Source organism: Mycobacterium bulgaricum (assembly GCF_041287165.2).
Lineage (GTDB): Bacteria > Actinomycetota > Actinomycetes > Mycobacteriales > Mycobacteriaceae > Mycobacterium > Mycobacterium bulgaricum.
This window is the reverse complement of the sequence record NZ_JBGGKV020000004.1, coordinates 1-115,343: the sequence shown is the minus strand read 5'-3', so window position 1 is coordinate 115,343 and position 115,343 is coordinate 1. Positions and strand designations below refer to the sequence as shown.

The 115,343-nt window shown below is 66.2% G+C and carries 103 protein-coding genes, 1 other RNA gene and 2 pseudogenes (1 of these 106 running past the window's edge); 56 read left to right on the top strand and 50 right to left on the bottom strand.

From position 1 onward, the window contains the following. Window positions 1–1,455, top strand: partial view of a DUF1214 domain-containing protein gene (locus ACAG24_RS13695; RefSeq protein ID WP_370473068.1) — the 3' portion only. It extends 402 nt beyond the left edge of the window; only the last 1,455 of its 1,857 coding nucleotides appear in the window; its start codon lies beyond the left edge, outside the window; it ends in the stop codon at window positions 1,453–1,455. Window positions 1,456–1,461: 6 nt separating this feature from the next. On the opposite strand, the gene ACAG24_RS13690 is transcribed toward ACAG24_RS13695, so the two are convergent. Then, window positions 1,462–2,397, bottom strand: a complete 936-nt coding sequence (locus ACAG24_RS13690; RefSeq protein ID WP_370472776.1) for a DUF808 domain-containing protein — start codon at window positions 2,395–2,397, stop codon at window positions 1,462–1,464. A 290-nt stretch (window positions 2,398–2,687) separates the two neighbouring features. Here ACAG24_RS13690 and ACAG24_RS13685 point away from each other — a divergent pair, with 290 nt between their 5' ends. The 3 genes from ACAG24_RS13685 to ACAG24_RS13675 all read left to right on the top strand — a co-directional run bounded on the left by ACAG24_RS13685 (window position 2,688) and on the right by ACAG24_RS13675 (window position 4,906). Continuing rightward, window positions 2,688–3,683 carry a hypothetical protein gene (locus tag ACAG24_RS13685; RefSeq protein WP_374150777.1) on the top strand — a complete coding sequence of 332 codons (996 nt, stop codon included), beginning with the start codon at window positions 2,688–2,690 and terminating at the stop codon, window positions 3,681–3,683. 71 nt (window positions 3,684–3,754) lie between these two features. Then, on the top strand, window positions 3,755–4,189 hold the full coding sequence (locus ACAG24_RS13680) for a hypothetical protein (protein ID WP_370472774.1): 435 nt from the start codon (window positions 3,755–3,757) through the stop codon (window positions 4,187–4,189). A 6-nt stretch (window positions 4,190–4,195) separates the two neighbouring features. Next, window positions 4,196–4,906 carry an HAD family hydrolase gene (locus tag ACAG24_RS13675; RefSeq protein WP_370472773.1) on the top strand — a complete coding sequence of 237 codons (711 nt, stop codon included), beginning with the start codon at window positions 4,196–4,198 and terminating at the stop codon, window positions 4,904–4,906. Here ACAG24_RS13675 and ACAG24_RS13670 read toward each other — a convergent pair. The 4 genes from ACAG24_RS13670 to ACAG24_RS13655 form a co-directional block, all read right to left on the bottom strand. After that, entirely contained in the window at window positions 4,878–7,721 is a 2,844-nt protein-coding gene (locus ACAG24_RS13670; protein WP_370472772.1) for an MMPL/RND family transporter, read from the bottom strand. The two genes, ACAG24_RS13675 and ACAG24_RS13670, sit on opposite strands and share 29 nt — an antisense overlap. Before the next feature lie 186 nt (window positions 7,722–7,907). Continuing rightward, the gene (locus ACAG24_RS13665) at window positions 7,908–8,261 is read right to left on the bottom strand and encodes a hypothetical protein (RefSeq protein WP_370472771.1); all 354 of its coding nucleotides are present in this window, start codon (window positions 8,259–8,261) and stop codon (window positions 7,908–7,910) included. Between the two features lie 178 nt (window positions 8,262–8,439). Next, entirely contained in the window at window positions 8,440–9,450 is a 1,011-nt protein-coding gene (locus tag ACAG24_RS13660) for a TAXI family TRAP transporter solute-binding subunit (protein ID WP_370473067.1), read from the bottom strand. Between the two features lie 56 nt (window positions 9,451–9,506). Continuing rightward, window positions 9,507–11,558: a TRAP transporter permease gene (locus tag ACAG24_RS13655; RefSeq protein WP_370472770.1), complete on the bottom strand. Its 2,052-nt coding sequence runs from the start codon at window positions 11,556–11,558 to the stop codon at window positions 9,507–9,509. 103 nt (window positions 11,559–11,661) lie between these two features. On the opposite strand from ACAG24_RS13655, the gene ACAG24_RS13650 reads away from it, so the two are divergent. Then, window positions 11,662–12,621 (top strand): DNA polymerase domain-containing protein, encoded by a 960-nt coding sequence (locus ACAG24_RS13650; protein ID WP_370472769.1) that lies wholly within the window; start codon window positions 11,662–11,664, stop codon window positions 12,619–12,621. 21 nt (window positions 12,622–12,642) lie between these two features. On the opposite strand, the gene ACAG24_RS13645 is transcribed toward ACAG24_RS13650, so the two are convergent. The 6 genes and pseudogenes from ACAG24_RS13645 to ACAG24_RS13620 all read right to left on the bottom strand — a co-directional run bounded on the left by ACAG24_RS13645 (window position 12,643) and on the right by ACAG24_RS13620 (window position 21,112). Beyond that, window positions 12,643–12,954 (bottom strand): STAS domain-containing protein, encoded by a 312-nt coding sequence (locus ACAG24_RS13645; RefSeq protein ID WP_370472768.1) that lies wholly within the window; start codon window positions 12,952–12,954, stop codon window positions 12,643–12,645. Beyond that, a pseudogene (locus ACAG24_RS13640) lies at window positions 12,954–17,122 on the bottom strand (SpoIIE family protein phosphatase). The gene ACAG24_RS13645 and the pseudogene ACAG24_RS13640 overlap by 1 nt, the downstream one beginning before the upstream one ends. Then, entirely contained in the window at window positions 17,119–17,484 is a 366-nt protein-coding gene (locus ACAG24_RS13635; protein WP_370472767.1) for an STAS domain-containing protein, read from the bottom strand. Before ACAG24_RS13635 ends, ACAG24_RS13640 begins: the two are co-directional and overlap by 4 nt. A 14-nt stretch (window positions 17,485–17,498) precedes the next feature. Beyond that, window positions 17,499–18,167 (bottom strand): PAS and ANTAR domain-containing protein, encoded by a 669-nt coding sequence (locus tag ACAG24_RS13630; RefSeq protein ID WP_370472766.1) that lies wholly within the window; start codon window positions 18,165–18,167, stop codon window positions 17,499–17,501. 570 nt (window positions 18,168–18,737) lie between these two features. Beyond that, window positions 18,738–20,078 (bottom strand): APC family permease, encoded by a 1,341-nt coding sequence (locus ACAG24_RS13625; RefSeq protein WP_370472765.1) that lies wholly within the window; start codon window positions 20,076–20,078, stop codon window positions 18,738–18,740. Window positions 20,079–20,122: 44 nt separating this feature from the next. Beyond that, window positions 20,123–21,112 (bottom strand): tocopherol cyclase family protein, encoded by a 990-nt coding sequence (locus ACAG24_RS13620; protein ID WP_370472764.1) that lies wholly within the window; start codon window positions 21,110–21,112, stop codon window positions 20,123–20,125. A gap of 88 nt (window positions 21,113–21,200) precedes the next feature. Here ACAG24_RS13620 and ACAG24_RS13615 point away from each other — a divergent pair, with 88 nt between their 5' ends. The 4 genes from ACAG24_RS13615 to ACAG24_RS13600 all read left to right on the top strand — a co-directional run bounded on the left by ACAG24_RS13615 (window position 21,201) and on the right by ACAG24_RS13600 (window position 24,629). Further along, the gene (locus tag ACAG24_RS13615) at window positions 21,201–22,373 is read left to right on the top strand and encodes an LLM class flavin-dependent oxidoreductase (protein ID WP_370472763.1); all 1,173 of its coding nucleotides are present in this window, start codon (window positions 21,201–21,203) and stop codon (window positions 22,371–22,373) included. An 8-nt stretch (window positions 22,374–22,381) separates the two neighbouring features. Then, window positions 22,382–23,218 carry an aminoglycoside phosphotransferase family protein gene (locus ACAG24_RS13610; RefSeq protein ID WP_370472762.1) on the top strand — a complete coding sequence of 279 codons (837 nt, stop codon included), beginning with the start codon at window positions 22,382–22,384 and terminating at the stop codon, window positions 23,216–23,218. Window positions 23,219–23,232: 14 nt separating this feature from the next. Further along, entirely contained in the window at window positions 23,233–23,775 is a 543-nt protein-coding gene (locus tag ACAG24_RS13605) for a nuclear transport factor 2 family protein (RefSeq protein ID WP_370472761.1), read from the top strand. A gap of 209 nt (window positions 23,776–23,984) precedes the next feature. Beyond that, the gene (locus tag ACAG24_RS13600) at window positions 23,985–24,629 is read left to right on the top strand and encodes a cutinase family protein (RefSeq protein WP_370473066.1); all 645 of its coding nucleotides are present in this window, start codon (window positions 23,985–23,987) and stop codon (window positions 24,627–24,629) included. Here the strand turns inward: ACAG24_RS13600 and ACAG24_RS13595 are convergent. Next, window positions 24,596–28,036: an indolepyruvate ferredoxin oxidoreductase family protein gene (locus ACAG24_RS13595; RefSeq protein ID WP_370472760.1), complete on the bottom strand. Its 3,441-nt coding sequence runs from the start codon at window positions 28,034–28,036 to the stop codon at window positions 24,596–24,598. The two genes, ACAG24_RS13600 and ACAG24_RS13595, sit on opposite strands and share 34 nt — an antisense overlap. Before the next feature lie 140 nt (window positions 28,037–28,176). Here ACAG24_RS13595 and ACAG24_RS13590 point away from each other — a divergent pair, with 140 nt between their 5' ends. Continuing rightward, complete coding sequence (locus ACAG24_RS13590) at window positions 28,177–28,662, top strand: Lrp/AsnC family transcriptional regulator (RefSeq protein ID WP_370472759.1); 486 nt, start codon at window positions 28,177–28,179, stop codon at window positions 28,660–28,662. Window positions 28,663–28,667: 5 nt separating this feature from the next. On the opposite strand, the gene ACAG24_RS13585 is transcribed toward ACAG24_RS13590, so the two are convergent. Continuing rightward, entirely contained in the window at window positions 28,668–29,645 is a 978-nt protein-coding gene (locus ACAG24_RS13585; RefSeq protein ID WP_370472758.1) for an LmeA family phospholipid-binding protein, read from the bottom strand. Between the two features lie 156 nt (window positions 29,646–29,801). On the opposite strand from ACAG24_RS13585, the gene ACAG24_RS13580 reads away from it, so the two are divergent. The 3 genes from ACAG24_RS13580 to ACAG24_RS13570 all read left to right on the top strand — a co-directional run bounded on the left by ACAG24_RS13580 (window position 29,802) and on the right by ACAG24_RS13570 (window position 32,962). Then, the gene (locus tag ACAG24_RS13580; protein WP_370472757.1) at window positions 29,802–30,845 is read left to right on the top strand and encodes a cupin domain-containing protein; all 1,044 of its coding nucleotides are present in this window, start codon (window positions 29,802–29,804) and stop codon (window positions 30,843–30,845) included. 323 nt (window positions 30,846–31,168) lie between these two features. Beyond that, on the top strand, window positions 31,169–31,780 hold the full coding sequence (locus ACAG24_RS13575) for a cutinase family protein (RefSeq protein ID WP_370473065.1): 612 nt from the start codon (window positions 31,169–31,171) through the stop codon (window positions 31,778–31,780). A gap of 54 nt (window positions 31,781–31,834) precedes the next feature. After that, complete coding sequence (locus ACAG24_RS13570) at window positions 31,835–32,962, top strand: ABC transporter substrate-binding protein (protein ID WP_370472756.1); 1,128 nt, start codon at window positions 31,835–31,837, stop codon at window positions 32,960–32,962. Here the strand turns inward: ACAG24_RS13570 and ACAG24_RS13565 are convergent. From ACAG24_RS13565 to ACAG24_RS13550, 4 genes are all read right to left on the bottom strand, one after another. After that, window positions 32,955–34,322, bottom strand: a complete 1,368-nt coding sequence (locus ACAG24_RS13565) for an FAD-dependent oxidoreductase (RefSeq protein ID WP_370472755.1) — start codon at window positions 34,320–34,322, stop codon at window positions 32,955–32,957. The genes ACAG24_RS13570 and ACAG24_RS13565 overlap by 8 nt on opposite strands. 11 nt (window positions 34,323–34,333) lie before the next feature. Beyond that, entirely contained in the window at window positions 34,334–34,933 is a 600-nt protein-coding gene (locus ACAG24_RS13560; RefSeq protein ID WP_370472754.1) for a DUF998 domain-containing protein, read from the bottom strand. A gap of 47 nt (window positions 34,934–34,980) precedes the next feature. Beyond that, window positions 34,981–35,268 (bottom strand): GlsB/YeaQ/YmgE family stress response membrane protein, encoded by a 288-nt coding sequence (locus ACAG24_RS13555; protein WP_370472753.1) that lies wholly within the window; start codon window positions 35,266–35,268, stop codon window positions 34,981–34,983. 122 nt (window positions 35,269–35,390) lie between these two features. Beyond that, window positions 35,391–36,818, bottom strand: a complete 1,428-nt coding sequence (locus ACAG24_RS13550) for a DUF2252 domain-containing protein (RefSeq protein ID WP_370472752.1) — start codon at window positions 36,816–36,818, stop codon at window positions 35,391–35,393. 126 nt (window positions 36,819–36,944) lie between these two features. Here ACAG24_RS13550 and ACAG24_RS13545 point away from each other — a divergent pair, with 126 nt between their 5' ends. Continuing rightward, a complete protein-coding gene (locus tag ACAG24_RS13545) occupies window positions 36,945–37,607 on the top strand; it encodes a dihydrofolate reductase family protein (RefSeq protein WP_370472751.1) in 663 nt (220 codons plus the stop codon). Here ACAG24_RS13545 and ACAG24_RS13540 read toward each other — a convergent pair. The 12 genes from ACAG24_RS13540 to prfB form a co-directional block, all read right to left on the bottom strand. Continuing rightward, window positions 37,570–38,304 carry a hypothetical protein gene (locus ACAG24_RS13540; protein ID WP_370472750.1) on the bottom strand — a complete coding sequence of 245 codons (735 nt, stop codon included), beginning with the start codon at window positions 38,302–38,304 and terminating at the stop codon, window positions 37,570–37,572. The genes ACAG24_RS13545 and ACAG24_RS13540 overlap by 38 nt on opposite strands. 142 nt (window positions 38,305–38,446) lie before the next feature. Continuing rightward, entirely contained in the window at window positions 38,447–38,737 is a 291-nt protein-coding gene (locus ACAG24_RS13535; RefSeq protein WP_370472749.1) for a hypothetical protein, read from the bottom strand. Window positions 38,738–38,776: 39 nt separating this feature from the next. After that, on the bottom strand, window positions 38,777–39,004 hold the full coding sequence (locus ACAG24_RS13530) for a hypothetical protein (RefSeq protein ID WP_370472748.1): 228 nt from the start codon (window positions 39,002–39,004) through the stop codon (window positions 38,777–38,779). Window positions 39,005–39,207: 203 nt separating this feature from the next. Beyond that, window positions 39,208–39,576: a transfer-messenger RNA gene (ssrA, locus tag ACAG24_RS13525) on the bottom strand. An 83-nt stretch (window positions 39,577–39,659) separates the two neighbouring features. Continuing rightward, the gene (locus ACAG24_RS13520) at window positions 39,660–41,912 is read right to left on the bottom strand and encodes a putative bifunctional diguanylate cyclase/phosphodiesterase (RefSeq protein WP_370473064.1); all 2,253 of its coding nucleotides are present in this window, start codon (window positions 41,910–41,912) and stop codon (window positions 39,660–39,662) included. A gap of 116 nt (window positions 41,913–42,028) precedes the next feature. Then, window positions 42,029–42,940 carry an EamA family transporter gene (locus tag ACAG24_RS13515; RefSeq protein WP_508506429.1) on the bottom strand — a complete coding sequence of 304 codons (912 nt, stop codon included), beginning with the start codon at window positions 42,938–42,940 and terminating at the stop codon, window positions 42,029–42,031. Further along, window positions 42,937–43,434: an SsrA-binding protein SmpB gene (gene smpB / locus ACAG24_RS13510; RefSeq protein ID WP_370472746.1), complete on the bottom strand. Its 498-nt coding sequence runs from the start codon at window positions 43,432–43,434 to the stop codon at window positions 42,937–42,939. Before smpB ends, ACAG24_RS13515 begins: the two co-directional genes overlap by 4 nt. A 2-nt stretch (window positions 43,435–43,436) precedes the next feature. Further along, window positions 43,437–44,333, bottom strand: a complete 897-nt coding sequence (gene ftsX, locus ACAG24_RS13505; RefSeq protein WP_370472745.1) for a permease-like cell division protein FtsX — start codon at window positions 44,331–44,333, stop codon at window positions 43,437–43,439. Further along, entirely contained in the window at window positions 44,334–45,023 is a 690-nt protein-coding gene (ftsE, locus tag ACAG24_RS13500) for a cell division ATP-binding protein FtsE (RefSeq protein WP_370473063.1), read from the bottom strand. It abuts the gene before it with no gap. Between the two features lie 44 nt (window positions 45,024–45,067). Then, window positions 45,068–45,565 carry an Rv3103c family proline-rich protein gene (locus tag ACAG24_RS13495; RefSeq protein ID WP_508506428.1) on the bottom strand — a complete coding sequence of 166 codons (498 nt, stop codon included), beginning with the start codon at window positions 45,563–45,565 and terminating at the stop codon, window positions 45,068–45,070. Window positions 45,566–45,570: 5 nt separating this feature from the next. Further along, window positions 45,571–46,542 carry a mechanosensitive ion channel family protein gene (locus ACAG24_RS13490; protein WP_370472744.1) on the bottom strand — a complete coding sequence of 324 codons (972 nt, stop codon included), beginning with the start codon at window positions 46,540–46,542 and terminating at the stop codon, window positions 45,571–45,573. A gap of 3 nt (window positions 46,543–46,545) precedes the next feature. Further along, complete coding sequence (gene prfB, locus ACAG24_RS13485; protein ID WP_370472743.1) at window positions 46,546–47,655, bottom strand: peptide chain release factor 2; 1,110 nt, start codon at window positions 47,653–47,655, stop codon at window positions 46,546–46,548. 198 nt (window positions 47,656–47,853) lie between these two features. On the opposite strand from prfB, the gene ACAG24_RS13480 reads away from it, so the two are divergent. Beyond that, window positions 47,854–49,230 (top strand): FAD-dependent oxidoreductase, encoded by a 1,377-nt coding sequence (locus ACAG24_RS13480; protein WP_445206189.1) that lies wholly within the window; start codon window positions 47,854–47,856, stop codon window positions 49,228–49,230. A gap of 21 nt (window positions 49,231–49,251) precedes the next feature. Here ACAG24_RS13480 and ACAG24_RS13475 read toward each other — a convergent pair whose 3' ends face one another. Further along, entirely contained in the window at window positions 49,252–49,611 is a 360-nt protein-coding gene (locus ACAG24_RS13475; RefSeq protein WP_370472742.1) for a hypothetical protein, read from the bottom strand. A 23-nt stretch (window positions 49,612–49,634) separates the two neighbouring features. Here ACAG24_RS13475 and hisN point away from each other — a divergent pair, with 23 nt between their 5' ends. Continuing rightward, window positions 49,635–50,411, top strand: a complete 777-nt coding sequence (gene hisN / locus ACAG24_RS13470; RefSeq protein ID WP_370472741.1) for a histidinol-phosphatase — start codon at window positions 49,635–49,637, stop codon at window positions 50,409–50,411. 18 nt (window positions 50,412–50,429) lie between these two features. Here hisN and ACAG24_RS13465 read toward each other — a convergent pair. Beyond that, a pseudogene (locus tag ACAG24_RS13465) lies at window positions 50,430–50,660 on the bottom strand (alpha/beta hydrolase); the annotation flags it as partial. Between the two features lie 240 nt (window positions 50,661–50,900). Here ACAG24_RS13465 and ACAG24_RS13460 point away from each other — a divergent pair. After that, window positions 50,901–52,286 (top strand): acyl-CoA dehydrogenase family protein, encoded by a 1,386-nt coding sequence (locus ACAG24_RS13460; protein WP_370472740.1) that lies wholly within the window; start codon window positions 50,901–50,903, stop codon window positions 52,284–52,286. A 15-nt stretch (window positions 52,287–52,301) separates the two neighbouring features. Beyond that, the gene (locus ACAG24_RS13455; protein ID WP_370472739.1) at window positions 52,302–53,510 is read left to right on the top strand and encodes an acyl-CoA dehydrogenase family protein; all 1,209 of its coding nucleotides are present in this window, start codon (window positions 52,302–52,304) and stop codon (window positions 53,508–53,510) included. A gap of 7 nt (window positions 53,511–53,517) precedes the next feature. On the opposite strand, the gene ACAG24_RS13450 is transcribed toward ACAG24_RS13455, so the two are convergent. Both ACAG24_RS13450 and ACAG24_RS13445 read right to left on the bottom strand, forming a co-directional pair. Then, complete coding sequence (locus tag ACAG24_RS13450) at window positions 53,518–54,516, bottom strand: MDR family oxidoreductase (RefSeq protein WP_370472738.1); 999 nt, start codon at window positions 54,514–54,516, stop codon at window positions 53,518–53,520. A 79-nt stretch (window positions 54,517–54,595) separates the two neighbouring features. Beyond that, on the bottom strand, window positions 54,596–55,573 hold the full coding sequence (locus ACAG24_RS13445) for an esterase family protein (RefSeq protein ID WP_370472737.1): 978 nt from the start codon (window positions 55,571–55,573) through the stop codon (window positions 54,596–54,598). Between the two features lie 392 nt (window positions 55,574–55,965). On the opposite strand from ACAG24_RS13445, the gene ACAG24_RS13440 reads away from it, so the two are divergent. Genes ACAG24_RS13440 through ACAG24_RS13430 form a run of 3 tightly spaced genes read left to right on the top strand, consistent with a single transcriptional unit; the run spans window position 55,966 to window position 58,161 of the window. Next, complete coding sequence (locus tag ACAG24_RS13440) at window positions 55,966–56,526, top strand: TetR/AcrR family transcriptional regulator (RefSeq protein ID WP_370472736.1); 561 nt, start codon at window positions 55,966–55,968, stop codon at window positions 56,524–56,526. Between the two features lie 40 nt (window positions 56,527–56,566). After that, window positions 56,567–57,745: an acyl-CoA dehydrogenase family protein gene (locus tag ACAG24_RS13435; RefSeq protein ID WP_370472735.1), complete on the top strand. Its 1,179-nt coding sequence runs from the start codon at window positions 56,567–56,569 to the stop codon at window positions 57,743–57,745. 26 nt (window positions 57,746–57,771) lie between these two features. Further along, window positions 57,772–58,161 carry a nitroreductase/quinone reductase family protein gene (locus ACAG24_RS13430; RefSeq protein ID WP_370472734.1) on the top strand — a complete coding sequence of 130 codons (390 nt, stop codon included), beginning with the start codon at window positions 57,772–57,774 and terminating at the stop codon, window positions 58,159–58,161. Between the two features lie 13 nt (window positions 58,162–58,174). On the opposite strand, the gene ACAG24_RS13425 is transcribed toward ACAG24_RS13430, so the two are convergent. Then, window positions 58,175–59,593 (bottom strand): HNH endonuclease signature motif containing protein, encoded by a 1,419-nt coding sequence (locus ACAG24_RS13425; protein ID WP_370472733.1) that lies wholly within the window; start codon window positions 59,591–59,593, stop codon window positions 58,175–58,177. Window positions 59,594–59,706: 113 nt separating this feature from the next. Between ACAG24_RS13425 and ACAG24_RS13420 the strand changes: the two genes are divergently transcribed. Genes ACAG24_RS13420 through ACAG24_RS13385 form a run of 8 tightly spaced genes read left to right on the top strand, consistent with a single transcriptional unit; the run spans window position 59,707 to window position 67,291 of the window. After that, on the top strand, window positions 59,707–60,798 hold the full coding sequence (locus tag ACAG24_RS13420) for a homogentisate 1,2-dioxygenase (protein WP_370472732.1): 1,092 nt from the start codon (window positions 59,707–59,709) through the stop codon (window positions 60,796–60,798). A gap of 2 nt (window positions 60,799–60,800) precedes the next feature. Beyond that, window positions 60,801–61,997 (top strand): alpha/beta hydrolase family protein, encoded by a 1,197-nt coding sequence (locus ACAG24_RS13415; protein WP_370472731.1) that lies wholly within the window; start codon window positions 60,801–60,803, stop codon window positions 61,995–61,997. After that, window positions 61,994–63,196: a CaiB/BaiF CoA transferase family protein gene (locus ACAG24_RS13410; RefSeq protein ID WP_370472730.1), complete on the top strand. Its 1,203-nt coding sequence runs from the start codon at window positions 61,994–61,996 to the stop codon at window positions 63,194–63,196. The genes ACAG24_RS13415 and ACAG24_RS13410 overlap by 4 nt, the downstream gene beginning before the upstream one ends. Next, window positions 63,193–64,098, top strand: a complete 906-nt coding sequence (locus tag ACAG24_RS13405; protein ID WP_370472729.1) for a hydroxymethylglutaryl-CoA lyase — start codon at window positions 63,193–63,195, stop codon at window positions 64,096–64,098. The genes ACAG24_RS13410 and ACAG24_RS13405 overlap by 4 nt, the downstream gene beginning before the upstream one ends. Before the next feature lie 6 nt (window positions 64,099–64,104). Then, on the top strand, window positions 64,105–64,725 hold the full coding sequence (locus ACAG24_RS13400) for a TetR/AcrR family transcriptional regulator (protein WP_370472728.1): 621 nt from the start codon (window positions 64,105–64,107) through the stop codon (window positions 64,723–64,725). A 24-nt stretch (window positions 64,726–64,749) separates the two neighbouring features. Beyond that, window positions 64,750–65,991, top strand: a complete 1,242-nt coding sequence (locus tag ACAG24_RS13395; RefSeq protein WP_370472727.1) for an acyl-CoA dehydrogenase family protein — start codon at window positions 64,750–64,752, stop codon at window positions 65,989–65,991. Then, a complete protein-coding gene (locus ACAG24_RS13390) occupies window positions 65,988–66,959 on the top strand; it encodes a phosphotransferase family protein (protein WP_370472726.1) in 972 nt (323 codons plus the stop codon). The genes ACAG24_RS13395 and ACAG24_RS13390 overlap by 4 nt, the downstream gene beginning before the upstream one ends. Beyond that, window positions 66,959–67,291: a DUF6285 domain-containing protein gene (locus tag ACAG24_RS13385; RefSeq protein ID WP_370472725.1), complete on the top strand. Its 333-nt coding sequence runs from the start codon at window positions 66,959–66,961 to the stop codon at window positions 67,289–67,291. The genes ACAG24_RS13390 and ACAG24_RS13385 overlap by 1 nt, the downstream gene beginning before the upstream one ends. Here ACAG24_RS13385 and ACAG24_RS13380 read toward each other — a convergent pair. After that, entirely contained in the window at window positions 67,263–67,949 is a 687-nt protein-coding gene (locus tag ACAG24_RS13380) for a class I SAM-dependent methyltransferase (protein WP_370472724.1), read from the bottom strand. The two genes, ACAG24_RS13385 and ACAG24_RS13380, sit on opposite strands and share 29 nt — an antisense overlap. 42 nt (window positions 67,950–67,991) lie before the next feature. Here ACAG24_RS13380 and ACAG24_RS13375 point away from each other — a divergent pair, with 42 nt between their 5' ends. From ACAG24_RS13375 to ACAG24_RS13295, 17 genes are all read left to right on the top strand, one after another. After that, a complete protein-coding gene (locus ACAG24_RS13375; RefSeq protein WP_370472723.1) occupies window positions 67,992–68,378 on the top strand; it encodes a nuclear transport factor 2 family protein in 387 nt (128 codons plus the stop codon). A gap of 89 nt (window positions 68,379–68,467) precedes the next feature. Beyond that, a complete protein-coding gene (locus ACAG24_RS13370; protein ID WP_370472722.1) occupies window positions 68,468–68,887 on the top strand; it encodes an Rv3143 family two-component system response regulator in 420 nt (139 codons plus the stop codon). A gap of 166 nt (window positions 68,888–69,053) precedes the next feature. Continuing rightward, a complete protein-coding gene (locus tag ACAG24_RS13365) occupies window positions 69,054–69,428 on the top strand; it encodes an NADH-quinone oxidoreductase subunit A (RefSeq protein WP_370472721.1) in 375 nt (124 codons plus the stop codon). After that, complete coding sequence (locus ACAG24_RS13360) at window positions 69,419–69,973, top strand: NuoB/complex I 20 kDa subunit family protein (protein WP_370472720.1); 555 nt, start codon at window positions 69,419–69,421, stop codon at window positions 69,971–69,973. The genes ACAG24_RS13365 and ACAG24_RS13360 overlap by 10 nt, the downstream gene beginning before the upstream one ends. Further along, the gene (locus tag ACAG24_RS13355) at window positions 69,970–70,662 is read left to right on the top strand and encodes an NADH-quinone oxidoreductase subunit C (RefSeq protein ID WP_370472719.1); all 693 of its coding nucleotides are present in this window, start codon (window positions 69,970–69,972) and stop codon (window positions 70,660–70,662) included. The genes ACAG24_RS13360 and ACAG24_RS13355 overlap by 4 nt, the downstream gene beginning before the upstream one ends. Further along, on the top strand, window positions 70,662–71,987 hold the full coding sequence (gene nuoD / locus ACAG24_RS13350; protein ID WP_370472718.1) for an NADH dehydrogenase (quinone) subunit D: 1,326 nt from the start codon (window positions 70,662–70,664) through the stop codon (window positions 71,985–71,987). The genes ACAG24_RS13355 and nuoD overlap by 1 nt, the downstream gene beginning before the upstream one ends. Before the next feature lie 31 nt (window positions 71,988–72,018). Next, window positions 72,019–72,879: an NADH-quinone oxidoreductase subunit NuoE gene (gene nuoE, locus ACAG24_RS13345; protein ID WP_370472717.1), complete on the top strand. Its 861-nt coding sequence runs from the start codon at window positions 72,019–72,021 to the stop codon at window positions 72,877–72,879. Further along, complete coding sequence (gene nuoF, locus ACAG24_RS13340; RefSeq protein ID WP_370472716.1) at window positions 72,876–74,192, top strand: NADH-quinone oxidoreductase subunit NuoF; 1,317 nt, start codon at window positions 72,876–72,878, stop codon at window positions 74,190–74,192. The genes nuoE and nuoF overlap by 4 nt, the downstream gene beginning before the upstream one ends. Continuing rightward, window positions 74,189–76,573 carry an NADH-quinone oxidoreductase subunit G gene (locus tag ACAG24_RS13335; RefSeq protein WP_370472715.1) on the top strand — a complete coding sequence of 795 codons (2,385 nt, stop codon included), beginning with the start codon at window positions 74,189–74,191 and terminating at the stop codon, window positions 76,571–76,573. Before nuoF ends, ACAG24_RS13335 begins: the two co-directional genes overlap by 4 nt. Beyond that, window positions 76,570–77,802: an NADH-quinone oxidoreductase subunit NuoH gene (nuoH, locus tag ACAG24_RS13330; RefSeq protein ID WP_370472714.1), complete on the top strand. Its 1,233-nt coding sequence runs from the start codon at window positions 76,570–76,572 to the stop codon at window positions 77,800–77,802. Before ACAG24_RS13335 ends, nuoH begins: the two co-directional genes overlap by 4 nt. Then, on the top strand, window positions 77,795–78,349 hold the full coding sequence (gene nuoI / locus ACAG24_RS13325; protein WP_370472713.1) for an NADH-quinone oxidoreductase subunit NuoI: 555 nt from the start codon (window positions 77,795–77,797) through the stop codon (window positions 78,347–78,349). The genes nuoH and nuoI overlap by 8 nt, the downstream gene beginning before the upstream one ends. Then, entirely contained in the window at window positions 78,346–79,065 is a 720-nt protein-coding gene (locus tag ACAG24_RS13320) for an NADH-quinone oxidoreductase subunit J (protein WP_445206188.1), read from the top strand. The genes nuoI and ACAG24_RS13320 overlap by 4 nt, the downstream gene beginning before the upstream one ends. Beyond that, window positions 79,062–79,361, top strand: a complete 300-nt coding sequence (gene nuoK / locus ACAG24_RS13315) for an NADH-quinone oxidoreductase subunit NuoK (protein WP_024444731.1) — start codon at window positions 79,062–79,064, stop codon at window positions 79,359–79,361. Before ACAG24_RS13320 ends, nuoK begins: the two co-directional genes overlap by 4 nt. Window positions 79,362–79,371: 10 nt before the next feature. Beyond that, window positions 79,372–81,252 carry an NADH-quinone oxidoreductase subunit L gene (nuoL, locus tag ACAG24_RS13310; RefSeq protein WP_370472712.1) on the top strand — a complete coding sequence of 627 codons (1,881 nt, stop codon included), beginning with the start codon at window positions 79,372–79,374 and terminating at the stop codon, window positions 81,250–81,252. After that, on the top strand, window positions 81,246–82,826 hold the full coding sequence (locus tag ACAG24_RS13305) for an NADH-quinone oxidoreductase subunit M (RefSeq protein WP_370472711.1): 1,581 nt from the start codon (window positions 81,246–81,248) through the stop codon (window positions 82,824–82,826). The genes nuoL and ACAG24_RS13305 overlap by 7 nt, the downstream gene beginning before the upstream one ends. Further along, window positions 82,823–84,394: an NADH-quinone oxidoreductase subunit NuoN gene (nuoN, locus tag ACAG24_RS13300; protein ID WP_370472710.1), complete on the top strand. Its 1,572-nt coding sequence runs from the start codon at window positions 82,823–82,825 to the stop codon at window positions 84,392–84,394. The genes ACAG24_RS13305 and nuoN overlap by 4 nt, the downstream gene beginning before the upstream one ends. Window positions 84,395–84,407: 13 nt before the next feature. Beyond that, window positions 84,408–85,193 (top strand): enoyl-CoA hydratase, encoded by a 786-nt coding sequence (locus ACAG24_RS13295; RefSeq protein WP_370472709.1) that lies wholly within the window; start codon window positions 84,408–84,410, stop codon window positions 85,191–85,193. Between the two features lie 177 nt (window positions 85,194–85,370). Here the strand turns inward: ACAG24_RS13295 and ACAG24_RS13290 are convergent, their stop codons facing one another. Next, entirely contained in the window at window positions 85,371–85,973 is a 603-nt protein-coding gene (locus tag ACAG24_RS13290; protein ID WP_370472708.1) for a TetR/AcrR family transcriptional regulator C-terminal ligand-binding domain-containing protein, read from the bottom strand. A 66-nt stretch (window positions 85,974–86,039) separates the two neighbouring features. Here ACAG24_RS13290 and ACAG24_RS13285 point away from each other — a divergent pair, with 66 nt between their 5' ends. Both ACAG24_RS13285 and ACAG24_RS13280 read left to right on the top strand, forming a co-directional pair. Next, window positions 86,040–87,176, top strand: coding sequence for a phosphotransferase family protein (locus tag ACAG24_RS13285; protein WP_370472707.1), 1,137 nt, complete (start codon window positions 86,040–86,042; stop codon window positions 87,174–87,176). Further along, a complete protein-coding gene (locus ACAG24_RS13280) occupies window positions 87,176–88,291 on the top strand; it encodes an Rv3169 family protein (protein WP_370472706.1) in 1,116 nt (371 codons plus the stop codon). Before ACAG24_RS13285 ends, ACAG24_RS13280 begins: the two co-directional genes overlap by 1 nt. Window positions 88,292–88,295: 4 nt before the next feature. On the opposite strand, the gene ACAG24_RS13275 is transcribed toward ACAG24_RS13280, so the two are convergent. Both ACAG24_RS13275 and ACAG24_RS13270 read right to left on the bottom strand, forming a co-directional pair. Continuing rightward, the gene (locus ACAG24_RS13275; RefSeq protein WP_370472705.1) at window positions 88,296–89,822 is read right to left on the bottom strand and encodes a flavin-containing monooxygenase; all 1,527 of its coding nucleotides are present in this window, start codon (window positions 89,820–89,822) and stop codon (window positions 88,296–88,298) included. A 40-nt stretch (window positions 89,823–89,862) separates the two neighbouring features. After that, window positions 89,863–90,840, bottom strand: a complete 978-nt coding sequence (locus ACAG24_RS13270) for a TIGR03617 family F420-dependent LLM class oxidoreductase (protein WP_370473059.1) — start codon at window positions 90,838–90,840, stop codon at window positions 89,863–89,865. A gap of 151 nt (window positions 90,841–90,991) precedes the next feature. On the opposite strand from ACAG24_RS13270, the gene ACAG24_RS13265 reads away from it, so the two are divergent. Further along, window positions 90,992–92,335, top strand: coding sequence for a flavin monoamine oxidase family protein (locus tag ACAG24_RS13265; protein WP_370472704.1), 1,344 nt, complete (start codon window positions 90,992–90,994; stop codon window positions 92,333–92,335). Here ACAG24_RS13265 and ACAG24_RS13260 read toward each other — a convergent pair. Beyond that, window positions 92,311–93,345, bottom strand: a complete 1,035-nt coding sequence (locus ACAG24_RS13260) for an alpha/beta fold hydrolase (RefSeq protein ID WP_370472703.1) — start codon at window positions 93,343–93,345, stop codon at window positions 92,311–92,313. The genes ACAG24_RS13265 and ACAG24_RS13260 overlap by 25 nt on opposite strands. A 120-nt stretch (window positions 93,346–93,465) precedes the next feature. On the opposite strand from ACAG24_RS13260, the gene ACAG24_RS13255 reads away from it, so the two are divergent. Next, a complete protein-coding gene (locus ACAG24_RS13255; RefSeq protein ID WP_370472702.1) occupies window positions 93,466–94,440 on the top strand; it encodes an NADPH:quinone oxidoreductase family protein in 975 nt (324 codons plus the stop codon). Window positions 94,441–94,481: 41 nt separating this feature from the next. Next, complete coding sequence (locus ACAG24_RS13250) at window positions 94,482–97,283, top strand: helix-turn-helix transcriptional regulator (protein WP_370472701.1); 2,802 nt, start codon at window positions 94,482–94,484, stop codon at window positions 97,281–97,283. On the opposite strand, the gene ACAG24_RS13245 is transcribed toward ACAG24_RS13250, so the two are convergent. The 3 genes from ACAG24_RS13245 to ACAG24_RS13235 are packed head-to-tail and all read right to left on the bottom strand — an operon-like array spanning window position 97,280 to window position 100,975. Then, window positions 97,280–98,062 (bottom strand): glucose 1-dehydrogenase, encoded by a 783-nt coding sequence (locus ACAG24_RS13245; RefSeq protein ID WP_370472700.1) that lies wholly within the window; start codon window positions 98,060–98,062, stop codon window positions 97,280–97,282. The genes ACAG24_RS13250 and ACAG24_RS13245 overlap by 4 nt on opposite strands. Continuing rightward, window positions 98,059–100,068 (bottom strand): flavin-containing monooxygenase, encoded by a 2,010-nt coding sequence (locus ACAG24_RS13240; protein WP_370472699.1) that lies wholly within the window; start codon window positions 100,066–100,068, stop codon window positions 98,059–98,061. The genes ACAG24_RS13245 and ACAG24_RS13240 overlap by 4 nt, the downstream gene beginning before the upstream one ends. 37 nt (window positions 100,069–100,105) lie before the next feature. Then, a complete protein-coding gene (locus ACAG24_RS13235; RefSeq protein WP_370472698.1) occupies window positions 100,106–100,975 on the bottom strand; it encodes an alpha/beta fold hydrolase in 870 nt (289 codons plus the stop codon). Window positions 100,976–101,028: 53 nt separating this feature from the next. Here ACAG24_RS13235 and ACAG24_RS13230 point away from each other — a divergent pair, with 53 nt between their 5' ends. Next, entirely contained in the window at window positions 101,029–101,829 is an 801-nt protein-coding gene (locus ACAG24_RS13230) for an SDR family NAD(P)-dependent oxidoreductase (RefSeq protein ID WP_370472697.1), read from the top strand. Here ACAG24_RS13230 and ACAG24_RS13225 read toward each other — a convergent pair whose 3' ends face one another. The 3 genes from ACAG24_RS13225 to ACAG24_RS13215 form a co-directional block, all read right to left on the bottom strand. Beyond that, complete coding sequence (locus ACAG24_RS13225; RefSeq protein WP_370472696.1) at window positions 101,830–102,183, bottom strand: Fe-S protein; 354 nt, start codon at window positions 102,181–102,183, stop codon at window positions 101,830–101,832. 73 nt (window positions 102,184–102,256) lie between these two features. Continuing rightward, a complete protein-coding gene (locus ACAG24_RS13220) occupies window positions 102,257–102,796 on the bottom strand; it encodes a cysteine hydrolase family protein (RefSeq protein WP_370472695.1) in 540 nt (179 codons plus the stop codon). Window positions 102,797–102,829: 33 nt separating this feature from the next. Next, window positions 102,830–103,450: a TetR/AcrR family transcriptional regulator gene (locus ACAG24_RS13215; protein ID WP_370472694.1), complete on the bottom strand. Its 621-nt coding sequence runs from the start codon at window positions 103,448–103,450 to the stop codon at window positions 102,830–102,832. Window positions 103,451–103,510: 60 nt separating this feature from the next. Between ACAG24_RS13215 and ACAG24_RS13210 the strand changes: the two genes are divergently transcribed. Next, a complete protein-coding gene (locus ACAG24_RS13210; protein ID WP_370472693.1) occupies window positions 103,511–104,710 on the top strand; it encodes an oxygenase MpaB family protein in 1,200 nt (399 codons plus the stop codon). A 107-nt stretch (window positions 104,711–104,817) separates the two neighbouring features. Here ACAG24_RS13210 and hpnE read toward each other — a convergent pair whose 3' ends face one another. Next, the gene (hpnE, locus tag ACAG24_RS13205; protein WP_370472692.1) at window positions 104,818–106,179 is read right to left on the bottom strand and encodes a hydroxysqualene dehydroxylase HpnE; all 1,362 of its coding nucleotides are present in this window, start codon (window positions 106,177–106,179) and stop codon (window positions 104,818–104,820) included. 82 nt (window positions 106,180–106,261) lie between these two features. Between hpnE and ACAG24_RS13200 the strand changes: the two genes are divergently transcribed. Both ACAG24_RS13200 and ACAG24_RS13195 read left to right on the top strand, forming a co-directional pair. Next, window positions 106,262–108,205 carry a flavin-containing monooxygenase gene (locus ACAG24_RS13200; protein WP_370472691.1) on the top strand — a complete coding sequence of 648 codons (1,944 nt, stop codon included), beginning with the start codon at window positions 106,262–106,264 and terminating at the stop codon, window positions 108,203–108,205. 1 nt (window position 108,206) lies between these two features. Next, window positions 108,207–109,232, top strand: a complete 1,026-nt coding sequence (locus ACAG24_RS13195; RefSeq protein ID WP_370472690.1) for an alcohol dehydrogenase catalytic domain-containing protein — start codon at window positions 108,207–108,209, stop codon at window positions 109,230–109,232. Between the two features lie 99 nt (window positions 109,233–109,331). Here ACAG24_RS13195 and ACAG24_RS13190 read toward each other — a convergent pair whose 3' ends face one another. Further along, entirely contained in the window at window positions 109,332–109,691 is a 360-nt protein-coding gene (locus ACAG24_RS13190) for a DUF4345 domain-containing protein (RefSeq protein WP_370472689.1), read from the bottom strand. Between the two features lie 43 nt (window positions 109,692–109,734). Between ACAG24_RS13190 and ACAG24_RS13185 the strand changes: the two genes are divergently transcribed. Further along, complete coding sequence (locus tag ACAG24_RS13185) at window positions 109,735–110,496, top strand: helix-turn-helix transcriptional regulator (RefSeq protein WP_370472688.1); 762 nt, start codon at window positions 109,735–109,737, stop codon at window positions 110,494–110,496. Window positions 110,497–110,567: 71 nt separating this feature from the next. Here ACAG24_RS13185 and ACAG24_RS13180 read toward each other — a convergent pair whose 3' ends face one another. From ACAG24_RS13180 to ACAG24_RS13170, 3 genes are all read right to left on the bottom strand, one after another. Next, window positions 110,568–111,908, bottom strand: a complete 1,341-nt coding sequence (locus ACAG24_RS13180) for a PE-PPE domain-containing protein (RefSeq protein ID WP_370472687.1) — start codon at window positions 111,906–111,908, stop codon at window positions 110,568–110,570. A 617-nt stretch (window positions 111,909–112,525) separates the two neighbouring features. Continuing rightward, the gene (locus ACAG24_RS13175) at window positions 112,526–114,790 is read right to left on the bottom strand and encodes a SpoIIE family protein phosphatase (protein ID WP_370473058.1); all 2,265 of its coding nucleotides are present in this window, start codon (window positions 114,788–114,790) and stop codon (window positions 112,526–112,528) included. A 182-nt stretch (window positions 114,791–114,972) separates the two neighbouring features. Next, the coding region (locus ACAG24_RS13170; RefSeq protein ID WP_374150775.1) for an MspA family porin at window positions 114,973–115,343 on the bottom strand (371 nt) is incomplete at its 5' end.

Genomic DNA, 115,343 nt, shown 5'->3' with positions numbered 1-115,343 from the left:
CCGGCGCCGACGGCCGGGTCGGCGCGGCGCGATACCTCCATCGAAACGGCATCCACCGAGACCGTCCCCGTCACCGCGGCGTCCGGCCCGCTCGGCACCGAGCAGCAGCTCGACGCGGAAAAGATCGCGGCCCGCACCGTCAAGACGTTGCCCGTGCAGCTGATGAAGCTCGTGCTGGCAGCCGGCTGGCTGACCACCGCACAACGCGAGTACAGCGAGATGGGCGGTATCGATGCGAAGAACTTCTGGCACCTCGGGCGGTCCATCGATGAGTACGCGCTGGGCGCTGCGTTCCAGCAACAGCTGCTCAACCCGATGCGGCCGACCGTGGTCACGCAGGTCGCTCCCCCACACGCCTGGTACGGCCGGTATGTGAAGGGCTCACGCATCCTCTACGACAACCCCGACACCATCTACCGCTTCATGGGCGTGAACATGACGTCGACCTACGTGATCAAGGGACAGTTCACCGGCGAGCTGCCCGCCGACACGAACTTCAGTGTGCTGACCGGACTTTCGGGTATCACCGCGGGCAACCTCAGCGGACGCGAACTCCTCGTCGACTCCGACGGCTCGTTCACGATCACTGTCAGCGGCGATGCTGCCGACCCAAGGCAACGCAACCACCTGCAGCTGACACCCGACACGACGTTGATCGCGGTCCGAAACACCCTGTCGGACTGGTCCACCCAGCCCCCCATGACCCTGTCGATCGAGAGGCTGTCGGGCCCTCGGGACAGTCTGTTCAGCCAGCTCGGCGGGTTCGCGATTCCCGCCCTGGGTCCGATGGTCACCAAGAGCCCGCTGCTGACGGCCCTGGTGTCGTTGATCCCGCCGATGAAGGAACCCCCACCGATCCTGCGGGGGACCTTCGCCGCTGTGGTGATGGCGTTGGGCCTCGGGATGGAGTCGAAGTACATCAAGGTCGCCACCACGGACCCCGAGACGGGCGAGCGCGTCCAGCCCAACCATCTACCGAATCCGACGCGCAACGCCGAGTTCCTCGCGACACAACTGCAGAGCGCGGGCTACTTCGAGCTCGCTGACGACGAGGCTCTTGTCGTCACGATCGCACCCGGCAACGCCCGCTATTTCACCGTGCCAGTCACCAATCTGTGGACGATCACCGACAACTACTGGGACGAGCAGACGAGTCTGAACAACGCTCAGTCGGTTGCCAATCCGGACGGCACCTTCACCTTCGTGATCTCACCCACCGACCCCGGTGTCTACAACTGGGTGTCGACAGGTGGGTTCAACAAGGGCACGGTATCGATCCGGTTCCAGGACTTGGACCTGACATCGCCGACGACCCCTACAGTGTCCGCGCAGCGGGTGTCACTGGCGGACCTGAACGCCGGACTTCTTCCGACGACCCGGTATGTCACCGTCGCCGAACGCGCCGAGCAACTCGCCCACCGAAAGGCAGGGTTCGACAAGCGATTCGCGGAGTGAGCGAAGTCAGTGCGCGGCCTTCTTGCCGAAGGGCAGCACGTGCACGACGGCGACCACCACGGCGCCGACGACAAGTCCGATGACCGCGGATGCGGCGGTGTTGATCAACCAGGCCAGCGCCCCGCCGACGCCTGCGAGATGGTGGACGGCTTCCTCGGCATGGTGGACGAGGGCGTACGGCGCGTGCCAACCGAGTTCGTCGACACCGATGAGCAGGATGTGACCGCCGACCCACAGCATAGCCACGGTTCCGATGACCGACAGCGAGGACAGCAGTTTGGGCATCCCGGCCACGAGGCCGCGACCGACCTTCTGCGCGAACGCCGACGACCGCTGGGTGAGCTTTAGCCCGATGTCGTCCATCTTTACGATGCCGGCCACGACGCCGTAGACCACCGCGGTGATCACCACCGCCACGACGAGCAGGATGATCAGCCGAGGCAGGAACGATTGGTCGGCGACCTCGTTGAGCGCGATCACCATGATCTCGGCCGACAGGATGAAGTCGGTGCGGATCGCCCCGGTCACCATGTACTTCTCGGCGTCCGGACCACTGACGGCGGCGGGTGTGCCGTGGGAATCATGGCCCCGAATCATGCCCCAAACCTTCTCTGCGCCTTCAAAACACAGATAGGTCGCGCCGAGCATCAGGATCGGGGTCAGCAACCACGGGACGAATTGACTGAGGAGCAGCGCCGCCGGCAGGATGAAGACCACTTTGTTGCGCAGCGATCCCAGCGCGATCCGCTTGATGATCGGCAGCTCACGCTCGGCGGCGATGCCGTGGACGTACTGCGGCGTGACGGCGGTGTCGTCGATGACGACACCCGCGGCCTTCGCCGTCGCTCGCCCGGCTGCCGCACCGATGTCGTCTACGGACGCAGCAGCCAGGCGCGCCAGCGCCGCGACGTCGTCGAGCAGCGCGAACAATCCCGCGCTCACCGGGAGATCCTGATCGCAACGGCGGCCATGTCACCGAACGTTACTAAACAGCTCGACACATGGCGACGCTGTGAATGCGAGGACCCGGACACCGAAGTCGGAACGATTCGGCGACACGTGGGCTCCCCTGACCGCGACACGCGAAAAGCTATCCCGCTTTGACCTGCGCATGAGTTAGTTTAAGGGACTGATCGCCGCGGGCTGCTGCGCGGCAGCGCCCAGGCGGTCGACTGTGGGGGTGCGTGATGCCGAAATCAATACGTCCTTGGGTCACGGCGGGAATCGCTGTCGTGGGCGCGGGCGTCATCGTCGTGGCCCCGTTCGAACCGCTACCGCCCGGTGACACCATCCGGATCACCAATTCCGCGGTCGAAGTCGACTCGACACCAAGCCCGGTGGACTACTACCCCCAGGTGGTGATGCGGTCGTTGGAGAATGCCGGCGATCGACTCCGTGAATATCTCGCCGAGCCGTTACCGGTCGTCACCGCGCTGGCCGAGAGCCAGTACACCTCACTTACCGACATCGTCGACGCGGTCGACGACGGTGAGGTGGTGGAGATGGTCGATGCCGTTATCCGCGCGATCGCGCTGCCTGTCACGAACATGGTCAAGGTGGTCGGCAGCGGCGAGCCGTTCGAGATGGCCGCGAGTCTGCTCGTCCGGCTTGCTCTGCCGGTCGTCAGCGGTGTGATGGCGGCCGGCTCGACCGTCGGCGACGTTGTCGAATCCTTTCTCGATCTGGACGTGGTCGGCGCGGTCGGTGCGGCCACCAATCTTCCGGCACGGATCCTCGACGGGTTCCTCAACGGCCGCGTCGACGCCTTGGGCGACGAGTATTTCGGTTTCCTCGCTCCGGTGGCCGAAGAGCCTGTCCGCGATCAGCTGACCGGGCCGGTGTCGTTTCTGATCGAATCGCTGCAGGACATCGGGGACACGATCGCCGCACCTGCTTCCGTCGGCGACGATCTCGACGTGCCGGACCTCGGTGCCGCCGCGGCGCCCCACCCGGTCGCAAAGGAAGCGGACTCGCCCCCTCCGTCCGCTGCCGCGGCCGAACCCGACGACCGCCCGGATGAACCGAAGCCGGCCGACCCGGAGGGCGAGACCCCGCCGATCGGCGACGATCCACCGGAGGAGCAGGCGACCGACCGACGCGCAAAGGAGTCGGATCCCGCGGCGCCTGCGAGCGCCGAAGCGCCGTCCGCGGCGAGTGAGAACGCCGGTCCCTCAGCTGATGTGGGACAGCATTCGTCGACCGCCGACGGCGCCACCGCTGACGAGTAGGGCCGTTCGCCAAGTTTGAGCCACCGGCACCGGGGTACCTCCGTTCAGATCCTCGACAGTCAGGTGAATTGATGAATTCTCAGGTGAGAAGGACATTGCTCTCTTCGGGCGCGGCTGCGCTGATGGTCTTCGCCGTCGGGTGCGGAGGCGGCGACGAGGGTGGCGAGTCCTCCGAGACGACGACGACGACCACGTCGGAATCGAGCACCACCACGACGACCACTCCGACGGCACCTGTGACCACGACTGAGTCGGCACCCGCGCCGGCCACCGAGCCCGGTGGTGGCGGCGGACCCGAGGGCGGCGGCGGATCGATCCCCGGCGGCCCCACGGGCGGCGGCGGCCCCGAGGGCGGCGGCGGATCGATCCCCGGCGGCCCCACGGGCGGCGGCGGCCCCGGCGGAGGCGGCGGATCGATCCCCGGCGGCCCGACCGGCAGCGGCGGACCCGGCGGAGGCAACATCTCCATTCCCGGCGGGCCGACCGTCAACATCCCGGTTCCGTGACCTGGCGTGAGTCCTGAAAAGCCGAACCCCGCAGTCCTTTTCGACATCGACGGCACCCTCGTCGATTCGAACTACCTGCACGTCCACGCCTGGCTGCGCGCCTTCGACGAGGAAGGCCTGCCCGTAGACGGCTGGCGCATACACCGCGGCATCGGTATGGACGGCACCAGTTTGGTGCGGACGCTGGCCGAGGACGCCGGACAGGACGTCCTTGATCGGCTCAAAGACGGGCACAGCAGGTTCTACAAGGAGAGTTCGTCACTCCTGACACTGCTTCCCGGGGCGCGCGACCTGCTGCGCTGGGTCGCCCTCCAGGGCCTGCAGGTGGTGTTGGCGACATCGGCTCCCGAGGACGAACTGGCCACGCTGCGTGAGGTTCTCGACTGCGAGGACATCATCTCGGCGGTGACGTCGTCCGAGGACGTCGACACCGCCAAACCCAAGCCCGACATCGTCCAGGTAGCGCTCGACCGGGCCGGAGTGTCCGCGCAGGAGGCGGTGTTCGTCGGCGACGCGGTCTGGGACTGCGAGGCGGCCCGGCGCGCAGGGGTCCCGTCGATTGCTGTGCTCAGCGGTGGGGTTTCGCGCGCGGAGCTGCTTGACGCAGGCGCTTCGGCCGTTTTCGGGGACGCGGGTGACCTTCTCGCGAACATGGGCGCAACCCGGATAGACGAGCTGGCTTCGCGGCTCAGCCCGATGCGGCAGATACAGTCCTGATTTTGGCGAGTCTCCGTACCGAGGCCTGACTCCGTATCTTCTGCGGCCACCAGAACCACCGGCCGAGGAGAGCGGCGACGGCAGGCGTCATGAACGAGCGCACGATCAACGTGTCGAACAGCAGGCCCAGCGCGATGGTGGAACCCACCTGGGCCATCACCTTCAGGTCGCTGAACGCGAAGGTGGCCATGGTGAAAGCGAAGACCAAACCTGCGGACGTCACCACCGATCCGGTACCTGCCATCGCGCGGATGATGCCCGTTTTCAGCCCGCCGGACAGCTCTTCCTTGAAGCGCGACACCAGCAACAGGTTGTAGTCGGAACCCACCGCGAGCAACAGGATGACCGACATCGGCAACACCATCCAGTGCAGTTCCAGGCCGATGATGTGCTGCCAGAGCAGAACCGACAGACCGAACGATGCTCCCAGGGACAGCAGAACGGTGCCGACGATCACCGCCGCTGCGACCACGCTGCGCGTAATGATCAGCATGATCACGAAAATGAGTGTGACGGCGGCTATCCCGGCGATCAGCAGGTCATAGAATGCGCCGTCCCGCATGTCTTTGTAGGTGGCGGCGGTGCCTGCGAGGTAGACCGTGGAGCCTTCCAGCGGCGTGCCCTTGATCGCTTCCTTGGCAGCAGTCTTGATGGGTATGACGTGCGAGATACCCTCCACCGTCGCGGGATCGCCCTCGTGACTGATGATGAAGCGCACCGCTTTGCCGTCCGGCGAGATGAAATTCTCCATGCCGCGCTTGAAGTCAGCGTTGTCGAACGCTTCCGGAGGAAGATAGAACGAGTCGTCGTTCATGGAGTCGTCGAACGCCTCGCCCATGGCGTCCGAGTCCTCTGACATCGCGGCGTTCTGGTCCAACTGCCCCTTCTGGGTCTGGTACTGCCGCAGCATCATGCCCTGCATCGATCGCATGGTGTCGATCTGGCTGGGCAGAAGCTCGATCAACTGCGGCATCAGCGCATCGAGGCGCTCCAGTTCGGGAACCAGTTCCATGATGTCGTCGGTCAGCGGATTGATGCCGTCCAGGGTGTCGAACACGGAGCGCATCGTCCAGCAGACCGGGATGTTGTAGCAGTGCGGTTCCCAGTAGAAATAGTTGCGCACCGGCCGGATGAAGTCGTCGAGATCGGCGATGTGGTCCCGCAATTCGACGATGTCGACGGTCATGGCTTTCGTCTTGAGCACCATGTCGTGGGTGACGGCCGACATCTGCGTCATCAGGCCCGACATCCTCGTCATCACGTCGATGTTCGTCTGCATCGTGTCGGCCTGAACCAGCATGTCGGCCATCCGGTCCTGCATGTACTTCTCGTTGAGCTGACTCGTGGTGCTCCGCATGCTCATCTGGAACGGGATGCTGGTGTGTTTGATCGGCTTTCCGTCGGGCCGGGTGATCGTCTGCACCCGAGCCACGCCGGGGACGTGGAAGATGGATTTCGCGATCTTGTCGATGACGAGGAAGTCCGCCGGGTTGCGCAGGTCGTGATCGCTTTCGACCATCAGCAGTTCGGGATTCATCCGTGCGGTCCCGAAATGCCGGTCGGCGACCGCGTATCCGACACTGGCGGGCACGTCCGCCGGAAGGTAGTCGCGCGCGTCGTAATTCGTCTTGTATCCCGGCAACGTCACCAGGCCCACCAGCGCCAGCGCGATGGTTGCGGCCAGGACCGGACCCGGCCAGCGCACCACGGATACGCCGATGCGCCGCCAGCCGCGGGAGCTGATCGCGCGTTTGGGTTCGAACAAACCGAAGCGGCTGCCGATCACGATGACCGCGGGGCCCAGCGTCAGCGCGGCAAGAACGGCGACGAGGGTGCCGACAGCGCATGGCACGCCCATCGTCTGGAAGTAGGGCAGCCGGGTGAAGCTCAGACACAGCATCGCTCCGGCGATCGTGAGGCCCGATCCGAGGACGACGTGCGCGGTGCCGCGGAACATCGTGTAGTACGCGGTTTCCCGATCTTCGCCCGCTCCCCTGGCTTCCTGGTAGCGGCCGATGGCGAAGATGGCGTAGTCCGTTCCCGCGGCGATGACCATCAACGTCAGCAGGTTCACCGCGAACGTCGACAGACCGATGAACTCGTAGTCGGCAAGGAACGCGACCATGCCGCGGGCCGCCCCGAGTTCCACGAACACCATGAGCAACGTCAGGATCATGGTCGCTATTGACCGGTAGACCAGCAGCAACATCACGATGATGACGCCGAAGGTGATCATGGTGACGCGGAAGACGCTCTTGTCGCCCGCGCTGTGCTGGTCGGCGACCAGAGGTGCGCCGCCGGTCACATACGCCTTCACACCAGTTGGTGCGGGCACTTCGGCAACGATCTCGCGGACCGCGCCGACGGCTTCGTTCGCCCGGGCCTCACCTTGATTGCCGTGCAGGTAGACCTGCACATATGCCGCGAGGCCGTCGGTGCTCTGCGCACCAGAGGCGGTCAGCGGGTCGCCCCAGAAGTCCGCCACGTGCTGCACGTTCTCGGTGTCGGCTTCGAGCTTGTCGATGAGCTCGTCGTAGTAGCGGTGCGCTGCATCCCCGAGCGGCTGTTCACCTTCGAGGACGATCATCGCGCTGCTGTCGGAATCGAACTCCTGGAAGTCGGAGCCGATGCGCTTCATCGACACCATGGACGGCGCGTCCTGAGCGCTCAGCCCGACGGTGTGTTCTTCACCAACCTTTTCCAACGACGGAACGGCGACGTTGGTGACGACGGTGAGGGCGATCCAGCCCACAATGATGGGCAGCGCCAGCATGCGGATGACCCTGCCGATCGCGGACCGCCCGGCGTCTGCCACTTCTACCGCCCCCGATCAGGCCTGCCATCGGCCTTACAGCAGCCGCCCGCGTGACACATGGTGTGTCGCGTGTCATACATCTAGCCCGTCAAAGCATTCGCTGTCAATCGAGGGTTGACAGCGAATTCACAGCTTGAGCTGCAGCTTCGGGCAGAGGGCTGCGCCAACCGCGATGCGGCGGTCAGATCACCAGTCGCCGATGGCGGGGCCCGGTGCGTAGCCGCCGCGGAACGGCCGGGACCTGGTCCCGTTGACCGCCTTCGTGCTGTCGCGGACCTCACCCTGCGCGTTGACGACTCCTGCGTCGCCGAGGCGGGCCTCTGAGATCCCGCGGGCGACGCCAGGATCGTTGATACGGATCACCGAGTTCTCGGACGCCTGACGGCTGGTGACGATGGGACCGGGTGCGACTTCTTCGATGTCGGCGCCGGCCACGCCCGAGCCCAGGCCGATGAACGCCATGGCGCCGAATGCGCCGAGCCCCACCACCCCAAGCGCTTTCGCACTGCGAGCGAGGACGGCGGAACGGACGCGGGTCATTCGGACACTCCTTGGGGGTCGGGTACACGGTCGCCTGGTTGGGAGTGTCCACCGTCTCACACTTGGGGTGAAATTACACAGCTAACTCGCAACATTCCCACAGCAGTAAGCACAGCAAACGAATTGGGGCGCGGTGGCGGCCCTCACCAGGCATAGGGCGGTGCACTCGCCTCGTGAGCTATTTCGGTGCGTTCAGCTCGTCGAGCGCGAGTTCGGCGCCGCGGTTCAGCGGAACGGGATCGGTATTGCGGGCGTTTTCCAACGTGATTCCTTTGGCGGCTCCGACGACTTCGGCCAGCTCGGGCTGTTTCTCGAACAGCGCCTTCGTCAGCACGCACGCGAGATTGGCGTCGAGATCGTCCCGCACCAGGAGCATGTTGGGCACCACGATGGTCGGCACGTCGGAGGGCTGCCTGTAGGTGGCCGCCGGGATGAGACCCTCCTCGTAGGCGGGGCTGATCTCGGCCATCGGGCCCAGCTGCGAGGTGATGTCGATGAAGCCGACGTCGTTGCCGATCGAGGTGAACAGGTCTGTGATGCCCGGTGTCGGCAGACCGCCGGACCAGAAGAGCGCGTCGATCGACCCGTCCTTCATTCCGTCGACGGTCTTGGTCAGATCGAGTCGCTGGGCGGCGACGTCGGACTGGGGGTTCAGACCGGCCGTCTCCAGCAGCCGGTTCGCGATCACCTCGGTACCCGAGCCCGGCGACCCCGTCGACACCCGCTTGCCCCGCATGTCGGCGATCGACGTGATGCCGCTGTCCTTGCGGGCGACGACCTGTGTGTAGTTGGGATAGATACGCGAGATGGCCTGGATCGGCTGCTCCTCACCGTCGAAGCTGCCTGTCCCTTCGACCGCGTCGGACGCGGTGTCGGCGAGTGAGAACGCGACCTGGTAGCTGCCCGCGACCAGCTGTTCGATGTTCTGCACCGACGCGCCCGTCTCCGCGGCGGTGGCTTTGACAGTGCCGTTGGTGGCGGCCGAGATCTGTTCGGCGTAGGCGTTGCCGAGCGAGAAGTACACGCCGGTCGAGTTTCCGGTGGCGATGCTGACCCGCGTGTCCGAGCCCACCTCGCAGGTGATCTCGCCACCGGAGTCGGCAGCCGGGGCGTCCTGCCTTCCCCCGCAGGCCGTAGCCGCGGCCGCGGCGAGCAGTACTGCAGCGAACACCGTCACGGGGCGTCTCATGTTCGTCATCCCGATGTTGGTCATCCTCATGTCGGTCATCCTCATGTCGGTCATCCTCATGTCGGTCTCCTCTTGTTGACGATGAAGGTGAGCGCCAACGCACCCAGCAGACACACAGATCCCGCCGCGATCGTGACGGGACTCAGGAAGAGCAACAGCAATGCCGCAATCGCGGTGAGAAGCCGCGAGATTCGGCCCATCGCGCCGGCGCCGAGCGCCCAGCCGCCCGCGGCGAACGACAAGGCGACGATCCCGACGCAGGCGACCACCGACGCCCAGACGACTCCGAGCCACGGCCCGCGGCCCAGGAGATACTCACCCGGGTCGGTCAGCACGAACGCAATCGGCACCAGGAATGCAGGTGCCGCGTAGCGCAGCGCCTGCCACATCGTCGGGATCGCCCGCCCGCCGGTGACCGCGGAGGCGCCGACGGCCGCAAGCGCGGTGGGCGGCGTGACCTCCGACAGCACCGAGTAGTAGAAGACGAACATCGCGGCTGCGGGAGCCGGCACGTCGAGGGCCAGCAGAGCGGGCCCGATGATCACCCAGCCGATGACGAACGAGGCGGTCACCGGAATGGCAAGGCCGAGAAGGGCAAGTGCGACGGCGGCGAAGACCGCCGTCAGGGCGAGCATCAGCGTGCGGTTGTCGGTCAATGCGTCGACGCCGCCGACGAGGACCGACGAGAACTGCGCGCCCAGACCGGTTTTGGTCGTCATCGCGGTGATCACACCGGCCGCCGCGCACACCGCGACGACGGGCAGTACGCCGCGCACTCCTGCGCTGAGGGCGTCGAACAGCCGTCGCGGGGTCAGCCGGTAGCGACGATCCAGGAAGGACAGGACGAAGGCGAGCGCCGTCGCGTACACCACTGCCCTGGTCGCGGACATCCCGATTGCCAGCAGCACCACGATCGCAATCAGGGATGAGAAGTGATAACCGAAGCGGCGCAACAGCTTCCACGCTGACTGCGTTTCCATATGCGCGGCCCTCATCCCGAACCGTCTGGCGTCGATCTCCACCGCGAGCAGAATGCCGAGGTAGTAGAGGACCGTCGGGATCATGGCCCAGCCCAGCACCGTCAGGTACGAGACCTCGAGGTACTCGGCGACGATGAACGCCGCCGCGCCGAGGGTCGGCGGAGACAGCAACGCCCCGACCCCGGCCGCGGCGAGCACTCCACCGGCACGTTCGGGCGTGTAACCGGCACGCCGCATGATCGGCCAGGTCACCGCACCGACGCTGACCGCGGTCGCCGTTCCCGAGCCGGACACCGTGCCGAGCAGGAACCCCGAAGCGACCGCGGTCCGGCCGGCGGCGCTGCGCGACCGGCGGAACGCGGCCACCGAGAGATCTACGAAGAACCGCGCGCCCCCGGACAATTCGAGAACGGCGCCGTAGATGGTGAACAGCACGATGTAGGTCGCCGCGACATCCAGCGGAGTACCGAAGAACCCGCTGCCCGAGTTGTACAGCGCGTCGATGATCTGGTCGAAATCAAGGCCTGCGTGGGCGATCGCCCACCCCTGGGGCAACAGTCCCCCGTAGTAGCCGTATGCCAGAAACACCGCGCACACGATGGGCAGCGCCCACCCAGTGGTCCGTCGGCAGGCTTCGAGGATGAGCACGAGCAGCAGCGCGCCCATGACGACGTCGGCCGGTTCGAGCGTGCCCTGGCGGTCGAGGAATTCGTTGTAGCCGCCGCCGGCGGATCCGATACGCAGAGGCAGCACCGGATAGAGGCACACCGCGAGGGTCAGCGTCGCAAGTACCCAGTCGAGCGCGCCGGGCCGATCCTGCGGGTCGAGCCTTCCCCACCCTGATCGGTAGACGAGATACACCAGTGGTAGGGATCCGGACAGGAAGACGATGAGGTAGAACTGGCTGCCCTGCGACAGCGGACGGAACACCTGCCAGATGGTCAGGATCGCGACGGCGAACGCGACACCGGCGACGAAATGGTGGATCCATCCGCGCAGTTCGCGGCCGGGCTTCTCCTGATCGTCCACCTGCGGTAGCGCAGGGGTGTCCGCCGTCGCGGCAGCAGGTGTCGCCGTGGCGACCGCGGTGGGCGGATCGTCGGGCTCCCTCGATGGGCTCCGGTCCATATGAACCCAAACGTTAAGCCGTCGATCGCGGATGTCGCGGCGGAATCCCGACTTATGTTGGCAGAGCCCCGTTTCGCGAACCTCCGGCCCATAGGCTGGGTCGATGACCACCGACGAGCAGCGGGCCGGGGTGGACCTGACCAACCTGGATCAAGAACTCGCCGAAGATTCGGGTGCCACGAAACGCGACCTCGTCGACTACCTGGACGCCGTCGCCGACCGGATCCTGCCCGTGCTGGCGGGCCGGCCGCTGACGGTGCTGCGCGCGTTACGCGGACGCGCGCCGTTCATGCAGAAGAACGTCCCCAAGTACACGCCCGAATGGGTCCGCACCGTCGGTATCTGGGCAGAAGCGTCGAGGCGTGAGATCCACTATGCGCTGTGTGACGACAGGCGCACTCTGCTGTGGCTGGCCAACCAGCGCGCGATCGAATACCACCCGGCTCTCGGCCTCGCCGACGACATCTACCGCCCGACGCATCTGATCCTGGACCTCGACCCGCCCACTGCGGCCGATTTCTCCGCGGTGGTGGCCGTGGCGCACCTGGTACGTCAGGCGCTCGCCGACAGTGGCCTGTCCGGGGCCGTGAAAACCAGCGGGTCACGCGGCGTGCACATCTTCGTGCCGATCGACGACAGCGCGCCCGTGGACGACGTGGCCGCCGCCACCCGCGCGTTGGCCGCCCGGGCCGAAGCTCACGACCCGTCGATCGCCACGACGGCCTTCATCGTCGAGGACCGCGCGGGCAAGGTGTTCGTGGATGCCACCCGCGCGGGTGGCGCGACGGTCGCCGCCGCCTACAGCCCTCGACTTCGCGCAGGGACCCCGGTGTCGTTCCCGATCGCGTGGTCAGACCTCGACCGCGTGCAACCTGCCGATTTCACCGTGCACACCGCCCTCGACGCCCTCGCCGGACGGGACCCGTGGGTCGACGAGATGCCCCCTCCCCAGCGGCTGCCGGACGACCTGATCGAACACGGTCGCACCATCCCTGTTGCGAGGGTGGCCGCGATGCATGAGGGGAAACGCCGCGCGCGGGCCCGCAAGCAGAGCGAGCATTGAAGCAGGTGCGGGGCGAGCAGGTCAGCTCCCTGGCGCAGGCTTGACGGTGACGACGTCGGTCAGTCCGCTGACCGTCAGCACCCGCAGCAGCATCGGGTTCACGACGAGGTCGATCGCATCCGCGTGATCGAAGAGCACGTTGATGGCCCCGCTGTCGAGGTACTCGACCGCACTCAGGTCGATGTGCAGCGGGGAGCCGTCGGTGCCGGCCGCAGCCTGCCGGAGCGCGCTGGTGAACACGCCCACATTGCTGAGGTCGAGTTCGCCCACAGCGGTCAGCACGATGCGACCGTCGTCGCGACGGTCGGTGCTCAGCTGCAGCGGGGTGGCCATCAAGCGATCCTCGTGTTCATGTGCACGGTGGTGCCGGTGGTCTCGGACTCGATGGTGACATCGTGCATCAGTGCCCGCATCAGTGCGATGCCCCGCCCCCTGTGCAGGGATGGGATCGCCGCGGGGGTCTTCCAACTTCCGGTGTCGGTGACCGTCAGCTGCAGACGGTCGGGTAGAGCGATCGCGTACAGCCGGACCCTCCCGTCGGGGCTGTCGCGGTGACCGTGCTCGATCGCGTTGGCGAGCGCCTCACCAGCAGCGATGAGCACGTCCAGCGCTTGGTCGGCCGGCACGCCCGCACTTTCCAGCCAACCGCGCAGGGCGTTGCGGCTGGCCGCCAACTCTTCGACATTCGCGGCCATGTCGAGGTCGAGCGGTGCGGGTTGCCGGTACAGAAGGAGCGCCACATCGTCGTGATACCCATCCGCGGGCGCAAGCCTCGCCATGATGACGGTCGCGAGATCGTCCAGTGCGGTGGCCCGGTTGTCCTGGACGACGTCGGTGGCGCGCGCGATGCCGTCGTCGATGGACTCGCGGCGGCGTTCCACCAAGCCATCGGTGTAGAGAAGCAAGGTGGCCCGCGCGGGCATCGTCTCGGTGGCCTCCATGCGGTGCGGGGGGTCCTTGAGCCCGAGGGGCGTGGCCCGCGCATCTTCGAGCAGATGCGTCGACCGGTCGGCAAGAACCAGAATCGGCGGCGGATGACCTGCGCACGAGTACGTGACTTCGCCGCTCATGGGGTCCAGTACTGCGCAAAAGGCCGTGGTGCAGCGCGCGCCGGGCAGTCGGGCTGCGAACCTGTCGAGTGCCGACAGGGCTGCCGCCGGGCTCGGATGCTCCAGCAGCAGAGCTCGGCAGGCGCTGCGCAACTGCCCCATGACCGTGGCGGCGGCCAGACCATGCCCGACGCAATCCCCCACGATGAGGCCGATCCGGCCGTCGTCGAGGTCGACGACGTCATACCAGTCACCCCCGACCTGGAGCGGGCTGGTGGCAGGCTGGTAGCGAACGGCGAAACCGCTCGACACTGACGGACCCAGGATGGCGTGCTGCAGGGCAAGTGCCGTTTCGCGCTGCTGGTCGATCTGATGGACGCGCTGTAACCCTTGCCCGAGACGGCCTGCGAGCACAGTCAGCAGCGTGCGGTCCTCGGAGGTGAAAAGCCGCTGCTCGAAAAGTTCGATGTAGATCACCAGCACCCCGCGCGGATGCCGCAGCGCGATCCCCGCACCGCCCGGCGTCGACGTGTCGGGATCGAGCAGGTCGTCGTCGCGCAAGGCGATGATCGCGTCGCGCACTTCGGCGGTCAGGCCCTCCCACAGGGTCGGCTCGCCGACGCTGACCAGGACGGGTCCGGCCGCGCCTGCATCAGCTTGGTCACCGGTGGCCCACGTGGCGGCGACGACGCGACGCGCATGCCAGATGGTGGAGAACTCGTCCGCGGCGGCCAGCACGGCATCGTCGAGGGTGTCCGCCTGGGCCAGCTTCTCGTTGAGCGAGGCCAATGCGGTCTCACGCTGAACGAGGTGGCGCTCGGCGGTGACATCGCGCATCTGCCGACGATGATGTCGCGACCCGTCTCGGGGTCCTCGGCGCGGGTGAATGTCGCGGTGACCCAGAGCCGGTGGCCGTCCCGATGGGTGACGGGCACCGTGGTGATGGTTCCGTGCGACTCGTCCATCAGGTTGGCGAACGCTTCCCCCACCTGCCTGTACGCTTCGGGGTCGATGTCCTCGGACGGCCACCACGCGTGGGGCGCCGAGTAGGGCAGGCCCGCTCCGTCGTAGCCGAGTATCTCGGTGAACGCCGGGTTGAGCTCGATGACGGCGCCGTCTTCGTCACAGACGAAGAACGCCTCCTGCAGCGAGTCGACAAGCGCTGCGCGCCAACGGGCATGGTCATCGCGCAGCCGGGCGAGTTCGACGTTGGCGCGGACCCTGGCGAGAAGCTCGGCGGCGGCGAAGGGCTTCACGAGGTAGTCGTCGGCGCCCGCGCGCAGCCCGCTGATGGACGCTTCCTGCCCGGCGCGTGCCGACAACAGCAGCACCGGCACTGCGGACGTGCGGCGGTCGGCGCGCAGTTCGGCCACCAGCCCCAATCCGTCGAGCCGCGGCATCATGACGTCGCTGATGACGATGTCCGGCGGGTTGGCCCGCACGGCTTCCAGCGCTTCCCTACCGTCGACCACGGCGTCCACCCGATAACCGTCGGCGCGAAGCAGACGGGTCAGGTATTCGCGCATGTCTGCGTTGTCATCGGCGATCAATACCCGCGCCGATGTCGAGGCCGTCACCACATCGACATCGGATCGCGTTGCCGCATAATAGCTTTGGTCGACGTCCTCGGTCACGTCTCCGGGGACCCATCGCAGGGCTTCCTCCACGTAGGCGTCCGCCCCGCTGACGGCCGCGCGGTTTGCACCGTCTGAGGCGATCGCGTCGGCGGGAAGATGCGCCGAACCGAACGGGAGGCGGATCGTGAACGTGGTACCACGGCCCTCGGCACTGTCGGCCTCGATCGTGCCGCCGTGCAACCCGATCAACTCCTTGACCAGAGCCAGACCGATGCCGCTGCCCTCGTTGGACCTCGCCTTGGCGTTCTCGATCCGGTGGAACCGTTCGAACAGGCGCGGCATCTCGTTGGCGGGTACCCCGGTTCCGGTGTCGGCCACCTCGATCACTGCTTCGTCGCGGTCGCGGCGAGCCGTGACCGATATCCGGCCCTCGAAGGTGAACTTCAGCGCGTTCGACAGCAGGTTGAAGATGACCTTCTCCCACATGTCGCGGTCGACAAACACCGGGTCACCCGTGGACGGACAGTCCACGTCGAAGGTCAGCCCGGCACGTTCGATGGCCGAGCGGAAGACGCTGGCCAGTTCGGCGGTCAGTGCGCCGAGGTCGACCGGCTGATACAGGGCCTGTGTACGTCCGGCCTCGATCCTGGAGAAATCCAGCAGCGTGTTCACCAGCTTGGTGAGCCGTAAGCCGTTGCGCCACACCACGTCGAGCTCTTCACGGGTGTTCTCGTCGATGTTGTCGGCACGGCGAAGTTCGGCCACCGGATCGAGAATCAAGGTGAGCGGGGTCCGGAACTCGTGGCTGATGTTGGAGAAGAAGGTGGTTTTCGCGCGGTCGAGTTCGGCGAGCTCCTCGGCCCGCCGCTCCTGGGAGCGGTAGCTGCGCGACAGCCCGATGCCTGCGGCGATATGCCCGGCGACGAGCGTGACGAAGCCCCGGTACGCCTCGTCGAGCAATAGGTATCGGTTCAGGCCCGCCACGAGGAAACCGCTGGGCGAGCCGCCTTGTTGCAGCAGCGGAACGATCAACGCCTGTGTCGGAGCATCGCGCCAATCTCCGCTGGGCAGAGGCGGATACGCCTCACCACTGATGTCGATGAGGACAGGTTCACCCTGCGCCGGTTCAGCCAGTGGCCAGAGCTCACCGGGTTCACCGTGAAGCAGTGCGGGTGCGGCGGGATGGTCCGATGGAATACCGCTCGTGCCTGCCAGATGCGCCGAGCCGTGCTCGTCGAACAGGTAGGTGAGCGTGAACGGGAGGTCGCGCAGATTCTGGGACAGTTGCTCGTCGGCGAAGCGCAGGATCTCTTCCTCCGTGCGCACCAGGCTGGGGTCCGAACCGAGATCGCGCAACGTCGTCATCCGACGCTCGGCGATCACCCGCAGCGTGTCTTCGCTGACGACGCACAGCAAGCCGACGACTCGTCCGTCGTCGTCGCGCAGTGGGCTGTAGGAGAACGTGTGATAGGACTCTTCGAGGTAGCCGGCGCGCTCGATGAACAGCAGGAGCGCGGCGTCCCAGGTCGCCTCACCCGTGGACAGGACATGGTCGATCCGAGGGCTGATGTCGTCCCAGATCTCGGCCCATACCTCCGACGCCGGTCGGCCGAGCGCCCACGGGTACTTGCGGCCCAGGGTGTCGCGCCGGTACGCGTCGTTGCAGAAGAACGTGAGCTCCGGGCCCCACGCCATCCACATCGAGAATTTCGACGTCAGCAGAATGCCCACGGCTGTCGACAGGCTCTGCGGCCACGTTTCAGGTGGACCGAGCGGGGTTGCCGCCCAGTCCACCTGCGCATGGTGTCGACCGACCTCACCGCCACCGGCGAAGACGTCAGCGGGCGCGGAACCGCCGGGCGCGGTGCCGCTCACTGCGCTTCGTCCGCTGCCGCGAGGGCTTCGCCGAGTGTCCGGTAGGGCGGCAGCACGGCGTCAATCCTCGTCACCTCGATGGGCCGCAGGACTTCGACGCTCGTCGCCACCACGCGCACCGCGACAGCCTCCGCGCGGGCCTTCTCGGAGCAGTTGAGTAGGACATTGAGCCCTGCGCTTCCGAAATAGGTGACACCGTCCAAATCGATGATCATCAGCCGGGTCGGATGTGTGCCGGCCTCGGCGACGGCGGACGCGAGGGCCTCGGACAGCGAATCGGCTGTGCTCGAATCGACTTCGCCGCTGGCGTGGACCACGACGGCGCCGTCGCGAACGTCCTGCACGATTTCCAAGAGTTCCACGCGTTCTCGCACCGTCACCCGACGCGCTGATGAACGGTCAGCAGGAGATGATCGAATTCCCGCCTCAGGTCGTCACGTTCGGCACGCACGGTGTGGAACTCCTCCACGATCCGGGCGGCCAGCGACCGCAGCTTGACGTTGGTCTGCTGCGAGCGCCACTGCAGCAGCTCGAACGCCTGATCGGCGCCGACCCCGTAGACCAGCATCAACGCACCCTTGGCCTGCTCGATCTCGGCGCGCGCGGCGAACAGGTCCGGCAGCGAGTTGTTGAGTGCGTCGCGGCGCGCTTCGTGCAACGTGGCGGTCAGGTCGACGTAGTAGCCCTCGGTACCCACGACGGCGCCGCTGTCGTCGAGCATCCGGTCGGCCAGGACCAGCACGGTGTGTTCACGCTCGTTCGTGTCGATGAAACGGTGCCTGCTGGAAAACGCGCCGCCCGAGTGCAGGGCCTGGTCGAGCAACTCCTGCACGTGCCTGCGATCGTCCGGGTGTTTGTGTGCCAGAAGAAGCTCGGTGGTCGGGGTGACCGTGCCCGGCTCGTAACCGTGCATGCGCGCGACTTCGTCGGACCATTCCCACCGCTGTCCGACGAACCAGAACCGGAAGCTGCCGACACGCAGATCGCCACCGGACCGGAGGATGTCGTCCAACACGGGTTCGGGCACCCGGTCAGTGTGCGGCATTGCCGCATTATTCCACCTGACCGGGCGTCACAAACCAATTCAGGCTCTGAAGCGCGGTGTGCGCCCGAACCATCGGCCATCGGGGACACGGTCGTCGGACGCACTGCGGGTGCACGAACGAATGGAGACGAGGCAGGGCATCGCCCGGCAAGTAGCCGACCGGCTATCGTCATTCCCGGCTGGGTCGACGACCTCGGGGGGGAGGCCACGGATGGCGTGATCGAGTGCGCAGGCGAGCCGGGTTCGCCACCGCCGCCGGAGTGGGCGCGGCGATAGCCTGCGGCACGGCCGGCCCGGCGTGGGCCTCCGAGGACGGGCAGTCCGCCGCGGGCGACCAGTCAGCGTCCGCGTCGTCCGAGGCAACCGACGTCTCGACGAATCCCCTGCTTTGCAGGGGCTGCCGCCGACCTATGTGTACAGCTCGTCGCGGGACCTCCTCACCGTGGACACGCTGCGATTGCGGGACCGCGTTCTCGCAGAGGGCATTCCCGAGGTCACATTCCGTCGCGGGCCGGCCTGATCCACGACTGGTTCATCTTCCCGTTCCTGCCCGACGCACGCGCCGAGCGTCTACGCGGACCTGCTGGGCTCCCCCGTCGCGGCCCCCGCCTTCCTGGCGACGAAGTAGAGCACGACGCCGACGGCCAGCAGCGCGGCGGCCAGGAGCCACACCTTGGCGCTCTGCTGCGTGAGAAGCAGTACGCAGGAGCCGATCCCGAGAATCGGAACGAACGTCCAGACTCGAAAATGGTCGTGGTCGACGTGGTCGCGGCGCAGCACGAGCACCGACACGTTCGCGGACAAGAACACGAACAGCAGCAGTAGCACCACCGTCTCGGCGAGTGTCGAAAGGTCTCCGGTCAGCGTGAGCAGCATCGCGACCACAGTCGTGGCGATGATCGCGACCCACGGCGTGCGGCGGTTGGGCAGCACCCGCGCGAAAATGCTTGGCAGGAGGCCTTGTTCGGACATACCGAACGTCAGCCGGCTCGACATGATCATCGTCAGCAGCGCGCCGTTGGCGACCGCGATCAGGGCGATGAGGCTGAACAACCAGTCTGGTACCGCCGCCCCGGACGCTGCCACGACGTCGAGCAGCGGGCCCGACGACTGCGAGAGTTCCTCCGACGGTAGCGCGATCGCGCTCGCGAGCCCGACCAGCACATAGACCGCGCCGGCGGTGAGCAGCGCTCCGAACAACGCGCGCGGGTACACCCGACTGGGATCTCTGATCTCCTCGACGACGTTGGCGGAGGTCTCGAAGCCGACGAAGGAGTAGTACGCGAGGATGGCGCCGCCGAGAATGGCCAGCGCCGGTGTGGTGCCGTCGGGGAACTCACCGACCCGTGCGAGGTCGCCGTCGCCCCGACCCACCATCAGGGCGACAACCCCGATGACCAGCACGAGGCCCGAAAGCTCGATGACCGTCATGACGACGTTCGACTTGAGCGATTCGCTGATGCCCCGCGCGTTCAGACATGCCACCAGAGCGAGGAACACCACGGCGGCCAGCGAGACAGGGACGTCGACGAACGTCGCGAGGTAGTCGCCGGAGAACGCCAGAGCCAGGCCCGCAGCGCTGGTCACACCCGCGGCAAGCATGCTGAATCCCACCAGGAACGACAGCAGCGGCTTGCCGAAGGCGCGCTCGGCGAACACCGACGCTCCCCCTGCCCGCGGATACTTCGTCACCAGCTCGGCATATGACCCGGCGGTGAGCAATGCCAGCACCAGAGCCACCGCCAGCGGCGCCCACAACACGCCGCCGACCTCGGCCGACAGCTCACCCATGAGCGCGTAGACGCCCGCACCCAGGACGTCACCGAGGATGAAAAGGAACAGCAGCGGACCTGTGATCTTGCGCGCGAGTTTCGTCGGTTCGGTCGACGGCGCAGCTGTCTCTGACGTCACGCCTGTGCAGGTACCCCGCCGGCGACGTTCAATGCCTCCGGTGATCAAGAAGGCCGGTCGCCGACCTCCAGGCCGGCCAGGTCGGACGTGCCGTCGAAGATCATCCTGCCCCATTCGCGGACGGTGACGTGCAGCCGGCCCGCAAGGTACTCGTAATCGGTGTCGATGTTGCGTCGCTCCCCCGGCAGCGGCACAGGAAGCACGTGCGGGCGCTCGGCGGTTCCGTGTCCGTCAAGGCGCACCTGGTAGCGCGGTGTCCATGCCTTGATCCGCCAGTGTTCGACATCGCAGTCACCGGACACCAGTGCCGGGGGCGTCAGCCTGATGACCTTGTCACCGAGGCGGACGACGACGCCGGTGACCTCACGACGCAGCGGGCCCATTTCCAGCAACCCGCCCGAGAACGCCACGGACACGTCGGCGCCGCCGAAATCGTGCGCCTGCCCCCACCACCATCGGCGCGGAAAGCCCGCGCCCCAGTTGCGTTCGCAGTAGAGCGTCGCGTCGGTGAACGTCCAGCATTCGTCGCCGGAGCGGACGGTGCCGATCGCCTTCCCACCGAGCCGATAGGGATGCCAGTACTGGTTGAGGAAAGGCACTGATGAGAACACCCCGCCGCCCGCGAATGCCTTCGGCCACGAGAAGGAGTCGCGAAATGTCATGTCGGCCTCGGTGTCGCCGATCGCAAGGCGAAGCCTGTCGTTGTCGGCGTGGAGCAGATTTCCATCGGATTCGGCCTCCACCAGAAACCGATCCCGCGCGGCCGTGACGCCGTCGATCGCTGCTGAGCGCACGGCGCCGCCGGGATGCAACGCGATGGCCGCGGTCGACCAGTCACCGTCGGGATGCCGGTTCGCACTGCACAGCGCCACCACCACCCGTCCGCTGCGTGCATCCGAGAACCGCCAGAACCAGCCCTCCATCTCGGTGCCGTGGGTGGGCAGCGGGTCTCCGAACGGCAGGTCGGCGCCGCTGCGGCGATAGATAGAAGAAAGCTGCTGCCCGGCGCGGGCGGTGAGGGTCGAGAGGTTCACGTCAACTCTGGTACCCGGTGAGCGCCGTCAGCCTCGGTCGGCCGCCGAAAGCCGCCTGCGGGACCGGGGCGACGGTCAGAATGGCTAGATGCGCTTCGGAAATTTCATGGCCCCCTTCCATCCCGTCGGACAGAACCCCACTCTCGCGCTCGAACGGGACCTCGATCTGATCGTGGCGATGGATCGTCTGGGCTTCCACGAGGCATGGGTGGGCGAACATCATTCCGCGGGCTTCGAGATCATCGCGTCGCCGGAGGTTTTCCTCGGCGTCGCCGCCGAACGCACCAAACACATCAAGCTCGGGACGGGGGTCAGCTCGCTGCCGTACCACAACCCGCTGATGCTCGCGGACCGCATGGTGCTGCTCGACCACCTCACCCGCGGGCGCGTGATGCTGGGATGCGGGCCGGGACAGCTGACGTCGGATGCGCACATGCTGGGAATCCCGGCCGACGAGCAACGACCCCGGATGGAACAGTGCCTGGATGCGATCGTGCGCTTGCTGCGCGGTGAGACGGTCACCATGCACACGGACGGATTCACGTTGCAGGACGCGCGGCTGCAGCTGAAGCCGTATAGCGAAACGTGTTTCGACATCGCCGTTGCGGCGTCGTTCTCCCCCACGGGTCCGCGCGGTGCGGGCAGGCACGGAATCGGGATGCTGTCGATCGCGGCGACCGCGAAGCAGGGCATGGATTTGCTTGCCCAACACTGGACTACGTGGGAGGAGGTGGCGGCGGAGCACGGTCACGTCGCGGACCGGTCCAAGTGGCGTCTGGTGGGACCGATGCATCTCGCGGAGACACGCGAGCAGGCCGAGCGCGACATCGAGTACGGAATCGCCGAGTTCTCCGACTATTTCACCCACATCCTGCCCGCAGGTCCCGTTCAGGGCGAGACGCCGGCCGAGATCATCGCGAACAACCGGGATTCCGGCTTCGCGGTGATCGGCACTCCCGACGATGCCGTTGCCAAGATCGAGGAACTCGTCGAAGCGAGCAACGGCGGCTTCGGTGCCTTCCTCCTTTTCGATCACGACTGGGCCTCGCCCGCCGCGAAGCTGCGCAGCTACGAACTCTTCGCGCAGTACGTCATTCCCCACTTCACGGGGCAACTCGCGGGTCCGATCGCATCCCGCGACTGGGTGACCGCAAGCGGCAGTAGCTTCGTCGACCAGGCGGCACACGCCATCGGCAAGGCGATCGAAACCCATGCCGCAGAACAGCAGGCCAAGCAGTCGGCCGGTCAGCCTCAGCCGTAACGCCGTTGATGATCTCGAAAGACGTCGCGAGCGCCGCCGAGCGACTGCTGGACTCGTGGCGGCTGCGCGCCGACGGAGCCGCCCACGACGGTTCCGACGCGTACGTCGTGCCCGTACGCACCGACGACGATGTCGCCGCCGTCCTGCGGGTCAGCAGGCACGACCACGCATCCGAGCACGACCATCTGGTGCTGCGGCGCTGGGGAGGCCGTGGCGCCGTTCGACTCCTTCGCGCAGATCCTCACCAGCGGGCGGTTCTTGTGGAACGTCTCAACCCGCGGAGCCTGGAGGACCTGCCCGAGGACGAGGCGTGCGACATCGTTGCCGGCCTGTACCGCCAATTGCACGTGCCGGCGATGCCGCAGTTGACATCGCTCAATGCGGTTGTACGACAGCGGATATCTGCGCTCGAACAATTGCCGCGTGGTGCACCCATTCCACACCGGCTGGTGGAGCAGGCAACGGCGCTGAGTCGGCAGCTCACCTCGGAGACGATCTCCTCAGGGGTCGTCCTGCACGGGGACCTGCACTACCGACACGTGCTCAGCGCCGACCGCGAACCGTGGCTGGCCATCTCGCCCAAATCCCTCAACGGAGACGCGCACTACGAGCTCGCCCCGATGCTGTGGCACCGCTGGGACGTTCTGGCCGGCAACGTCCGCGACGGTATCCGGCACCGCTTCTACCGACTCCTCGACGCAGCCGCACTCGACGAAGACCGCGCCCGAGCGTGGACGCTCATCCGCGTCATCCACGCAGCAGTGGCCGAACTGCAGGGCCCACATGGTGGCGCCTCCACGGCGTTGACCCGTTATGTGGCCATCGCCAAAGCTGTACAGGACTGAAAGGTGAGCGCCCTATGACGGCCGACGACGCACTGCAGGAGATGCTCGACGAGCACCAGCTCCGCAAGCTCGTGCACCGCTACTGTCGGGCCGTCGACCGCGGCGACGTCGACGAGCTGCGGAGCCTCTATCACCATGACGCCTCCGACTCCCACGGAAGCTTCTCCTCCGGGTCGGCAACCGACTTCATCGATCAGATCGCCGCGGCACGTCCCTACCTGCGGTCCATGCAGCACCACGTCACGACGGCGGACTTCGCGATCGACGGGGACGCCGCCGAGGGTGAGATCTACACCATCGCCACCCACACGTTCGTCGCCGACGGCCGAGACGTCGACGTCATCGTCGGGGGGCGGTACCTCGACCGCTACGCGAAGCGGGACGGGACGTGGAGGATCGTCGAACGCGCCATCGTCACCGACACCGCCCACGTCAACGACCCGTCGACGCGCGACCTCACCCATCCCATCACCCGGAACACACCCATCGGTTCGCCGGGCGACGACGACCCGTCGCACGGCTTCTTCACCCTCCTGCGTTCCGCGCCTCCGCGCTGATCTCTGCGACAGACGTCGCCGGCAGCGCCGGCGGATCGCATGATGAATCGCCGCTGCCCGGGTGTGGCAGGAGTGAATAATGTGACCAATGGGTACGTGATCCCGGTCAGCACCAGTAACCGCGCCAGGTCGAGGAGAGGCCCGTGGCTGTCTGCACCACCACCGCGCGAGCGCGCCGACAGTTGCTCGCCGCGGCATCGGCGCTCACCATGCTCGCCACCACCGCAACGTTGACCGCCCCGCAATCGGTGGCGGCGCCGCGCTGCAACGACATCGAGATCGTCTTCGCCCGCGGCACCGACGAGCCACCCGGCCTCGGTGTCGTCGGCAGGTCACTTGTCGAGACGTTGCGACCCATGGTGAAAGGGCAGTCGATCGGCACCTACGCGGTGAAGTACCCGGCATCGTGGGATTTCGCCCAGGTGGCCGCGGGCGCCAACGACGCCAGCACACGTGTACAGACCATCGCCAAGTACTGCCCCGACAGCAAGATCGTGATGGGCGGTTACTCGCAGGGCGCGGCGGTCATCGACGTCGTCGCGACCGCACCCGTCGCGGGCCTCGGCTATACCGCACCGCTGCCGCTGGCGGTGGTGCCCCACGTCGCCGCGATCGCCGTCTTCGGGAACCCATCGGCGCGCTTCGGCAGACCGCTGACCGTCCTGAGCCCGGATTTCGGCGCCAGGACCGCAGACCTGTGCAACACGGGCGACCCGATCTGTTCGCGCGGCGACGATTTCGACGCACACGTGCGCTACCCGCAGTCCGGCCTGGTGAAGCTGGCCGCCCAGTGGATCACCAAACATGTGCAGCAGCGGGTTCAGAGCCCCAATTCACACAATCGGGTGCGATAGGCATCGACGCTGGCGAGCTTGATGTCTTCGTAGCCGCGCACCATGTCGGTCAGGCCGGCCACCTCGACGGCGCGATCGTAGTTGCTGTCGTCGAGTTCGCCGGCGAGCCGTGTCACGATGCCGACGTATTCGGCGAGCAGTTCCCGTTCGACCCTGCGGACATGTGCGTAGCCGAATGGATCGAACGCGGTTCCGCGCAGTCGCTTGCCCTTCGCCAGAACACGCAGCGCGACGTGGCTTCTCGGTCCCAGCCCGATCTTCGACGTGCGGCCCAGCGCCCGCAACGTCGGCGGGTGCAGCTTGTAGGTGAGCTTCTCGCCTCCCGGCACTTCCGACCTCACCTGGTCGAGGAACTGCGGATCGGTGAGCAGCCGGGCCACCTCGTACTCGTCCTTGTATGCGGTGAACTTGTACAACCCTCTCGCCACCGCCTCGCTGAACTCGGTGCGAGCGCCGACGGCCCGCTCCGCGGTCCAGATCTGTTCCATCACCGCCACATATCGCCGTGCGACCTTGTCGTTGCCGTACGCGACGAGGTCGGCCGCGCGTCGCGCGACGAGATCGCCGACGTGACCAGTGAAAGAGGTGCCCGCCAGCACGTGCGCCGGCGCGGAGACGACGCGTCGCTCGGGCACGGGCGAGACCACGTCGTGGAAGTGCGCCGGGTCGGCGATCGCGATACGACCCCAGCGGAATGCGGCGATGTTCGCGGCGACGGCGACACCGTTGATCTCGATGGCCTCCTCGACCGCCATTGCCGGAATACGCAGCGCCCCGCTCTGATACGCGGCGCCGATCAGCAGGAAGTTCGCTGCCGCGGTGTCGCCGAACAGGGCCTGCGCGGCTGCCAGGGCGTCGAAAGATTGCACGCCGTGCGACACCCGGCCCAGCCGGTCGAGCAGATATGCCGTGTCGGGGTACGCAATCGTCTTGTCGTACACCATGTCTCCGGTGGGGGTCTTACTCGTCGACGCCACCGACACCGTCTTCGCCGGATCTCCGTACCCGAGGTTCTTCGGGTCGGTAGCGACCAGCAGGTCGAACGCCACGATGCAATCCGCGCTGCCGGGAGTGATCCGATTGGCGGGATCGAGTTTGTGCGCGGCGAAACGCAGGTGTGAGACCACCGGCCCCGCTTTCTGACTCAAGCCGATCTGGTCGAGGCTCTCCACGTCGTAACCGGCGCGCAGCGCCGCGGTGGCGAGCACCTGATTCACCGTCACGATGCCGGTGCCACCGATCCCGGCGAAGAACACATTGTGCGTGGACGTGATCGGCTCCACCTCCAGTTCGGGCAGCGCCGGCGGCGGCACCTGTTTCGGTGCCGGCTTCTTCCCGGTCACCTCGACAGTGACGAAGGACGGGCAGTCACCGTCGAGGCAGCTGTAGTCCGTGTTGCAGGACGTCTGATCGATGCGGGTTTTGCGGCCGAACTCGGTGTCGACAGGTTGCACGGAAAGACAATTCGACTTCACGCCGCAGTCGCCGCACCCTTCACAGACCGCCTCGTTGATGAGCACCCGGGTGGTACGCGGTGGCAGACTGCCACGTTTGCGCTGTCTGCGCGCGTCGGCGGCACAGTGCTGGTCGTAGATCAGGACCGTCACCCCCTTCACCTCCCGCAGCGCCTTCTGGGCCTCGTCGAGGCGATCCCGGTGCCACACCAGCGTGCCCTTGGCCAGCGTCCGCTTTCGGTGTCGCCGCGGTTCCTCGGCGCAGATGATGATCTGTTGCACGCCCTCGTATTTCAGTTTGTGCGTCAGGGTCGCGACCGCCAGCGCCCCTTCGGCGTGCTGGGCGCCCGTCATCGCGACGACGTCGTTGTAGAGCAGCTTGTAGGTGATGTTCACGCCCGCGGCGACGCAGGCCTGAACCGCCAACTGGCCGGAGTGGAAGAACGTGCCGTCGCCGATGTTCTGGAACAAGTGCGGGATGTCGGTGAACGGTGCCTGACCGATCCACTGGCTGCCTTCGCCGCCCATCTGGGTGAGCCCGGTGACGGCGCTGTCCTTGCGTCCGGACATCGTCACCATGGTGTGACAGCCGATGCCGCCGCCGGCCAGCGATCCGTTGGGGACAGCGGTCGACCGGTTGTGAGGACATCCGCTGCAGAAGTGCGCCGTGCGTTGCGCGGGAAGGACTTCGAGGGTCAACGGCGGCGGTGGCGGCTTCTTGAGGTCGAGGCGCGTGCCGAGGACGCTTCGCAGCGGCGCGAGCAGACGGCCGGCGGTCAGCTCGCCGCCCGCGGGGATCAGCAGACGTCCCTGCGCGTCCTTCTTGCCGACGATGGCCGGCGCCCCGGGCCGGCCGTACAGGATCTCCCGCATCTGCGTCTCGACGAACGCGGTCTTGTCCTCGACGACGAGGATTTCGTCGAGCCCTGCGGCGAACGCGGTGACCGTGTCGGGACCCAGCGGGGTGGGCATGCCGATCCGCAGCAACCGCACGCCGGCGTGGCGCAGTGCGAAGTCGTCGGCGCCGAGATCGGACAGTGCCTGCCGCACCGAGTCGAAAGCGGTTCCAGTGGCCGCGATTCCGATGCGTGCGTCCGGAGGGTCGAGCTCGATGGTGTCGAGGCGGTTGGCAGCGCCGTAGGCCCGGACGACTTCCGCGCGGGGGCCGTACAGGTCGGCCTCGGCCAGCAGGCTGTCGGCGGGGGCCGCCATCGGGCGCTGTCGGTACACGAACGGCTCTCCGTCCCAAATGATTTCGGGGACGACGATGTCGACGTCGAGGTCGTGCGCGTCCACCGACCACGCACCGTCGGCGACGTCGGCAACGATTTTGAGTGCCACCACGCAGCCCGACGCCCTCGACAACGCGATCCCGTGCATCGCCATCGTGACGATTTCGCGAGCGTTGCGCGGGAACAGCACCGGGATGCCGAGTGCGGCCAGGGACCGCTCGCTCACGGCGGGCACCGTGGACGACTTCGACGCCGGGTCGTCGCCGACGAGCAGCAGCATGCCGCCGCGGGGGTTGGCGCCGTACATGTTCGCGTGCCGGAGCGCGTCGGTCGCGCGGTCGAGCCCGGGGCCCTTGCCGTACCAGACCCCGACCACACCGTCGTGCGTCGGCGTGCCCGCTCCGAGCTCTGTCTGGCTCCCCCACACTGACGTCGCGGCGAGTTCTTCGTTGAGGCCGGGCACAAAGGTGATGTCGTGTGCGCTCAGCACGTCGGGCATCCCGGCCAGCATGCGGTCGACCCCGCCGAGCGGACTGCCCTGATAACCCGAGACGAACGTCGCCGTCCGCTGTCCGGCCCGGGCGTCACGCACGTGCTGTTCGACGAGCGCGCGGGCGATCGCCTGAACGCCCGTCAGCAGCACCGCTCCTGATCCGGCGCGATAGCGGTCGCCGAGTTCGTAGGCACTTCGGTCCGGTCGGCGGATGTCCAAATCCGTCATCAGGGGTTCACCACCTCGGCTATCGCTGGGCGTAATGCTGCTTCAAGCGTGGCATTGCTTTACAAACTGAGCAAGCATTGCGATTCGTATTGAGCATGTTGCCCAGAACTAAGCAAGTGTGACGTGCGATACTGTGCGACATGGCGAAGTTGGACCGCACCGATGCCCGACTGCTGCTCGCGCTGTGCGACGCGCCGAGGGCTACGGGCGTGCAACTGGCGGCAAAACTCAATCTGGCACGCAACACCGTGCAGGCCCGGCTGGCGCGCTGGGATCAGGAGAAGGTTCTCGCCCCCATCGACCGGTGCGTTTCACCGCGTGATCTGGGCTATCCGTTGAAGGCGTTCATCACCGTCGTGGTCGATCAGCACAAACTCGAGGACGTCATCGCCGAACTGGAGACTGTCACCCAGATCACGCAGGTGACCGGACTTTCAGGCGCGGCCGATCTGCTGGTCGGTGTCGTCGCGACCGACGCCGACGACCTGTATCGCGTCGCGGGCCTGGTTCTCGCAGTCCCCGGCGTCGAACGCACGACGATGTCGGTCGCGATGCACGAGGTCGTCGCCTACCGCACCCGACCCCTCCTCGAGGAGCTGGCGCGGGGACGCGGAAACGGTGGCTGATACGCCTAGAGGCGCGCGAAACAGGCGTTGGTCTCTTCGTTCGGGATCGACGCGTTCTGGCTGGAAAACGTTCCGACGACTCCGGTTTCGGTGACCTCGACACTGTCTGCCTCGATTCCGAGCGGATAGTTGTCGTTGAGCTTCCTGGTCAGGTCGTCAAGCGCCGATTGCACCGTGTCCTTCGGGAACGGCCCCGCAACCTCGAGCACTTCGAGATTCAGATCGCCCTGTGCGACAACGGGTTTGGCTGTGACGCTGGAGTCGCCCGCGTCCATCACGATCGTGCCGGCCGCCGGGTCGGTCCTGACACCGGTGACCAAGGCGCCGACGACGGGCAGGTTCTCGGCGACGGTGTCCTTGATGCCCGCCGATGTCCACGTCAGCGTCGCGTCCAACGATCCGATGACGCCTTGGGAGTTGCCGGAATCTTGAAGGCGGACGTCGCGGAGCGTGACGTCCGCCGTCATCCCTTGCGCCGATTGAACGCGGTCACCTGCCGTCTCGACCGAGATGTTCGTATAGTGGCCGGTGATGTGCTGCCACAGGAACGGCGGATTCACGCCGTAGGAGATCGTCGCACCGTCCTCCACAACGCATTCGGCCACGGCGACGAGGATGTCGTCGGCGCGATGGCGGGCGTAGAGCTCGGCGCCCGCGAGCCCGCCGGCCAACACCGCGACCACGATGACCGCAAGCAGGATCGTCGTCTGCCGATTGAAAAACGTTGCGCGGCTCGATTTTTGCGCACTGGGGGCCGGTGCAGGCTGTCGCGGCCGGGCAGCCGGTGGTGGCGGTGGTGGTGGTAACCGTCGGATCTTCTCGGTGGGGACCGCGTCCACGGGCCGGGCCGGCCGGGCGCGAAACTGTTCGGTTGGGGAATCGGGTCCGCCGGGACGCGGAAGCCGACGCGTCGCCGGGTCGGGTGGCGGCGCCCCGCGGCCACGCCAGCCAGGATCTCCTGGGCGTCGCGGGGGGTTCGTCACCTGCGCGATTCTGCCTCATCGGCCAGTGCCGGCGGGAAAGGTTCTGCGATGAATTACCGCCAGCAGGTAGGGCGAAGGTCGGCCAGCGTCCATGACAGCGCACGTTGAACGGAGCAGAGTTGTCAGCACCAGTGAGCATTCGGTCAGGAGGACACCATGACAACGTCCATCACGCGCAGCAGCCATACCGCGTCCTTGCATGACGGCGAGATCGTCGAGGAGTCCGACCTCGGTTCGATGCGGCGCGTCACCGCCGACAACCTCCCGATTCTACAGGGATTGTCGATCAAGCGGGTCCTGCTCAACCCGGGTGCGATGCGCACCCCGCACTGGCATGCCAACGCCAACGAACTCACCTACTGCGTCCGAGGAACCGCCCTGGTGTCGATCCTCGACGACCACAGCAGCTTCTCGACTTTCATCGTGACCGCAGGCCAGATGTTCCACGCCGCCTCCGGCTCGCTGCACCACATCGAGAACATCGGCGAGGACGTCGCGGAGTTCATCATCGCGTTCCGCAACGAGCGACCCGAGGACTTCGGCTTGGGCGCCACGCTCGGCGCGTTCTCCGATGCGGTGCTCGGCAACACCTACGATCTACCCGCTGCCGACATGGCCAGGATTCGCCGCGATACGCGCGACCACAAACTCGCGGCCCGCGTCGGTGCGCCTGACATTCCCGCGAAGGCGTACTTCAATGACCCGCACAAATTTGACATCGAAGCGCAGGCACCGGGATTGAACTACGTCAGCGGCAATGCCCGTTTCGCGCGCAACCAGTTCTGGCCTGTCTTGAAGGACATGTCGATGTACTCGCTGCGTGTCGCCGAAGACGGCATGCGCGAACCGCACTGGCATCCCGTCACCGCCGAGATGGGGTACGTGCAGCATGGCGACGCCCGAATGACGATCATGAATCCCGACGGCACGCTGGACACCTGGACGATGACCACCGGGGATATGTATTTCATCCCCCGCGCCTACCCTCACCACATCGAGAACATCGGCACCGACGAGTGGCACTTCCTGATCTTCTTCGACCAGCCGTTTCCCGCCGACATCGGATACCGCGCGTCGGCGAGCGCCTACTCACGGGAGGTGCTCGCCGCTGCCTTCGACGCCCACATCGACGATCTGCCCGAATTTCCTTTCACCCCATCCGATCCACTGATCGTGCCGCGCATCAACCCGCTGGACTGAACCACCCCGTGTCAGCGAACTGAGATTCCCGGTCGTGCATCGCGCAGAAATCACGACCATGGATCTGGGTTCGCGTCGCAGCACGTTTTGAGCGTGCCCCCGCCAGACATCTGTGCCACCATCGAAGCGTGGGATTGTCAGACTGTCTAACTGGTGTCGCACGCCCCGCGATGGCCGTCGCCGCCAGCCTCGTGATCATGCCGTTCCTCCCGCCGCAGGCCTCGGCGCAGCCGTTACCGGCTCCCCCGCCCCCGCCGCCCCCGGCGCCTGCCGGCCTCGGCCCCGCGCCCGGTCCGGCCCCGCCGCCTGCAGCACCGTTGCCGATGGGCACCCCCGGCTGCCCGGATGTCGAGGTCGTCTTCGCGCGCGGAACGACTGAAGCGCCCGGCCTCGGGGCGATGGGCCAGGCGTTCGTCGACGATCTTCAGACCAAACTCGGCGGCAAGGCCGTGCGCGTGTACGCGGTCGACTACCCGGCCAGTCCCGACTTCCCGACCGCCGTTCAGGGCATCACCGACGCGAGCACACACGTGCAGGAGATCGCGATGAACTGCCCCGAGACCAAGCTGGTGCTCGGCGGCTACTCCCAGGGGGCGGCCGTCATGGGTTTCGTGACAACCGAATTGATCCCTGACGGGGTGTCCGCGTCCGAAGTTCCCCAACCGATGCCCGCCGACATCGCCGACCATGTGGCGGCGGTGACGCTGCTCGGCACGCCGTCGGCGCGGTTCATGGACGTGATCAAGCAGCCGCCGGTGACGATCGGCACGCTCTACCAGCCGAAGACCATCGAGCTGTGCGTTCCCAATGATTTCGTCTGCTCGGCAGGCAACGACCTTGGCGCGCATGCCAGGTACATCTCCGACGGCCTGGTGACACAGGCCGCCGACTTCGCCGTCAGCAAATTGGCGGAGAGTCCTGCCACAGGCGGATAGTCGCGATAGGGTTCCCTCGCTGAGTTGGGTCCAGCTCTTTCGAAAGGGTCGGCAATGGCCAGATCACGGTTCTTCGCGCTCACCGCCACCGCGCTCGTGGCCTTCGGGCTTGCGGCATGCGCTCCGCCGGAGAGAGAGGAAAGCGGCAGCCAGACCGAGTCCGGCGTGAACGCCAGAGAAGCCACCTCAGCTGAGGACTTCGGCGGCATGGAAGGCCTCGTCGAAGCCGCCAAAGTCGAAGGCGAACTGAATGTCATTGCGCTGCCGCCAGATTGGGCGAATTACGCGGAGATCATCAGCACGTTCTCCGAGAAGTACGGCATCAAGGTGAACTCCGCACAGCCCGACGCGAACAGCCAGGACGAGATCAACGCCGCCAATCAGCAGAAGGGGCGCAGCACCGCGCCCGACGTCTTCGATCTGGGCCAGGCGATCGCGCTGGCGAACACGTCGATGTTCGCGCCGTACAAGGTCGCGACATTCGACGACATCCCCGACGAATTCAAGGATCCCGACGGCATCTGGGTCAACGACTACGGCGGCTATATGTCGATCGGTTACGACTCTTCGAAGGTCCCGGAGATCACCGGTGTCAACGATCTTCTGAAGCCTGAGTTCCAGGGCAAGGTCGCGTTGAACGGAGATCCCACCACCGCGAGCGCCGCCGCCAACGGCGTGCTGATGGCGTCGATCGCCAACGGGGGTTCCGCCGATGACATCGCACCCGGTGTCGACTTCTTCAGGCGGTTGAACGACGCCGGCAACTTCCTGCCCGTCGATCCGACACCCGCGACCATCGAAGCCGGCCAGACGCCCGTCGTCATCGACTGGGACTACCTGAATTCGGCTGAGACGAAGAAGATCCCGACGTGGAAGGTGTTCGTTCCCAACGATGCCCTGGTCGGCGGTTACTACTTCCAGGCCATCAACAAGGACGGTCCGCACCCGGCGGCTGCGCGCCTGTGGCAGGAGTTCCTCTACAGCGACGAGGGCCAGAATCTGTACCTGAAGGGATTGGCCAGACCTGTTCGGGCCGAGCAGATGGCCGAGGCGGGCACCGTCGACAAGGCGTCGTTCGACGCACTGCCCGCCGTCGACGGGACCCCGGTGCTGCCGACCAACGAGCAGAGCACCAAGAACGCCGAATTCCTCGGCGCCAACTGGGCTGCAGCAGTCAGCTGATCCTGACGTCCTGACGGATCAGTTCCTTCTGGACGGCGGCGATGTCGACCTCGGCCAGATCCCGATCTGAGCGCAAAGACATCGCGGCCGCCACACCGGCGCCCTGTCCGGTGACCGCGCAGCACGACATGTTGCGGGTCGCGGCGTGGGCGATGCGGTCGCCACCGGTGGCCCGCCCGGCAACGATCAAGTGCCGCACCGACTTCGGCAGCAGCGACCGATACGGAATCTGCAGATAGCGCCCCGTCGTCGGCAACACCAGCACGCCGTAGCCGTCGATGAATTCGGGGTAGATGCCGATGGTGTCGTCGAACCGGCCCTGCTCGCGCACGTCGACTTCGGTCAGGTTGTAGACGGCGTCGATCTTGCGGGTGTCGCGCACCCCGATCGTCATCCCGAAGTTTCGCAGCCTGGCTGCCTCGCAACCCGGTGTGTAGCGGCGCAGGGCCTCGATCGCCAGCATCGCCTGCCGGCGGCCCTCGATCTCGAAGCGGGTGAGGCTGTCGGGATCGGTGCCGTCGCAGCCCGACAGGTGAACGAGGTTCATGTAGGTGAGCTCGCCGGTGTCGTGCATGGCCCCCCATGTCCCCCCGATGGTGTTGAGATCCGCGGGAAGCACGCCGTCCCTGATGGCCTTCGCAAATGGCTTCTCCAGATAGGGCGAATACCGGTCGGCGTCCTTGGGGTCGATGTCGTCGGCGGCGAATTCCCCTGCCGCCCAGTCGCGATACGTCTGCGGATCATCGGCCACCCCTCGGAGGAATGCCGCCTTGTCGACGCCCGCCAGGTGGAACATCACTGAGGCGGCCATCATCTGCTCGACGGGCGTCTTACGCACAGGAGCGCCTGCGCGGGTCGCCACATCGGCATCCCCCGTGGCATCGATGACCCGGCGCGCCAAAATCGCCTCCCGGCCTGCTTTGGATTCGGTGATGATGCCGATGATGGTGTCGCCCTCCATCAGCGGTGCCACGAATTGGCGGTGCAGCATCGCATGGATGCCGGCTTCCTCGACCAGCCGGTCGGCGACGAGCTTGAAGCCTTCGGAATCGAGTTCGTAAGACAGGGACTGACTTTCGGGCACGGCTGCCCCCATGTCTCTGGCCCGCCGCTCGAACTCCCACCCGAGGCCGCCGGCCTCCACCGTCTGCTCGTGCCGGTACCAGGCGAAGCCCTCGACGCCGACGGCGGTGATGTTGCCGCCGAAGCAGCCGAACCGTTCGACCAGAGCCACGTCGACGCCGGCGCGCGCCGCCGCCAGCGCTGCGGCAAGACCGCCGGGGCCCGAACCGACGACCACGACGTCGGCCTCGTGGATGACGTCGATCTCGCGACTCGGCTCGGTGATGGTGCGGGTCATGACGCGGGATACTAGCCCCGTCGGGTGTCTGCTCTGCGAATGAAAAGTACAAACCCGGCGAGCAGTTCCCAGGCGATGATCGGATAGACGGACGCCCGCTCGACGAGTCCGGGCGGCAGGACCCGTGACCCGCCGGCAATCAGCGCCAGCAGGCTCGCGATGCCGAAGCCGCCAAGGGCCATGCTCGCCCAGCTGACCCCTCGGTGTGTCCCGAAGGCGCGGCTGCCGACGCCACCCGCGATCACCGCGACGTTGCCGCCCACGATCGCGAGCCCTGCGCCCACGACATGCCAGTGTGCCTGCGCGGTCCCGCTGTGGAACGTGCCCACGAGAACGTTGCCGACGGCATTCGCGATCGCGGCGGCGACGAAGATCTGGGCAGTTCGGCTCCCCTGCGTCCGCCCTTTGGCGATCACGAGGGCGCCCGCCGCGAACAGCGACCCGTGGGCGATGAAAGCGCCGATGTTCATCAGGGGGACCACGCCGAGATCACTGATGAAGTTGCGGGCGTAGCTGTATCCGTCGACGCTCGCCGCCGCGATCGCCTCACATAGGAGGTAGACAGACGCACCGATGAGCCAGATGACGGCCGCCAGGCGCGCGTGGTTCACTACGGCGTTTTCGCCCGTCCGCCGGGGTCGCGATTACCGCGCGGCTGTCACCGGACCGGCCGCGTCGCGGAGTTGCGTCGTCCTGTGATCCCGACGTACACGGCGATGAGGACCGTGGCGATGATGATGCCGACGAGGAACGGGATGATCTTGAACCCGCCGTTCTGGTTGGAATAGCCCAGCTTGTACGAGACCCATGTTCCGAGGAACGAGCCGAGCGCGCCCAACAGCACCGTCATGATGACGCCGATGTTCTGCATACCCGGCATGATCAGGCGCGCGAGGGCACCGACGATGAGTCCGACGACAACCGCGCCGATGATGGTTCCGATCATGTGTTCCAACCCCTCTGTAATCCCCCGTCGGGCCATCAGAGCCCTCTGAATCCGACCCGTCGCGAATACCCGGGATCACAATCCATAACCACGTGGCGTGCCGTCAGCGCAGACAGTCGTGCCTAGACGCCGCGTTCCACCGGCAGTCGTCCACTGTCGACCGCCGCCACCATCGCTGCGTGGTCGGCCTCGGTCTGATCGGCATAGCGCCGCGCGAATTCGCAGAGGGCATCGTCGACGCGTTCCGATCGGCCCATGTACCCCGCGATCATCGACGCGCCGCTCGTCCTGGCATGCCCCTTGGCCAGTAGTTGGCCGACAACACTCGTGTAGTCGATCAACGCCGCGGCGCTCATCGCGTCCAGCGGGATGGTGCCCTTCATGTTCCGGAATTGCCGGACGTAGAACTGCAGCCCGTTGACGGTGGTCCACCCCAGCAGCGGGTCGCTGACCGTCTGCAGCGCCTGCTGATACTCGACCACCCGCTGGCCCTGATGAGCGTGCCATGCGGACTCGCCGTGAACGTGGCGCGCCAGCACCGAGCGGCGGGCCTGTTTGAGCTGCAGGAACACGACGTCTTCAGGCGAAGACCCTTCCAGCAGAGCGACATAGGCGCGCAAGCCGACGCTGCCGACCCCGACCACCTTGTGCGCGACGTCGAGCAACGTGTATCCGCCCAGGACGCGACGCCAGTGCGTCGAGAGCGTCGGCAGATAGTCGTCGAGGGCACCCGCGAGCGCCTCTGCCTCCTGTTCCGGCAGCCTGGTGATCAGCGGAGGCTCCTCCACGATCCGGCGGACCCCGTCCACCTCTTCGGTGAAGCGCGGTAGCGCGCGGTCGCTCGTGCGGTGCCGGGCCCGCGCCGCCGACCGTCGCACCTCATCGGCCAGCGCGCCTGCCGTCTCACCGGCGAGCCGGTCGACGTCCAGCCGCGTGAAGGAACGGGAGAACAGCGGCTCGTCGGCGAGCCTGCGCACCTCGATGCGGTAGGACGACACGCACGACCGCACCGCGGCAGCGCAGTCGTCCTCGGAGGCGCCGTTGTGCCGGCCCGCGACCCAGATGCTGGCCACCAACCGGCGCAGGTCCCATTCCCAACCGCCGGGGTGGGCTTCGTCGAAATCGTTGAGGTCGATGACGAGATCGCGCTCGGGGGACGCGTAGAAGCCGAAATTGCCCAGGTGCGAATCGCCGCACACCACCGGCATGATGCCCGTCGCCGGCAGCCGTGCCACATCGTCGGCCATCACGACGGCGGTGCCGCGCAGAAAGCCGTACGGCGAGGCGATCATTCGACCGACGCGCACGGGGATCAGCCGTTCCAGCCTGCCCCGGTGGTTGGCCTCGACGAGGCGGATCGGGTCCGGCCGATCCGGCGGCGGGGTCCACTCGGCCAGCGACTTACGCGGCACTCGTTTGCGCAGGCTCTTGCCGAGGGCATACCGCTCCGCGCGGGTCACCGGCCGCTGCCGCAGCGAGTGATAGGCCGCGGTGTCCGTCTCGGCGAGCACGGTGTGCCTGGTCGGTTCGGGACCCGTCGCGGCGTTCATCGGGTCTATGTTGCGCCGGTCAGCGAAAAGGCGCGACAGCTTGAGGTAACGAGTTCGCCGCGATTGAGGCGCGCATGATGAGTTTCCCCGTGCGCCGGAGTCAAGAAGGTGACGAATGGAGGTGGTATGAGCAGAACCAATCTGTCGATGTCGATTTCCGCGGACGGATACGTGGCTGGACCTCACCAAAGCCGGGAGCAGCCGCTCGGAATCGGCGGCCAGGCGTTGCACCGCTGGCACATCGGACCTGATGCGGACCACCCCGTGAACCGGCAGATCGTGTCCGAGATGTTGGACGGGATGAAAGCAACGATCATGGGCCGCAACATGTTCGGGCCGATTCGCGGCGCGTGGGATTCGGACTGGCAGGGCTGGTGGGGCGACGAGCCGCCGTACCACTGCCCGGTCTTCGTGCTCACCCACCACGAGCGCGCGCCGATCGAATTGAAGGGTGGGACCACGTTTTTCTTCGTCACCGACGGCATCGAGTCGGCGTACGAACAGGCGACCGCGGTTGCCGAAGGAGGGCCGATCTCGATCGCGGGTGGGGCATCCTGCGCCCGCCAGGCCATCGCGGCGGGCATCGTCGACGAAATCGATCTTCAGCTGAGCGCGCAGATCCTGGGCTCCGGCGAGCGGCTGTTCGACGGATTCGAACCGGGCAGCCCTGACCTCGAACTCGTGCGAGTCCTCCACGCGCCCGGCGTCGCGCACCTGCGATACCGCGTCAACCGCCGGCAGAGCCGTACAGCTACTCCGGCGGCGGACACTCGATCAGCGGGCTCTTGATCTCTGCGTCGACAGGAGAGACGAGAACCGTCAAGTGTGGTTCGGCTTCGGTTTTCAGCCATGGCAGCAGGTTTGACAGAACGCCTTCGTCGATGGTGATGCAGCCCCATGTCCTGGACTGGTCGTCGCAGTGGAGGAAGATGGCGCAGCCCCAGCCTGGCCGCTTTGTGGGGTTGTGATCGACGAAGACGGCAAGGTTGTAGGCGTCCTGGTCCAGGGATTCTGTTTCCAGATCGTCGTTGTCGTCGTGCGGATCTTTGACCGCCCTGAAGTGTTCGTTGTAACGCGACGGCGGAAGGAGGGGTTCGCACCCCGCGATCTCCCGCTGGCGCCATTTCCAGCCGGTGTCCCAGTAGTCCTGTTCGCCGGCGGTGAAGTAGTTACCGAAGGAGATGTCGGGACGGTCCTTGCGGCCGAAGGTCTGGCCCAGCGCATACGAACCGAGCGGTGTCTTTCCGGTGTCGTCGTTGCCGGGGCCGACACCGTTCCAGCCCACCACAGCGTCGACCGTCTCCCCGTATTGCTGCCATTGGCGATTGTTGTTGGCGCTGTCGCTGTCGCGATACCAGGCTGACAGCTTCGCCGGTGGCCGCTTGTCATCGTCTTTCGTGCCGTCGGGCCACTCGGGATCGTAGGCCTCTGCCGTGACGACGATGACCTGCCAGCATTTTTCCGGCACCGAACCCACGAGTGGCATAGGCGCGAAGTGTACGGATCTCCGCCGAGGTCCGATGGCAACGAACACCGTTCGGCGCGTCGAAACCCATTGCGGGATTTGGTAAGCGGGGCGTCTGTAGTTGGCGGGATTCCCGACATGTCACGGCAATGACATCACTACGTCAGGCGCGTCCCCAGGCGAGATCACACATGCGTACGGCACTGGCTTCGAGATTGTTCGGGTCGTAGATCGGGTCATCCATGTTGACGGTGATGCTGCGGTCACCGCACGTTGTCGAGATCTCATTCGACCGATCCGACTCCCAGATCAGTGGGACTATCACCGACACGATGAGTCCCGCTGGCACGATCGTGCTCAGAGCCAGGCCAAGCGCGACGATGAACTTGATACCAACCGGCAGCGAAGTAAGCCAGGCCGCGAAGCCGTCCCCCCACTTTTTGTTTACCCCCATGAGCTCAGGCTAGGTCGTCGGAAGCTTTCCAGGGTCCGGTCAACGAACAAGCCACTGCTCTCCCTCGCACCGTTGGATGCTGCCGTCGACCACCTGAGCCAGTGGCAGCTTGCCGTTGTCGTGAGACTCAGCACGTATGCACTCGATAAGTTGGCGTTTCTCGTCAGCGTGCTGGACCTCTAGGTAAGCCCAGGTCAGCAAAACTCCTCCGGCAACGACGATGAACATCGTGGTGGCGTACAGCGTGATCTTGAGCTGATAGGACATCCGCCCTCCCTCCGGGCATGACGGTAACTCCGGCGGGGATGTGGATGCTGAGATCAATCTGTGGGTCTCCGAGCCTCACCTCGTTCTCTCAGCGGGGCCACGCATCTGCGACAGCCGGGCTGGCGGGGAGGACCGTAAACGGTGTTCAGCACTGCTCGGAAATGAAAGCAGGTCAGGGATTGAATCCCTGACCTGCTTCTATCCGGTGGAGCTGCCGGGAATTGAACCCGGGTCCTACGGCATTCCCTCGAGGCTTCTCCGTGCGCAGTTCGCTATGTCTCTACTCGGATCTCCTGATCACGCGAACAAGTCAGGATGACGATCCCAGTCGCTGTTTGGTGTCCCGAGAAGTTCCGCGACCGAACTTCCCGGTTGATCCCTCTAGATGACGCCAGGATCCGGGTCGAGGGCTCTCCCGGTCTGACGGACTAGCTATCGCTTAGGCAGCGAGGGCGTAGTCGCGCTGATTGGAATCGGCGCTTAATTGGTTACAACGACGCTTACGGTGGTCGGTTGTCTGCACCGGCACGCTTCCCTTGATTCGATGCGCGAAGTCGAAACCGTTCAGCCCCTTGTCTGTAAAACTTCGGCACACCCGCCGACCCTCGGCGGACACTCCATACTACCGGCCACATCAACACGGGTCGGCGAATATTTAGTCCCGATTGCACCGTCCGGTCGCGACCTGCGGCGCGTGCTCATGGATCCGGTCCTTCCATTCCTCGCTGAGCACGCTCATCGGCACCGGCTTGCCGAACAGGTGGCCTTGGGCATACTGGCATCCCGCGGTGTGCACGGTGTCGGCCTGCAGCCGTGTCTCGATGCCTTCGGCCACGACGTCCAGACCGAGATCGCTACAGAGCCCGATCACGGATCGATACAACGCGAGGTCCCGGTCGGGATCGGAACCGACGGCCAGGCTCCGGTCGAGTTTTACGATCTGCACCGGCAGCGCGTGCAGATAGGTCAGCGAGTTGTAGCCGGCCCCGAAGTCGTCCAGCGCCATCCGGACACCGATCTCGTTGAATCGCCGGATCTGCGCGGCCGCGTCGTCGAGGTCGACGATGGGCAGCGTCTCGGTGATCTCGAGCACGAGGCGATGCGGATCCATCGCGCAGTGGCTGAGGGTGTTTCGCACCTGCTCTTCGAAGCCCAGATTGCCCAGTCGCGCGGCGCCGACGTTGACGTGGATGTTCATCTCACCGAGTCCGGCCTCTTCCACTTCACGGCACGCCAGATCCAGCACCAGCGCGTCGAGCGTCGCGCCGAGTCCCGCCGATTCGGCGACCGCGACGAAAGTCTCGGGCGGGATGACGATCCCGTTCGGTGCCGTCCACCGGGCCAGCGCCTCGACGGCGACCAGCGACTCGTCGTCCAGCCGCACGACCGGCTGGTAGGCAAGGCTGAACCCCGCGGGCACCCCACCCAGGGCCTCGCGCAATGCGGCGGGAAACTCGGCACGCACACCTGCGGTCGGCTGATACACCACGGCGGTGTTCTTGCCGAGCCGTTTGCCCGCATACATCGAGATGTCGGCCTGGCGCAGCAGGTCGTCCGATGTCTGCGCGTTCCCCTGGTCGCCGGACCGAACCAGCCCCATGCTGGCGCGAACCCGCACCGACGACCCGTGGACAGGGAATGGCTCACGCAGCGCCACCCGCAGCCGGTCCGCTACGACCTCGGGCATCTCGTGGTCGCCCGCGATCAGAATGGCGAACTCATCCCCACCGATGCGGGCCAGAGTGTCCCGTGTCGTGATGCTGCGCTTGAGCCTCTCCCCGACCGCGCAGAGCAACTCGTCGCCCGCTGCGTGGCCGAACCGGTCGTTGACCTCCTTGAAGTCATCGAGGTCGACGAAGATGAGCACAAAGCCGCCATCTCTCATCGCCTGGTCGAGGCGCTGCGCGAACAGCAGGCGGTTCGGTAGTCCCGTCAACGCATCGTGTAGTACCTGGTGCGCGAGTCCGCGTTGGGCCTCGTAGAGGCGACGGGTCAACAGACGCTGCGCGCCCATCGCCGCGATCTGCCTGGCCGCGACGAGGATGACCATCACGAGGGTGGTCGATACCACCACGGCGTCGAGAATGTGCCCCGTCAAGACGTGGTAAGACAGCAGGATCGTGATCCCGAGGAACCCCGTGTAGGGCAGGATCAGCTGTGCCCAGTCCATCGGCCGGAAGCGCTTTGTGGTAACCGACCGCTCCCTCCTCTCGCGCATCGACAGCGCGATGAACAGGGGCCCGAGTACGACGCCGATGCCGCCCCAGCTCTGGGCGTAGGGTGCGCCGACGGAGTCGAAATACGCGACAACCCGATCGGACGCCACGATCACGACGAAACCGCAGGCCAATTGCAGGTAGTTCGACCTGTACGGGCGATCGGCCGAATACATCATGCCGACCACCGCGGCGAAGACGACCAGGACGAGCTGCCCCACCGCGTATGCGATCTCCACCGCCGGGTGGCCGGACTGGGGCCACGAAAAAGTCGAGAATGCACCGAACCGGCCGACGATCACCAGCAGCGCGAAGGACGCCGCGGCGACGCCGCCGTCGAGCACCGTGATGAGCGCCAGATGACGCAGGGAGCTGTCCGCGGGCACCTCGACGCCGCGAGCGGCGACGGCGAGAACCACCACCGAAGCGGTGGCCAGAAACAGAAACAGCCAGTAGGAGGTCACCCACGTCGACGCGGGCAAGCCGCCGGCGCGGTTCCACCACGCGATCTCGCCGACCGTCAGACAGATGACCGCGCCAACCGCCAACAACCGCCAGGTTCGCGCACTTCCGTTGACCCGGCGCGCCACGATCAGCCCGTAGACCACCGCCACCGCAGCCGTGCAGACCTGTAGGACGCTGTCGATTTTGAACGCCGTCTCGTCCCCCCAGAACGCGAACGCGTTCATCATCACCAGCGCGGTGGCGGTGACGAGGAGAACGATGCGAATGCGGTAACCGCTGACGGCGCGACCCCCTATCCCCCCGCGAGGCACAACTTCTTCTGGTTGCCCTCAAACCGTGGCGCCTAACCGGCCGCGATCATGACAACCGCAGCAAGCGCCAACGCCATGCCGACCGACTGCATGCGGGTCACTCGCTCGCGCAGCACCGCAATCGCCAAGATCACCGTCGCCGCAGGATAGAGCGCCACAAGTACACCGGCTAGCGACAATAATGACGACTGCAGGGCCAGTAGCGTGGCGATATTGGCAACCGAGTCGAGCACGCCGGCGAACAACGCCAGCCGCAGTGGCACGCCCCGCTCGAATACCAGGTTCGCTGTCGCAAGTGCGGCAATAAAAACAATCGCAGTGGCTGCCATCCGGCCGAAGACCAGGGGCCACAGGTTCGCCTCGGGCGGGACCTGGTCGAGGACAACGAAATTCATCCCGAAGGCGACTCCGGAACCGACGGTCAGCAGCGCCACCTTGGGCGTGAAGCGGTGCGGCCTGACGACCCCATCGGTGTTTTCTGCTCTTCGCGCAAGCGGCTCATCGGTGTTTTCTGCTCTTCGCGCCAGCGGCTCATCGCCACTGTCCCGGCTGACCAACACCACCGCCACCAGCGCCAGCAGGACGCCGGCTGCGGCCCACACACCCGGGCGCTCCCCCAGCGCGAGACCGGCTGCCACCGGTATGCCCGCCACCAACACCGCCGTCAGCGGGGACACCACCGAGATCGGCCCCGCGCCCAGTGCCGCGTAGAACCACCACACGCCGAACGCCTGGGCCACCCCGGCAAGCAGCCCCCATGCCACCGCCTGCGTACTGAGCTGGCCCCCTGCCATGAAGGCGACGGCCGTCAGCAGTATCAGCGCCAGCGGATAGGAGACGACCACCACCCGCAGGGCGGCGACCCGGCGCGAGGCGATACCCCCGACGAAGTCGCTGACGCCGTAGCCCAACGCCGCGACGAGCGCGCTGAGGATGCCCGTCAGGACGTCATGCCCTTGACCCGGCGACCGAGCTCGCGGGTGACCTCGCGTTCCGCGTCGCGGCGGGCCATGTCCTGGCGCTTGTCGTGGGCCTGCTTACCGCGTGCCAGTGCCAATTCGACCTTCACCTTGCCGCCGGTGAAATACAGCGACAGTGGAACCAGGGTGAGATTGCCGTCGCGGATCTTGCCCACCAGATTGTCGATCTCCCGGCGATGCAGCAGCAGCTTGCGGTTGCGTCTCGGCGCGTGATTCGTCCACGTGCCGTGGTGATATTCGGGGATGTGCAGGTTGCGAAGCCAGATCTCCCCGTCGTCGACGGTGGCGAACGCATCGGCCAGCGACGCCGTCCCGTCCCGCAGGCTCTTCACCTCGGTGCCCACCAGCGCGACGCCGGCCTCGTAGGTCTCCAAGATCGAATAGTTGTGCCGAGCCTTGCGATTGGACGCCACAACCTGGTTGTTGCTGTCCTTGCTGGACTTGGCTTTCTTGGACACCGCTACCTTCGTACGTAGAGCCGCAGCGTGACGTAGGCCGTGACACCGGACATCGCCAGGCCGAGGAACAACATCCACGGCGCGCTGTAATAGAGAACGTCAGCGTAGTCGACCTTGGCAATCAAATTCGCCTGATAAAACTGGTCGAGCGCGTTCTCAAGGAACAACGCACGCACCAGAATCAATCCCCCGATGGCGATCAGCACGCCGATCAGCGCGGCGAGCATCGCCTCCAGAAGGAACGGCAGCTGCGTGTACCAGCGCGTGGCGCCGACCAAGCGCATGATGCCTATCTCCGTGCGCCGCGTGTACGCGGCGACTTGAACCATGTTGGCGATCAACAGAACTGCGCCTATCGCCTGCACCAGCGCCACTGCGAATGCCGCATTGCTGATGCCGTCGAGGACCGCGAAAAGCCGGTCTATCAAGTCTTTCTGGTTCAGCACGCTCTGCACGCCGGGCTGGCCCACCATTGCCTCGTCGAAATTCTGGTGTTGTTCGGGGTCGTCGAGCTTGACCACGAACGATGCGGGGAAGGCGTCGCGACCGGCCACATCTTTGTATTGCGGGAACTTCCGGATCGCGTCCTCGTAGGCGTCGTCGCGGTTGAGGAACCGCACAGAACGCACGTCGTCGCGATCCTCGATCGTCTGACGCAACGCCTTGCACGGGTCGTTGTCACACGTCGGGTCGTTGTCGGTTACGTCCCCGGTGAGGAACACCTGGCTTTCCACCCGGTCCAGGTAGATGGCGCGGGACTGATCAGCCAGTCGCACCACGAGCAGACCGCCACCGAACAGACCGATCGAGATCGCGGTGGTGAGAATCATCGCGACCGTCATGGTCACGTTGCGGCGAAGCCCTGTGAGGACCTCGTTGACGAGAAAGCCGAAGCGCACTTAGCGATCCATTCCGTAGACGCCGCGCTGTTCGTCGCGAATCAGCCGGCCGAGTTCGAGTTCGACGACGCGCTGGCGCATCGAATCGACGATGTGATGGTCGTGGGTGGCCATCACCACCGTCGTGCCCGTGCGGTTGATGCGCTCGAGCAGGTCCATGATGTCCTTGCTGGTGTCGGGGTCCAAGTTGCCGGTGGGCTCGTCGGCGAGCAGGACCAGCGGCCGGTTCACGAACGCACGGGCGATCGCGACGCGCTGCTGCTCACCGCCGGACAACTCGGCGGGCAACCGGTTCGCCTTGCCCGACAGACCGACCATTTCGAGCACGTCGGGCACGACACGGTTGATGGTGTCGCCACGCTTGCCGATCACCTCCAGCGCGAACGCGACGTTCTCGAACACCGTCTTCTGCTGGAGCAGACGGAAGTCCTGGAACACACAGCCGATGACCTGACGCAGACCGGGGATGTGGCGGCCGGAGAGCTTGTTGACGTGGAACTTGGAGACCCGGATGTCACCCGATGACGGGTTCTCCTCGGCCAGCAGCAGACGCATGAACGTCGACTTGCCCGAACCCGACGGCCCGATGAGGAAGACGAACTCACCCTTGTCGATCTTGACCGAGACGTTGTCGAGCGCCGGACGGGCGGACGACTTGTACTGCTTGGACACGCGGTCGAGGGTGATCATCACGGCACGCCAGTGTAGCGGGGCGGGTTGTCATCACCTCGGCACTAGGGCCGCGGCGGCGCCGTCGTCGGCGTCGCTCCCGGCGGCACGACGGTGGTCGGCGGGAATGTCGGCGGCGCCTGCGTGAACGTCTCGGGGCTCTGCGGCCCCGGCCCGTCGGGGTCGATGACCGTTGTCGTCGGACCGAAGGGGATCTCCGGGCCCAACGGGGTGGTCGTCGTCTCCGGGGACGTCGGCGTGGTGGTCTCTCGCGGCGTCGTGGTCGTCGTGGTGGTGCGCGGCGTCGTCGTCGTGTACTCCGGCTCGCGAGTCTGGACGTTGGTGCGCGGCACCCAGGTGTAGTTGGGGTCGGGTACGAAGCCCGGTGGCACGACCTGCTGGGCGGGATCGATCGCGGGGGCTGGCGGCTCGGGTTCGTAACTCTGGTTCACCCAGTACAAGGCGACGAAGGCGACGATCAGAAGCACAGTCGACAGGCGCATGCGCCCGCCGAACAGATATGCCCGCGAATGGCGGTCGTTTCGGCGCAACTTCGATAGCAACGGCTTCACGGTTTCTGCCCCGCCCGGTCGAGCGCCTCGGCCTCGCTGGCCGCCGCGTCGCCGCTGGCGCTGAGATTGCTCACCGTCGGAGTGTGGTCCTGGGTCGCGATTCCCGCCCCCGCCAACGCGGCGATGATCAGAATCCGCAGTCTGCGACCGACCTCGAACTGCTTACCGGGCAGTGTGCGGGCAACCATACGCAGATTGACGGTGTCCACCTCGATGCTTTCGACGCCCATCAACTGTGGCGTGTCGAGGAGCAGGGCACGCAGTTCCTCGTCTTTCATGGCCGTCTCGCCCACGCCGTGCAGGACCTCGTTGACGCTGTTCAGGTCCACCGTGGTCGGCACAGGAATGTCGACCACGGCACGCGCCCAATCCTTCGACATGTTCAGCGATTGGACGATGTTGCCGTTGGGGACGGTGAACACTTCCCCCTCGCTCGTCCGCAGCTTCGTGACCCGCAGGGTGACTTCTTCAACCGTGCCCTGAGCCGCGTCGGGCGCGCCGACCATGTTCAGCTGCACCAGATCACCGAAACCGTATTGGCGTTCGGTGATGATGAAGAAGCCGGCCAACAGGTCCTGCACCAATTTCTGGGCCCCGAAACCAAGTGCGGCACCGATGACGGCAGCTGGGGCGACGAGCGATCCGATGGGAATCGCCAAGATGTCGGTGATCTGGACCGACACCATGACGAAAAGCAGCGCGACCGACACCCAGGAGATCACCGACGCCACTGCCTGCCGATGCTTGGCGCTCTCCGTGCGGACGAGTTGGTCGCTCTCCAGGTATTGAGCGTCGATGCGGCGAGTTATTCGCCGCGCTGCCCAGTTGATGAATCGCGCGGCCAGCAGACCGCCGATCAACAGCAGTGCGATCGGCACGCCTCGACCGAGAATCCAGACACCGGTGTCGCTCTGCCAGAACCCGTGCCAGGTGCCGGAGAGGTTCAACGCGAATGACGTGCTGTTCAACGTCTACTCGTCTTCGTCTTTTTGATTGCGCCAGCGGATGCCGGCCTCCAGAAAGCCGTCGATGTCGCCGTCGAGTACCGCGGCGGGGTTGCCGACCTCGTACTCGGTGCGCAGGTCCTTCACCATCTGATACGGGTGCAGGACATAGGAGCGCATCTGGTTGCCCCAGGAGCTTCCGCCGTCACCCTTGAGGGCATCCATCTCGGCGCGCTCTTCCAAACGCTTGCGTTCCAGCAGCTTCGCCTGCAGGACTCGCATCGCCGACACCTTGTTCTGCAGCTGCGACTTCTCGTTCTGGCAGGTGACGACGATCCCGGTGGGGATATGGGTGAGCCGCACGGCCGAGTCGGTCGTGTTCACCGACTGCCCGCCCGGACCGCTGGACCGGTAGACGTCGACTCGGACGTCGCCCTCGGGAATCTCGATGTGATCGGTGGTTTCCACCACAGGCAGCACCTCGACATCGGCGAACGACGTCTGACGGCGGCTCTGGTTGTCGAACGGGCTGATGCGCACCAGCCGGTGGGTGCCCTGCTCGACGGACAGGTTGCCGTACGCGTAAGGCGCGTGGACGGCGAAGGTCGCGCTCTTGATGCCGGCCTCTTCGGCGTAGGACGTGTCGAAGACCTCGACGGGGTAGTCGTGCTGCTCGGCCCAGCGGATGTACATCCGCATCAGCATCTCGGCCCAGTCCGCGGCGTCGACGCCGCCCGCGCCGGAACGGATGTTGACGAGCGCCTCTCGCTCGTCGTACTCCCCCGACAGGAGCGTCCGGACCTCCATGGCCTCGATGTCCTCGCGCAGCTTCGCGAGCTCGGCGTCGGCTTCGGCGAGTTCGTCCTCGCCACCCTCTTCGGCGGCCAGTTCGTACAGCACCGGCAGGTCGTCGACGCGGCCGCGCAACTCTTCGACGCGCCGCAACTCGTTCTGGGCGTGCGACAGGTCGCTGGTGACCTTCTGGGCGTGCGCCTGGTCGTCCCACAGTTTCGGGTCGGACGCCTGCTGCTCGAGCTGGGTGATCTTCTCCCGGAGCCCGTCGATGTCGACGACACGCTCCACTGTGGTCAGTGTGGCGTCGAGAGCGGCGATATCGGCTTGGCGGTCGGGATCCACGGGGATTCAGGGTACCCACTCCGCCGACGACGCTGGTGGCTGCTGGGTTCCGGGCGGCTTCGCGCAACTTTTCGCGTCGACCTCTCCGAATGCCGTCGATGACGTTCGTCGCGTTCTAGAGTCGGGGCTGGAACCCAGTCCGGCCGCGTCGCGACAGCCCCTTGCGCGCACCGGGCACGCGACAGAAGGCGTAAAACCATGCCCGCTTTGCGGCCGTACTACGTGGCCATCGTCGGCTCTGGACCTTCCGGATACTTTGCCGCTGCCTCACTCCTGAAGGCCGGCGGCCCGGACGCCGAACGAGACGTCCGGATCGACATGCTGGAGATGTTGCCCACGCCGTGGGGTCTGGTCCGGTCGGGCGTGGCCCCCGATCATCCGAAGATCAAGTCGATCAGCGCCCAGTTCGACAAGATCTCGCTGGATCCGCGGTTCCGGTTCTTCGGCAATCTCGTCGTCGGGGAGCATGTGCACCCTTCCGAGTTGGCCGAACGCTACGACGCCGTCATCTACGCGATCGGCGCCCAGTCCGACCGGGCCCTCGGCATCCCGGGCGAAGATCTGCCGGGCAGCGTCGCAGCCGTCGACTTCGTCGGCTGGTACAACGCGCACCCCCACTTCGAAGAGATGGAACCCGACGTCTCCGGCGGCAGGGCCGTGGTCGTCGGCAACGGCAATGTAGCGATCGACGTGGCCCGCATCCTCGTCAGCGATCCCGACATCCTCAGCGAGACCGACATCGCCGACCACGCCCTGGAATCGCTGCACGCGCGCGGTGTCGAAGAGGTCCTCATCATCGGTCGACGCGGACCGTTGCAGGCTCCGTTCACGACGCTGGAGCTCCGCGAACTCGGTGATCTCGAAGCCCTCGGCGATGTCGACGTGGTCGTCGACCCCGCCGATCTCGACAGCATCACCGAAGAGGATCTCGAGGCCGCGGGCAAGACGGTGCGCAACAACATCAAGGTGCTGCGCGGGTATGCCGACACCACTCCGAAGGGCGCCAAGCGCCGCATCGTCTTCCGGTTCTGCACGTCCCCGATCGAGATCAAGGGCGAAGCCCGGGTCGAATCGATCGTGCTGGGCCGCAACGAATTGGTCAGCGGCGCCGACGGCCGGGTCTCGGCCAAGGACACGGGCGAGCGCGAAGAGATTGCGGCGCAACTCGTCGTGCGCGCCGTCGGCTACCGGGGAATTCCGACGCCCGGGCTGCCGTTCGACGAGCGCTCGGCCACCATCCCGCACACCGCCGGGAAGATCGAGGGCAGCCGCAACGAGTACGTGGTCGGCTGGATCAAGCGGGGGCCGACCGGGGTGATCGGCAGCAACAAGAAGGATTCACAGGACACCGTCGACACTGTCCTGGCGGACCTCACCGCGGCGGAGCTCGCCGACCTCGGACCCGACCAACCCGACACGGTGGAACGCTGGCTGCTGGAGCGGCAGCCCAAGCTCGTCACCAACGAGCACTGGAAGTTGATCGACGAGCACGAGCGGACGTCGGGCGAAGGGTCGGGCCGTCCCCGGGTGAAGCTGACCAGTGTGGCGGAGCTGCTACGGATCGGGCACGGCTGAACACACGGCTACCAGGAGCGGCTACGTGTAGGGCTGCTGGTCCGGCGGCAGCGTCGGCTCGGGGCGTGATCCGAACGCCCACTTCTCCGGGTTGCCCGGCGAATACATGACGGGGATCAGCTGACCCATCGTGGGCCACTCGTTCACGTCGACGGTCAGCCGTGTGTACACCGTGTACTCGTTGACCGTCGGGCCGTTGATGACGCCCGTGATGGTGACGTACTGCTGGCCCGTGACCCCCTCGGGCCGGGGGCTCACCCCCGTCACCAACAAGGTCCCCTGCAGCCAGTCGTTGCCTGCACCGCGCTTGCGCATGATGCGCGGCCCGATCAGCAGGACGAACGCACCGAGGACAAGGAGGATGAGCGCGAATTCGACCACACCGACATGGTAGGACGACACGTATGGGTACCTCCGAAACCGACCTCGACCTCGCGCTGCGACTGGCCGACGACGCGGACGCACTGACGATGCAGCGTTTCGGCGCGGTCGATCTGCGCGTCGAGACGAAGCCGGACATGACGCCGGCGACCGACGCCGATCTGGACACCGAGAAGTTGTTGCGTGCGGGGCTGGGCCGACATCGACCCGACGACTCGGTGTTCGGCGAAGAATTCGGCGGGACCAAGGAGTTCACCGGAAGGCAGTGGGTCGTCGACCCCATCGACGGCACGAAGAATTTCGTCCGCGGCGTACCGGTGTGGTCGACGTTGATCGCCCTGCTGGCCGACGGCGTTCCCGTCGTGGGTGTGGTCAGTGCTCCGGCACTCGGGCGGCGATGGTGGGCCGCCGAAGGCCAGGGCGCGTTCACGTCGTTCGGCGGTGCGACACGCCGCATTTCGGTATCCGGTGTGGGTGACCTCGACTCGGCGAGCCTGTCGTTCTCCGACTTGACGACAGGCTGGGACGATCTGCGCCCCCGGTTCGTCGAGCTGCTCGACAGTGTTTGGCGGGTGCGGGGTTACGGCGATTTCTGGTCGTACTGTCTGGTGGCCGAGGGCGCGGTCGATGCCGCCGTCGAACCGGAGGTCAAGCTGTGGGACCTTGCGCCACTGGACATTCTCGTGCGCGAGGCGGGCGGCCGGTTCACTGATCTCGCCGGGAAGCCCGGTCCCCACGGCGGCAGTGCGGTGGCCACCAACGGGCTGCTGCACGACACCGTGCTGTCCGCGTTGCGTTGAGTAGAGTTCCGCTCGCGCCTATCCGACCGCTACGGCGGGGGCACCTTTGCGCGTGCGATAGACGTGGTCGAGAAAGAGCCCGATCGCGCGGACGGCGGCACCAGTCCTCCTGCCGTCGGTGAGGTCGAATCCGTGGCCGGTGCCCGGCAGTTCGACGTAGCCGACGGCATTCGTCGACGTGGCGCGCATCCGCGCGACGAAGCTGCGCGCTTCGGCGACGGGGATGATGACGTCACTGTCGCCGTGCAGCGGCACCCTCTGCAAACAGGTTCCGACAGATCCGTAAGAAGTCAATGTCGTTGCCGCACTTCGAGTCCACTCGATGCGCCACCGGCCGGTGGCGTGTTTCAGCTAAGCTATCTCCACCAGCCGCTTTGTGACGTGCCTTACAGATGCCCTCGAACTTACCGACGAGTCAGTTGGCATACCTTACTCTGGAGTCAGTTGCGGTGAAGCAGCACCAGCTACTGCGTTCATGAGGAAGGCGACATGACCAACACCATTCCCTCCAAACGGAACGGCAGGGAGAGCGCCGTCGGCGTCCAGAAGCATCAGCGCACCGCGGTCGACGTCGGCATCGCGCTTCTCACACCGCTCGTCGGCCAGGAGTTCCTCGATAAGTACAACCTGCGCGATCCGTTCAACCGAGGCCTCAAATACGGCGTCAGGCAGGCGTTCTCAGCCGCGGGCGCATCGACGCGGCAGTTCAAGCGCATTCAGGGGCTCGGCAAGGCCCCGGTGCGGCTGGAGGGTCAGCGGCCCGGTAAGAACTCGGACTACTTCGACCTGACCCCCGACGACGACCAGAAGATGATCGTCGCGACAGTCGAGGAGTTCGCCGAGGAGATCCTGCGACCGGCGGCCCACGACGCCGACGCGGCGGCGGCCTACCCGCCCGACCTCATCGCGAAGGCAGCCGAGCTCGGCATCACGGCCATCAACATCCCCGAGGATTTCGACGGCATCGCCGAGCATCGCAGCACAGTCACCAATGCGCTCGTCGCCGAGGCGCTCGCATACGGCGACATGGGCCTGGCCCTGCCGATACTTGCTCCCGGCGGTGTGGCCTCGGCACTGACGCACTGGGGCAGCGCCGATCAGCAGGCGACCTACCTGAAAGAGTTCGCGGGCGAGAACGTTCCCCAGGCGTGCCTGGCCATCGCCGAACCTCACCCGCTGTTCGATCCCACCGCGCTGAAGACGACGGCCGTCCGCACCCCGAGCGGCTACCGCCTGGACGGCGTGAAGTCCTTGGTGCCGGCCGCCGCCGACGCCGAACTGTTCGTCATCGCTGCGCAGCTCAACGGTAAGCCGGCTTTGTTCATCGTGGAGGCATCCAGCGAAGGCCTGACGGTCAGGGCCGATCCGAGTATGGGCATCCGCGCCGCCGCCCTGGGCCGCGTCGAACTCGACAAGGTGACCGTGCCGCTGAGCGCCCGGCTCGGCGAGGACGGTGCATCCGATTCCGATTACTCCGAGGCGATTGCGTTGTCACGCCTCGGCTGGGCCGCCCTGGCGGTCGGCACCTCGCACGCGGTCCTCGACTATGTCGTCCCGTACATCAAGGAGCGCACCGCTTTTGGTGAGCCGATCGCGCACCGGCAGTCGGTGGCGTTCATGACCGCCAATATTGCCATCGAGCTCGACGGACTGCGCCTGATCACCTGGCGCGGCGCTTCTCGTGCCGAACAGGGCCTCTCCTTCGCTCGCGAGGCGGCGCTGGCCAAGAAGCTCGGCACCGACAAGGGCATGCAGATCGGCCTCGACGGGGTGCAGCTACTCGGCGGGCACGGCTACACCAAGGAACACCCGGTCGAACGCTGGTACCGCGATCTGCGGGCCATCGGCGTCGCCGAGGGTGTTGTGGTCCTCTAGAAAGGCTTGTGAATCATGGCGATCAATTTGGAAATGCCCAAGAAGCTGCAGGCGGTCATCGAGAAGGGCCACCAGGGAGCTGCCGAGATGCTGCGTCCCATCTCGCGTAAGTACGACCTCAAAGAGCATGCCTATCCTGTCGAGTTGGACACGCTGGCAACACTTTTCGAGGGCATCTTGGAGGCCAAGACGATCTCGTTCGCGGGCACCGACGCGTTCCGCGGCGGTGACGGGCCGAAAGAGAATGTCAACGGCGCCAATATGTCCGCGTTGCTGAACGCTCTCGAGGTGAGCTGGGGCGACGTCGCGCTGCTGTTGTCGGTGCCCTACCAGGGGCTGGGCAACGCCGCGATCTCCGGCGTCGCAACCGAGGAACAGCTCGAGCGGCTCGGCAAGGTGTGGGCCGCAATGGCGATCACCGAGCCGAGCTTCGGCTCGGATTCGGCGGCGGTGTCGACGACCGCCGTGCTCGACGGCGACGAGTACGTGATCAACGGCGAGAAGATCTATGTCACCGCCGGATCGCGTGCCACCCATATCGTGGTGTGGGCGACGCTGGACAAATCCAAGGGCCGAGCGGCCATCAAGTCGTTCATCGTGCCGCGCGAGCATCCTGGCGTGACGGTCGAGCGCCTGGAGAACAAGCTGGGCATCAAGGCGTCCGATACCGCGGCAATCCGTTTCGACAACGCGCGCATCCCGAAGGACAATCTCCTGGGCAGCCCGGACATCGAGGTGGAGAAGGGCTTCGCCGGTGTCATGGAAACGTTCGACGCCACCCGCCCGATCGTGGCCGCGATGGCGGTCGGTGTGGCACGGGCTTCGCTCGAAGCGCTTCGAAAGATCCTCACCGACGCGGGAATCGAGATCTCCTACGACAAGCCGGCACACGCGCAGAGCGCAGCGGCAGCGGAGTTCCTAAGGATGGAGGCCGACTGGGAGGCGGGCTACCTGTTGACCGTCCGTTCGGCATGGCAGGCCGACAACAGGATCCCGAACTCCAAAGAAGCGTCGATGGGCAAAGCCAAGGCGGCACGCGTCGGCAGTGACATCACCCTCAAGGCGGTCGAAATGGCCGGCACCACAGGGTATTCCGAGCAGACTCTGCTGGAGAAATGGGCCAGGGACTCGAAGATCCTCGACATCTTCGAGGGCACCCAGCAGATCCAGCAGCTCGTGGTCGCACGACGCCTGCTGGGCCTGTCGTCCGCCGAGTTGAAGTAGGCCTGCTCTAGAAGCCGTCGTGGACGACGACCCGGGTGCGCCCGGTGACGCCGCCGCCGATGATGGAGTTGAGCACGTCAGCAACATCGCGCACCGGCACGTCTCTGGTGACCCGCGCCAAATGCCCGGGCAGGAGCTCTGATTCGAGCTGCGCCCACACCTCGCGGCGCTTGTCGATCGGCAGCAGCACCGAGTCGATTCCTGCGAGGGTCACACCCCGCAGGATGAACGGCATGACCGTCGCCGGAAGATCGGGAGATCCGGCGAGCCCCGAAATCGCGGCCACGCCGGCATATTTCATCGTGCTCAGTGCATAGGCCAGCGTGGTGCCGCCGACGCAGTCGACGACGGCGCCCCAGTGCGCCTTGCCGAGCGGACGCACCTTCTCGTCGGGGCCGGGCACACGGTCGATGACTTCTGCCGCCCCGAGGTCGCGCAGCAGGTCATGGGCGTCTGCCTTGCCGGTCGAGGCGACCACCTCGTAACCCAGGCCGGCGAGCAGGTCCACGCTGATGCTGCCGACGCCGCCGGTGGCTCCCGTGACCAGCACGGGTCCGTCGGAAGGAGTAATCCCATGGGCGCGAACGGCATTGACACTCATGGCCGCTGTGAAACCGGCGGTGCCGATCGCCGCGGCGTCGGCGGTGCCCAAGCTACTGAGCTTGACGAGGTAATCGGCGGGGTAACGGGCGGTTTGCGCATAGCCGCCGTGGCGGCCGGTGCCGATGTCCTGGCCGTGAGCGACGACGCGGTCGCCGACGGCGAAGTCCTCCGAGTTGCTGGCCGTCACCGTCCCGGCGACATCGATCCCCGGGATCAGCGGATAGGACCGGGCGACTCCGCCCTTGGGGGTGATGGCCAGGGCGTCCTTGTAGTTGACGCTGGAGAACTCGACGTGGATCTCGACATCCCCTTCGGGCAGGAACGACTCGTCGACCACTTCGTGGCGCACAACGATGCCGCCCTCGGCGTCCTCGTGGGCCACCATCGCGTTGATTTCCGTCATGACGGCCACAGTAGCCGCGCGCTTTCCGACAACGAAGAAGCCCCCGACCGGGAAGGTCGGGGGCTTCTCACGTCAGTTCTCAGCCGATTAGGTGCGACTGCAGGTCGGGCTTCATGGCCTGCAGTTCCCGGCCCCAGTACGCCCAGTTGTGCGTGCCGTTGTTCGGGAAGTTGAACACACCGTTGCTGCCACCCGCGGCGATGTAGTTGTCGCGGAAGGTGATGTTCGTCTTGATGGTCAGGCCCTCGAGGAAGGTCGCGGGCAGGTCACCGCCGCCGAGCTCGTTGGGCTGGCCGTTGCCGCAGTACACCCAGATCCGGCTGCCGTTGGCGACCAGGTTCGGGATCTGCACCATCGGGTCGTTGTACTTCCACGCCGGATCCGTCTCCGCGGGGCCCCACATGTCGTTGGCCTTGTAGCCGCCCGCGTCACCCATCGAGATGTTGATGAGGAAGGGCCACCAGCCCTCGGACGGGTTCAGGAAGCCGGACATCGATCCGGCGTAGGGGAACAGCTGCGGATGATGCGCGGCGAGCACGAGCGACGAGCCACCGGCCATCGACAGACCGACCGCCGCCATACCCGTGGGCTTGACCTGACGGTTGGCGTTCAGCCATGCCGGGAGTTCCTGGGTCAGGAACGTCTCCCAGTTGTAGGTGAGGCAGCCGCTCTTACCGCAGGCGGGCTTGTACCAGTTCGAGTAGAAGCTCGACTGGCCGCCGACGGGCATCACGATCGACAGGCCGGAGTCGAGGTACCACTCGAACGCCTGGGTGTTGATGTCCCAGCCGTTGAAGTCGTCCTGCGCGCGCAGTCCGTCGAGGAGGTAGACGGCGGGCGAGTTCGCGCCACCGCTCTGGAACTGCACCTTGATGTCGCGTCCCATCGACGGAGACGGCACCATGAGGTACTCGACCGGAAGGCCCGGCCGGGAGAATGCTCCGGCGGTCGCCGAACCTCCGGTGAGGCCGATCACGCCGGGCAGCATCAGGGCAGCAAGTGCGGCCACGCCCATACGGCGTGCCCAGGGCCCAAGAATCCTGTCAAGAAGTCTCATACCGTAAATCCATCCATCTTCCGGTACCGCCTGGCGCGGCTTGTCTGCGTCGACTCGGGCGGACATCCACGCCACAGACCTCACAGCGATGTCTTCACCGCGCTGCCTCACCGCTCCGAAACCCGATTTCGGCTACGGAGGGGCCCGAGAAAACTTCAGTTGTAGCGGTTGCAGTAAAGCATGTGGGCTGCCTGTGAGAAACCCCGGCCACGTCAGACGGCGCGCCCCCCTGCGGGTAGGCGAATTTTACGACCGCGAAGAACATCACTCCGAAGTGGCCGAAAGCACTGTCTTCGCCGTAGGAGTCCCTTCGCAGATCGAACACCTTCGTAAGAACTACCGCAGTCTCGGATGGCACTGGAAAGGCGGTGTTGTTCAGTAGGCTGCGGCGAATGGCGAAGGGCCGCGCAGGCGGGGGGCGACTGTCGGTCGACGACTGGATCCAGGCCGGTTACGCCCTGGTGGCCGACGAGGGGCTCGAAGCGCTGAAGGTCGACCGCTTGTGCACACGACTCGGGGTCACCAAGGGCAGTTTCTACTGGCACTTCAAAGACATGGCCGGCTACCGCGCCGCGCTCGTGCAGGCGTGGGGCGAGCTGCGAGACACCGACCGCAGTCACTTCGGCGAGCTCGGGCATTTACCGCCCCGCGAACGACTGGCCCGGATGATGGCGTCGCTGCTCGGCGAACGGCATTGGACGCTCGAACGTGCGATGCGGGAGTGGGCGCGCATCGACCCCGTCGTCGCCGACAGCGTTCGGGCCGCTGACCACCTGGTTCTCAGAGCTGTGCGCCAGACCTTTCAGGACGCCGGCTTCGATGGAGAGGACGCCGACGTGCGGGCGAATGCCACGTTCGCGGCGGGTATCGGCTTTCTTCATCTCTCCGATTCACCACCGGGCACCTACGCCGACATGCAGGACCGCTTCCTGGACCTGATGCTCGCACGCTGACGCGCGCTTTCCATACTAAAAGGTATGGTAGCTTCTCAGCATGGTTGCGGTCTCGACGGACCCTTCGCCCGTCACCACAGAATTCGTCGCCGGTCTGGCTGACCGGGCGGCAGAAACCGAACGCCTGCGCCGCCTTCCCGCGGCCACACTTGCCGAGGCCACCGCATCGGGACTGTTCGACTTGCTCGTTCCCGCGCGGTACGGCGGCCGCGAGGCGCCTTTTCCCGCGATCCTCGATCCGGTTCGGCGGATGGCGCACGGCTGCGCGTCGAGCGCGTGGACGCTCGGCTTCTACACGCTGCACAACTGGATGCTCGCGTTGTTCAGCGAAGAGGCCCAGAACGAGGCATTCGCCACCCGCCCGTTCCTCGCACCCGCCCCGTTGGCGCCGACCGGGCGCGGCGTCTCCTGTGACGGCGGTATCCGACTGAGTGGGCGATGGTCGTGGGCCACCGGCGTGATGGACGGCAACTGGATCATGGTCGGCGCCTTGTGCGAACGCACGACCGGCGACCCAAGTTCGATCTTCCCCGCCCTTGCCCTGCTGCCGATTCAGGATGCGCAGATACAGGACGTCTGGCATACCGACGGGATGCGCGGGACGGGATCCAACGACGTCGTCATCGACGACGCGTTCGTCCCAGAGCATCGACTGGTAAGAGTCGCCGACTTCTATACCGGCACCGCGCCCGGTGCGTCGCTTCACCAGTCGGACACGTATCGGTGGCCGATGGTGCCCGCCCTGGCGCTTCTGGCGGCAATGCCGGCGCTCGGCAGCGCAGAGCGGGCCGTCGAGATCTACACAGACCGTCTCGCGCAACGGTTCCTGGCCTACGAAGGCGTCATGCAGAAGGACAAACCGGCGGCCGCCGTTCATCTCGGTGGGGCGCAGGTGCGACTGCGGGCACTGAGGAGCCTGCTCGCCGACACCGTGGGCGAGATCGATGCCATCGTCGCCGCCGGCGATCCGGTAGAACGACACGTTCGCGGCCGCGCGAGGGTCGCCGCGGCCCACATCGTGCATGAATCCCGGGCTGTGATCGGCGAGCTACTGGGCGCATCCGGCGCCAGCGCCCACTTTCTGGACAATCCTCTACAGCGGCTGAAGCGTGACGTGGATGTCATTGTGGGACACGTGATCTTCGATTACGACACCAGCCGAGAACTTGCCGGCGCGTTGACGCTGGGGCTCACGATCCCGCGTACCGCGATGGTGTGACGGGAAAGCCGAGGAAGGATAGGTCCGTGGTTGACTCCGCTCGCGATCGCATCACGAAGTTCTTTCAGAAGAACGTCGCCAACCGGGTCATGCGTCGGCTGCCGTTTCAGACCCTGCTGGAGACGACTGGGCGGAAGTCCGGACTGCCCCGCACCACACCACTGGGCGGGCGCCGCACTGGTGACGAGTTCTGGTTCGTCTCCGAATTCGGCGACAGGTCGCAGTACATCCGCAACATCATGGCCGACCCGCATGTCCGGCTACGGCTGAAAGGCCGTTGGCACCGAGGCACCGCGGTGCTGCTGCCCGACGACGACGCTCGTGCACGGATGCGCGAGCTCCCCCAGTACAACAATGTCGGCGTACGTACTTTCGGCACGAATCTGCTGACGGTCCGAGTCGACCTGATCGACTGAGCGGCAATGCTTCTCACGGGCCCTCGTCGTCTTCGGGGAGGAGGTAGCGTTCGGGGTGGTGGTAGCCGTTGGTGCGGTGTTGGCCGGTGTCGAGGTCTGGTGGTGGTAGCCATTCGGTTTGGCCTTTGGCGTTTTTGCGGGTTCGCCAGCCGGTCTTGTCGAGCATGCGGTGGTCGGGGCCGCAGGCGAAGGTGAGCTCGTCGATGTTGGTTTTGCCGTCGTCTTTCCAGTCCGCGACGGCGTGATGGACTTGGGCCTGGTAGCCGGGCGCAGAGCAGCCCGGCCTTGTGCAGCCGCGTTCTTTGGCGTGGAGCACGATGCGTTGCGCGGCGGTGGCGAGGCGTTTGGCGCGTCCGAGGTAGAGGGATTGTTCGGTGTGTTTGTCGTAGACGTAGAGGTAGTGGAAAGCGTTGGCGGCCATGCGGATCAGGTCACGCATCGGCAGCAGGGTGCCGCCGCCGGTGACGGCGATCCCGGCGCCGTTCTCCAACTCCTGCAGCGTGGTCGAGACGATCACGGTGACGGGTAGGCCGTTGTGGGTGCCCAGTTCGCCGGATGCCAGGGCGCGGAAGGCGAGGGCTTCGAGGGCGTCGTGGTTGCGCTGTGGTTGGGTGCGCGGATCCGAGCCGCACGGTTCGGGCTGCGGATCATGCTCGGCGGCGGGCTCGGACGTCTCGTCGGCCTCGACAGGCTCGGCAGCGTCGGCGTCCACTGGGTCGTCGAGTTCGTAGTCGGGAATGTTGTGTCCGGGTGCGGCTTCTTTGGCCCACACCGCCTCCACCGCCGCCCGACACTTCGCTGTCACCCAGCCGCTGAGAAAACTCGACCCGTCGGCTTGTTGGCGCCCGAATGTCAACCCACGCTTGCGGCCCCGCTCCCGCTCTGACGGCGCCGGCCCATCCTGATCGATCTTGGCCAACAGATACCGCGCCACCGCAGCCAAATTCTGCGGATCCAACCCCGCACCCTGGCCCGCCAACTCCGCATCCGCCTGCGCCCGCGTGCCCGCATCCACCCACGTGGGCAGCGCCCGATGAAACTTCGCGATCACCGCGACGTGCTCGTCATCGAGCAGACCCTGAGCCTGGGCGGCGGCGGTGGCCTCCCACCACGGCGCCAACGGCTCCCCACCGATCGAATACCGCGGACCCAATGTCTTGGCCCGCACCAGCCGCCGCGCCGCCTCCCGCCCCGACACCCGCAACGCCGTGGTGAGCACTTTCTTCCACGACGCTTCCCCAAGCCGGCACGGCTCGGTCTCGGCCAACAGCCGCGCCAACGCGCGATGCTCGACCGCAGGCACCGACCGCATCACCGTCGCCAGCTCAGCCAACAGTCGAATCAACTCACGATGGGACAACTCGTCACAGGCCTTCGACAGGATGGCGATCTGCTCGCCCATCCCCGCCAACGCCTCCGGCACCACCTCCACACATCGAACACTAGTTCGAACCACCGACAAAAATCACCGGCCCGCCCCGAAGATGTTGACCGCGGTCAAATCTAAAAGTAACGTCAGTTTTACTTTTGTACGAGGAGGCAGCCATGGAATCGTTTGTCCACCTTCGAAAAGGCAAGACTCCCAAGCGTATACACGCAGATCTCGACGGGCTGAAAGATGACGAGCTCGGCCGCGGGGGCTTCGTAGGACGCACCGCGAACATGTATCGCCGCAATGACCCGACGGCCTACCGAACCGTCGGACCCCTGCGCCCCACCGATGTCCTCAGTTCGGAACTGAAGCCCAGCGATGCGACTGACGCTCGCGGTGGTCCCCTGTTGATGTTCTCGAACGCCGACTGCCTCGTTCTGCTCTCCAGGCGGTCCGAGCCGATGCCGTTCTTCGTCCGCTATGTCGACGGGGACCTGCTCTCCTTCGTACACCGCGGATCAGGGTCCCTGGAGACGGAGTTCGGTCCGCTCGACTACCGGCAGGGCGATTGGGTCTACATCCCGAAGGCGTGCACCTGGCGGCAGGTGCCCGCCGAAGAGACCACGCTGCTGATGATCCAGGCCACCGACGAGTTCCGCGTCCCGCCCGCGGGCACCCTCGGCCGGCACTTTCCGTTCGACCCGGCGCAGGTGATCATCCCGGAGCCGCAACCGATCGACGACGATGGCAGAGACGAATACGAGGTCCGGCTCATCCACGAAGGTGGTCCGACAAGCCTGTTCTACCAACACAATCCGCTGGATGTCGAAGGCTGGCGCGGGGACAACTTCCCCTTCACGTTCAACATCGACGACTACACCGTCGTCACCTCCGAAAGCGTTCACCTGCCGCCCACCGTGCACCTGTTCATGCAGGCGACCGGCGTCTACGTGATGAACTTCCTGCCCAAGCCCGCTGAGATGGTCCCCGGCACCGAACGCACGCCCTGGTATCACCGCAACGTGGACTTCGACGAGATCGCGTTCTTCCACGACGGGTCGCTGTACGGGATTCCGATGCCTCCCGGGTTGGTGTCCCATGCGCCGCAGGGCGTGCACCACGGCGCCCCCGAAAAGGCGCGTGAGCGCGCGCGACGCAAGTTCGACGACTACGACCGCGTCGACTGGTCGGTGATCGCCGTCGACACCCGTCGCCGGTTGGTGCCGTCGGCGGAGATCCTGGCGAACGACCTGGGGCAGCACTAGAGATGACAACCACTGACGCCCCGGTGAAACACGAGTACGACCGGATCCCCTATCTGGTTGCCTATCAGAACAATTCCGGTGTCCGCGACGTCTACGGCGGCGTCGCCGAACTTGTCGTCCTGGAGAGTCACCTCCTGAAACCAAAGACGGTCGAGTCCGACACCGCGCTGGTGTTCATGCATCCCATCGGCGGCGGCGCCTACCTGCCGATGATGAACGCGTTGGCCCGAGCCGGACACCATGTCATCTACTGCAACAGCCGGTTCCGCGGCACCGACTCAGCGCTGTTGATGGAGAAGGTGGTCGAAGACCTCGGCGAGTGCATCAAGGACGCCAAGAACCGACTCGGCTACTCCAAGGTGGTCCTCGCAGGATGGAGCGGTGGAGGTTCGCTGTCGGTCTTCTATCAACAGCAGGCGCAGAATCCGACGGTCACCGCGAGCCCCTCGGGCGACGGCCCCGACCTGACCAAGCTGGGCCTGATACCGGCTGACGGCATCATGCTGCTGGCGGCCCACATCAGCAGGCACGGGACGATGACCGAGTGGATGGACGCGTCGATCCTCGACGAGTCCGACCCCACCAAGCGCGATCCCGAGCTGGATCTGTACAACCCCGACAACCCCAACCAGCCGCCGTACAGCGCCGAGTTCCTCGAGCGCTACCACCAGGCTCAGATCGATCGGAATCGCCGGATCACCAAGTGGGTCAAGGACAAACTCGCCGACTTGAGGGCCCAGGGCCGCCCCGACGATGAGTTCGCTTTCGTCGTACACGGCACGATGGCAGACCCGCGCTGGCTGGATCCGACGGTCGATCCGAACGAACGCACCCCTGGCACGTGCTATCTGGGCGATCCTCAAGTGGTGAACATGAGCCCCGTCGGTCTGGCGCGGTTCTGCACGCTACGCAGCTGGCTGTCGCAGTGGAGCTACGACGACGCCAACGGCGACGCGGTCAAGGCCGGTCCCGATATCGCCGTGCCGGCGCTGGTCATCGGCAATCTCGCCGACGACGCATGCACTCCCAGCCACACCCGCCGCATCTTCGATGCGATCGGGTATGAAGATAAAGAGATGCACGAGATCCCGGGAGCCAATCACTACTACGCGGGCGCCGATCAGCGCGACAAGCTTCGCGAGGCGGTCGGCGTCGTCACCGATTGGCTCACACGCCACGGTTTCGCGGGCGCGCGATGACGACGGGCCCGCTCGACGGCATCCGGGTGATCGAGGTCGGCACGCTGATCTCGGGCCCCTTCGCCGGCCGCCTCCTGGGCGACATGGGCGCCGAAGTCATCAAGATCGAACCCCCGGGTGCGCCTGATCCTCTGCGGACATGGGGGCAGGCGGAACTCGACGGCCACCACTTCTTCTGGACGGTCCACGCGCGCAACAAGAAGGCCGTCACGCTGAACCTACGGGTGCCGCGAGGGCGGGATCTGTTCCTCGATCTGGTCGAGCGCAGCGACGTCATCGTCGAGAACTTTCGTCCCGGCACGCTGGAGAAGTGGGGCCTCGGCTACGACGTTCTGCGGGAACGCAATCGCGGCATCATCATGGTGCGGGTCTCCGGATACGGCCAGACGGGTCCGGACGCCCACAAGGCGGGCTACGCGTCGGTGGCCGAGGCAGCGAGCGGCCTACGGCACATGAACGGTTTTCCCGGAGGTCCTCCCCCTCGGCTGGCGCTGTCCCTCGGCGACAGCCTTGCGGGGATGTTCGCAGCCCAAGGTGCGCTGGCCGCTCTTTACCGTCGCTCCGTCACCGGGGACGGCCAGATCGTCGACGCCGCACTGACCGAATCCTGCCTGGCTGTACAGGAATCCACGATCCCGGACTATGACGTGGGTGGCATTGTGCGAGGACCGTCGGGCACCCGCCTGGAGGGCATCGCGCCGTCCAACATCTATCCGACGGCTGACGGCAGCTGGGTCGTCATCGCAGCCAACCAGGACACCGTGTTCCGGAGGCTCTGCGCCGCGATGGGCCAACCCGAGCTCGCGACCGACGGGCGGTTCGCCGACCACGGTGCGAGGGGCCGCAATCAGGACGAACTGGACAAGATCATCGGCGCATGGGCTGCTGAACGACAGCCCGCCGACATCATCGCGACACTGTCCGAGGCGGGGGTCATCAGCGGTCCGATCAACACCGTCGCCGAGGTCGTCGAGGACCCTCAGCTGAACGCGCGTGGGATGATCGCCGACCATTGGGACGAAAGGGTCGGACGAAACGTCAAGGGCCCCGGCGTGATCCCCGTCCTGTCCGAGACACCCGGCACCATCCGTCACGCCGGGTCTGCACGGCCGGGCCAGCACAACGACGATGTCTATGGCGCACTGCTCGGCAAGAGCGGCGCCGAACTCGAGGCGCTGAGAAGCCAGGGCGTGGTATGAGCCACCCACCGCACCATGTGGACATCCGGGACGTCTCGATGCGGGACGGGCTGCAGATCGAGGAGCCGATTCCGTTGTCGGCCAAGCTCGAACTCCTCGCCGCGATAGCCGCCACCGGCGTGCGCGAGATGGAGGCGACGGCGTTCGTGTCGCCGTCGAAGGTGCCTGCGCTTGCCGATGCGGCCCAGTTGGCAGCCGAACTGCACAACTTCCCCGGCGTCGAATTCTCGGCGCTCGTGGCCAGTCCCAACGGTGCCAAACGAGCCATCGCGGCCGGCTTGCGCTCCATCGAGTTCGTGGTGTCGGCGGCCGATGGTCACAGCCGAGCGAATGTCGGGCGCCCCTCGGCGGAGGCGGCCGCTCAGATTCCCGAGATCACAGCGATCGCGCACGACAGCGGCGTCACAGTCGAAGTCATCATCGCCACCGCCTGGGACTGCCCTTTCGACGGACCGACGGATCCGCAGCGGGTGCTCGACATCGCTGCAGCGGCCGTTGACGCCTCAGCCGATCGCGTCGCCATCGCCGACACCATCGGCACCGCGACGCCGCGGCGGGTCAGCGATCTGATCGCAAGAGTCCGGCCTCTGATCGGCGGCATCCCGCTGGGAGCGCACTTCCACAACACCCGCGGCGCCGGACTGGCCAGCGCCTGGGCAGCGGTGGTCGCCGGTGTGTCACGGCTCGACGCCTCCGTCGGCGGACTCGGCGGCTGCCCCTTCGCCCCGGGCGCGAGCGGCAACATCGCCATGGAGGATCTCGTTTATCTGCTGCGCGACAGCGATGTTCACGTCGACGTCGACCTGGATGCCGCCCTGGCCGCAGCTCGTGTCGCGCAGGAGGCGGTGGGTCACGGCCTGCCCAGTTCGCTGCTGCGTGCCGGCGACCGGATCCTGGGCTAGCCGAGTATGGCGCCGGGACCGTCGGTGACATTGAGCGCGAAGGGACTTCAGACTCGCGGAGCCATCGAGCAGGCAGCCCGGAAACTTTTCGCCGAGCGGGGATTTCACGGGACGACCCTCGGAGACATCACGTCGGCGGCGGGCAAGTCACCGGCGGTGTTCTACCGCTACTTCACCGACAAGGAGGACCTGCTGGCGGCGCTGGCGCAGTCCTTTCTGCGAGAGGTCGTCACCCCGTCGGGGCTGAGCCTCGCACTCCCGGATTCCCCCGATGACGACGCGTTCTTCACCACCGTCGTCACCGGCTACTGGACGATGTTCAAACAGAACATCGGCATCATGATCGCAGTCGCCCAGCTCGCGGCCACCCAGTCACGATTTGCGATGGTGCAGAACGAGTTCCGGCGCTTCGGCATGGACATCGTGGCCGCGTCGGTGCGTCGCGCCCAGGACCAGGGATATGGCCTGGACCTCAACCCCGAACACACCGCCGCGGCAATCGCATTGCTGTTCGAGAACTTCACCACCGTGTTCGTCGGCGAATCCGGCCTCGGATTCGAGATGGACGACGAGGACGCGATCGCCACTCTGTCGGGCATCTGGAAGAAGACGCTGTACGGCCACTGACCAACGACGTTCAAAGGAGAACTAGTGGACTTCACACTTCCCGATCACCTGCCCGGCCTGCTCGCCGAGATAGATGCGTTCATCGAGGCCGAGATCAAGCCGCTGGAACGGGAGAACATCCAGTACTTCGACCAGCGCCGTGAACATGCACGCACCGACTGGGACAACGGTGGCATTCCACGGCGGGAGTGGGAGGACCTGCTCGGCGAGATGCGCAGGCGTGCCGACGCGGCAGGCTGGTTGCGCTACGGTCTGCCGGCGCAGTTCGGCGGCCGGGGCGGCAGCAACATCGACATGGCCGTCATCCGTGAGCATCTGGCGCACAGGGGGCTCGGTCTGCACAACGACCTGCAGGACGAATCCTCGATCGTCGGGAACTTTCCGCAGGTGATCATGATGGACCGGTTTGGCACCGAGGAGCAGAAGCAGGAATGGACCGACGCGCTGATCACCGGCGAACGGTCCATGGCCTTCGGCCTGACCGAACCGAACCACGGGTCCGATGCCACCTGGCTGGAGACCACCGCCGTGCCCGACGGCGATGACTGGGTCATCAACGGCGCCAAGAGGTTCAACACCGGTGTGCATCGCGCTACCCACGACCTGGTGTTCGCGCGCACATCGGGCGACCCGGGTCAGGCCCGCGGGATCACCGCGTTCCTGGTGCCCACGGACGCACCGGGGTTCTCGGTGCCCTATTACTGGTGGACGTTCAACATGCCCACCGATCACGGCGAGGTCGTCCTGGACAACGTCCGGGTGCCGTCGGCGTCGATACTCGGCGAGGTGGACCGCGGTCTGGAAGTCGGCCAGACCTTTCTTCACGAGAACCGGATTCGGCAGGCTGCATCGAGCCTCGGCGCGGGCCAGTACTGCATCGACCGCGCGGTCGCCTACGCCAACGACCGCAAGGTGTTCGGCAAGCCCCTGGCGGTGAATCAGGCCGTGCAGTGGCCACTGGTCGAATTGCAGACCGAGGCGCAGATGGTACGACTCCTGGTGCGCTTCGCCGCATCCGAGTTGGACAACAGCCACCACATGGAGGTGTCCGACAAGGTTTCGATGGCCAACTACCGCGCCAATCGGTTGGTCTGTGAGGCCGCCGACCGCGCCATGCAGGTGTTCGGCGGTGTCGGCTACAGCCGGCACGAACCCTTCGAGCACATCTACCGGCACCACCGTCGGTATCGGATCACCGAAGGCGCCGAGGAGATCCAGATGAGAAGGGTGGCGCAGAGACTGTTCGGATTCGGGAGCCGCAAGTGAGCGCTGAGCTCACGCAGGCGCTGCAGAAGGTGCTGCAGCCGGTGCTGGGCGACGTCGTCATCGTCGACCTTCAGCGTCTGACCGGCGGTGCGAGCAGGACGACGTGGGCGTTCATCGCACAAGACGGCGAGCAGCGTCGTCCGCTCATCCTGCGCACGGGTGCGCGCGACGACATTCACGCCAGCATGGAGCTGGAGGCGAAGGTGCAGCAGCGCGCCGCGGCTGCGGGCGCACCGGTCCCGCATATTGTGACCGCCGACAATTCGCCTGCCGCCGTCGGCAATCCGTACCTGATCTGCGACGCCATCGGCGGTGAGACGATCGTCCGGCGGATCTTTCGCGGTCTCGACGACGCCGGACGTTCCCGATTGCTCGGCCAGTGTGCTGCTGCGCTGGCGGCGATTCACCGCGCCGATCCCGAAGGCATCGGATTGACGGCTCCGGACGAACTCGCCGGATGGCGCCGACGTCTCGACGAGATCGGCGACACGACAGCCACTTTCGAGTGGACGTTCCGGCGTTTGGCCGATGAGCGGCCTGACCCGTCGCCAATGCGCCTGGTGCACGGTGACTTCCGCATGGGCAACCTCATCGTCGACGAGTCGGGATTGGCGGCGGTGCTGGACTGGGAACTCACCCATATCGGAGAGATCTACGAGGATCTGGCGTGGTTCTGCATCCGCGCCTGGCGGTTCGGCGCACCCGAATCACAGGGGGCCGGAGGCCTTGGCAGCGTGGAGACATTCCTGCAGGCGTACGAGGATGCCTCGGGTACCGAACTGGACCGCAGCGCCTTTCGCTGGTGGTTGACCGTGGCAACTCTGCGGTGGGGTGTGATCTGCCGCCATCAGGCCGAACGACACCTGTCGGGAGAGGCGCCGTCCGTGGAGCTCGCCGCCATCGGCAGGCGCGTCAGCGAGACGGAATGGGACCTGCTGGATCTGTTGTCGGGAAAGGGGCCTCGCTAGTGAGCGCTTACGCGCAGCGGCCCACCGCGGCCGAACTCGTCGCGGCGGTCGCCGACTACCTCGACACCGACGTCCGCGCCGTCGGAGGACAGACGGGATTTCACGCCCGGGTCGCCGCCAATGTGTTGCGCACCGTCGAACGAGAGTTGCTCGACGAGACGGACGGGCCGGTCCGCGCATCGATCGCCGGCCTCGGCTTCGCCGACGAGCAGTCTCTGGCGCTCGCGATCCGCGACGGTCGGCTCGACGACCGCCCCGACGACGTGATGGCGTGTCTGCTTCTGTTGGTGCGGCACCGACTGTCTATCGACCATCCGGGATACGACGGCTGATCGGCCGGACCGGAGATTCTTCGCGGAGTCGGCGCACACGCGCCAGCCAGGCCGGCTCGTCGACGACGGTTCCCGGGGCCATCTCCATCGTGTCGGCCTGAGCCGCCGTGACGATGCCCCGGTAGATGGTCCGCGTCAGCGACTCCATCTCCCAACCTTCGCCGAACGCGTCCCGGATCATGGTCTCGCTGACTTCAGGCCCGAGGCCGCGGCCCTCGTCGGAGAGCGCCAGAACATGGACGACCGACCCCGCGTGGCAGGCGGCGCGCAGGCTGGCGACGTACGTTGCGCGGTCGGCGTCGTCGAAGATGTGGAACAGGGCGCTGTCGATGACGGTGTCGTAGGTCGGGTCGTTCCCGAGCGTCAACGCGTCACCCACCTCGAAGCGGGCGTGCACGCCGCGGGCCGCGGCATTGCGCCTGGCCTGCGCCACGGCGGAGGGCGCGCCGTCGATGCCGACGACGTCGTATCCCGCGTTCGCCAGAAGGATCGTGTGCTCACCCGCCCCGCATCCGACATCGAGCACGCGCCCTCTGATCGCACCGGCGGCTTCGAGCTCGACGATGGCGGGTTGCGGCTCACCGATGACCCACGGAGGAGGCTGCTTCTCGTCCTTGTAGAAGTCGTCGAAACGGGAGAGGCTGGGTGTCTGATCCACGCTGACCAGTGTTCAAGCTGAACCTAAGTTGAGGTCAACACCGTGAAGGAAACCCAGGCAGGCATCGCCGACCGGCTTTTCGGCGCGATCGAACGCAGCGACATCGATGCGGTCGCCGAGCTGTTCAGCCCTGATGTCGCGGTGTGGAAGAGCGGCGACACACGGGACAACGACCACCGGCGCTCGGTCAAGATCATCAACTGGTTCATCACCACCACCAGCAACCGGCGCTACGAGATTCTGGATCGCCGGTACTTCGAGGGCGGCTTCGTCCAGCAGCACATTCTGCATGCCACCACCCACACAGGACCCGCGATCGCCATGCGGGTGTGCATCGTGATCAAAGTCGGCAGCGACGGACTGATCACACGCATCGACGAGTATTTCGATCCAGCGGAGATCCGGCCGCTGCTGTCGGGGCCGGATTGACACCGGCGACAGACTCCGAAGATCCTCCGCGACAATCATTTTCCGAAAGTCGAAAGCCGTCGCTGCTGCGCACGGCTACCATCGCGCGCATGGCTGTGCCCTCCCCCGAGCCATCGCGGACGACGGGACCTCTGCGGATCCTCGTCTACAGCGACAACCCGCGAACCAGGGAGCAGGTCCAGCTCGCGCTGGGCAGAAGAATCCATCCCACACTGCCCGAACTGAGCTATGTCGAGGTCGCCACCGGTCCGATGGTGATCCGGCAGATGGACGCAGGCGGCTTCGACCTGGCGATCCTCGACGGCGAGGCCACTCCTGTCGGGGGGATGGGAATCGCCAAGCAGCTCAAGGACGAGATCGACGATTGCCCACCGGTACTGGTCCTGACCGGACGCCCGGACGATGCGTGGCTGGCGCGATGGTCCCGCGCCGAGGCCGCTGTTCCGCACCCGATCGACCCGATCCGGTTGGGCGATGCGGTCGTGTCGCTCCTGCGCCCCGCCGTCTAGGCGCAATCACAGCGAAAATTGCTGCTGCACTTGCCTATTCGAGGCAGTGAGATATCACCGAACGGCGCCAGTAGCGATACTAACCAAAATGTGTGGTTTGCATCAAAAACAGGGCTAGGCTGTGGGCTAGCTCACATGGACAGCCCCCGAGGAGCTGCTGCGCAGTATGAATCTGTACACGCCGATCCTGGTGCTTGGTGCGATAGCTGCTGCATTCGCGATCGGATCGGTCGGGATCGCGTTGCTGATCGGCCCGAAGCGCTACAACCGCGCGAAGCTCGAGGCTTACGAATGCGGCATCGAGCCGATGGACGCCTCCGATCCCGCCGCCGCCGCGACCGGGCAGCGGTTCCCGATCAGGTACTACCTGACGGCGATGTTGTTCATCGTCTTCGACATCGAGATCGTCTTTCTCTATCCGTGGGCGGTGGCGTTCGACAGCCTCGGCCTGTTTGCGCTGGTCGAGATGCTGCTTTTCATGGTCATCGTGTTCGTGGCCTACACCTACGTGTGGCGCCGGGGAGGCCTGCAATGGGACTAGAGGAGAAGCTGCCCGGCGGCATTCTGCTGTCGACGGTCGAGAAGGTCGCGGGGTACGTCCGCAAAGGATCGCTCTGGCCGGCGACGTTCGGCCTTGCCTGCTGCGCGATCGAGATGATGGCGACCGCGGGCCCCCGGTTCGACATCAGCCGCTTCGGCATGGAGCGCTTCTCGGCGACGCCTCGGCAGGCCGATCTGATGATCGTGGCAGGCAGGGTGAGCCAGAAGATGGCACCGGTCCTGCGTCAGATCTACGACCAGATGGCCGAACCCAAGTGGGTGTTGGCCATGGGCGTGTGTGCGTCGTCGGGCGGAATGTTCAACAACTACGCCGTGGTGCAGGGCGTCGACCACGTGGTGCCTGTCGACATCTATCTGCCCGGATGCCCGCCCCGACCGGAAATGCTGCTGCACGCAATCCTGAAACTGCACGACAAGATTCAGGAGATGCCGCTCGGCGTGAATCGCGAGGAGGCCATCAGGGAGGCCGAAACAGCGGCGATGGCGGTGACCCCGACGATCGAGCTGAAAGGTCTGTTGAGGTGAGCGCGAACACGGCCGACGACGCCGGAGATGACGGCCCCGAGGTGATCGGCGTACGACGCGGCATGTTCGGCGCGCGGGGCTCGGGTGACACCTCGGGCTACGGTCGGCTGATCCGCCCGGTGGCCCTGCCCGGAAGCACCCCGCGCCCGTACGGAGGCTATTTCGACGAGGTCGTCGATGCGCTGTCCGCCGCGCTCGGCGAGGATACGTTCGCCGAATCCATCGAGCGCGTAATCGTCTACCGTGACGAGCTCACCCTTGAGGTGCACCGAGAACGACTCGTCGAGGTGGCGCAGACGCTGCGCAACGATCCCGCGTTGAGATTCGAACTGTGCCTGGGTGTCAGCGGCGTGCACTACCCCGGTGACACCGGCCGCGAACTCCATGCGGCCTATCCCCTGATGTCGATCACCCACAATCGCCGCATCCGCGTGGAAGTGGCCGCGCCGGACAGCGATCCGCATATCCCGTCTCTGTTCCGCGTGTACCCGACCACCGACTGGCACGAGCGCGAGACCTACGACTTCTTCGGCATCATTTTCGACGGCCACCCGTCGCTGACCCGCATCGAGATGCCCGACGACTGGGTGGGCCACCCGCAGCGGAAGGACTATCCGCTCGGCGGCATTCCGGTGGAGTACCACGGCGCCGAGATCCCGCCCCCCGACGAGCGGAGGGCCTACCACTGATGACCACATCGCAGAAGCCCGAACGGTTCATCGTCGTCGGAGGCCAGGACTGGGATCAAGTGGTCACTGCCGCACGGGAGAACGCCGCCGAGCATGCCGGCGAGCGCATCGTCGTCAACATGGGACCTCAGCATCCGTCGACGCACGGTGTGTTGCGGCTCATCCTCGAAATCGAGGGCGAGACCATCGTCGAAGCGCGTTGCGGAATCGGCTACCTGCACACCGGAATCGAGAAGAACCTCGAATACCGCACCTGGACGCAGGGGGTCACATTCGTCACCCGAATGGATTACCTGTCACCGTTTTTCAACGAGACGGTGTACTGCCTCGGGGTGGAAAAGCTCCTCGGTGTCACCGACGCGATCCCTGAACGGGCATCGGTCATCCGCGTGATGATGATGGAACTCAACCGGATCTCCAGTCACCTGGTCGCTTTGGCCACGGGTGGTATGGAACTGGGCGCGATGACGGCCATGTTCCTCGGCTTCCGCGAACGCGAGCTGATCCTGTCGGTGTTCGAGACCATCACCGGGTTGCGGATGAACAACGCCTACATCCGCCCGGGAGGGGTGGCCGCCGATCTTCCCGAAGAGGGTCTTCCCCAGGTTCGCGATCTGCTCAAGCTTCTCCCCACACGCCTGCGCGACATGGAGAATCTGCTCAACGAGAACTACATCTGGAAGGCCCGCACGCAGGGCATCGGCTACCTCGATCTCACCGGATGCATGGCGTTGGGCATCACCGGCCCGGTCCTGCGCTCCACCGGTCTGCCTCACGACCTGCGCAGGGCACAGCCGTATTGCGGTTACGAGACATACGATTTCGACGTCATCACCGATGACCAGTGCGATTCGTACGGGCGTTATCTCATCCGGGTCAAGGAGATGCGCGAGTCGATCAAGATCGTCGAGCAGTGCGTCGAGCGGTTGGAGCGTACGGCCGGTGAACCGGTGATGATCACCGACAAGAAGCTGGCGTGGCCCGCCGATCTCAAGGTGGGGCCCGATGGGCTGGGCAATTCGCCCGAACACATCGCCAAGATCATGGGCCATTCCATGGAGGGCCTGATCCATCACTTCAAGCTGGTGACCGAGGGCATTCGGGTGCCGGCGGGCCAGGTGTATGTCGCGGTCGAGTCGCCGCGCGGCGAGCTCGGCGTCCACATGGTCTCTGACGGCGGCACGCGGCCCTACCGGGTGCACTACCGCGACCCGTCGTTCACGAATCTGCAGGCGGTGGCGGCGATGTGCGAAGGCGGCATGGTGGCAGACGCGATCACCGCGGTGGCGTCGATCGATCCGGTAATGGGCGGAGTGGACCGCTGATGAGCGTCTGGGCGGAGAGAAGGGTGCTGGAGTGACGGTATTCCTCGATCTCGGGCAGCGGCCCGACGAACCAGGCCCGCCGATCCACGGCCCCGCCACCTACCCCACCGATGTCGCGGCACGGCTGACGGCCGACGCGGCGGGCATCATCGGGCGCTATCCGCAATCACGGTCGGCGCTGCTGCCGTTGCTCCACCTCGTACAGGCCGAGGACGGCTGCCTGACGCCGGCCGGAATCAGCTTCTGCGCCGGGCAATTGGGCCTGACCGATGCCGAGGTCACGGCGGTGGCGACGTTCTATTCCATGTATCGCCGCACCCCCACCGGCGAGTACCTCGTGGGCGTCTGCACCAACACCCTGTGCGCGATCATGGGCGGTGACGCAATTCTGGAGAGCCTGGAAGGCCATCTGGACATTGCGCCCGGACAGACGACTGCCGACGGCAGGATCACCCTGGAGCACGTCGAGTGCAACGCCGCCTGCGACTACGCCCCCGTGGTCATGGTGAACTGGGATTTCTTCGACAACCAGACTCCGTCGTCGGTCCGCGACCTCGTCGATGCGCTGCTGGCCGGTGAGCAACCGACACCGTTGCGCTCCGGTTCGCTGTGCACGTTCCGAGAGACCGCGAGAATCCTTGCGGGGCTGCCAAGTTCGGATCCACTGGGTGCAGGACCCGTAGGCGACGCCACGCTGGCCGGGTTGCGGTACGCGCGGGAGCACGACATGTCGGCGCCCGACGCCGGTACCCCGTCGGATTCGACACCAGGCGGCGGGAACGAACAGGCCGAGGCTGCGGATTCCGTCGCCGACGAACCCGCCCCTGCACCCGAGGCCAGCGTCCCGGCGCGCTCGTCGACGCCGGAGACCGACCCCAAGGCCGCGCCATGACTCCACTGACGCCGGTTTTGAGCCGGTTCTGGGACGAGCCGCAACCGTGGTCGCTGGACACGTATCAGCGCCATGGCGGATATCAGGCGCTCGAGCGGGCGCTGGCGATGGATCCTGACGACGTGATCGCCACGGTCAAGGACTCCGGGCTGCGTGGACGCGGCGGCGCGGGGTTCCCGACGGGCACGAAGTGGTCGTTCATCCCGCAGGGCGACGAGGGTGCCGCCGCCAAGCCGCACTACTTGGTGATCAACGCCGATGAATCGGAACCCGGTACCTGCAAGGACATTCCGTTGATGATGACGACGCCGCACTTCCTGGTCGAAGGGGCGATCATCGCGGCCTATGCCATCCGGGCACACCACGCGTTCATCTACCTGCGCGGCGAGGTCGTCCCGGTGCTGCGGCGTTTGCAGGCCGCGGTCGCCGAGGCATATACCGCCGGGCACCTGGGGCCCGACATCCACGGCTCGGGATTCGACCTGGAGCTCATCGTGCACGCCGGCGCGGGCGCCTACATCTGCGGCGAAGAGACCGCGCTGTTGGATTCACTGGAAGGCAGGCGGGGGCAGCCCCGGTTGCGGCCGCCCTTCCCCGCGGTCGCGGGCCTGTATGCCTGCCCGACGGTGGTCAACAATGTCGAATCCATCGCCAGTGTGCCGCCGATCCTTCTCAATGGCGTCGACTGGTTCCGCTCGATGGGTTCGGAGAAATCTCCTGGATTCACCCTGTACTCGCTTTCGGGACACGTCACGACACCCGGTCAGTACGAGGCGCCGCTGGGCATCACGCTGCGTGAACTGCTCGACTACGCGGGTGGGGTGCGCGCTGGTCATGAACTGAAGTTCTGGACGCCCGGTGGTTCGTCCACCCCGCTGTTGACCGCCGAACACCTCGACGTGCCACTGGATTACGAGGGAATGGCCGCGGCGGGCTCGATGCTGGGCACGAAAGCCTTGCAGATCTTCGACGAGACGACGTGCGTCGTGCGTGCGGTGCGCCGCTGGACAGAGTTCTACGCGCATGAGTCCTGCGGCAAGTGCACGCCATGCCGTGAGGGAACGTACTGGCTGGCGCAGATCTATGAACGGCTGGAGACCGGGGAGGGCACGGAAGCCGACGTCGACAAGCTGCTCGACATCGCCGACAACATCTTTGGGAAGTCGTTCTGCGCACTGGGCGATGGCGCCGCGAGCCCGATCGTCTCGTCGATCAAGTACTTCCGCAGCGAGTACGAGGCCCACCTGACCGGCGGCTGTCCGTTCGACCCGTACGCATCGATGCTCGCCGCACCGGAAGGAGTGGGTGCATGACGCTCGCTGAGAGCAGCCGCGACGCACCGGCGGTCGAGATGGTGACGCTCACCATCGACGACCACCAGATCACCGTGCCCAAGGGCACCTTGGTGATTCGGGCCGCGGAACTGATGGGCGTGCAGATCCCCCGCTTCTGCGACCATCCTCTGCTCGACCCGGTCGGGGCCTGCAGGCAGTGCCTGGTCGAGGTCGAAGGTCAGCGCAAACCGCTGGCGTCGTGCACCACCACGGTCGCACCGGACATGGTCGTGCGCACGCAGTACACCTCTGAGGCCGCGGACAAGGCGCAGCACGGTGTGATGGAGCTGCTTCTCATCAACCATCCGCTGGACTGCCCCGTCTGCGACAAGGGCGGCGAGTGCCCGCTCCAGAACCAGGCAATGTCTAACGGGCGGAGCGAAACCCGCTTCGACGATGTCAAGCGCACCTTCCCGAAACCGATCAACATCTCCTCCCAGGTGCTACTCGACCGCGAGCGCTGCGTCCTGTGTGCCCGGTGTACCCGGTTCTCCGATCAGATCGCGGGCGACCGCTTCATCGATCTGCTGGAACGCGGTGCACGTCAACAAGTCGGCATCGCACCCGGTGAGCCGTTCCAGTCCTACTTCTCCGGCAACACCGTCCAGATCTGCCCGGTGGGCGCGCTCACCGGTACCGCCTACCGCTTCCGGGCGCGGCCTTTCGACCTGGTGTCCAGCCCCAGCGTCTGCGAGCACTGCGCGTCGGGATGCGCGCAGCGCACCGATCATCGGCGCGGAAAAGTGTTGCGCCGTCTCGCCGGCGACGAGCCCGAGGTCAACGAAGAGTGGAATTGCGACAAAGGCCGGTGGGCCTTCACCTACGCCACCGTCGGTGACCGGATCGCCACACCGCTGGTGCGCGAGAACGGCGAACTGCGCCCCGCCTCGTGGTCGGAGGCGCTCACCGTCGCGAGCACGGGCTTGATCGAGGCCGAAGGCAGCACCGGTGTGCTCGTCGGTGGCCGCTGCACCTCCGAAGAAGCCTACGCATACTCGAAGTTCGCCCGGATCGTGCTGGACACCAACGACATCGACTTCCGGTCGCGGCCGCACAGTGCCGAAGAGGCCGCGTTCCTGGCCGCGCACATCGCAGGGCAGCCGATGACGGTCACCTACTCAGATATCGAGAAGGCGCCGGCTGTCCTGATGGCCGGGCTGGAACCCGAGGAGGAGTCGCCGATCGTCTTCCTGCGGCTGCGTAAAGCAGTGCGTAAGCACGGGGTCCGGGTGTTGTCGGTGGCGCCGTTCGCCACCCGCGGTCTCGGCAAGCTGTCCGGCACGCTGGTCAGGTCGGCGCCCGGAGCCGAGGCGGGTGCCCTCGATGGTCTTGCCGACAACGACCTTCTCGCGATGCCGGGAGCGCTGATCCTGGTCGGCGAGCGGCTGGGCATATCCCCGGGGGCGATGACGGCCGCCGCGCGCCTCGCCCGAGCCACCGGGGCGCGGATCGCCTGGATCCCGCGCCGCGCCGGCGACCGAGGCGCGCTTGAGGCGGGCGCGCTGCCGAACCTCCTTCCCGGTGGGCGCCCCGCCGATGACGCCGCAGCGCGCGAACAGACTGCGGCGGCATGGAATGTCGACCAACTGCCCGACACCGCAGGGCGGGACACCGCGGGGATTCTGGACGCCGCCCTCGACGGCACACTGGCCGCTCTTCTCATCGGCGGGGTCGAACTGGACGATCTGCCGGACCCCGGCGCCGCACTGGCCGCACTCGACAACACCCCGTTCGTGGTGAGCCTGGAGCTGCGCCACAGCGCAGTCACCGAGCGTGCCGACGTCGTGTTCCCGGTGGCTCCCGTGGTCGAAAAGGAGGGTTCCTTCATCAACTGGGAAGGCCGTGTTCGACCGTTCGAGCCATCTCTGCAGACCAACGCCGTTACCGACCTGCGGGTGTTGAACTTCCTGGCCGACGAGATCGGGGTGGATCTCGGCATCCCCACGGCGGCGGCCGCCGCCGCCGAACGTGCCCGCCTCGGGATGTGGTCGGGCGTTCGGAAAGAGCTCCCACAGGTCGACCTGCCGTCGGTGGCCGCGGCCGCGGGTCAGGCGGTGCTGACCGGGTGGCGCATGCTGCTCGACGCCGGCCGGCTCCAGGACGGCGAACCCTATCTGGCAGGTACCGCACGCACCCCCGCCGCGCGCCTGTCGGCGTCCACGGCAGCCGAGATCGGCGTGGAACCCGGGGAATTGGTCACGGTCCGCACCCACCGTGGCGCGATCACTCTCCCGCTGGAGGTGACCGACATGGACGATCGAGTCGTGTGGTTGCCGCTGAACTCCCCCGGTAGCCATGTGCATCAGACGCTGGGGGTGTCTATGGGTGCCGTGGTCTCGATAGGACGGGCAAGCCGATGACCTATCCGGATCCGACGCTGTTCGGCCATGACCCGTGGTGGCTGATCCTCGCCAAATCCGTCGGCATCTTCGGGTTCCTGGTGCTGACCGTCTTGTCGGCGATCCTCATCGAACGAAAGATCCTGGGCCGCATGCAGTTGCGGTTCGGGCCGAATCGCGTGGGCCCCCGGGGCTTGTTGCAGTCGCTGGCCGACGGCGTCAAGCTTGCTCTCAAGGAAGGCCTGGTACCAGCGGGTGTGGATAAGTGGATCTACCTTGCCGCCCCGGTGATCTCGGTGATCCCGGCCTTCATGGCGTTCGCGGTGATCCCGTTGGGCGGCGAGGTGTCGGTCTTCGGACACCGCACGGCGCTGCAGCTCACCGATCTCCCGGTCGCGGTGCTGTACATCCTGGCGGTGACCTCGATCGGGGTGTACGGCATCGTGCTCGCCGGGTGGGCGTCGGGTTCGGTGTATCCGCTGCTCGGTGGGCTGAGGTCGTCGGCGCAGGTGGTGTCCTATGAGATCGCGATGGCGTTGTCGTTCGCGGCGGTGTTCATCTACTCGGGCACGATGTCGACCTCGGGGATCGTCGCGGCGCAGGAGAACACCTGGTACATCTTCCTTCTGCTCCCGTCGTTTCTGGTCTACCTGACCTCCATGGTCGGCGAAACCAACCGTGCACCTTTCGATCTGCCTGAAGCCGAAGGCGAACTCGTCGGCGGCTTCCACACCGAATACTCGTCGCTGAAGTTCGCGATGTTCATGCTCGCCGAGTACGTGAACATGACGACGGTGTCGGCTCTGGCAACCACACTGTTCCTCGGTGGCTGGCGTGCGCCGTGGCCGATCAGTATCTGGGAAGGCGCGAACTCCGGGTGGTGGCCGCTGCTGTGGTTCACCGCCAAGGTGTGGCTCTTCCTGTTCTTCTTCATGTGGCTCCGCGCCACGCTTCCCAGGATGCGCTACGACCAGTTCATGGCACTGGGCTGGAAGATCCTCATTCCCGTCTCCCTGGGCTGGATCGCCGTCGTGGCGACCACGCACACCCTGCAGAACCAGGGCTACCAGGCGTGGGCCACCGCGCTGATCGGTCTGGCCATCGTCGTCGTCGTCCTTGCCGCCGTGATCGGTTGGCGACGACTGCGCGCCAGAAGCACCCGGACCGCACCGGTCCCCCCAATCCAGTCGGCGGACGGCGGGGCCTTCCCGGTGCCGCCGCTACCGGTGAAGGAGCACGCTGATGCCTAAGTTCCTCGATGCCGTCGCCGGATTCGGCGTCACGTTCGGTTCCATGTTCAAAAAGCCGGTGACCGAGGAGTATCCGGAGAAGCCGGGCCCTGTCGCCAAGCGCTACCACGGCCGCCACCAACTCAACCGATACGCCGACGGTTTGGAGAAGTGCATCGGATGCGAGCTGTGCGCATGGGCCTGCCCAGCGGACGCGATCTTCGTCGAGGGGGCCGACAACACCGAGGCCGAGCGCTTTTCGCCGGGGGAACGCTATGGGCGGGTCTACCAGATCAATTACCTGCGCTGCATCGGATGCGGCCTGTGCATCGAGGCATGCCCCACCCGCGCCCTGACGATGACCAACGACTACGAGATGGCCGACGACAATCGCGCCGACCTGATCTACGGCAAGGACAAACTACTGGCGCCGCTCACGCCGGGTATGGAGTCTCCCCCGCACGCGATGCAGCCCGGCACGACCGACGAGGACTACTACCGCGGCAATGTCCTCGGCGCCATCGCGCCTGAATCGGCAGCGCCGGCGGCGACCGAGGGCATCAGGTGACCGAGACCATCCTGTTCTGGGTGCTGGCCCTGGTGTCGGTGGTCGGTGCGCTCGGTGTCGTCGCGGCGCCGAAGGCGGTGTACTCGGCGATGTCGCTGGCCACCACCATGATCGCGCTGGCGGTGCTCTACATCGCCCAGGATGCGCCGTTCCTGGGGGTGGTGCAGATCGTCGTCTACACGGGCGCGGTGATGATGCTGTTCCTGTTCGTGCTGATGCTCATCGGGGTCGACTCCTCGGAATCACTGGTCGAAACCATTCGCGGACAACGCATCGCGGCGATCGCCGTGGGGCTCGGATTCGGCATCCTGCTCATCGCGGGAATCGGCAACGTGTCGGTGGCGGGCTTCGTCGGCCTGGAGCAGGCCAACGCAGACGGCAATGTCGAAGGTCTGGCGGCCCTGATCTTCACGCAGTACCTGTGGGCCTTCGAATTGACCGGCGCGCTGCTGATCACGGCTGCGCTCGGTGCCATGGTGCTTGCACACCGGGAACGGTTCGAACGCCGCAAGACTCAGCGTGAACTTGCCATCGAACGTTTCGCTCCCGGCGGACATCCCACCACGCTGCCGAATCCCGGTGTGTACGCGCGCCACAACGCCGTCGACGTCCCCGCACGACTGCCCGACGGGTCGGGCTCAGAGCTTTCCGTGAGCGCGATTCTGCAGGTGCGCCCAGTGCCGGACAACGACGAGGGCGGTGAGGAACGGCCGTGAATCCCGATAACTACCTCTACCTCTCGGCACTGCTGTTCACGATCGGCGCCGCCGGAGTGTTGTTGCGCCGCAACGCGATCGTCATGTTCATGTGCGTGGAGCTGATGCTCAATGCCGGCAATCTGGCATTCGTCGCGTTCTCCCGCATTCACGGTCACCTCGACGGCCAAGTGGTGGCCTTCTTCACGATGGTGGTCGCCGCGTGCGAGGTCGTCATCGGACTGGCCATCATCATGACCATCTTCCGCACGCGCCGGTCGGCGAGTGTGGACGCGGCCAGTCTGCTGAAGAACTGAGGCCGCGCCAGTGACGCTTCCCGTGTGGCTGCTCATCGCCCTCCCACTGGCCGGCGCGGCCATCCTGCTGCTCGCAGGACGGCGGACCGACAGGTGGGGGCATCTGCTCGGCACCGCTGCGTCGCTGGCGTCCTTCGCCTGCGCCGCAGTGCTGTTCGTCGGCATGCTCGGCCGCGACGCCGAGGACAGGACCGCCCGCGAAACGTTGTTCAGCTGGGTGCCCGTCGGGGATCTGCGCGTCGACTTCGGACTGCAACTCGATCAGCTTTCGATGTGCTTCGTGCTGCTGATCACGGGTGTCGGTTCGCTGATCCACATCTACTCCATCGGCTACATGAAAGAGGACGCCGGCCGCAGAAGGTTTTTTGCCTACCTGAACTTGTTCCTCGCCGCGATGCTGCTCCTCGTGCTCGCCGACAACTACCTCGGCCTGTACATGGGTTGGGAGGGCGTGGGTCTCGCGTCCTACCTGCTGATCGGTTTCTGGTCGCACAAGCCGTCGGCGGCCACCGCCGCGAAGAAGGCGTTCGTCGTCAACCGTGTGGGCGACATCGGCCTTGCCGTCGCGCTCATGGTGATGTTCGCCGCCCTCGGCGCGGTGTCGTTCAGCGAGGTGTTCGAGGCCGCACCGCAACTCGGCGAGGGCACGCTGACGGCGGTCGGACTGATGCTGTTGCTCGCCGCATGCGGCAAATCCGCGCAGGTGCCCCTGCAGTCCTGGCTCGGAGATGCCATGGAGGGCCCGACCCCGGTGTCGGCGCTGATCCACGCGGCCACGATGGTCACCGCGGGCGTGTACCTGATCGTCCGGTCGGGTCCGGTCTTCGATCTGGCGCCGCACGCCCAGACCGCCGTGGTGGTCGTCGGGGCGGTCACGCTGCTGTTCGGCGCGGTGATCGGCTGCGCGAAGGACGACATCAAGAAAGCACTCGCAGCGTCGACCATGAGCCAGATCGGGTACATGGTGCTCGCCGCGGGCCTCGGCCCGGCGGGCTACGCGTTCGCGATCATGCACCTGCTGACCCACGGCTTCTTCAAGGCGGGACTGTTCCTCGGCGCGGGCTCGGTGATGCACGCGATGGACGACGAAGTGAACATGCGCCGCTACGGCGGTCTGCGGAAAGCCCTGCCGATCACCTTCGTCACGTTCGGGCTCGGATACCTCGCGATCATCGGAATACCGCCCCTGGCAGGTTTCTTCTCGAAGGACGGCATCATCGAGGTGGCCCTCGGCGCCGGTGGGGTCAAGGGCGTGATCCTGGGCGCCACCACCATTCTCGGTGCCGGCATCACCGCCTTCTACATGACGCGCGTCATGCTGATGACGTTCTTCGGTGAAAAGCGTTGGGCGGACCACACGCATCCGCACGAAGCGCCCGCGGTGATGACGTGGCCGATGATCCTGCTCGCGGTCGGATCGGTCACCGCCGGTGGTGCGCTCGCGATCGGCGGCACGCTCGAGCACTGGCTGGAACCGGTGGTCGGAGCGCACGAGATCCACCATGTGCTTCCGGTATGGGTGGTCACGGTGATCGTGCTGTCGGTCGTGGCCGTGGGTATCGCCGTTGCCTATCGGATGTACGGAACCCGGGCGGTTCCCGGGGAGGTGCCGGCCGGATCGGCGCTGACGGTCGCCGCCCGCCAAGACCTGTACGGCGACGCGTTCAACGAGAAGGTGCTGATGCGCCCCGGGCTCAGCTTCACCCGCGGTCTGGTCGAGATCGACGACGAAGCGGTGGACGGCGCGGCCGGGGGTCTGGCGGCGGGTGTGTCCCGAGTGTCGGAAAGGTTGCGACAGTTGCAGACCGGCTTCGCCCGTTCCTATGCGCTGTCCATGCTGGCGGGCGCGGCCGTCGTCGTCGCGATGATCCTGGCGGTGAACCTGTGGTGACCTCATTTCCGGTGCTGACCGTCCTGTGGGCCGTTCCGATGCTCGGCGCCGTGGTCGTGATGGTGCTGCCCGCGGCCGCACGCACCCTGGCCAAATGGGTGGCCTTGCTGGTGTCGCTGGCCGTCCTCGCCGTGACCGTCGTCATCGCCATAGGGTTCGACCCGGCCGGCGAGCAGTACCAGTTCGTCGAGAACTACCGGTGGATACCGTCTTTCGGCACCGGTTACATCCTCGGAGTCGATGGCATCGCGCTGGCGCTGATCGTGCTGACCGCGGTGCTCCTGCCGCTGCTCATCGTCGCCGGCTGGAACGACGCCCGCGACACACTCAGCTGGGGCGGCAGGTCGGCGCACATCTACTTCGCGCTGACGCTGGCCGTCGAGGGCATGGTCTTGATCTCGCTGGTCTCGCTCGACATCCTGCTGTTCTATGTCTTCTTCGAAGCGATGCTCATCCCGATGTACTTCCTCATCGGCGGCTTCGGCGGCGCCAACCGCAGCAAGGCGGCGGTGAAGTTCCTGCTGTACAACCTGTTCGGCGGTCTCATCATGCTCGCCGCAGTCGTCGGCCTCTACGTGGCGACGGCCAACAGCGATGCCTTCGAGGCCGGCACATTCGATTTCCGCGCCATCGTCGCGGCCGTCGCAAGCGGTGAATTCGTCGTCAACCCGGCGGTGATGCACCTGCTGTTCGGCGGATTCATGTTCGCGTTCGCCGTCAAGGCGCCGCTGTGGCCGTTCCATCGCTGGCTTCCCGACTCCGCGGTCGAGGCCACCCCCGCGAGCGCGGTCCTGATGATGGCGATCATGGACAAGGTCGGCACATTCGGCATGATCCGGTACTGCCTGCCGCTGTTCCCCGACTCGGCTGCGTGGTTCAGCCCGACGATCATCACGCTGGCCGTCATCGGGATCGTATACGGCGCCGTCGTGGCGATCGGACAGACCGACGTGATGCGGTTGATCGCCTATACGTCGATATCGCACTTCGGTTTCATCATCCTGGGCATCTTCGTGATGACGACCCAGGGACAATCCGGGTCCACCCTGTACATGGTCAATCACGGCATCTCGACCGCGGCGCTGTTCCTGATCGCCGGATTCCTCGTGTCGCAGCGGGGGACTCGGCTCATCTCCGCCTACGGCGGCGTGCAGAAAGTGGCTCCCGTGCTGGCCGGCACGTTCCTCGTCGCGGGCCTGGCCACGCTGTCACTTCCCGGGCTGGCGCCGTTCATCAGCGAATTCCTGGTCCTCATCGGCACTTTCACCCGCTACCCGGTATTCGCTGTGCTGGCCGCGAGTGCGCTGGTGCTGTCCGCCATCTACATTCTGTGGATGTATCAGCGGATGATGACGGGCCCGGTACCGGCCGCACTGGTCGAGGGGGAACACAAAATCCGCGATCTTCTCCCCCGAGAGCTTGCGGTGGTGGCGCCCTTGATCGCGCTGCTGCTCGTCCTGGGCGTCTACCCGAAGCCGGCGCTCGATGTCATCAACCCCGCCGTCACCCACACGCTGACGACGATCGAACAGACAGACCCGGCACCCCGGATGGCGGAAGGCCCGGCGCGATGAATGTCCCCACTCCCACCGTCGAATACGGACTCATCTCTCCGATGCTGATCGTGTTCGGCGCCGCGGTGTTCGGCGTGCTGATCGAGGCGTTTCTCCCGCGCCGCCGACGCTACGGGGCCCAGGTGACGGTGAGCCTGGTGGCCCTGGTCGCGGCGTTCGTGGCCGTCGTGCTCGTCGCCAGGAATCTGCACGGCGGCCCGGGGGTAGCCGCGGTCATGGGCGCGGTGGCCATCGACATGCCCGCGCTGTTCCTGCAAGGCACCATCGTGCTGGTCGGGATCCTGGGAGTACTCCTGATCGGTGAGCGTCAGATCGGCGTCGCTGCCGATGCCGAAAGTGAGCGGGGGCTGGACGCTTTCACCCCGCAGGCGTCGGCGGTCGCGGGAAGTGTGGCGGAAAAGCTGGCGACCAAGGCCGGCGTCATCCAGACCGAAGTGTTCCCGCTGACGATGTTCGCCGTGGGCGGCATGTTGTTGTTCCCGGCCGCCAACGACCTGCTGACGATGTTCATCGCGCTGGAGGTCCTGTCGCTGCCGCTGTATCTGCTCAGCGGACTCGCGCGGCGCCGCCGTCTGCTGTCGCAGGAGTCCGCGCTCAAATACTTTCTGCTGGGAGCGTTCTCGTCAGCCTTCTTCCTCTACGGCGCCGCAATGCTGTACGGCTATGCGGGCACACTGAAACTGCAGGGTATCGCCAACGCGGTCTCGGCCGGTACGGGCACGCTGCCACTGGCGCTCATCGGTATCGCGCTGCTGCTCGTCGGCGTGCTGTTCAAAGTCGGTGCGGCGCCCTTCCATTCGTGGATCCCCGACGTGTATCAGGGAGCACCGACCCCGATCACGGCGTTCATGGCCGCTGCCACCAAGATCGCGGCCTTTGGTGCGATGCTGCGCATCTTCTATGTCGCGCTTCCCGAGCTCCGTGACGACTGGCGACCGGTGCTGTGGGCCGTGGCAATCCTGACGATGGTGGTCGGCACCGTCACCGCCGTCACCCAGAACGACGTCAAACGCATGCTGGGGTATTCGGCGGTGGCGCACAGCGGGTTCATCCTGACCGGCGTCATCGCGGGAAACGAGGCCGGGCTGTCCTCGACGCTGTTCTACCTGTTCGCCTACGGCTTCTCCACAGTCGGGGCGTTCGCAATTGTGAGCCTCGTCCGCGACTCCGACGGCGAGGAGGACACCGCGATGGCGCGGTGGGCAGGCTTGGGTAGACGTTATCCGCTTGTCGGCATTGTCTTTTCGCTGTTCCTGCTCGCCTTCGCCGGCATTCCGCTGACGAGCGGATTCGTCAGCAAGTTCGCGGTCTTCAAGGCCGCTGGCGAGGGTGGCGCGATTCCGCTGGTCGTGGTCGGCGTGATCGCAAGTGCAATCGCGGCGTATTTCTACGTGCGCGTGATCGTGCTGATGTTCTTCACCGACCGTCCGGACGACGCCCCGACCGTGGTCGTGCCGAGCGCCCTGACGACGGCAGTCGTCACCGTCACGGCCGCGGTCACCTTCGCGCTCGGCGCCCTGCCTCAGCCTCTGCTGGACCTGGCGAACTCGGCGGACCGCTTCTTCTGATAGTCACGTAGGCATGACCACCGATCTTGTCCTCACCTTCGACGGCGACGGCGTGAGGGTGATCACGCTCAACCGGCCGGCTGCCAGAAACGCTCTCAGCCGCGACCTCATTCGTGCGAGCTACGCCGCGCTGACCGAAGCCGACGACGACGAATCCGTGCGGGCCGTCGTCCTCACGGGGGCCGACCCGGCCTTCTGCGCGGGTGTGGACCTCAAAGAGGCTGCCCGCGACGGCCTCTCGTATTTCGAGGAGTTCCGGTCGCAGAGTTGCATCGCGGCCGTCGCGGCGATGCGGACACCGGTCGTCGGTGCGATCAACGGCGCCACGTTCACCGGCGGCCTGGAGATGGCCCTGGGGTGCGACTTCCTGGTCGCCTCGGAGCGGGCGGTCTTCGCCGACACCCACGCGCGGGTCGGCATCCTGCCGGGTGGCGGGATGACGGCCCGGTTGCCGCAGCTCGTCGGCGTCGCGATGGCCAGGCGGTTGTCGATGACCGGCGAGGTGGTCGACGCGGCGCGCGCCGAGCGGATCGGCCTCGTGACGGAGGTGGTGGCGCATGAGCGGTTGCTGCCGCGAGCGGTCGAGTTGGCGGCACAGATCGCCGAGGTGCCGCGGCCGACGATGCGAGGCCTCAAAGAGATCTACACGACCGGCGCTGCCGCGGTCGTCGACCCCGCACTGAAGGCCGAGGAGACGATCGCGTTCGCCCAGCATGGCGATGCGCAGGGTCTTCAGGGCCTCGGCGACCGATTCAGTGCGGTGACGCAGCGCAACAGAGACCAGATCGAGCGGAACTGACCGCAACAGCCGCACCGCGAGCGCGTGTCTGCTCAGCAACACGCCGCGACCGCTGTCGCTCAGCGCGCGCTCGCCGCCGATGAGTGCGCGGAAAATGCCCGCACCGCAGGGCGTGTCGGCGAGCAGACACGCGCGCTCGCGGTGCCAGCCGCCACGCCACGCCACGCCGCCACGGGGCTAGGTCACCACACCGTGCAGCAGGATGTCCGTGGTGTTGTCAACCCAGGAGGTGCGCGCGAGATCGTCGGGCTTCTGCAGCAGCGCCAGCAGCGTCGCGCCGCCCACGAGGTCGACGAGCCGGTCAGGGTCGACGCAGTCGCGCACCTCGCCGCGTTCCACGGCGTCGTGCAACCGGGCTCGCACCAACGCGAACAGGTCCGTGAACCGCGCGCCGACGCGGCCCCTGAGCTCGGGATCGGCCGACATGTCGGCGATCAGCCCCGGGAGCGCTGCCCGCACCACAGGGCTGAGGAACACATCCCGGGCCGCCTCGATCATCCCGCGCAGGTCGGCGGCGATGTCGCCGGGCGGGGCCTGGATCGCCGTCGGCGTCACCGGAAAGGCGGCCTCGTGCACGAGCTCGGCCTTGCTCGACCACCGGCGGTACAGGGCCGTTTTCGTGGTGCCCGCCCGCTCCGCGACGGCAGCCATGGTGACATTCGAATAGCCGATTTCTACAAGTAGATCCGCAGTGGCCTGCAATATGGCAGCGTCGATGCGCGGATCTCTCGGGCGTCCGGCACCTGAGGTCTTGCCTGGCGAAGACGGGCCTGTTTTCATATCGCTACCCACGGTATCGTATTGGTGCCGTGCCACGACCGCACTGCGGCGGGAAGGATTGTGTCAGTGCCCAGCGAACCAGCCGTCGACAATGTGGACCGACTCCAGCGCTCGAGCCGCGACATGTCCCACGTTCCGGCAGCCCTGTCACAGTGGCTGTCGGGCGTGCTGCCGAACACCACGCCCGAGATCACTGTGGAAAGTGGCATCGATGCCAACGGCATGTCCTCCGAAACGATTTTGTTGCATGGGCGCTGGCTGCAGGCCGGCAACCCCGTCGAGCACAAATGGGTGGCACGGGTCGCGCCCGCCGAAGCGGACATCCCCGTCTTCAAACACTACCGCCTCGACCATCAGCACGAGGTGATGCGACTCGTCGGTGAACTGACGGATGTGGCCGTTCCACCGGTGCGCTGGCTGGAGAGCAGCGGCGATGTGCTGGGGCGGCCGTTCTTCCTGATGGACCGTGTCGAGGGCGTCGTCCCGCCCGACGTGATGCCCTATACGTTCGGCGACAACTGGCTCTTCGATGCACCACCCGAACGACAGCGACAGCTTCAGGACCGCACCGTCGAGGTTCTGGCCCAACTCCATTCGATCCCGAATGCACAGCAGGTGTTCGGATTCCTGCAGGACGTGGATCCGCCCGGAGAGACGGCACTGCACCGTCACTTCGGGTGGCTCAAGGACTGGTATGCGTTCAGCGTGCCCGACATCGGCAGTTCACCGCTGGTCGAGCGGACCCTGGCATGGCTGGAAGAACGCTTTCCCGCCGACGTCGCCTCCTCCGAACCTGTTCTCGTGTGGGGTGATTCGCGCATCGGCAATGTCATCTATCAGGACTTCACCCCCGTCGCCGTCCTCGACTGGGAGATGGCCACGGTCGGACCTCGCGAATTCGATGTCGCGTGGATCAGCTTCGCACACATGGTTTTTCAGGAACTGACAAAGCTCGCCGGGCTTCCCGGTATGCCGGATTTCCTGCGTGAGGACGACGTGCGCGCCACCTACCAGAACCTGACGGGCGTAGAGCTGGGTGATCTCGCGTGGTTCCATGTGTATTCCGCGGTGGTCTGGTGCTGTGTGTTCATGCGCACCGGAGCCCGGCGGGTGCGTTTCGGAGAGATCGAGAAGCCCGAGGACGTCGAGACACTCTTCTATCACGCGTCACTGCTCAAACGACTGATCGGAGAGGCCGACTGATGCTCGGACCGATGGACGAATACCCGGTGCACCAGGTGCCCCAACCGATCGCCTGGCCCGGATCCTCAGATCGCAACTTCTACGATCGCTCCTACTTCAACGCCCACGACCGCACCGGCGACATCTTCGTGATCACCGGCATCGGTTATTACCCGAACCTGGGCGTCAAGGACGCATATCTGTTGGTGAGGCGGGGAGACACCCAGACGGCAGTGCATCTGTCCCACGCCATCGACCAGGACAGGCTCAACCAGCGTGTCGGCAATTACCGTGTCGAGATCATCGAACCGCTGCGCAAGCTTCGTATCACACTGGAGGAAACCGAGGGAATCGCAGCGGATCTCACCTGGGAAGGGTTGTTCGATGTCGTCCAGGAGCAGCCGCACATCATGCGGCGCGGAAATCGGGTGACGCTGGACGCGCAGCGTTTCGCGCAGGTCGGCACCTGGAGCGGGCAACTCTTGGTCGACGGCACCGACATCGCCGTGGATCCGTCCCAGTGGATCGGCACCCGGGACCGGTCATGGGGCATCCGCCCCATCGGCGAGGCCGAACCCGCCGGGCGGCCCGACGATCCGCCGTTCGAGGGCATGTGGTGGCTGTATGTGCCGATGGCTTTCGACCATTTCGGCATCGTGCTCATCATCCAGGAGGATCACCTCGGATTCCGTTCGCTGAACGACTGCACCCGTATTTGGAAGGACGGCCGCGTCGAGCAACTCGGCTGGCCAAGGATCAAGATCCATTACCGGTCGGGGACGCGCATCCCCACGGGTGCGACGATCGATGCCACCGCATTCGACGGCACACTGCTCCGTTTCGACGTGGAATCCAAACTGCCGGTGCCCATCCACGTCGGAGGCGGCTACGGCGGCGACTCCGACTGGATCCACGGCATGTGGAAGGGCGAGAACTTCACCGAGCGCCTCACCTACGACATGAATGATCCCGCGATCGTCGGCCGGGCCGGCTTCGGCGTCATCGACCACGTGGGCCGGGCGGTGTGCCGCGATGCCGACGGAGGTGAGCACGAAGGATGGGGGCTGTTCGAGCACGGAGCGCTGGGCCGCCACGACCCGTCGGGCTTCGCCGATTGGCTCACCGTCGCCCTGTAGCGCGTCAGCCCGAATGGCGTTCCAGCAGGTCCTCACTCGACATTCCACTGCCGGAAGGCAATTCCGGCGACACCCGCCCGAACACCATCGACTCCTCGATCCGGTCGAAACGCTGGTCGATCGCATCGAGGACGAAGTTGTGTCGAACGTTCCACGGCCGATGGGTCCCGGACTTCGGCAACACGTGACCGGAGCGGTGCACATAGCCTGCGTTGATGTTCCAGGCCGGCTTTTCCGGCATCGGCGTCTGCCCCAGATGCGGATAGGCATGGGTGTATCCGTGAGAGTCCATGTGCGCCAGCAGCTTCGCCACTGCTCGCGCGGTCAGGTCGGCGCGTAACGTCCACGAGGCGTTGATGTAGCCGACGCACCACGCCAGGTTCGGGATGTCCTCGAGCAGATGCTCCTTGTAGACGAATCGATCTGATGGAGCGACCTTCTCGCCGTCGACGCTGACCGAGATCCCGCCGAGTGCCTGCAGCTGCAGACCGGTGGCCGTCACCAGCACGTCCGCGTCGATCCGCTTGCCGGACTTCAGGACAATGCCGGTGGCGTCGATATGATCGACCTGATCGGTGACCACCTCGGCGCGGCCCTCGGCGATCGCCTCGTAGAAGTCACCGGACAGGATCAGGCACAGCCGCTGGTCCCACGGGTCGTAGCGGGGATTGAAATGCGTGTCGACCGGATAGTTCTCCGGCAGATAGTGTTTGGCGACCGCACGAATCAGGCGTCTGCTGACACGCGGGGCCTTGCGGGCGATTCCGTACACCAGCACGATGAACAAGACGTTGTACAGCCAGGCCAGACGATAGCCCAGCTTGGGCGGCGGCACCTTACGGAGCAGGTTGACCACAGGGTTGATCCGTTGGCCCGACAGCAGATACGTCGGCGAGCGCTGCACCATCGTCACGTGGCTCGCGCGCTGCGCCAGGGCCGGGATCATGCTGATCGCGGTGGCACCACTGCCGATGACCGCAACCTTCTTGCCGGCGTAGTCGAGGTCTTCGGGCCAGTGCTGCGGATGAACCACGGCACCGCCGTAGTTCTCGATGCCGGGGAACTCGGGTCGGTAGGGGTTGTCGTAGTCGTAATACCCGGTGCCGAAGAACAGGAACCGCGTCCGGTAGATGCGACCGGAACCGTTGACATCGGTCCGCACCGTCCACGTGTCCGTCGTCGAGTCCCAGTCCGCGGAGACCACCCGGGTGTCATACCGGATGTGGTGGTCGATCCCGTGCTTGCGCGCGGCGTTCATCAGGTACTGACGGATGTCCTCGCCGTCAGCGACGTTCTCGGGACGCTCCCACGGCTCCCAGGGGAACGACAGCGTGAAGATGTCGCTGTCCGAGCGGATACCGGGGTAACGATGCAGATCCCATGTGCCGCCGATGCGCGAGCGTCGCTCAAGGATGGTGTATTTCAGCTGCGGATTGCGTTCCTGGATCCGGTACGCGGCACCGATGCCGGAAATTCCCGCACCGATGATCAAGACGTCGGAGAAGTCCCCATCGGGAGTGTGGTCCGGCACCCGTAACCTCCTTTGGTCCGGTCACGTACCACCCTAGGACTCAGTCACCCAATGCGTCGACGATCTCGGCCAACGAATTCACCTCGATGGGGCCGGGCTGATAGAGGCAGATGCGATCCGAGACACCGTCCACCCGGTCCCTGATGTGCTTGGCCACATCAGCCGGGCTGCCGCACGCGGCGATGGTGTGCAGCACGTCGTCGTCGATGAGACGCGCCATGTCCTCCCAACGCCCCTGCTTGGACAGCGCGTTGAGTTCGGGTTGCAGGTCGCCCCACCCGTGCACCTCCAGCACAGGCCGATAGGCGGGGGTGGAGCCGTAGAAGGCCAGCAGTCGTCGCGCCGACACATGATCAGGGTCCTGATCGGCGACCGAGACGATGATCTCGGGCACCACGGCGAGATCTGTGCGGCTGCGCCCCGCCGCGGCGAGGCCCTTGTCGACATTCGGCATCGTGACCTCGTTGAGGAACTTCTTCGACCCGAAAGGCATGACCAGTAGCCCGTCGGCGACCTCGGCCGTCATCCGGGTCAGCAAGGGCCCCAGTGCACCCACGTAGATCGGCGGCGGCGTGAAATCGCCACGCGGAACGAACGTGGGCGTCATCAACGTGTGCCGGTAATACTCCCCGCGAAAGTTCAACCGCTCGCCGGTGGTCCACGTAGTGAAGATGGCCCGCAGCGCGCCGACGAGTTCGCGCATCCTGGCCACCGGCTTGTCGAACTCGACGCCGTAGCGCTTCTCGATCTGGGCGCGCACCTGCGTACCCAGCCCGAGAGTGAACCGGCCGCCGCTGAGGATCTGGTGGTCGACGGCCTGATGCGCGAGGTGAATAGGGTTGCGCGGAAAGGCAATCGCGACATTCGTCATCAGGTCAAGCCCGCCGACGGTCGACGCGAGGGTCAGGGGGGTGAACACGTCGTGGGGGCCCTCGAACGTGAAAACCCCACTGGCACCGGCATCGCGCAGCGCGCGCGCCCGATCGATCGCGTCAGTCGGCCCGAAGAGCGCTGTCATCACCTGCACAACGAGCGAGCCTAGTCGGACGACGGTCGAGCGAGCGAGGAACGAGCCGCGTCGAGGAGTCCGACCATCGGCTTGGCTCGAATCCGGCGCGCAAAACGACACTATGCGTCCGTCGGCGCGCCCGATCCGCGAGGATGGGGCGATGGCCGATGTCGTTGTCGTGGGAGCGGGATTCGCAGGACTGTCGGCAGCCCGCGAACTGACCCGCCGCGGGCACGACGTGACCGTTCTGGAAGGCCGGGACCGCGTCGGCGGCAGGTCCTACACGGGGTACGTCGGCGGGGTGGCCGTCGACCTCGGCGCGACGTTCGTGGGCCCGACGCAGGATGCCGTGCTCGCACTGGCGGCGGAACTGGGCGTCGAATCCGTGCCCACCTATGGACGCGGGAAGAACCTGATCCGATGGCGCGGCAGGGTGCGGTCGTATCGGAGCACGATCCCTCGGCTGTCGATCCTGGAGCTTCTCGACGTGTCGAGGATCCAATGGCGGTTCGACCGCATCCGCGGCAAGGTTCCGGTTGATCAGCCGTGGACGTCGCCGATCGCTGCTCAACTCGATGCGGTCTCCCTCGACGAGTGGCTGCGATCCGTGCATGCCGGCGCCTCCACCCGCGATCTGATGGCGATCATGTCGCGGGTGACGTGGGGCGCTGAACCCGATGCCGTCTCGATGCTGCACGCCGTGCGTTACGTGGCGGCCGCCGGCGGCCTCAACCGCATGCTCGACGTCGAGGGCGGCGCGCAGCAGGACCGGTTCCTGGCGGGCACCCAGCAGATCGCCCAGCTGATGGCCGCCGAGCTGGGCGAACGCGTGGTTCTCAACACCCCGGTCCGGGGCATCTCCCGCCACCCGGATCGATCCCTGACCGTCACCGCAGACGGCAGGCGATACGACGCAGGAGCCGTCGTCGTCGCCGTCCCGCCCGAGCATCGTGCCGCCATCGATTTCGATCCCGCCCTTCCCGCCGAGTACGGGCGGCTGAGCCGCACCTGGCCGCAGGGCCATCTGAGCAAGGCGTACGCGGCGTACCCGACGCCGTTCTGGCGCGACGCAGGCTTGTCCGGTGAGGCGCTCTCCGACGAGGGACCGGTGTTCATCACCTTCGACGTCAGCTCCGCCGATACCGGCCCCGGCGTCCTGCTCGGCTTCACCGACGCCCGCACGTTCGACCCGTTGCCGGACGAACAACGCCGTGAGGTCGCCCTCGCCGGGTTCTCCGCACTCTTCGGCGACGCCGCATCACGGCCGCTGGACTACATCGATCATCGTTGGGGCGCAGAGCCGTTCGCACCCGGAGGGCCGACGGCCGCCGTTCCGCCGGGTGCGTGGACCGCGCACGGACGGTGGCTACGCGCCCCCGTCGACGGCATCGTCTGGGCGGGTACGGAAACCGCCGACCGGTGGACCGGTTTTCTCGACGGCGCGGTGCGCTCGGGATTACGTGCTGCCGAGGAGGCGCATCAGGAACTGGCGCGGCGTGCCTGATCCCCCGTCGCTTCGCTCGCCCCAGCCTGAATCCCCGTCGCTTCGCTCGCCCCAGCCTGATCCCCCGTCACCGACTCCACCAGCCACCTCAGGTGCTCGTTGACCTCGTCGGGACGCTCCAGGATGGCGCAATGCCCACCGGCGAGCTCGACGAAGCGCGCCAGGTTCGGCGCCGTGGCGGCGATGCGGCGGGAGGACACCATCGGGAGCAACCGGTCCTTGGTGCTGCCGATCACCAGCGTGGGCACCGACAGGTTGTCGAGCACGATGTGGCGCGGGCCGAGGTGGTCGATGAGGACACGCGCCCACCCGCCGCGCCCAGCCGCAGGCGTTCCGTTGAACAGCTCGAAGACGAAGTCGACGACGGCGGGATCGGCGTCACGGCCCACCGCGATGGTCGAGACGAAACGGCGGCTGGGGCGGTCGGCGGCGCGCAGCAGTGGTGCGCCTCCGAACGTGCGCAGCACCCCGCCGGCAGCGCGCACCCTGGCATCGGCGAACCGCGCGGGCACCGGGAGAAGGTTCACGTTGCGCAGCAGATCGCCGGTGGTGGTGTTGATCAGCGCCACGGCATCGGCACGCTGGACGACGCGGTGCGGCAGACGCTCGGCCCAGGACGTGATCGCAATGCCCCCCATCGAATGCCCTGCGATCACAGCCCTCTGCCCCGTTGCCAGCGTCGCCTCCAGCACGGCGTCGAGGTCGGCGGCCAGGTAGTCGAGGCTGTAGCCGCCACGGCGCGGCGGCACCCCGCTGCGGCCGTGTCCGCGGTGATCGAACGCGATCACCCGGTAATCCCGTGCCAGATCGGCGATCTGGTGGGCCCACACGCGGAGGGCGCATGTGATGCCGTGGGCCAACACGATCGGGTAACCGTCCTCGGGACCGAACACCTCGGTGTGGATCCGCACGCCGTCCTTGGACCGCACGTCGACCACGCGGCCCGGGGCCAGGGCATCAGCGGGGCCGAATGTCCCGCTCCGAAGTCGGGCTCTGCTGCCTCGTGCCATGTGCGCTCCTCCGGTCCGGCCACCTCGCCGGGTACGTGACTGTACCCGGCGGGCACCAGCGGCGGATCGCGCATCAGGGGTGAGTTAAATGGTTCTCGCAGACGACACAGGAGGCCGACATTGCGCGCGATACAGATTGCCGAACTCGACGGACCGCAGGCCGCGAAGGTGGTCGAGATCGACGAACCCGCAGACGAGGACGGCACCGTGGTCGTCGACGTGCACGCGGCCGGGGTGGCGTTTCCCGACGCCCTACAGTCCCGTGGGCTCTACCAGTACAAGCCCGCGATGCCCTATACGCCCGGGGCCGAGGTGGCCGGCGTGGTGCGCAGCGCGCCCGAGGGAGCGCACGTCCGTAAGGGGGACCGGGTCATCGGGTTGACGATGCTGTGTGGCGCGATGGCCGAAGTCGTTGCGCTGCAACCAGAGCGGGTGTTCAAGCTGCCGGACTCGGTGTCGTTCGAAGCGGGGGCCGGGGTGCTGTTCAACGACCTGACGGTGCAGTTCGCGCTGGGCACCCGCGCCAGGCTGGCCGACGGCGAGACGGTGCTCGTGCACGGGGCGGCCGGCGGCATCGGCACGTCCACGCTGCGGATCGCACCCGCGCTCGGCGCGGCGCGCACGATCGCTGTCGTCAGTACCGAGGAGAAAGCGGAGGTAGCCCGCGCGGCCGGGGCGTCGGACGTCGTTCTGGCCGACGGTTTCAAGGACGCGGTCAAGGAGCTGACCGGCGGGCGCGGTGTGGACATCGTGCTCGACCCCGTCGGCGGCGACCGCGTCACCGATTCGCTGCGCTCACTCGCGCCCGGCGGACGACTGCTCGTGGTCGGGTTCACCGGCGGCGACATTCCCACCGTGAAGGTGAACCGGCTGCTGCTCAACAACGTCGACGTGGTCGGTGTCGGTTGGGGCGCCTGGACGCTGACGCACCCCGGTTACCTGCAGGAGCAGTGGGCCGCGCTGGAGCCGTTGCTGGCTTCGGGCGCGGTGCCCCCGCCCGAGCCCGTCGTGTATCCCCTCGAACGTGCCGCGGAGGCGATCGCGTCGCTGGAGGACCGCTCGGCGCTGGGCAAGGTCGTCGTCGCGGTCCGCTGAGCGAAGTTCGCCGGAAATTTGTTCGCGAAGTCGCCGAAGTGATGCGCGGCGCTTTGCCCGCTGCGATGATGAACGGCGTGTCCAGCGCTAGCACCACGGCAGACGACGATCCGCTGGTTGCTGAGTTCCTGGACGCCGCCGCCGCCAAACCGACCGGTCTGATCATCGAGGGCGACGCCGGGATCGGGAAGACCACGCTGTGGCTGGCACAGCTGCAACGCGCCGGCGACCGCGGGTTCCGGGTGCTGACGGCGCGGGTCGGGCAGGCCGAGTCGGTGATGGCGTTCGCCGCCCTGGCCGATCTGCTCGGCGACGTCGAAGACGAGCACTTCGCGTCGTTGCCGGGCCTCCAGCGACTGGCCCTGGACCGCCTGCTGTTGCGCGCGGGCAGCGACGGGCCTCCGACCGACCAGCGGGTGGTCGCGGCTGGTTTTGTCGCGGTGCTGCACGCGCTGGCCGAGACGTCACCCGTCCTCGTCGCCATCGACGACGTTCAATGGCTGGACACCTCCAGCCGGGCCGCCATCGAGTTCGCGATGCGCCGCCTCAAGGGCCCGTTCGGCGTCCTGCTGACCGAGCGCTGCTCGCCGGGCGACGGTGCGGCCGCCGGATGGCTGAAACTCGACCGGCCCGACGGTGTCGGCCGGGTCGGCGTGCATCCGATGAATTCAGCGCAGGTGCACACGCTGATCTCAGAGCGGCTGGGCCGCAAGCTGACTCGGCCGTCCTTACTGCGGATCGCCGAAATATCGGGCGGAAATCCGTTTTTCGCGCTCGAACTGGCGCAAGCACTCGGCGACGGTCGGAGCGGCTCCGATCTTCCGCTCCCCGCGACCCTCACCGACGTGGTGCGGCGAAGAATCGGGCGGCTCGACGACCGGGCACGTGAGCTGCTGCTCGGCGCCGCGTGCGTCGCGGACCCGACGACCGAACTTCTGGCCCGCGCCAACAACGTGTCGGTCGAAGAGATCACCTCCCAGCTGGAGCAGGTCGAGTCTGCGGGCATCATCGCGCTGGAGGGCAACCGCGTGCGGTTCACCCATCCGCTGCTCGCCAGCGGCGTCTACACCGATGCCGGACCGACTGCGCGGCGTGCGATGCACCGCACCATGGGCCTGCTGGAAACACAGCCCGAATTGCGGGCACGGCACCTGGCACTCGCTTCGGCCAGCGGGGACGAGGAGATCTTCACCGCGCTCGATCAGGCGGCCGATGCCGCGCGCGCCCGGGGGGCACCCGCTGCCGCCGCCGAATTGGTCGACCTGGCGATCGGGTTGGGCGGGGACAATCCGCTGCGCCGGATGAAAGCTGCGGAGAACCACTTCCTGGCGGGCAACACGGCGAAAGCGGCCACCGCACTGGGCCGGGTCGAGTCGATCGAGCCGGCGATCCTGCGTGCGCTCGCGGCGAGCCTCCTCGCGACGGTGCTGATGTACGAGAACGAGCATCGCGAAGCCGTCGAGTTGTTGCGCACGGCACTGGACGACGCCGCGGGCAACGCGCCGGTCCAGGTTCAGGTGTTGCTGCGACTGTCGTTCGCGCTGAACAACATCGGCGAGCTCGACGATGCCCGCAGGCACGCCCGCGATGCGGTCAAGCTGGCCGAGGAGCTCGGGGTCCCCGGTGTCACCAGCGCGGCGCTCGCGTGGTCTGTGCACGTCAGTTTCCAGTGCGGGCGCGGTCTCGACGAGGAGTCGCTGACACGGGCGCTCAAGCTCTACGACAGCGCTTTCGACGTCCCCATCATCTTCCGTGCCCCGTTCGTGCACGCCCTCGCGATGTCGTGGACGGGACGGCTCGAGCAGGCCCACCGGGAACTCACCGCCGTGCGCAGCGTCTGCGTCGAGCGGGGCGCCGAAAGCGACATGATGGCGATCGCCGGCTTTTTGGCGATCAATCATCTCTGGCGGGGTCAGCTCGCCGCCGCGGAGGCCGAAGCCGCCGAGGCCGTGGAGCGCGCGGAGCAACTCGGCGGCGACGACGTGCTCATCATCCCCATGACGGTGCGCGGAGCGATGGCCGCCTACGCGGGCCGGATCGAGGATGCCCGGGCCGATGCCCAGTGGGTTCTCGGCGCGGTAAAGAACCGGCAGGTGTCCCATATCGCGGACTGGCCGGGGATGACGTTGTGCTTCCTCGAAGAGTCGCTCGGCAATCACCGCGAAGCGCTTGAGGCGCTGGACAGTTCGTTCTTGGCGCGGGACCAGACGCCGTCGACGGAATTGATGTACGGATGGCATCTCCCCGACGTGATCGAGGCGATGGTGGGCGTCGGACGCCTTGACGACGCCGACTTCCTCACCACGGCGTTGGAACAAAACGGTGCCGTACACGACCGCATCTGGATGAAGGCGGTGGGGTCGCGGTGTCGTGCGATGCTGCTGGCGGCCCGCGGCGATGTGGGCGCCGCTGAACTGGAGGCCCATCGCGCCATGACGATGCACGAGCTTCTTCCGATGCCGTTCGAACGCGCCAGGACTCAGCTGCTGCTGGGTCAGCTCCAGCGAAGATTGCGCCAGAAGCACACGGCGGCAACGAATTTGACCCTGGCCATGGAGGCTTTCGAGCGCCTGGGGACTCCGCTGTGGGCGCTGCGGGCCAAAGCCGAGCTGTCGCGTGCCGTGGTGGCGCCGTCCGACGGGGTCAGCCCGTTGACACCGTCCGAGCAGCGGGTCGCGGAGATGGCGGCGACAGGGGCCACCAACAAGGACATCGCAGCCGCGATGTTCATCAGCAGCAAGACTGTCGAGCACAACCTGACGAAGATCTATCGCAAACTCGGCATCAGCTCACGCGCCGAGCTCGGCAGACGCATGGATCAGGACAACCCGGGCGCCCGCTAGGTGATCCACTCCGGCTGCTGATCGACGTCGACAGCGGAGAAGTCCTTGTGCGCGAGACCGGCGAGGGTTCCGCCGTCGACGACGAACTCCGCACCGGTCGAGTAGCTGGATTCGTCGCTGGCGAGGTACACGACGAGGTTGCTGACCTCGTGGGGCGCGGCGATGCGGCCCAGCGCCGACTGGAAGATGTCTTCGGGAACCCAGTCCGCCATCGGCGTCTTCACCAGCCCCGGGTGTATCGAGTTGACGCGAATCCCGAAGGCCCCCAGCTCCAAAGCCGTCGACTTCGTCAGACCCCGGACCGCGAATTTCGTGGCGGTGTAGCCGTGGCACCCGATCGTGCCCGCCATACCCTCGATCGAGGAGATGTTGACGATCGAGCCGCGGCCCGCGGCCTTCATCGTCGGCGTCACGGCACGGATTCCGAGGAACACCCCGGTGAGGTTGATGTCGAGTATGCGGTGCCACTCGGCGAGGTCGTAGTCCTCGACCGTACCGATGTTGAGGATGCCCGCGTTGTTCACCAGGATGTCGACGCCACCGAATTCCTCGACGGCGGTGCCGACGGCCGACTCCCAGTCCTCGGTGCGGGTGACGTCGAGGTGTACGTAGCGGGCGGCATCGCCGAGCTCTTCGGCCACGAGTTCGCCCTCGGTATCAAGGATGTCGCCGCACACCACCTTGGCGCCGTGCGAGGCCATCACCCGGGCGTGCGATGCACCCATGCCTCTGGCGCCTCCGCTGATGAGAGCGACCTTGCCCGCCAACCGTCCCGTCATGAAACCTCCTGTGTCCGTTGCTTGTCGAATGGCTTATCGAATGGCTTAGTGAACGAATAGTCGCCGGGGTTCGGACGGTGTGTCCACTTCCAGTAATCGGCGATGCGCCACGCGAAGAGCGTGGGGAGCTCGCCGGCGGCGTTCTTGTAGTAGCTGCTGCTGACAGCGGGGTGGGCGTAGACCATGGTCTGCAATCGCTCCTGGCTTCGGCGGTCGTAGTCGGAGCAGACTTCGGCGAGCGGCTCTGCGGATGCGGCGCCCGAAGCCAGGATCATGTCGATGCAGCCGAGGATGTAACGCATCTGGCACTCGGAGTTGTAGATGATGCTGGCGCCGTTGACGGCGTTGGTGCCGGGTCCGAACATGCAGAAGAGGTTGGGGAATCCCGTCACGGTCACGCCGAGGTAGGCATACGCGGCATCGCCCCACGCCTCGTTGAGACCGACGCCTCCCCTGCCGCGGATGTCGATGGGGCCGAGCTGATGGTTCACATCGAATCCGGTGGCCCACAACAGCACATCGGCGCGGCGGTGCACCCCGCGGGTATCGGTGACTCCGCCCGCGGTGATCTCGGCGATGCCGTCGGTGATGAGGTCGACGTCGTCGCGCTGCAGCGTGGTCAGCCACGTACCGTCGTCCTGCAGGGTACGTTTGCCCATCGGTGGATATCCGGGCGTCACCTTCGCGAGAAGTTCTTCGTCATCGGCGAACGCCCGCATCCAGGCGATGAACATGTCGCGAATCGCCTGATTGCCTGCGCTGACCGACAATCCCCCGGTGTCCCAGTCAGGGTCGATGGTGATCTGCTCGTCGAGGGCGTCCGCGATCGGCCACCACGACACGAACCGCAGCCAGCGCCCGTAGTAGGGCAGGTGCCTGGTGGCCCATCGAGCGCCCGGGCTGACCGGCTCGTGGTAGTGCACGTTGGGCGCCATCCACTGCGGTGTGCGCTGGTACACGTCGATGTGGGCGGCGGTGCCGGCGATCGCAGGCACCAACTGGAAGCCACTGGCGCCTGCGCCGATGACCGCGACGCGCTTGCCGTCGAGGTCGATCGAATCGTCCCACGCTGCCGTGTGGCACGCCGGACCGGCGAAGTCCTTGGCGCCGTTGATGTCCGGGATGACCGCGGTGCTGAACTGGCCGACGGCGCAGATGAGCGCCCGAGCCGTCAATTCCTCGACCCCGCCGTGTGCGCCGCGCACCCGCACCCGCCACGTCGACGTGGCGTCGTCCCAGGCCGCACCTGTGACCTCGGTGTCGAACCGGACGTGCTCGGCGATGCCGTGACGGTCCATGACGTCACGCAGATAGCGCAGGATCTCCGGCTGCGTGGCGTAGTGGTGCTCCCAGTGGTCGGTCGGCTCGAAGGAGTAGGTGTAGTACTGGCTCGCGATGTCGACCCGGCAACCGGGGTACCGGTTGGCCAGCCATGTACCGCCGACACCCGGTTGCTTCTCGACGATCGTGAACGGAATGCCGGCCTGCTTGAGCTTGATGCCCGCCAGCAGCCCGGCCTCGCCGCAGCCGATCACCACAACCGGGAAGCCGGCGCGCTGCGGCGCCGATGACGCCAGCGCCGGCCCGTTCTGATCGACGTCGGTGATACGTAGGTCGGCAGCGACATAGTCGACGAACTCGCTGCCGACCTGCCCGGCGGAGATGACGTCGAGCATGACCCGCAGCTGGTGTTCGTCGGGCACGAACGGGGGCGGACAACCCCGGTCGCGGTAGTCGCGGGCCACCTCGAATGCCCTGGCGCGCACGGCATCTTTGTCGGGCTCGCTCATGCCGCCCTGCAGGTCCATCGCGATGAGCATGAACGGTCGCGGCAGTTCGTCGAGAATGCTCAGATCGCCGGTCATGTGGACCATCGACATCAGCAACGCCGGGACGCTGGCCTCGTCGATCGCGGCTTTGAGGATCTCGTCGTCATCGTCGAAAGGAAGACCTGTCAGGCGCGCCAGTTCGGGATCGCGCACCTCCGCACCGGTGAGATGTGGCACGCACCACACCATACACATCAGTTCTGTTGGATGGTCTCTATTGAGGGCCTTCCTGCCGGGCGAGGAAATCGAGCACCGCGTCGGCGAAAAGATCGTTGCGATCGCCCGCCACCATGTGGCCGGCTCCCTCGACATCGACGAAGGCGACTTGCGGGAAGCGCGCCAGGAACTCGGACGCGCGCTCATGACTCACCAGATCGCTGACCTGACCGCGGACCAGCAGCATGGGCACGCCGTCGGCGACGATCCGCGCGACGGCGGAATGCAGGCGCTCGACGTCGGTGACCTCCATCGGCGGGTGGGTCGCGGACCCATCGATGAACTGGGGATCCCAGTGCCAATACCACCGATCTCCTCTGTGGCGCAGGTTGTTTCGCAGCCCGTCGAGATCAGCGGGCCGGGGGCGGTGGGGGTTGAATTCGGCGATCATGTCGGCCACCTCATCGAGGGAGGCGAAACCGTCCACCATCTTGTCGGCCATGAACGCGTGAATGCGCTCCGCACCCAGGGGATCCATGTCGGGCACGATGTCGACGAGCACCACCGCCGCCGCGATGCCGGGCGACAGTTCGCCGGCGAGCAGCATCGACGTGAGGCCGCCGAGGGATGCGCCGACGAGCACAGGGCGGGGCGGCACGTGGAGAAGGATCTGCCGCACGTCGGCGGCGAAGCTCGCGACCCGGTAGTCGCCGTCGGCCGACCAGTCCGACTCGCCGTGGCCGCGCATGTCGACCGTGACCGCCTGCCACCCGCGCCGTGCGACCGCCGACGCCGCCCGTCCCCACGATCGACGGGTCTGACCGCCGCCGTGCAGGAAGACCACGGCGCGCGCTGTGGGGTCACCCTGGCGGTCGGCTGCGATTCGCACCCCGCCGTGCCCTTCGGTGACGAAGCGCTCAAACATCATCTTCGGATGCTAACGACGGCCTCGTCGCCTTTCCCGTAGGCCATACTGTGGCGATGCTCAACGGTCTGGTCGGCAAGGGTGTTCTGGTGACGGGTGCGGCGTCGGGTATCGGGGAAGCCACGGTGCGGCGACTGCTCGACGAGGGCGCGACAGTCGTCGGCATCGATGTGGCGCCGGACGGCCCCTCGGACCTGCAGGGCGCTTTTCACTACGTAACCGGCGACATCCTGGAGCCGGCCGTCGTAGAGCGCGCGGTGACGGCTGTGACCGACAGGGTCGGCCGGCTCGACGGCATCGTCCACTCCGCGGGTGTCGGTGGCGGTGGCCCGATTCACCTTCTGCCCGACGACGAGTGGGACCGCGTTGTCGACATCAACCTCAAGGGCACCTTCGTGGTCATGCGCGCCGCGCTCACCCAGATGATGACCCAGGAGCGTGTCAACGGTGAACGGGGTTCCATCGTCACACTTTCCAGCATCGAAGGCCTGGAGGGCACCGCGGGCGGCAGTGCGTACAACGCATCCAAAGGCGGCGTCGTCCTGCTGACCAAGAACGCCGCGATCGACTACGGCCCCAGCGGAATCCGGGTCAACGCAATCTGCCCCGGCTTCATCGAGACGCCGTTGTTCGAATCCGTCATGGGCATTCCGGGGATGGAGGGGCCGCGGGATGGGTTACGCCACGAGCACAAGCTGCGCCGCTTCGGCAGGCCTGCTGAAGTCGCTTCGGTCGCAGCGTTTCTCGTGTCCGCGGAAGCCAGCTTCGTCAGTGGCCAGGCCATCGCGGTGGACGGCGGTTACACCGCGGGCCGCGATCATCACGTCACCAAATTGCTGGGCCTCGGCGAGCAATAGTCACCACACCACCGCGACGGCAGCCGCGGTGAACGCGAGGGCTCCCACGGCGTAGAACATCGGGCGCGGCACCGCGTGCCCGGTGCGCCGCTGACGCGCGTTGCCCATGCCGAGCAATCCGCCGAGGACAATCAGGATCGCCATCTTGATCCCGATCTTGGGGTAGTTGAGGGCGATTCCGGCAGGCCACGGCGCGGCCAGCGCGAGGCCGGTGAGCAACGAGAGCAACAGCCCGTAGTCCATCAGGCGGGTCGTGCGCAGGCGTGCGGCCGCGGCCTCGGCGACCCAGGCCCCGAACGTGACCGCGAAGCCGACGATGTGCAGCAGAATAACTACGGAGCGTAGTACTTCCATGGGCCGAGGCTACAACAACGTCGACGCCGGAAACCCTCGGATCTTGCCCGATACCGCTCGGATCAGGCCACCCTCACGGAAGGCAGTCCGTTGATGCCGAGAGCTCGGCCTTCATGTTGCGCTCCATCATCGACAGCGCCGCCTTACCCAGCTCGGAGTCGATGTGGGCCACGGCATCTGGCGGAACCACCACGTCGTAATGGCGCACGTAGCCGTCCAGGGCGGTATAGAGGATGCACTGCTCGGTGACCTGCCCGGTGAGGATGATGCGGCGCACCCCGAGGCGCGTCAGTAGGTAGTCGAGCGGCGTCGCATAGAACGCGCTGTGGCGCACCTTCAACAGGAACTGACTGTCGGTGTCGGGCGCCAACGGCTCGACCAGATCGGGGCGGGCCCCGCTCAGCGCGGACTCGACGATATTGCCTTTGTCGGCCGTGAAGTCGCCGTAGTTGTCGTTCACATAGATCACGTCGACGTCATCGCGGTCTCGCGATCTCTTCACGAGATCTGCGAGCGGATCCACGATCTCGCCGACGTTGTCGGCCAGTTCTTCGGCGTCGGGATGGTCGTATGTGTTGAACATGTCGATCACGAGCAGCGCGGTCTCACTCATGTCCGACGTCTTACCCGCTGTCACGCGACCTAGTCACGGCGGTGTCAGTGCGGCTCCGAGCATCCGGGCGGTCAACGCAACCATCGCGTCACGGTCGGACCCCGGTGGGCGCTGCAGCGCGATCCGCAGGCATGCACTCGACGTCACGCCCATCGTGAGGAATACCAGGTCGCGCAGTTCGGACGGCGACAGGTCCGGTCGGGCCCGGCCGGGGATCGCGCTGCCGAGCGGCAGAAGGCTGCGCTCGATCTCGTCCATGGCGGTGTGATTGAGGTGTGGCGGAACGTCGAAAGATGAGGCTGTCAGCGCTGCCTGCACCACCGGCGCGTGTTTCTCGTAGGCGGCGGTCAGTGTCTCCACCACCACGAGGGCCGCCGCGCCGACGTCGAGATCGAGCGCCTTTCCCACGGCGCGGACCAACTCGAAGGAGATGTCGCGGGCGGCCTCGTCGACGAGCTCCGCGACAATGGCTGCGCGGTCGGGAAAGTAGCGATAAACAGTGCCGATGCTGACGTGGGCGGCGTCGGCGACGGCCTGGGTCGTCAACACGGCAGCGCCGCGTCCGGCGATCAGCCGCAACGCGGTGTCGAGGATTCGGCGCCGCATCTCCCGGGCCCGCTGTTGCTGCGGCAGAGACCGCGCGCGTGCCGACATCCGAGCCCTCCCCAAAGGTGAGTAGTAACTGAGGCATTCTCATGTTTGCATGGAGTCATGATGCTCGAGCACACATCGGTACCGAACGCCGACGTGGCGGCCCGCCGCTACGGCCAACTGGGCCGGGACTGGATCGCCGGCACAGGCATCGGCGACCACCTGGCCGACGCTGTCGTCGCCGACTTCTCGACCCTGCCGCCCGGCGCGGGCATGGCGATGTTCCGCGATGCCGTATCGCAGGGCATCGATGCCGTCGACAGGGCGCCCGCGTCTCTGCGCGCCCTCTTCGCCGAGGTCGACACCGAGCCGAACTGGCTCGACCACGACCGCCTGGACCGTGCGGCCGGACATCTTGTCCGCCACATGGCGTCATACGGCATCGTGCTCGGCGCCGCGTCGCTGACGGCGGGAGCGATGAACAGGACCGCGGGAATGCCCCTGGTGATGACCGGGCGGTACACCAGCCAGGCCGCGATTCGATCCCTCAAGGTGGGGTCGTGGATGGAAACGATCCTGACCCCGGGTGGATTGCGCCGCGGCGGCGCCGGGTTCGCGACGACGCTGCGGGTGCGACTGATCCACGCGTTCGTTCGCCGCCACCTGCGGGACAGCGGCGAATGGGATGCCGCAGCGTGGGGGGCGCCGATCCCTCAGAGTTTCATGGCGTTCACGATCGCCGAGTTCGGCCATGTCGCACTGGCGGCGATGCACCGGCTCGGAGTGCGGTACACCGACGACGAACTCGATGACATCTATCACTTCTGGCGGTACGTCGGATTTCTCAACGGTGTCGGACCCGAACTCAATCCCACGAACGAGGCCGACCATATCCGCATCGAAGAGTTGTATCTGCTCACGGCCGCCGACCCCGACGACGGCGACCGGGATTTCGTGCGTGCACTCACCCACGACTATCTCGCTGTCGAGATCGCCGAGTTGCTGCCCGTTGGCGGCGACCGCGCACACAGCCTCGCCGTCGCCGTGGTCAACGGGTTGACGCGTGCCTTCCTCGGCGAGACCGGCGCCGCCAAGCTGGGCGTGCCAGACACGGTTTTCAAGCACTTACCCACTTTGCTCAGCCCCGTGGTCGGCACCGTGAATCTGACCCTTGCAGCCCTTCCCGGGGTGACCGATCTGCGGACCAGGCGCGCCTTGGCCAACCACTCGCGCGTGATGGCCCAGCAGCGCAAGCGGTACGGGATGAGCCATGACTTGGTCGATGCCGCGCCCGACGGAAGTGAGCACCCCGCCGCGGTGTGAGGTCGACACCGCGAAATCAACTTTCAGAAATGGTCTCTCGCGCCGACGAGCTCATGTACCTCGACAAGGGGGCCCGATCCGCGAGGGACGCGGACATCACCGGCTGGTCAACAGCGGCTGAGCTCAGCGTGAATCAGATCCACTGCACGCGAGGCGCTTTGGGCCGCACCCTCCATGGTCGTCGGCCAGTCGTTGTGGGTCCAGTCCCCCGCGAGGGCGAGATTCGGCACCGCCGTGCGGTTCTCGGGCCTGATCGTGGACATCCCGACGCGCGACGAGAACGTCGCTTTGGCCCACGGCACCACGGTGACGTCGAGCACCCGCGCATCGCGGGCGGCCGGATAGCTCGCGCGCAGCGCCGCGACGAGCCGGTCGGCGACCTCGGCGTTCCTCAACGGCATCAGATCGTAGGCCGCACATGTGGTCAGGGCATACAGATGAGTGCCGTCGGCACGGGGACCGTGCATGCGGTCGCGGTCGAACACCCAGCCGATATCGCTGTCCAACAACGACTCCCAGGGTGCCACGGTGCCGAGAGGGCGATCCAGGAGAATGTAGGCGTTCATGATCGGGATCGGCTCCAGTTTCTTGGCCGACAACCGCGCATCCTCCGAATGCGGCACCTCGTCCAAGAGCGATCGCAGATTCCACGACGGCACCGCGACCACGACGGCATCCGCGCCGAGCAACGATCCGTCGCCCAACTCGACACCGACGGCGCGCCCGTCGGTGACTGTCACCGAGGCCGCGCGGGTCCGCAACCGCACGTCGACTCCATGCTCGGCCATCACCCGCCGAGCCCCGTCGAGATACAGCGTTTCCAGATCCACCGTCGGATAACCGATTCGCACCGCGCCGGTGCCCTGTCGGCGCACCCGATCCGCGCCGGTACGCAGCAGCGCTGCGAAAGCATGCGCCGAGGCCAGGTGAGGCAATTCGTTGAGGAGCCCGATCACCATGGAGTCGAGGACGATCTTGCGGACTTTGCGAGGCATCCCGATTCGGTCGAACCACTCGTCGACGGTGATGTCGTCGAGCGTGTCGTCCAACCGGATCACGTCGCGCAGCAGGCGCACCCATGCCGGTATCGCAGGCAGCAGGGTCGGCACACCGAGCCCTCGCACGCGGCCCAGCAGGAGGCGCCGCGCGTTCGCGGGCCGAACGCCGAACCGTTCCACGTGACCACCGCGGTACCGCACGCCGAACTGGTCGGGAAACTCCAGAAAGTGCCGTGCTCCTACCGAATCCAGGTAACGGAAGATGTTGTCGTACGAACCCGCAAGGACGTGCTGCCCATTCTCGATCGCGTCGCCGCGGCTCGACGTCAGACCGATCGTGCGCCCGCCGAGCGAGCCGTTGCTTTCCAGCAGCGTGATCCGGTATCCGAGCTCGGCCAACCAGACCGTGGCCGCGAGGCCGGCCAATCCGCCGCCGACGACCACGACATGCTTGGCGTGCGAGCTGGTCATGAACGGATCGTAGAGGGCATTGCGCTACCGTCGTCCACAGCTATACGTTACGGCAAGTAGCGTATTTGATGAGAGGACACCGATGACGCGCACGTTCCACGCCGGGGCGCGCTTCTCCACCCCGACGTCTCAAATCGCCGAGGCGCTGGAGCAGGTGAGCATCCCGACGCTGCTGCTGACCATGGTGCACATCACGGGCGACCCGGCATTCATCCGCGACTTCGCACAGGCGGGCCTGTTCCTCAACGAAGTCCAGGGATTCATGAGCGAGGAGGACAAGGCCCGTGCCCGCGCCGCCGCGCTGCCCGCCATCGTCGAGTTCCGGGACCGGGGCTGCCCGACTCCGCCCCCACTGCCGCCCGCTCTGCTCAAGGAGATGCTCGACTGGGCGGCCGCCGAACCGGTGGACGACGACAACATGGCGCTGGTGTTGGAAGAGCTCGATCTCGACGGCGCCGACCCGCGCCGCCCGGCAGCTCTGGATCCGTCGCGCGCCGAGAAGTTCCGAGTGATCGTCATCGGCTGCGGAGAATCCGGAGTCCTTGCGGGCCTGCGCCTTCGACAAGCTGGTGTCTCGTTCGAGATCATCGAGAAGAACGGTGGGCCCGGCGGAACATGGTGGGAGAACACCTATCCCGGAGCCCGCGTGGACGTGGCCAACCACCTGTACTGCTACAGCTTCGAGCCGAGCAACCACTGGAGGCATTTCTTCGCCGAACAACCCGAACTCGCGGCGTACTTCGACGACGTCATGAACCGTCATGAGCTGCACAGCCATACGCGTTGGAACACCGAGGTGCTGGCGGCGACGTGGGACGAATCGACGGCGATGTGGGCGGTCACCGTGCGATCGGGCGCCGGAACCGAAACGTTGTACGCGCATGCGATCATCAGTGCCGTCGGCCAGCTCAACCGGCCCAACATGCCGGACTTCCCGGGCCAGGCGACATTCTCCGGTCCGTCGTTTCACTCCTCGGCCTGGGACCACTCAGTGGACCTCAGTGGCAAGCGAGTCGCCCTGATCGGCGCAGGCGCCAGCGGATTTCAGATAGCACCGGCAATCGCGGACACAGTCGATCGCCTCGACATCTTCCAGCGCACGGCGCAGTGGATGTTCCCGAACCCCGCCTACCACGACGCGGTCCCCGACGGCGTCCGATGGGCCATGGAACACCTCCCCTACTATGCGCGGTGGTACCGCTTTTTACTCATGTGGCCGGGCGCGGACAAGGGCCTCGACGCGGCCCGCGTCGACCCCGGGTACACGGATCAGGACGGCGGAACGGACTATGCGGTCAGTGAGGTCAACGCACTCGCCCGGATGATGTTCACCGACTGGATCACGACCCAGGTGGGCGATGACCCCGCGCTGCTGGAAAAGGTGCTGCCCGACTACCCGGCGACCGGGAAGCGAACATTACAGGACAACGGCAGCTGGCTCTCGACGCTGAGACGCCGCAACGTCAACCTTATTCGCACGCCGGTGAGAGAGGTGACGCCCCGTGGGGTCGTCACCGAGGACGGCCTGGCCTTCGACACGGACGTCATCGTCTATGCCACCGGATTCCGCGCCACCGAGGTTCTCACACCGATGACCGTCACCGGCCGCGACGCCGCCGATCTCCATACCGAATGGGGCACCAGGCCGTTCGCGTACCTCGGTATCACGGTGCCGAAGTTTCCCAACTTCTTTATGATCTACGGGCCGGGCACGCATCTGGCGCACGGCGGCAGCCTGATCATGCATTCCGAACTGGAGATGCGGTACATCAACGCGTGCATCGAACGCCTCGTATCGACCGGAGCACGCTCGATGGAACCGCTCGCCGGCCCCACCGAGGCGTGGCACCGGCGCACGCAGGAGAAGATCAAGCAGACGGTATGGGCTCACCCGTCGGTAAAACACTCCTACTTCAAGAATCCCGACGGCGAGATCCACACGGTGAGCCCCTGGCGGTTGTGCGAATACCGTGCCGCACTCCAGGATCCCGACTGGTCACACTTTCACCTCGTCGAGGAGGCCTGACGTGCGCGCAGTGGTTGTCGACAGCGAACGCCAGATCCAGGTGGCCACCCGCCCCGATCCTGTGCTGCCCGGTCCCGACGGCGCCATCGTCGAGGTGACGGCCACCGCGATATGCGGATCCGATCTGCACTTTCTGGAAGGTCACTATCCGATCGATCAGCCCGTGTCGATAGGGCATGAAGCCGTCGGCGTGGTCGTCGAAACCGGCTCGGAGGTCACCGGTTTCCGGGCGGGCGACCGGGTGCTGGTTTCCTCGGTCTCGGGTTGCGGCCGGTGCGCGGGCTGTCACACACAGGATCCGGTGAAATGCGTCCGCGGTCCGCAGATCTTCGGCTCCGGCCTGCTCGGCGGTGCCCAGGCCGACCTGCTCGCGGTGCCGGCCGCGGACTTCCAGCTCCTGGCCATTCCGGAGGGCATTGACACCGAGCAGGCATTGCTGCTGACCGACAACCTCGCGACGGGGTGGGCCGCTGCCAAACGCGCCGACATCCCGGTCGGCGGCACCGTCGTCGTGATCGGCGCGGGCGCGGTCGGCCAATGCGCGATCCGAAGCGCATTTGTTCTCGGCGCGGCAACGGTTTTCGCTGTGGACCCCGTCGAGGCGCGGCGCATGCGTGCAGCGGCTGTGGGTGCACGCGTCGTCGAAGCCCCGGCTTCGCAGACGATCCTCGACGCGACAGCAGGGTTGGGCGCCGACTCGGTCATCGATGCCGTCGGAACGGACGCATCCCTCGACGACGCCTTGGCCTCGATACGGACCGGCGGAACGCTGTCGGTCGTCGGAGTACACGACCTCGCGCCCTATCCCCTGCCCGCGCTCGTCTGTCTCTTGCGCAGCCTGACCATCCGGATGACCACAGCACCGGTACAGCAGACCTGGCCTGAGCTGATCCCCCTTCTCCAGGCCGGCCGCCTCCGCGTCGACGGCATCTTCACCGGCGCCCTTCCCCTCGACGACGCGGCGCAAGCCTATGCCGCCGCCGTCGCCCGGTCGGCAGAGCAACTCAAGGTGCAACTCATCCCCTGACCCGTCGGCACCGCGAGCGCGCGCGTCTGCTCATCGACACGCCGCAACCCGTGGCATTCTGGGAGCGCTCACCGGCGTCGAGCGCGCGCAACGGCACACTCACGCGACGGCGAACAAAGCCGCGGCAGCGGCGGTCTCGACCAGGAAGTAGAACCAGTTGGGGTAGAAGGGCGTTCGGCCGTCCACCGCGGACATCAGCCGCCCGGACGCCATACCGGCGAGAGCGGCAGCCACCGTCACCACGATCCCGCGCCTCAGAGTGGGGTCGGCCAGCGCCAGGAGGAGGACGACCGCGACGGCCAAGCCGAAGCCCCCGTAGACGGCGCGCACCTCCGATCGGGCCGTGGCCGAGCCCAACGTGACACCGAAGGGTGCCACCAGCCGGCCGGGTGCCGCGAAGGCATAGATCCCCATACCCGCGAAGAACATCGCTGCGCTCACGATGACGGCTGCGACCACGCTAATCTCCCTTCGACGGCCTTCCGGCTCCGAGGAGATCACCATGACAGCCGCGGAAGTCCCGGCGCTTCCACAAACCTGCTACCCGTCGGTGTGGATGTGGCCCGGCCAGGCCCTCTACGCCGGACCGAGTCTGAAGCTCGAGCCGCATTCGGGATCGGTGTGGTGTCTGGCCGTCGGCGCCGACGGTGATCTCACGGTCACCGCAGACGGGGTCGCGGTCGTCGCGCGCAGTGTTCTGGTACCGCCTCGGTTGACCCACCACCTGGACACTCACGGCGGCCGCTTGGTGTCGTGCTACTTCGATGCATCCTCGAAGCGGGTGACATCCTGTCGCACCCAATGCCGCAGCGTCACAGGCCCGTTCGCCGTCGATCACGTCAATTGCGCAGCACTGCAGGAACTTCCGACAGACGATGCCCGAGCCCGGCGCTGGCTGGACCTGGCCGCGCCGGCGTCGCCGTCCCCACTCGACCCACGCGTCGCCGACGCCCTCGCACGAATAGCCGCCGATCCGGCCGCCGGTGTACCCTCACGACAGCTCGCCGCAGACGTCGGCCTGTCGGAATCGCGGTTCCTGCACCTGTTTCAGGATCAGGTCGGCACCACACTGCGCCGTCACCGGTTGTGGATGCGCTTGATCGCCGCGGGGCGGGCACTACATGAGGGCAAGAATCTGACCGACGCCGCAGCGAATTCCGGTTTCGCCAGCCCGTCGCATCTGTCGGATCGGTTCAAGTCCACCTTCGGCCTGAGCGCGACCCAGTTGCTGGGGCACGGCACGATCCTGCACTTCTCGGGCTGACCGACACCCCCAGACACCACGATGCCCCGGCCGGAGGGCCGGGGCATCGGGTCAGCGGAGCCCGGGGAGGGTTACTCCGAAGATCCTGAGGAATCAGCAGATCCGCTGTCGTCGGACGAGCCGGAGTCGGTCGACGACACGGAGTCGGTCGACGAGATGGGGTCCCCCGACTCCGCGCCGTCGCCGGCGTCCTCATTGTCCGAGGAGGATTCGGCGGCGTCGCCACTGTCTGCAACCGTGGCCGTGTCGTCATCGGCGAGGGTTTCGACCTCGTCCTCGTCGACCTTGGCTTCGTCGACCTCGACCTCGGCGTCGGCCTTCGCAGGCTGCAGCGACGCTGCCGCGGTGGCCGGCACCTCTGCCGCGCTGGCGGTGGCGACCCTGTTGGCCTTCGTGGTGGCCACCCGGACCGGGGCGGCATCGGCGACGGCGACGGCGACGGGCGCAGCTTCGACAAGGGGCGCCGCGGCGGCGACCCGTGCAGTCGCAGAGACCGGAGCGGCGGCCGGTGCTGCGAGGGCGACAGGAACCGCCGAGACCAAAGACTTCGGCGCAGCCTTGACGGCGACCACGTCGTTGCGGAAATACGCAGCGTCGATCTTCGCCTTCAGCTCCGCTTCCCTCGGGGCGAGCGATGGGAACATCCGCACCAGTGGCAGCTTCTCGGCCGGAACCAGGTAATGGGTTGTCTTGCCGCCCAACGAGTTGACGTCCACATCGATGTTCTTCGCGGGCACCTTGGACAAGTCGGCGTACATCACCGGCACGTGCTGGTAGAGCGCGCCGGCGATGGCGTTGGTGATGGCGAGCGTGTTCCACCAACGGTCGGGGAAGTCGGCCATGCCGTCGTACTCGCCGGTGATGACGACGACGTCGTACTTGGTCTCAGGTGCGGGCCGGTAGGTGTAGTCGAACTTCTTGTTGTACTTGGCATTGTCGTCGATGATGTTCTGACGGCTGGAGTCCGCGACCACGACGAACGTGATCTTGTCTTTGCCCGGCGCGTTGGCGTTGGCGGCGAGGTCGCGAAGCACCTCGTTGACGACCAGCGAGCCCGCTGACAGGCCGACTACCGTGACCTTCTCACCGGCGCCGAGCTGGCCCAGAGCCGAGTTGATCTGGCTGGTGAGGTTTGTCTTGCCTGCAGTGATGGACTGACCGAGAGTCAGGTGGTTCTTTCCGGTCATCGGGCCGGCCTGTGCGGGCCAGTTGACGCTGACGCGCTGCTGGTTCTTGAACGCACCACCGAGCAGGGGTGCCATCAGGGTGTCGCTCATCGACGGCGTCGAGATGCCCCCGATGATCACGGCCCTGTTCGCGGCCTCCCCCATCGATGCGGTGGACAGTGCCAATGCGGCTGAAGCAAAGATTGCGCCGCACGCGACACCCGTTTTGCGCAGACTGATACCCATGAGATCTCCCCGGTGAAAAGCGATGATTTGACTCGCCGGATCGCCGGCGCCAGGAAAGCATATGGCTGAGATACTGTTACGCACTAGCAAAAATTTTGCTTTTCTAATGAATGCGCTGCCAGCAATGACTCTTTCCTTAGCCAATGGTTCGCTTGATGAGAGTTTACGGCGCCAGAATCTGCCCGCCCGATTCTCTGCCGCCCGCGGTTTACGCCTCTTAACTGCGGCTAATTAAGCTCAGCTGACCACATACGCCACAATGGCCACACTGGACACTTTAGCTGCGCCGCAGGTGCATGTTCGCCCACCGTTGCTGTATGGCAAATTGTGAATAAAGATTCGGAAGGCTAAGGATTGTCGTTAGCACAGTGTTATGCCGTGTGCATCCTGATGCGGAGCAACGAACTTTCCTACGCTTATCGAACTCGGCCCCGCCGAGGACACCCGCCCCCAAAATTAACGCACAGAGATTCTTGGGCTGGCGACAGCAAACCTGTGACCAACATTCGGATGCGCAGCCTCGCGGGGCAGCATCCGACGCCGCAGCTCGATCATCACGACTCAGACTGCGCAGCAAGCCATTTCAACCATCAGGCAGCCATCGACAACGGGAGTGGCTAGGCGGGTCGCGCCCGGTGGAGGGTGACGATCGTGACGTCGTCATCGGTGTGCCCGGCCGACATCGCCGTCCAGATCGCCGACGCCGGCACATCGCCGGCGCCCCCGAGCACGTCGGCCAATCGGTCTATTCCGTCGTCGATGACCTGTCCGCGTCGCTCGACCAGCCCGTCGGAGTACAGAACCAACCCTTGCCCCGGTTGGATGACGAACGAGCTCTGCGTGTGCTTGGCTCTGCTGACCCCGATCGGCGGCGACAGACGTATCGGCGCCTGCACCGCGGTGGGTGCGGATGTCGTCTGGAATGGCATCAGATGGCCTGCCGAAGCGGCCTCCACCACCCCGGAGCCCACGTCCACTCGGGTTACCAGCACAGTGGCGAACGCGCCGGGCAACATGTAGACGGCGAAATCGTTGAGCTGCTTGACCGCGTCACCGGGCGATGCCCCGGCGAACAGCTGGGCCCGAAGCGCGTTGCGCAGCTGCGCCATCGTGCCGGCGACGGTGACGCCGTGCCCGGCGACATCGCCGACCACAACGATCAGCCTGCCGTCGGGAAGCTCGAACGCGTCGTACCAATCTCCACCGACTCGCTCGCCGGCAGCAGGCTCATAGTGCGCCGAGAGCCGCCACTCCCGCAGTACGGGAAGTGAATCCGGAATCAGGCTGCGCTGCACCATTTCTGCCACACGTAGCGCCCCGCGCGCACGAAGGTACAGCGACTCCACCAGGTGACGCCGCAACGCGTCTGCCGACTCGGTCTCGGTGAGCGTCCACGATTCGCAACGTTCGCGCACCGTTTCCTGCCACCGATCGAACGACTTGCGCGGGCTGAGGCGCACCTGATCTCCCTCGGTGACCGCGATCGCTTTGTTGTGCGGGTCGCCGCCCCAATCCACGGATCGCAGCACCTCGCGGCGGAACCATGCGGCGTACTGACCGTCGGGAAGGTTCAGCACGAGCGCCCCGGCCGCAGTCTCGGCATCGATGCCCACGTCGGGCAGCGTGCGCGTCAAGCTGTCGGTGCGTGCGATTCCCTCCCCGGTGCTGCGAGCCCATGAGACGACAGCGGTCACTTCGTCAGGCGACGGCACCGTCCCACGGACCTGCCGTTCCCCGCCGATGTCGACCACGACGCCGTCCGCAGGGACCAGGTCGAGCAGGTCGGGCGCCCCGAGCAGGACCGACGTCAGCGGCTTCCCGTGGTCCATGGTGGCGGCGGTCAGCTTGGCCAGCATCGCCTGCGCATCGAGCCGCTTGTGCAGCTGATCGTCCTCGAACTGGTCGACCAGGCGCAGCGACAAAGTAGACCCGAGAAATTCGGCCGCGACCCTCGTGCCGAAGGGGGGCAGATGCGGGCCTGCGTAGTGGTGGCATGCGATCAATCCCCACAGACGACCGTGTCGCAGCAGCGAGATCGACATCGACGCGTGCACACCCATGTTCTGCAGGTACTCGATGTGGATCGGTGAGACGCTGCGCAGCGTGGCATGGGTCAGGTCTTGCGGCGCACCGACCGCGGGATCGACGGCCGGCACCAGGGCGGCGGGTGTGTAGTCGACGTCGGAGATGAGGCGCAGCCAGCTTTTCTCGTAGAGCGCCCGCGCCTGCGCCGGGATGTCGGTCGACGGATAGTGCAGGCCGAGGAACGAGTTCAGATCGTCGCGCTTGGCCTCGGCGACCACCTCGCCGTTGTACTCCTCGTCGTAGCGGTACACCATCACTCGGTCGAAGCCGGTGAGCTCCCGGACAGCCAGCGCGGTGGTGTCATAGAGCTCGGCGAGGGTCACCGCCTGATTCAGCTCGGCCACCGAACTGCGCACCGCTTGGTAAGTGTTCGGGAAGGAGTAGGGGCGTTCACCGTAGGCGATCTCGAGTTCGACCAGGAGAATGCCGCCCGCCTCGCGGTGCAAGATGGCGTCGAATTCGCGGCGTTCGCCATGCACCTCGATCGAGCACTCGACGGGATTGCGCTTGTGGAGATCGCCCATCATCGACGCGGCCGTCTGGACCCGGGCGGCCTGGTCGGCTCCCATCAGGGCCGACAGATGGTGCCCGAGAACCGTACCGATGGGGCGGCCCAGCAGCTCGTCGACATTTGCGCTGACCTGGCGGACTTCGAACTCAGGCTCGCGGACCACCGCCAGCACTCCCCGTGGCTGGATGCTGCCGGGGATGTGGATCGGCTCGCGGGCACAGTTGTCGAGGTCGATGGGCGTGCCGACGGGAACCAGATCGTTCGCAGGGTTGTCGCCGGGGGTCACGTGGCCGGCTGCACCGATTGGGTGATGAGCATCGGATGAAGCCTCCAGCTTCTGGGTGCGGTCGTGTTCGGCAGCCGATTGCGCCGCCCCCGTCTCGACAACGCTCACTCAAGCTTTACCAGTGATCATCCCACTTGACGTCCGTTGTGTGGACATGCAGGCAACGACGTCTTCGCGACGCGTCAGTTCATGTTCCAGGGAGCGCCGTAGGTGCTGACGCTGTCACCCCTTTTGGAGATGAGGCGGGCATACGGTCGCAGCAGCACGCCACCGGCGGCACCGGTCACGGTGCCGTGCGCGTTGGACACGGCCACCGAACCCGCCGCACCGGAGACATCGACCGAGAAGGTCGCGACTTCCTGGATGCCGGGGCCGTTGCCGAGGTCTGCCGTGATGGACACACCGGGAAGCAGCGGCGGGGTCACGATGTTGTTGCCGAAGCCGAAGTCGGGATCGCCGGCGTCGAAGGCGTAGCCGTCATAGGCGATGTTGGGGGTGGTGTAGCTGAAGTTGATGCCCACACCCAGCGACCACGGGAAGCCGACCTGGTAGC

Coding starts and splice junctions, on each gene's coding strand:
- ACAG24_RS13455 (WP_370472739.1), top strand. CDS start 52,302: ATGGCGATCAATTTGGAAATGCCCAAGAAGCTGCAGGCGGTCATCGAG.
- ACAG24_RS13250 (WP_370472701.1), top strand. CDS start 94,482: ATGCGCGGCGCTTTGCCCGCTGCGATGATGAACGGCGTGTCCAGCGCT.
- ACAG24_RS13550 (WP_370472752.1), bottom strand. CDS start 36,818: ATGAACGCCGCGACGGGTCCCGAACCGACCAGGCACACCGTGCTCGCC.
- ACAG24_RS13290 (WP_370472708.1), bottom strand. CDS start 85,973: ATGAAAACAGGCCCGTCTTCGCCAGGCAAGACCTCAGGTGCCGGACGC.
- ACAG24_RS13210 (WP_370472693.1), top strand. CDS start 103,511: ATGCTCGAGCACACATCGGTACCGAACGCCGACGTGGCGGCCCGCCGC.
- ACAG24_RS13405 (WP_370472729.1), top strand. CDS start 63,193: ATGAGCCACCCACCGCACCATGTGGACATCCGGGACGTCTCGATGCGG.
- ACAG24_RS13660 (WP_370473067.1), bottom strand. CDS start 9,450: ATGAGACGCCCCGTGACGGTGTTCGCTGCAGTACTGCTCGCCGCGGCC.
- ACAG24_RS13265 (WP_370472704.1), top strand. CDS start 90,992: ATGGCCGATGTCGTTGTCGTGGGAGCGGGATTCGCAGGACTGTCGGCA.
- ACAG24_RS13360 (WP_370472720.1), top strand. CDS start 69,419: ATGGGACTAGAGGAGAAGCTGCCCGGCGGCATTCTGCTGTCGACGGTC.
- ACAG24_RS13645 (WP_370472768.1), bottom strand. CDS start 12,954: ATGGCCACCCCGCTGCAGCTGAGCACCGACCGTCGCGACGACGGTCGC.
- nuoF (WP_370472716.1), top strand. CDS start 72,876: ATGACTCCACTGACGCCGGTTTTGAGCCGGTTCTGGGACGAGCCGCAA.
- ACAG24_RS13575 (WP_370473065.1), top strand. CDS start 31,169: ATGGGCACCCCCGGCTGCCCGGATGTCGAGGTCGTCTTCGCGCGCGGA.
- ACAG24_RS13570 (WP_370472756.1), top strand. CDS start 31,835: ATGGCCAGATCACGGTTCTTCGCGCTCACCGCCACCGCGCTCGTGGCC.
- nuoD (WP_370472718.1), top strand. CDS start 70,662: ATGACCACATCGCAGAAGCCCGAACGGTTCATCGTCGTCGGAGGCCAG.
- ACAG24_RS13295 (WP_370472709.1), top strand. CDS start 84,408: ATGACCACCGATCTTGTCCTCACCTTCGACGGCGACGGCGTGAGGGTG.
- ACAG24_RS13440 (WP_370472736.1), top strand. CDS start 55,966: ATGGCGAAGGGCCGCGCAGGCGGGGGGCGACTGTCGGTCGACGACTGG.
- ACAG24_RS13565 (WP_370472755.1), bottom strand. CDS start 34,322: ATGACCCGCACCATCACCGAGCCGAGTCGCGAGATCGACGTCATCCAC.
- ACAG24_RS13445 (WP_370472737.1), bottom strand. CDS start 55,573: ATGAGACTTCTTGACAGGATTCTTGGGCCCTGGGCACGCCGTATGGGC.
- ACAG24_RS13535 (WP_370472749.1), bottom strand. CDS start 38,737: ATGGGGGTAAACAAAAAGTGGGGGGACGGCTTCGCGGCCTGGCTTACT.
- ACAG24_RS13605 (WP_370472761.1), top strand. CDS start 23,233: ATGACGGCCGACGACGCACTGCAGGAGATGCTCGACGAGCACCAGCTC.
- ACAG24_RS13610 (WP_370472762.1), top strand. CDS start 22,382: ATGATCTCGAAAGACGTCGCGAGCGCCGCCGAGCGACTGCTGGACTCG.
- ACAG24_RS13410 (WP_370472730.1), top strand. CDS start 61,994: ATGACGACGGGCCCGCTCGACGGCATCCGGGTGATCGAGGTCGGCACG.
- ACAG24_RS13530 (WP_370472748.1), bottom strand. CDS start 39,004: ATGTCCTATCAGCTCAAGATCACGCTGTACGCCACCACGATGTTCATC.
- ACAG24_RS13280 (WP_370472706.1), top strand. CDS start 87,176: ATGCTCGGACCGATGGACGAATACCCGGTGCACCAGGTGCCCCAACCG.
- ACAG24_RS13600 (WP_370473066.1), top strand. CDS start 23,985: ATGCTCGCCACCACCGCAACGTTGACCGCCCCGCAATCGGTGGCGGCG.
- ftsE (WP_370473063.1), bottom strand. CDS start 45,023: ATGATCACCCTCGACCGCGTGTCCAAGCAGTACAAGTCGTCCGCCCGT.
- ACAG24_RS13225 (WP_370472696.1), bottom strand. CDS start 102,183: ATGGAAGTACTACGCTCCGTAGTTATTCTGCTGCACATCGTCGGCTTC.
- ACAG24_RS13220 (WP_370472695.1), bottom strand. CDS start 102,796: ATGAGTGAGACCGCGCTGCTCGTGATCGACATGTTCAACACATACGAC.
- hpnE (WP_370472692.1), bottom strand. CDS start 106,179: ATGACCAGCTCGCACGCCAAGCATGTCGTGGTCGTCGGCGGCGGATTG.
- ACAG24_RS13630 (WP_370472766.1), bottom strand. CDS start 18,167: ATGCCGCACACTGACCGGGTGCCCGAACCCGTGTTGGACGACATCCTC.
- ACAG24_RS13655 (WP_370472770.1), bottom strand. CDS start 11,558: ATGGACCGGAGCCCATCGAGGGAGCCCGACGATCCGCCCACCGCGGTC.
- ACAG24_RS13260 (WP_370472703.1), bottom strand. CDS start 93,345: ATGGCACGAGGCAGCAGAGCCCGACTTCGGAGCGGGACATTCGGCCCC.
- ACAG24_RS13245 (WP_370472700.1), bottom strand. CDS start 98,062: ATGACGGGACGGTTGGCGGGCAAGGTCGCTCTCATCAGCGGAGGCGCC.
- ACAG24_RS13540 (WP_370472750.1), bottom strand. CDS start 38,304: ATGCCACTCGTGGGTTCGGTGCCGGAAAAATGCTGGCAGGTCATCGTC.
- ACAG24_RS13270 (WP_370473059.1), bottom strand. CDS start 90,840: ATGACAGCGCTCTTCGGGCCGACTGACGCGATCGATCGGGCGCGCGCG.
- ACAG24_RS13580 (WP_370472757.1), top strand. CDS start 29,802: ATGACAACGTCCATCACGCGCAGCAGCCATACCGCGTCCTTGCATGAC.
- ACAG24_RS13665 (WP_370472771.1), bottom strand. CDS start 8,261: ATGACCCGCGTCCGTTCCGCCGTCCTCGCTCGCAGTGCGAAAGCGCTT.
- ACAG24_RS13650 (WP_370472769.1), top strand. CDS start 11,662: ATGACCACCGACGAGCAGCGGGCCGGGGTGGACCTGACCAACCTGGAT.
- ACAG24_RS13545 (WP_370472751.1), top strand. CDS start 36,945: ATGAGCAGAACCAATCTGTCGATGTCGATTTCCGCGGACGGATACGTG.
- ACAG24_RS13180 (WP_370472687.1), bottom strand. CDS start 111,908: ATGGGTATCAGTCTGCGCAAAACGGGTGTCGCGTGCGGCGCAATCTTT.
- hisN (WP_370472741.1), top strand. CDS start 49,635: ATGGGTACCTCCGAAACCGACCTCGACCTCGCGCTGCGACTGGCCGAC.
- ACAG24_RS13185 (WP_370472688.1), top strand. CDS start 109,735: ATGACAGCCGCGGAAGTCCCGGCGCTTCCACAAACCTGCTACCCGTCG.
- ACAG24_RS13480 (WP_445206189.1), top strand. CDS start 47,854: ATGCCCGCTTTGCGGCCGTACTACGTGGCCATCGTCGGCTCTGGACCT.
- ACAG24_RS13235 (WP_370472698.1), bottom strand. CDS start 100,975: ATGATGTTTGAGCGCTTCGTCACCGAAGGGCACGGCGGGGTGCGAATC.
- ACAG24_RS13400 (WP_370472728.1), top strand. CDS start 64,105: ATGGCGCCGGGACCGTCGGTGACATTGAGCGCGAAGGGACTTCAGACT.
- ACAG24_RS13200 (WP_370472691.1), top strand. CDS start 106,262: ATGACGCGCACGTTCCACGCCGGGGCGCGCTTCTCCACCCCGACGTCT.
- nuoN (WP_370472710.1), top strand. CDS start 82,823: ATGAATGTCCCCACTCCCACCGTCGAATACGGACTCATCTCTCCGATG.
- ACAG24_RS13370 (WP_370472722.1), top strand. CDS start 68,468: ATGGCTGTGCCCTCCCCCGAGCCATCGCGGACGACGGGACCTCTGCGG.
- ACAG24_RS13520 (WP_370473064.1), bottom strand. CDS start 41,912: ATGATGAACGCGTTCGCGTTCTGGGGGGACGAGACGGCGTTCAAAATC.
- ACAG24_RS13680 (WP_370472774.1), top strand. CDS start 3,755: ATGAATTCTCAGGTGAGAAGGACATTGCTCTCTTCGGGCGCGGCTGCG.
- ACAG24_RS13590 (WP_370472759.1), top strand. CDS start 28,177: ATGGCGAAGTTGGACCGCACCGATGCCCGACTGCTGCTCGCGCTGTGC.
- ACAG24_RS13420 (WP_370472732.1), top strand. CDS start 59,707: ATGGAATCGTTTGTCCACCTTCGAAAAGGCAAGACTCCCAAGCGTATA.
- ACAG24_RS13415 (WP_370472731.1), top strand. CDS start 60,801: ATGACAACCACTGACGCCCCGGTGAAACACGAGTACGACCGGATCCCC.
- ACAG24_RS13215 (WP_370472694.1), bottom strand. CDS start 103,450: ATGTCGGCACGCGCGCGGTCTCTGCCGCAGCAACAGCGGGCCCGGGAG.
- ACAG24_RS13460 (WP_370472740.1), top strand. CDS start 50,901: ATGACCAACACCATTCCCTCCAAACGGAACGGCAGGGAGAGCGCCGTC.
- ACAG24_RS13365 (WP_370472721.1), top strand. CDS start 69,054: ATGAATCTGTACACGCCGATCCTGGTGCTTGGTGCGATAGCTGCTGCA.
- ACAG24_RS13615 (WP_370472763.1), top strand. CDS start 21,201: ATGCGCTTCGGAAATTTCATGGCCCCCTTCCATCCCGTCGGACAGAAC.
- nuoI (WP_370472713.1), top strand. CDS start 77,795: ATGCCTAAGTTCCTCGATGCCGTCGCCGGATTCGGCGTCACGTTCGGT.
- ACAG24_RS13435 (WP_370472735.1), top strand. CDS start 56,567: ATGGTTGCGGTCTCGACGGACCCTTCGCCCGTCACCACAGAATTCGTC.
- ACAG24_RS13450 (WP_370472738.1), bottom strand. CDS start 54,516: ATGACGGAAATCAACGCGATGGTGGCCCACGAGGACGCCGAGGGCGGC.
- ACAG24_RS13230 (WP_370472697.1), top strand. CDS start 101,029: ATGCTCAACGGTCTGGTCGGCAAGGGTGTTCTGGTGACGGGTGCGGCG.
- ACAG24_RS13595 (WP_370472760.1), bottom strand. CDS start 28,036: ATGACGGATTTGGACATCCGCCGACCGGACCGAAGTGCCTACGAACTC.
- ACAG24_RS13555 (WP_370472753.1), bottom strand. CDS start 35,268: ATGATCGGAACCATCATCGGCGCGGTTGTCGTCGGACTCATCGTCGGT.
- nuoH (WP_370472714.1), top strand. CDS start 76,570: ATGACCTATCCGGATCCGACGCTGTTCGGCCATGACCCGTGGTGGCTG.
- ACAG24_RS13335 (WP_370472715.1), top strand. CDS start 74,189: ATGACGCTCGCTGAGAGCAGCCGCGACGCACCGGCGGTCGAGATGGTG.